Here is an 89,849-nt window from a genome sequence, read left to right on the forward strand (position 1 = left end):
GGGCGGGCATGAGGAAAACCCACCATGGCCACGATTGAAGTCAAGGTTCCCGACATCGGCGATTACAGCGATGTGCCGGTGATCGAAGTGTTGGTCGCCGTCGGCGACACGGTGAAGAAGGACCAGGGTCTGGTGACCCTGGAATCGGACAAGGCCACCCTGGAAGTGCCGTCCTCGGCTGCCGGCGTGGTCAAGGAAATCAAGGTCAAGCTGGGCGACACCCTGTCCGAAGGCGCCGTGGTCGTGGTGCTGGACGCTGAAGGCGCCGCCGAAGCCCCGGCCAAGGCCGCTGCGCCGGCTCCGGCTGCAGCCGCTCCGGCCAGCAAGCCGCCGGTGACCCCGTCGCACCGCGCCCCGGCCGAACCGGCTGCGCCGAAGCCGGCGCTGTCCAGCGGCAAGCCGGCCGACATCGAATGCGAGATGGTCGTGCTGGGCTCGGGCCCGGGCGGCTACACCGCCGCCTTCCGCGCTGCCGACGTCGGTCTGGATACGGTGCTGGTCGAACGCTACGCCAGCCTCGGCGGCGTCTGCCTCAACGTGGGTTGCATTCCGTCCAAGGCGCTGCTGCACGCCGCAGCGGTCATCGACGAAGTGGCCCATGCCGGTGATTTCGGCGTCGAGTTCGGCAAGCCGACCATCACCCTGGACAAGCTGCGCCAGTACAAGGAAAAGGTCGTCAACCAGCTGACCAAGGGCCTGGCCGGCATGGCCAAGCAGCGCAAGGTCCGCAACGTGCAGGGTGTCGGCAAGTTCATCTCGGCCAACGAGCTGGAAATCACCGCTGCTGACGGCAGCACCCAGCTGCTGCGCTTCCAGAAGTGCATCATCGCCGCCGGTTCGCAGGCGGTGAAGCTGCCGAACTTCCCGTGGGACGACAAGCGCGTGATGGATTCCACCGACGCGCTGGAGCTGGCCGAAGTGCCGGGCTCGCTGCTGGTCGTCGGCGGTGGCATCATCGGCCTGGAAATGGCCACCGTGTACAGCGCGCTGGGCAGCAAGGTCACCGTGGTCGAGTTCATGGACCAGCTGATGCCGGGCGCCGACAAGGACCTGGTCAAGCCGCTGGCCGACCGCCTGAAGAAGCAGGGCATCGAAGTGCACCTGAAGACCAAGGCCTCGGGCGTCACCGCCGATGCCAAGGGCATCACCGTCACCTTCGACGCTGCCGAGGAAGGCCAGGCGCCTGCGCTGGCGCAGGGCACCTTCGACCGCGTGCTGGTGGCCGTGGGTCGCTCGCCGAACGGCAGGAAGATCGATGCCGAGAAGGCCGGCGTACAGGTCACCGACCGTGGCTTCATCCCGGTTGATCGCCAGATGCGCACCAACGTGCCGCACATCTTTGCCATCGGCGACATCGTCGGCAACCCGATGCTGGCCCACAAGGCCACGCATGAGGGCAAGCTGGCCGCCGAAGTGGCTGCTGGGCACAAGAAGGAATGGGTGGCCCGCGTGATTCCGTCGGTGGCCTATACCAACCCGGAAATCGCCTGGGTTGGCGTGACCGAGACCGAAGCCAAGGCCAAGGGCCTGAAGGTCGGCGTGGCCAAGTTCCCGTGGGCCGCCAGTGGCCGCGCGATCGGCATCGGCCGCACCGAGGGCTTCACCAAGCTGATCTTCGACGAAGAAACCCACCGCATCATCGGCGGTGCGATCGTCGGCGTGCACGCCGGTGACCTGCTGGCCGAGATCGGCCTGGCGATCGAGATGGGTGCGGAAGCCGAAGACATCGGCCACACCATCCATGCCCATCCGACGCTGAGCGAGTCGGTGGCGATGGCCTCGGAAATCTACGACGGCACGATCACCGATCTGTACATGCCGAAGAAGAAGTAAGGCGCCCGCGCCGTTCCGAACGAAAAGCCCCGGTTTCTGCCGGGGTTTTTTGTTGGCTGCAGGAATGTCTTCGGCTGTTGTCATCGCGAGGGTCCGGGCCACTGCGCGGGTGGCAGGCATTTCGACAAATGTCCCCCGTCGCCCGCCTGCGGCGGTCGCCTCCTCCTTTACTTTGTCGAAATGCCCGCCACCCGCGCAGTGGCTCGGCTTGCGGATAGTCAGAGCCAGTGCCAAAGCCGCCCGGATTCCTGACACGCGGGGGGAGAGGGGCTTGTGTGCGAAGTAAAGGAGGAGGCGTCGGCCGTAGGCCGGCGCCGGGGGACATTCGCACGCAAGCCCCTCTCCCCCCGCGCTCGACCAACCTGCTTCTCTGCTCGACGATGCCACAAAAAACGCGGCCCCGATGTTCCGGAGGCCGCGCCAGGAGAGAGGGTGCCGTGGAAGGGGCGGGGGATCAGAACACGAAGCTGATACCGGCCACCGGGCCCTTGAATTCCTGCTTCAGGCCGACAGTACCGTCGCTGCCCTTCTTGTCCACGTCCAGCTTGAACCAGTCATAGCCGGCGAACACGCCGAAGTTCTTGGTGAAGCGGTAATCGACGATGGCATTGGCGCGGCTCAGGTCGCCCTTGTAGTCATCGAAGCTGCCCCAGCGCGTGTTGAGGTACTGGCCCTGCAGCGTGATCATCCAACGCTCGGACGGAGTGAAGGTCATGCGGGCGCCCACCACGGGTGCCACGCCATCGGCCTTCTCGTCGAGGAACTGGCCTTCGTACACCGTGCCCAGGTCGGCGTAGCCCTTGGTGCTGACCTTGGCGTATTCGCCACCGATCTGCAGGCCGAGGTCGAAGGTGTCGGTATCAACCACCGAGTAGTCATAGACCAGGCTGGCCACCTGGTACTTCAGCTCACCCTTCACGAAGCTGCCGGCCGGCACGTTCTCACCGCCGAAGGAAATGCCCTGGTCGAGGGTCTCGCGGCGGTCCTTGTCGTACTTGAAGTAGTTGAACAGGAGGCGCTGACGGTTGCTGATGCGGAACATGCCGTCGATGCGCGGCTCCCATTCCTTGCCACCCAGCTTGAAGTCCTGGTTCAGGGAGATGTCCTGGCCGGCCACGGTGGTGCTGCCGCGGAGGGTGTTGTCCGAATCGATGTTCATCGCACCCAGACGGATGGCAAAGCGGTCATCGCCTTCGGCGGCGTGGGCCGCATTGGCGAACGAGGCGCCGGCAGCGAGCAGGGAGAGGGCGAGCAGGGTGGGTACGGGGCGCATCGAAGAGTCCTTGCAGTGGTTCATCAGAATGAAGGCCACTGTGCCGGACAGGCCCGTCCACCATGCGTGAACGTATGGTCCATGGCATGTGTACGGTTCAGTGCTGTCGCGACGATGCAAAAAGATGGCCCCGGAGCCGGGCTTCGGGGCCATCGTGGGACCTGCGGGGCGGAGCCGACGAGGATGCTGCAGGCAGGTCGAATGATCGGACCGGCATGTCTGACGAAAGTTCCGCAGCCTGCGACCAAAGTTCAATAGTGCGTCGCAACATGGTGCGGACGTCATTGTCCCCCTGGTGGCACGCAAAAATGTAACCGTTACCGCAACTTGCGGCTTCCAGGGATGAACAGGGAGCGGTTGTCTCGCAAATTGTCCCATTGCTATAATTTGGCGGCTCGATGAGGCCCCCCTGCTGTAGCCGCCTCAGCCCTCCACTTGCAACCACGCGGGACGTCCTGTGCTGAACTCCGTTGATGCGGGTCGGCGACTGATGCTGCGCGCCGCGGTCTACCCGCTGGCCGCAGTGGCTGTCCTGGCCCTGGCCTTCCTGCTGGTAGGTCCGAAATACGCCCTCGGCGCGCTGGCGTCCGGTGTGGCCATTTCGGCCGGTGGCTGGGTGGCGGCACGGATGGCACTGGGCGGTGGGGCACTGGCCGCAGGATCGGCGATGGCTCGCCTGATCATTGCGATCGTGGCCAAGTGGGTCGTGGTTTTCGGCGTCCTGCTGGTGGGGTTCCTGGTCTTCAAGCTGCCTGCATTGGCGCTGTTGGCCGGTATCGCCGTCGGCTTGATGTTCCAGGTCCTGGCGATGGCCAGGCGTTGACAGAATTCAATTAACTGAAGGTTCCGGACACATGGCGGGCGAGGCTCTAACCCCTACCAGCTACATCCAGCATCACCTGCACAACCTGACCGCGCCGGTCGGCAAGGGTGAGGGTATGTTCTGGCATATCCACGTCGATACCTTCCTCACCGCGGTCCTGATGGGCCTGGTGATCGTTGTCGCGTTCTGGCTGGGCACCCGCAAGGCCACCGCCGGCGTGCCGGGCAAGTGGCAGGCCTTCGTTGAAATCTGCCTGGAGTTCGTCGACCGCCAGGCCAAGGACACCTACCACGGCAAGAGCAAGCTGGTCACGCCGATCGCCATCACCATCTTCTTCTGGATTCTGCTGATGAATCTGCTGAAGATGATCCCGGCCGATTTCATCGCCAAGCCGCTGGAATGGGCGGGCGTGCACTACTGGAAGCCGGTGCCGACCGCTGACGTCAATGCCACCCTGGGCATGGCCATCAGCGTGTTCTTCCTGATGCTGTTCTTCGCGCTCAAGTCCAAGGGCCTGGGCGGCTTCATCAAGGAATTCCTGACGGCCCCGTTCGGCAAGTGGATGATGCCGTTCAACCTGATCCTCAACATCGTCGAGTGGCTGAGCAAGCCGATCTCGCTGGCGATGCGACTGTTCGGCAACATGTTCGGCGGCGAAATCGTGTTCCTGCTGATCTGGGTGCTGGGTGGTGCCGGTTTCTTCGGTGCCATTGCCGGTGGTGTGTTCGGCCTCGGCTGGATGCTGTTCCACCTGCTGGTGATCCCGCTGCAGGCCTTCATCTTCATGATGCTGTCGATCGTGTACCTGAGCCTGTCGGAAGACGCTCACTGAGTTTCAAGCTTCAACGCGTTTCAACCTTCATCCGTTTCATCACCCTTAGCAACTTAAGTTCCTGGAGATAACCATGTACTTCGCCGTCCTGACCAACTTCGCGCAGATTCAGAGCTCCACCGCCCTTGCCGTCGGCATCATGATCGGCCTGGCCGCGCTGGGCGCCGGTCTGGGTCTGGCCATCATGGCTGGTAAGTTCCTGGAGTCGGCCGCCCGCCAGCCGGAACTGATCCCGGTCCTGCAGGTCCGCATGTTCATCACCGCCGGCCTGATCGACGCCGCGTTCATCATCTCGGTCGCCGTTGGCCTGCTGCTGGCCTTCGCCAACCCGCTGTCGGCTGCCTTCGCTGGCGCCGTCACCAAGGCTCTGGCCGGCTGATACAGCGGTTTGAGACGACCGGGTGCTGATGCACCCGGTTTCGGATGAAGGCCGGATGTGCCGCTACGGCGGCGCGTCCACCCCGAAACCAGCGATCGAGCTAACCATGAATATCAATTTCACCCTTCTTGCGCAGGCGCTGGCCTTCGCTGGTCTGATCTGGATCATCGCGACCAAGATCTGGCCGCCGCTGATGAACGCGATCGAAGAGCGCCAGCAGAAGATTGCTGAAGGCCTCGCTGCTGCCGACCGCAGCCAGAAAGATCTGGCCCAGGCGCAGGAGAAGGTCAACGAAGCGCTGAAGGAAGCACGCACCAAGGCCAACGAGATCATCGATCAGGCCCACGCGCGTGCCAACCAGATCGTTGATGCTGCCCGTAACGAAGCGATCACCGAAGCCACCCGTCAGAAGGAACTGGCCCAGGCTGAAATCGACGCCGCCGCCAACCGTGCCCGTGAAGATCTGCGCAAGCAGGTGTCCGCGCTGGCCGTGACCGGTGCCGAAAAGCTGCTCAAGCGCGAAATCGACGCCAACGCCCACAAGGCGCTGCTCGACGAGCTGGCCTCGGAGATCTAAGGATGAGCCAGGCCCTCACGCTTGCCCGCCCGTACGCCCGCGCCGCGTTCGCGACCGCGCGCGACGAAGGCGCGTTCGCGCCGTGGTCGGACGCCCTGGCGTTCTCCGCCCACGTCGCCGCCGACCCGCGCGTGGCGGCCCTGCTCGCCAACCCGGAGCTGGGTCGTGACGACGCCGTCGCCCTGCTGGCGCCGGTGTCCCACGGCGAGACCTACTCGCGCTTCCTGGCCATCCTGGCCGAATCGCATCGTCTGCCGCTGCTGCCGGAGATTTCCGGCATGTTCGACGCCCTGCGCGCCGAAGCCGAGCACGTGGTCAAGGCCACCGTCACCTCGGCCGCCGAACTGTCGGCCGGTGAGCTGGACGCGATCAAGGTCGCGCTGCGCAAGCGCTTCAACCGCGAGGTCGACGTGACCACCGCGGTCGATGCCTCGCTGATCGGCGGCGCCGTGATCGACGCCGGCGACGTGGTCATCGATGGTTCGCTGAAGGGCAAGCTGGCCCGTCTGCAGACCGCGCTCGCTAACTGAATTCATTTAACGTCCGGCCCCGCTGCCGGCACTAGGACTTGACGATGGCAACCACGCTCAACCCCTCCGAAATCAGCGAACTGATCAAGAACCGCATCGAGAAGGTCAAGCTGGCCGCGGAATCGCGCAACGAAGGCACCGTGACCAGCGTGTCCGACGGCATCGTGCGCATCTTCGGTCTGGCCGACGTGATGCAGGGCGAAATGATCGAACTGCCGAACAACACCTTCGCCCTGGCCCTGAACCTGGAGCGCGACTCGGTCGGCGCCGTGGTGCTGGGTGACTACGAGCACCTGCGCGAAGGCGACGTCGCCAAGACCACCGGCCGCATCCTGGAAGTGCCGGTCGGTCCGGAACTGCTGGGCCGCGTCGTGAACGCGCTGGGCGAGCCGATCGACGGCAAGGGCCCGCTGGGCACCGACCTGACCGCTCCGGTGGAGCGTGTTGCGCCGGGCGTGATCTGGCGTAAGTCGGTCGACCAGCCGGTGCAGACCGGCTACAAGTCGGTCGACTCGATGATCCCGATCGGCCGTGGCCAGCGCGAGCTGATCATCGGTGACCGCCAGACCGGCAAGACCGCGATGGCGATCGATGCCGTGATCAACCAGAAGGGCACCGGCATCAAGTGCGTGTACGTTGCGATCGGCCAGAAGGCTTCGACCATCGCCAACATCGTGCGCAAGCTGGAAGAGAACGGCGCGCTGGCCCACACCATCGTGGTGGCCGCGACCGCTTCCGAATCGGCTGCCATGCAGTACATCAGCGCCTACTCGGGCTGCACCATGGGTGAGTACTTCATGGACCGCGGCGAAGACGCGCTGATCGTGTACGACGATCTGTCCAAGCAGGCTGTCGCCTACCGCCAGATCTCGCTGCTGCTGAAGCGCCCGCCGGGCCGTGAAGCCTACCCGGGTGACGTGTTCTACCTGCACTCCCGTCTGCTCGAGCGCGCTGCCCGCGTGTCCGAGGAATACGTCGAGAAGTTCACCGAAGGCAAGGTCACCGGCAAGACCGGTTCGCTGACCGCGCTGCCGATCATCGAAACCCAGGCCGGCGACGTGTCCGCCTTCGTTCCGACCAACGTGATCTCGATCACCGACGGCCAGATCTTCCTGGAAACCGACCTGTTCAACGCCGGCATCCGCCCGGCCGTGAACGCCGGTATCTCGGTGTCGCGCGTCGGTGGCTCGGCCCAGACCAAGATCATCAAGAAGCTGTCCGGCGGCATCCGTATCTCGCTGGCCCAGTACCGCGAGCTGGCTGCGTTCGCGCAGTTCGCCTCGGACCTGGACGAAGCGACCCGCAAGCAGCTGGAGCGTGGCCAGCGCGTCACCGAGCTGATGAAGCAGAAGCAGTACGCGCCGATGTCGATCGCCAACCAGGCACTGTCGATCTACGCCGTCAACGAGGGTTACCTCGACGACGTGCCGGTCAACAAGCTGCTGGCGTTCGAAGAAGGCCTGCACGCCCACTTCGCCAACACCCAGGGCGAGCTGGTCAGCAAGGTCAACGCCACCGGCGGTTGGGACAACGACATCGAAGGTGCCTTCAAGAAGGGCATCGCCGAGTTCAAGACCACCGGCAGCTGGTAATCGCGGTCCTGTAGAGCGGAGCCGCTGGCTCCGCTGGACCAGATGACAAACGGTTGAACAACGCGGGGCAGCAGCCCCGCGCCACGGGAAACAAGAGATGGCAAGCGGACGCGAAATCAAAACCAAGATCAAGAGCGTGCAGAACACCCGCAAGGTGACGCGCGCCCTGGAAATGGTCTCGGCCTCCAAGATCCGCAAGGCGCAGGATCGGATGAAGACCTCGCGTCCGTACGCGCAGGCGATGAAGCAGGTGATCGGTCACCTGGCCCAGGCCAGCACCGACTACCAGCATCCGTTCCTGGTCGAGCGTGAGCAGGTCAAGCGGGTCGGCTTCATCGTGATCTCCTCCGATCGCGGCCTGGCCGGCGGCCTGAACAACAACTTGTTCCGCAAGATGCTGGGCGAAGCCAAGGCATGGCAGGACAAGGGTGCGGAAGTGGACCTGGTGACCATCGGCCAGAAGGCTTCGACCTTCTTCCGCCGCGTGAAGGTCAACATGGTCGGCAGCGTGACCCACATCGGCGACGTGCCGAAGCTGGAATCGCTGATCGGTGTGATCAAGGTCATGCTCGACGCCTTCACCGAAGGCAAGATCGACCGCGTGTACCTGGTCTACAACCGCTTCGTGAACACCATGGTGCAGAAGGCCAGCTTCGATCAGCTGCTGCCGCTGCCGCCGGCTGAGAAGCAGGTCGCTCACCACGACTGGGATTACCTGTACGAACCCGATGCCGCGACCGTGCTCGAGCACGTGATGACGCGTTACATCGAGTCGCTGGTGTACCAGGCACTGCTGGAAAACGTCGCCTCCGAGCATGCGGCACGCATGGTTGCGATGAAGGCGGCGAGCGACAACGCCAACAAGCTGATCGGCACCCTGCAGCTCGTCTACAACAAGGCGCGCCAGGCAGCGATCACCCAGGAAATCTCCGAAATCGTCGGCGGCGCGGCAGCAGTCTGACCGCGTTCGTTCAAAGCACACATTAGAGGATGCAGCAATGAGTCAGGGCAAGATCGTTCAGATCATCGGCGCGGTCGTCGACGTCGAATTCCCGCGTGAATCGGTGCCGAAGGTGTACGACGCACTGAAGGTGGAAAACACCGAGATCACCCTCGAAGTCCAGCAGCAGCTGGGCGACGGCGTGGTGCGTACCATCGCCCTCGGTTCCACCGACGGCCTGAAGCGCAACCTGGTTGCCGTCAACACCGGCCGTGGCATCTCGGTGCCGGTCGGCGCCGGCACCCTGGGCCGCATCATGGACGTGCTCGGTCGTCCGATCGACGAAGCCGGCCCGGTGGCCGCCAGCGACAGCTGGGAAATCCACCGTGCGGCCCCGTCGTACGAAGACCAGTCCCCGGCCACCGAACTGCTGGAAACCGGCATCAAGGTCATCGACCTGATGTGCCCGTTCGCCAAGGGCGGCAAGGTCGGCCTGTTCGGCGGCGCCGGCGTCGGCAAGACCGTCAACATGATGGAGCTGATCAACAACATCGCCAAGGCGCACAGCGGTCTGTCCGTGTTCGCCGGCGTGGGTGAGCGTACCCGTGAGGGCAACGACTTCTACCACGAAATGAAGGACTCCAACGTCCTCGACAAGGTGGCGATGGTGTACGGCCAGATGAACGAGCCGCCGGGCAACCGTCTGCGCGTCGCCCTGACCGGCCTGACCATGGCCGAGTACTTCCGCGACGAGAAGGACGAAAACGGCAAGGGCAAGGACGTCCTGCTGTTCGTCGACAACATCTACCGCTACACCCTGGCCGGTACCGAAGTGTCGGCACTGCTGGGCCGCATGCCGTCCGCCGTGGGTTACCAGCCGACCCTGGCCGAGGAAATGGGCGTCCTGCAGGAGCGCATCACCTCGACCAAGAACGGTTCGATCACCTCGATCCAGGCCGTCTACGTTCCCGCGGACGACCTGACCGACCCGTCGCCGGCGACCACCTTCGCCCACCTGGACTCGACCGTCACCCTGTCGCGTTCGATCGCCTCGCTGGGTATCTACCCGGCCGTCGATCCGCTGGACTCCACCAGCCGCCAGATGGACCCGCTGGTCATCGGCCATGAGCACTACGACACCGCCCAGCGCGTCCAGCAGACCCTGCAGAAGTACAAGGAACTGAAGGACATCATCGCGATCCTGGGCATGGACGAACTGTCCGAAGAGGACAAGCAGGCCGTGTCGCGCGCCCGTAAGATCGAGCGCTTCTTCAGCCAGCCGTTCCACGTGGCTGAAGTGTTCACCGGTTCGCCGGGCAAGTACGTGCCGCTGAAGGACACCATCCGTGGCTTCAAGGCCATCGTCGATGGCGAGTACGACCACCTGCCGGAACAGGCGTTCTACATGGTCGGCGGCATCGAAGAAGCGGTCGAGAAGGCCAAGAAGATGGCCGAGAAGGCCTGATCCGGGGCGGGTGGGAGCGATCCTGCCCGACCTGACGCCGGCGCCGGGCAACCGCCCGCGCCGGTGGACTCCCACGGTGGCATTGCGCCGCCGCGAACAGCGAAGAGATTTGCATGAGCACGATCCGTTGCGACATCGTCAGCGCCGAGCAGGAAATCTTCCGTGGCGAAGCGACCCTGGTCGTGGCCACCGGTGAGCTGGGCGAACTGGGCATCGCGCCCAAGCACGCGCCGCTGATCACCCGCCTGAAGCCGGGCAAGGTGGTGGTGACCACGCCGAATGGCGAGCAGCTGGATTTCGCCATTTCCGGCGGCATCCTGGAAGTGCAGCCGCAGGTGGTGACCGTGCTGGCCGACACCGCGATCCGCGCGCAGGACATCGACGAAGCCTCGGTCCGCAAGGCCAAGGAAGAAGCCGAGCGCATCCTGGCCAACCGCGGTGAAGCCATGGAAGTGGCCGAAGCCCAGCAGAAGCTGGCGGAAGCCGTCGTCCAGCTGCAGGCCCTGGAACGCCTGCGCAAGACCCTCAAGCACTGAGGTTCCGCGCTGCATCCACGAAAACGCCGGCCCTGCGCCGGCGTTTTTGTTCGGGTGGCTGGGTAGAGTCGACCGGGTGGATTCGACTGGGTAGAGTCGACTGGGTAGAGTCGACTGTTAGTCGACTGCTCTACGTTCAGGCCGCGAAAATCCCGCGCTGCGAGCGTTAGTCGACTACCAGTCGACTCTACCAGTCCCGGTCCCCAGTCCCGGTCCCCAGTCCCGGTCCCCAGTCCCGATCCCGATCCCGATCACCGATCCCGGTCCCCGATCCCGATCCCGGTCCCGGTCCCGGTCCCGGTCCCGGTCCCCGATCCCGATCCCGATCCTGGTGCCGTCTCAGCGATACACCACGTACCGCATCAGCAGGAACGACACACACGCCAGGCCGCCTTCCACCAGCGGTTTGGCCAGCCAGGTGTACTGCAGGCCCAGCGCGTGGTCCACCAGGCTCACCAGCAATGTGCTCGCCACGGTGAGCAGCAGCCATAGGCCGAAGAAGCGTGCAAATCGCTTCCATCCCAGCTTGCGGGTGCCGGCCTCGGCGAAGGTGTAGCGGCCGTTGAGCCAGAAGCCCAGCAGCATGCCGGCCAGGCGCCCGGCGATGTTGGCCGGCGCCACGGGCATGCCGAGCGCGGTGGTGACCACGAACACGAGCCAGTCGAGCAGCAGCTGCACGAGCCCGATGAAGAGGTAGGCGCTTCCCTGGCGGACGAGGCTCATCGGCATGGCGAAGGGAGGAGGGATGCCCATGTTAACGGCGCACGCTCTAGAATCACCGGCAACGAACCACGGACCGCCGTTCCCATGACCCAACCCCTGCACGTCATCATCCTCGCCGCCGGCGCAGGCAAGCGCATGAAGTCGGTGCTGCCGAAGGTGCTGCAGCCGATCGCGGGCCAGCCGATGCTGGCGCACGTGATCGACGCGGCCCGTGAGCTCCAGCCGGCGGCGATCCACGTGGTCCATGGCCATGGCGGCGAGGCGGTGCGCCAGTACTTCGCCGGCCAACCCGACCTGCAATGGGCCGAGCAGGCACAGCAGCTCGGCACCGGCCACGCGGTAGCGCAGGCGATGCCCCAGGTTCCCGACCTGGCGCAGGTGCTGGTCCTGTACGGCGACGTGCCGCTGATCCGTGCGCAGACCCTGCGCGACCTGCTCGCACAGCCGGGCCGGCTGGCGGTACTGGTGGCCGATGTCGATGACCCGACCGGATATGGCCGCGTGCTGCGCGATGCCGAGGGCAAGGTTGGCGCGATCATCGAGCAGAAGGACGCCACCGATGACCAGCTGCGCGTGCGCACGATCAATACCGGCATCATCGCCGCCGAATCGACTGCGCTGCGCCGGTGGCTGTCGCAGCTTTCCAACAGCAATGCACAGGGCGAGTACTACCTCACCGATGTCTTTGCGTTTGCCGCCCATGAATACACGCCGGCCGAAATGGCGCTGGTGGCCGACGCGCAGGAGGCCGAAGGGGCAAACGACCCCTGGCAGCTTTCGCAGCTGGAGCGTGCCTGGCAGCGTCGTGCGGTGCGGGCCCTGTGCGCACAGGGGGCGCGCGTGCGCGATCCCGCCCGGCTCGACATCCGCGGCACTGTCACCGTGGGCAGCGACGTGCTGATCGACGTCGATGTCGTGCTCGAGGGCAAGGTGGTGCTCGGCGACGGCGTCACCGTCGGTCCGTTCAACCGTTTGAAGGACGTCAACCTTGGGCCGGGCACCGACGTGCGTGCGCACTGCGATCTGGAGGGCGTGGTTACCGAGGGCGCCGCGCAGATCGGCCCGTTCGCGCGCCTGCGACCGGGCACCGTGCTGGCCGATGGCGTGCACGTCGGCAACTTCGTCGAGACCAAGAAGGTCACGCTGGGTGTGGGCAGCAAGGCCAATCACCTCACCTACCTGGGCGATGCGGTGATCGGCAGCAAGGTGAACATCGGCGCTGGCACCATCACCTGCAACTACGATGGCGTGAACAAGTCGACCACCACCATCGGCGACAACGCGTTCATCGGCTCCAACAGTTCGCTGGTGGCACCGGTGACCATTGGCGACGGCGCGACCATTGCCGCCGGTTCGGTCATCACCCGCAACGCGCCGGACGGCAAGCTGACACTGGCGCGTGCCCGACAGGAAACCATCGATGGCTGGAAGCGCCCGCTCAAGAAGTCCTGAGCCCCGTGTTCCCCGCGCCGATGAACTCGGTGTGCTGCCCGGCATCGAGCAGCGCGCCGGCGAGGTGTTGAGGGGCCATGAGGCCTATCCGGTGTTCGCCGGGCATGGCCTGGACCTGCCGACACTACAGGATGGCCTTGAACGCGGGCAGCTGTGGGTGGTGGATGCGGCAGACGGTGGCATCGCCGGCTATCTGCTTGCCGGCGAACTGGCAGGTGAGTTCCACGTGCTGCAGATGGATGTGGATCCTGCACACGCGCGGCAAGGTCATGGGCGCACGTTGTTGCGCCATGCATTGGTACAGGCCCGGGCGAAAGGCTATCGCTCGGCCGTGCTGACCACGTTGTCCGACGTGCCGTGGAATGCGGCCTTCTATGCCAGTGAAGGGTTCGTCGCCGCACCGGAGGCGGAGTGGGGTGCAGGGCTGCAGGCGGTGATGGCCGAAGAGGCCGCGCTGGGGTTTCCGATGCATCTACGCGTGGCGATGCGGCAGGCCTGGTAGGTACCGACCTCGGTCGGCATATCCACGCATCGCGTGGATCTACCCGATCGGTCCGCTCAACCCACCGGCAGCAGGATCGACACGCACAACCCGCCATCGCCGCGGTTCTGCAGTGACACCCGTCCGCCGTGGGCCTCCACGATCTCCCGCGTCAGCGCCAGCCCCAGCCCGGTGCCATTGCGCTTGGTCGAATAGAACGGCATCAGTGCGTTCTGCAGCACCTGCTCGTTCATGCCCTTGCCGCGGTCAAGCACGTCCAGGCGCAGCCACTGCGGCAGCCGGGTCAGCTGTACCTGCACATCGTCGTTGGGCGGCTCGGCTTCAGCGCAGGCTTCGTGCGCATTCTTCAGCAGGTTCAACAACGCCTGCCCGAACTGCGCGATGTCGATGCGGCTGCTCAGCTCCTCGTCCGGCTCACGTTCCATGCCGAACGGGATCTGCTGGCGCAGGCTGGACAGGAACGGCGCCCAGTGCACGGTCTGCAGCTGCGGCTGTGGCAGCTTGGCAAAGCGCGCATAGCCACGGATGAAGCCTTCCAGGTGGCGTGCGCGGTCCTCGATGGTGGTGAAGATCTCGGGCAGCCGGTCAAAGCGTTCACGCTGCACCAGCACGCCGCCGGAATGGGCGAGCGAAGCAATCGGCGCCAGTGAGTTGTTGAGCTCGTGGCTGATTACCCGGATCACCTTCTTCCAGGTCTGCACTTCCTGGCGGCGCAGTTCGGCGGTCAACAGGCGCACCAGCAGCAGGTCGTGTGGGCGGCCGTTGAGCTGGAACGCACGCCGCGAGAGGTGGTAGACCTGCTCGTCGTCCTCGTCACCATCCTCGCCTTCGGCGTGCACCGCGAACAGGCTGTCACCGCCACGGGCGATGGCATCGCGCAGTTCCACCGGCACCTGTTCCAGCACGTCTTCCAGGCGTTGGCCTTCCAGTTTCCAGCCGCCGTGCAGCAGCTTGCGCGCGGCCAGGTTGGAGAACACCACGCGGGCGATGCCATCACCGCCGGAGGCGATCAACAGCATCGCAACCGGCGTGTTCTGCACCATGGTGTCCAGCAGCAGCTCACGTTGCACCAGGCCCTGCCGCTGCTCACGCAGTACATCACCCAGTTCCCGGTGTGCCTGCACCAGGTCGCCGAGCTCGTCATTGCCGGGCCAGTGCACGCCGAAGTTGTATTCGCCGTCGCGATAGCTGCTGGTGGTGCCCGCCAGGGCCCGCATCAGTGACCGCACCGGGGCGGTGGCCCGACGCAGCGTCCACCACATCAGCGACAGCAGGATCAGCGCCGACACCGTGGTCACCACCCAGCCATGGTCCATCCAGTAGGCCAGCAGCCACGGAAGTGCCGCAGCCAGTGCCAGCACCGGCAGCAGGCGCAGGAACAGGCGGAAAGTGAACGAGCGCCGCTTCATTCGCGTGGAATACCGTGGCGGTCCATGCGCCGGTACAGCGCCTGGCGGCTCAGGCCGAGCTCGGCGGCAGCCTGGGCGATGACGCCATGGTTACGCGCCAGCACCTCCTCGATGCGTGCGCGGTCGGGATCATTGCCTGCGCTGGGTGCCGGTCGTGGTACGACGGCTGCGCGCGGCAGGTTGAGATCGGCCACTTCGATGCGGTTGCCGGTGGCCAGCAGTTCGGCACGCTGGATCACGTTGCGCAGCTCGCGCACGTTGCCTGGCCACGGATGCCGCTGCAGTGCTGCGGTGGCGGCGCTGGACAGCGGCTTGCCAGCGGTCAGGAATCGCTCGGCCAGCGGCACGATGTCGCCTGGGCGGTCGGCCAGCGGCGGCAGCACCAGTTCCACCGTGTTGAGGCGGTAATAGAGATCTTCGCGGAAGGTACCCTCGCGGATCATCGCCGGCAGGTCTGCATTGGTCGCGCTGACCACGCGGACCTTGACCTGGCGCTCGCGGTTGGAACCCAGGCGCTCGAAGCGGCCGGTTTCCAGCACGCGCAGCAGCTTCATCTGCCCGCCGAGCGACAGGTTGCCGATCTCATCCAGGAACAGGGTGCCACCATCGGCGGCCTCGAACTTGCCTTCGCGCGCCTTGTTGGCGCCGGTATACGCACCGGCCTCGGCACCGAACAGTTCGGCTTCGATCAGTTCCGAGGGCAGCGCGCCACAGTTGACCGCCACGAACGGGCCCTTGGCCACCAGCGAATTGGCCTGGATGATCTGCGCGATCTTCTCCTTGCCGGCACCGTTCGCGCCGGTGATCAGTACCGGCAGTTCCGAGCGTGCGACCTGGCAGGCGAGGGCGATGACGCGCTCGCTGGCGGGGTCGGCGAAGACCGCGCCGCACAGGTCGTACTTCTCTTCCAGCGCGTTGCGCTGGTGCAGTTCACGGCTGCGGCGCCGGTCCAGTTCGCGGCGTGCCTCGGACAGTTCCAGCAGGTTGTTGACCGTGGTCATCAGCTTGCGGTCGTCCCAGGGCTTGGCCAGGTAGTCGGCCGCACCGGCCTTGACCAGGTCCACTGCACTGCTCAGGTGGGTCCAGGCGGTCAGCAGGATCACCGGCAGGTCCGGATGGCGCGCACGGATCTGCGCGAACAACGCTTCGCCCTCCTCACCGGAGGTGGTGTCCTCGCTGAAGTTCATGTCCTGGATCACCAGATCGACCGGCTGCGACTCGAGCAGGGCCAGCCCATCGGCGGGCGTGTGCGCCTGCAGGGTGTCGATGTCGTGCAGGGAGAACAGCACGTCCAGCGCAGTACCCACGCTGGCGTTGTCGTCGATGATCAGGATCGCAGGCATCAAGCGGTTCTGCAGAAAGGGATGGGCGGCGCCGATGGAGCCGTTCGTGTCCACGCACCGGGAGAGCCCGACGCCACCCATCAAGCATAGCCAAACCTGTGGCCGTGCAGGAGCGGATGATGCTCAGCGCCCGGGTGGGGCTGGCGGAGGTGGTGGCGCGGGTGGTGGCGGGACCTCCAATGCCTGTCGCCACGCAGCGGCGTTGACCGCCACCGTCAGTTCGCGCTTGTCGCGGCGCAGCAACAGATAGGCGCTGGCCGCGTGGGAATGGCGCAGTGCCTCGGCCAGATGTTCAACCCGGCGCACCGCCGTGTCGTCCACGCGGAGGATGCGATCGCCACTGCGCACGCCGAAGCGCACTTCCGGGCTGGCGGCCTCCACATGCACCTGGCCTTCGGTCGAGCGCAGCGACAGCCGCGCTCCATCCCGGCGCCATTCCAGCGTCTGTGCGCTGCCACCACCGGCCAGCGCCGGCAGGGGCAGGAGCAGCATCAGGCACATCGCGCAGGCACGCATCTCACGCGCCCCGCGTGGCGACCGCAGGCGGTACCGCCGCCGCACGCCGTGCCGGACCGAACACCGCAATCTGGCCCAGTATCCACAGCAGCAGCGCACCCAGCGGCAGGTAGTACAGCGGCATGCGCGGCAGCTCGTACAGGTTCATCAGAGCCAGGTTGATCGCGTACGCCGCCAGCATGCCCAGCACGATGCCCAGCGAGGCCAGCAGGAAGTTCTCGGTCTGGAAGTAGCGCAGGATCTGCCCGCGGGTGGCGCCCAGCGCACGGCGGATGCCGATCTGCTTGCTGCGCTGCTGCACCCAGAAGCTGGCCAGGCCAATGATGCCCAGCGCAGTGACCACCAGCAGCGAGATGCTGACGGTGATCAGCAGGCCGACCATCGCGCGGTCGTTCTTGAAGAAGTCCTTGCGCTGGTCTTCATAGGTCAGCTTGTCGCGCATCAGGCGGTTGGGGTCGTTGCGCTCCAGCGCGGCGGCACCGGCATCGAGCACCTCCTGGCGGCGTTCCGGCGAAGTGCGCAACACGTACGTGCCACCCTTGTCGAAGCTGACCCGGATCGGCAGCAGCATCGAGTTGGTCCAGTTGTCATTCCAGCCATTGGGCGTGCTGAGCGTGTCGACGATGCCGACCACATGCAGCGACTGCTTGCCCATGTAGTAGGTCTTGCCCAGGGCGCTGCCGTTGGGCTCCATCTTGGCGGCGGTGGCCTGGGTGAGGATGACCGGGATGGCCTTTTCCTTGGCGCCACCCTTGCTGACGTCTTCGAAGTTCTGGTACTCGTCGGGCAGGAAATCGCGGCCGGCGATCAGATTGATGCCCATCGTGGCCAGCCCGTTCTCGGACAGGGTGTACATCGAAGCGTTGGTGGTCGGCCGTTCCTGGTCGATCACCCGCGAGATGCTGCTGCTGGAGGAGCCGTTGCGGAAGGGAACCTGGTTGATGATGGTGACGTTGCTGACGCCGGGAATCGCGCGCAGCGATGCCAGGTCCTCGCGGGTGCGGGACATGGCGTCGGTCTGCTTGCCGATGCCACTGACGCGCAGCATCACCAGTTCGCTCTCGGCGATACCGCTGGGCATGCTGATTTTCTCCACGCGCTGGCTGACCAGGAACAGCGCGTTGCAGACGATGGCGCAGGTCAGTGCGACTTCCAGCACGATCAGGGCGGCAGCGGTCTTGTGCCGGCGCAGCGTGCTGAGGATGGGGCGGATGTCCATGGGAGTCCTCGTTCGGGTGCTTACTGCGACTTGAGCTGGATGGCCGGGGTGACCTGCATCGCGCGCCAGGCGGGCAGGAATCCGGCGGCGAGGCTGGCGAACAGGGTCAGGCCCAGCGCGAGCAGCAGCATGTTGCCGTCCAGGTGGGCCAGCTTTGCGTATTCCACCGGCTGCTGGCGCACCGCGAACAGGCCAAGCAGGGCCAGGCCGATACCCAGCACGCCACCGACCACGCCCACCGCGCCGGCTTCCACCAGGCACTGCAGGAAGATCTGGCCACGGCTGGCACCGAGTGCACGGCGCACGCCGATCTCACCACTGCGGCGCAGGAACTTGGCCAGCAGCAGGCCTACCGTGTTGACCAGGCAGACACCGAGGAAGCCCAGCGCCAGCCACAGCTGCAGGCGCACGTCGCTGGGCACTGCACCATTGAAGTCCAGCCATTCCATCACGGTGCGCAGGCGCACGTTCGGTGGGTGCTTGAAGCGGCCGGCCTCGCGCTGCTGGGTCGAATAGTTCTCCAGGTAGCGGCGGTAGTCGCCGGCCTTGGCCGGGTCCATTTCCACCCAGTACTGCAGCCACGCACAGGGTGCATTGAGCGAGTAGCTGTTGCCGTCGGGGTTTTCGCCGAAGCAGTTCATGTTGCCGTTGTTGCCGAGCTTCAGGTCGAACGAGGTGGAGATCGGCAGCAGCAGGTCTTCGTTCTTGCCGTAGCTGCCGGTGGTCAGGTCGTAGAAGTGCGGCTCCGGGCTCCATTCCTTCATCACGCCGACGATGCGGTAACTCTGGCCTTCCATGCGCAGGTCGCGGCCCACGCTGTTGGCGCCCTGGTACAGCTTGTCGTTGAGCGCCTTGGAGATGACCACCACGCGTGCGCGGCCTTCATCGTCCTCGCGCGTCCAGGGGCGGCCGTACTGCATGGGCACCTCGAACATCGGGAAGAAATCGGCCGAGGTCCAGCGGGTGTCGATGCTGAAGGGCTTGAGCGTGCTGTTGTCCGGTTCGATGGTGCCGCCGCCGCCGCTCATCAGCGCCTGGCGCTCGCCCTTGGCCTCGCGCAGCAGCGCTTCACCGTCGAAGCGGGTCAGCTGGGTTTCCGGTTCCTCGCCGGCGACATAGGCGCCGGTCGCGGCATCGAGCTGCACGTAGAACAGGCGGTCACTCTTGCCCGGAATCGGGTCGCCGGACAGCACGTGGAATACGGTCAACGTGGTCATCGAGGCGCCGATGCCGAGCGCGATGGCGATCACCATCAGCGCGGTCAGGACCTTGTTGCGGCGGAAACTGCGCGCCGCCAATCGGGCGTAGTAGGCGAACATGGTCGGGCCCTCACTCGTTGACGGCGACGATGTGGCGCAACGGCGTGGCCAGCACCGGCTCGCGCACCAGGTCGGTCACCTGGCCATCGACGATGTGCACGTTGCGCTGCGCACGCGCGGCCAGTTCCGGGTCGTGGGTGACCATCACGATGGTGGTGCCGGCGGCGTTGATCTCCTCCAGCAGCTCCATCACGCCCCGGGCCATCTGCGTATCCAGATTGCCGGTCGGTTCGTCGGCCAGCAGCAGGCGCGGGCTGCCGGCCAGCGCACGCGCGATGGCCGCGCGCTGCTGCTGGCCACCCGACAGTTCATTCGGATAGTGCTTCATGCGCGAGCCCAGGCCGACCTGGGTCAGTGCCTTCTCGATGCGTTCGCGGCGCTCGTTGGCGCTCATCCTGCGATAGCGCAGCGGAACGTCGACGTTGTCGAACAGGTTCAGGTCGGGGATCAGGTTGAAGCCCTGGAAGATGAAGCCGATCTTCTGGTTGCGCAGGCGGCTGCGGGCGTCGTCGCCCAGCGTGCTCACGTCCTGGCCGTCCAGCATGTAGGTACCGCTGGTGAAGGTTTCCAGCAGGCCGGCGATGTTGAGGAAGGTGGTCTTGCCGGAGCCGGACGGGCCGGTGACCGCGACGAACTCACCTTCCTTGACCTGCAGTTCCAGCGAGCGCAGTGCGTGGGTTTCCACCTGTTCGGTGCGGAAGACCTTGGCGACCGAACGCATTTCGAGCATGTACATGGGGTGTCCTCTCTCCAGGATTCAGGTATCAGGTATCAGTTGACGGAGACGCGTTCGGCGTCCTTGAACAGGTCGCTGCCGGAGACCACGATGCGGTCGCCCGGCTGCACACCCGACTTGATTTCCACTTCGCCCAGGCTGCTGACGCCCAGTTCCACCGGACGGCGCACGGCGGTGCGGCCATCCATCACGTAGGCCATGCCATTGCCCTGTTCGACGAACGGGCCGCGCTCGACCTTGAGCACGTTCCTGCGGGTATCGAGCAGCACGCGCACCGACATCCGCTGGCTCTGGCGCAGGCCTTCCGGCTGCGCGCTGGCAAAGCGCACGCGGGCATTGACCTCGCCGTTGACCACTTCCGGCGACACCGCGCTGATCTCACCCGGGAACGGCTGGCCGTTGCCACCGGTCAGCTGTGCCGGCATGCCGATCGCCAGGTCGCGGGCGAAGCTCTCCGGCACCTTGATCTCGACTTCGAACTTGGACAGGTCGACCACGCCCAGCACCGGGGCATTGGCGGCCAGGTTGGTGGACTGCACCGCCTGCACCTGGCCGACCTGGCCATCGAACGGGGCACGCAGCGTCAGCGCATCGACCTGGCGCTGTACTTCGGCCACCACCGCCTTCTGGCGATCGGCCAGCAGGCGCTTGTTGCGGGCATCCAGGTCCGCGCCCTGGCTCTGCAGGCGGGCATCGGTGGTGGCGTTGGCCAGGGTGATGTCGGCCTTCTTCAGCGAGTCCTTGGCCTTGGCCAGGTCGATCTGCGGCACCGCCCCGCCGTCGTAGCCGCGCTGGTAGCGCTGCAGGTCGCGGTCGGCGGCCTGCCGTTCGATGGTGGCCTGGTCGGTTTCCTTGCGCGACTTGGCGCGGGCCAGGGTGGCGTCCAGCGCGGCACGGCTGGCCTCGGCCTCCAGGCCGGCCAGGGTGGCCTGTTCCTGGGCCAGCTTGCTGCGCAGTTCGGGGCTGTCGATGACCGCCAGCTCCTGCCCCTTCTTCACCACGTCACCGGCGACCACCTTCAGGTCCACGGTGCCCGCAGAGATGGCATACAGAACCGGGCTGTTGGCGGCGATCACGCGGCCGTCGGCGGCGATGTCACGGACCAGGTCGCCCCGCTTCACTTCGGCGATGCGCACGCGGCTGCTGTCGAAGGAGCGGCTGGCGTTGGACCAGGCGTGCACGGCCCAGCCGATGCCGGCGAGCAGGGCGATCGTGCCCAGCGCCGGCCAACGGTAACGGAGCCAGTTGGCGCGCGGAGCGCTGGCCGGAGCGGAGGAAACGATCTGGTCCTGGGCGGAAGTGTCGCGGATCATCGGGTGCGTGCCTGACGGTGGTAGCCAGTACCAAGCACGTAGCGTGCCAACTTTAATTCCTTATGGGTCAAGGGGTTGGGGCTTGATGTGAAGTGTCCGGGTGTCCGCGGACACCTTTCCGGACACTTTCATTAAGCGGACAGGAGGGGGAAGCCGGGCACGCAGGCTAGAATGCGACAATCGTCTTCAAGGAAACGCGTGACATGTGTGGAATCGTGGGTGCGATCGCTGATCGCGACGTAGTGCCGGTGCTGATCGAGGGTCTGAAGCGCCTTGAGTACCGTGGTTACGATTCCTCGGGTATCGCGGTGATCGACCATGCCGAGCGGTCGGAGGTGCGTCGCGTGCGTCGTACCGGCCGAGTGTCGGAAATGGCCACGGCGGCCGAGGCCGAGGGCTTCAACGCGGTGCTGGGCATCGGCCATACCCGCTGGGCCACCCACGGTGGTGTCACCGAGGCCAATGCGCATCCGCACATCAGCCAGGGCGTGGCGCTGGTGCACAACGGTATCATCGAGAACCACGAAGAGCAGCGCGAGAAGTTGCGCGCGCTGGGCTACACCTTCGAGTCGCAGACCGATACCGAAGTCATCGCACACCTGATCCACCACCACCTGAAGGATGGCGACGACCTGCTGGTGGCGCTGCAGCACACGGTGAAGGAACTGACCGGCGCCTACGCGCTGGCCGTGGTCAGCCGCGCCGAGCCGGAGCGCTTCGTCTGCGCGCGCATGGGCTGCCCGCTGCTGATCGGCCTGGGCGAGGGCGAGAACTTCGTTGCCTCCGACGTCTCGGCGGTGATCTCGGCCACCCGCAAGGTCATTTTCCTGGAAGAGGGCGATACCGCCGAGATCCGTCGCGATGGCGTGCGCATCTTCGACGAGCACGACCGGCCGATCGAGCGCGACGTGCATCTGTCCGATGTGTCGCTGGCATCGCTGGAGCTGGGCCCGTACCGCCACTTCATGCAGAAGGAGATCCACGAGCAGCCGCGCGCGCTGGGCGACACCATCGAGGCGGCGATCGACGCCGGTGGTTTCCCGGCCGGGCTGTTCGGCAAGAACGCCGAAGCGGTGCTGTCGGGCATCGAGGGTGTGCAGATCATCGCCTGCGGCACCAGCTACTACGCCGGCCTGACCGCGCGCTACTGGATCGAAGCCATCGCCGGCCTTCCGTGCAGCGTGGAGATCGCCAGCGAGTACCGCTATCGCGCGGCCTACGCGAACCCGAAGCATCTGATCGTCACCATCTCCCAGTCCGGCGAAACGCTGGATACGATGGAAGCGCTGAAGTACGCCAAGTCGCTCGGCCACAAGCACACGCTGTCGATCTGCAACGTGCCGGAAAGTGCGATTCCGCGCGCCAGCGAACTGGTGTGCTACACCCGTGCCGGTGCCGAGATCGGCGTGGCCTCGACCAAGGCCTTCACCACCCAGCTGGCGGCCCTGTTCCAGCTGACCGTGGTGCTGGGCAAGCTGCACGGCCGCATCGACGCGGCGCAGGAAGCGGACTACCTCGAGCAGCTGCGCTTCCTGCCGGGCAGCGTGCAGCACGCATTGAACATGGAGCCGCAGATCGCTGCGTGGGCCGAGCGTTTCGCACGCAAGAGCAGCGCGCTGTTCCTGGGCCGTGGCCTGCATTACCCGATCGCGCTGGAAGGCGCGCTCAAGCTCAAGGAAATCTCCTACATCCACGCCGAGGCCTACCCGGCAGGCGAGCTGAAGCATGGCCCGCTGGCGCTGGTGGACGAGGACATGCCGGTGGTGGTGATCGCGCCGAACGACAGCCTGCTGGAGAAGGTGAAGTCGAACATGCAGGAAGTGCGCGCGCGTGGCGGTGAACTGTTCGTGTTCGCCGACCAGGACAGCAACTTCAACGAGTCCGAAGGCGTGCACGTGATCCGTACGCCGCGTCATGCCGGCGTGCTCAGCCCGATCGTGCACACCATTCCGGTGCAGTTGCTGGCCTACCACACCGCGCTGGCGCGCGGCACCGACGTGGACAAGCCGCGCAACCTGGCCAAGAGCGTGACGGTGGAGTAACACCCGTCAGCTCGGTTGGAGGTTGCAAGCGAAGGGGGCCGTGTGGGCCCCCTTTCGTTTGTGCCGGTGGCAGCGGCAAGTGGGACAGCGACAGGGTGTTCTGTCCACCGTCGGCAGCAGGCAATCAATCTTTAACGCGTAGCATCGCGTGTATTCAGCGGCGGTTTCAGCCGCGGTGCCATTCTCTGGATCGTCGGTTGGTTCCCACGACGAACTGTCCTATCGATGCCGGTAGTGACCGATGGTCGCAGTCGTAGAATCGATTTGACCGAGGTCCGGGTTGAGCGGTTGAGCCCACCTCGTTCGCGTTGCAGCACGTCGTCTGCCGATCCGTTCCAAGCGGCAGCCGGGTGCGCCAGACGTGCGCTGAAAGGTCTGTTCCCGGGGAGGGGGCGTATCGGAAGAGCACACTTTTTGACTTCAGTGACCTGCACCAGGAAACAAGAATGAACGTCCGCGAACTCCTGCAATCCAAGAAAGAAGCTGTCATCACCATCGATGCCGAAGACACCATCGGTGCCGCCGCCCACAAGATGAGCGCGCACAGGATCGCTGCACTGGTGGTGATGAAGGACGATGCCCCGGTCGGCATCATTTCCGAGAAGGACATCGTGCGTACCCTGGCCGACGACGGCCCGCAGGCCGGCCGCCGGGTGATTTCCAGCCTGCCGTCCACCGGCCTGGAGGGCATCGCCCCGGAGGCCACCCTGAAGCAGGCCATGTCGTTGATGACGTACTCGCGGCGCCGTCATCTGATGGTCACCGAAGGCACTCGTCTGGTCGGCATCCTCAGCCTGGGCGACATCGTGAAGAACCTGCTGGGCGAGCTGGAGCTGGAAAAGGCCGTGCTGCAGGACATCTACATGGCCGCCCACTGAGGGCTGCAGCGCTGGAAGCAGAGAAGCCGGGCATTTCCCGGCTTCTTCGTTCACGGCATCGGTGAAATCAGAAAGTAACCTTCACCGAGTCGGCGCTGTAGTTGGCTGGGCCGTGGTAGACCACTTCGATGTTGTTGCCATCCGGGTCGAGCACGAACGCGCCGTAGTAGCCCGGGTGGTAAGGGCGTTCACCGGGCGCGCCGTTGTCGGTGCCGCCGGCGGCGATCGCGGCGGTATGGAAGGCATCGACGGTGGCGCTGTCGCGGGCCTGGAAGGCCAGATGGTGGCGGCCGGTCAGCTGGCCGGCGGCGGCCGTGCTGCTGGCGCTGGAAATGAACAGCTCATCGGCCCAGAAGTAGTCATCGCCTTCACCGGCGATCGGGATGCCGATCGTATCGAACACCGCCTGGTAGAAGCGGCGGCTGGCCGCCAGGTCGCGCACTACCAGCTGGATGTGGTCGATCAGGCGGCCGCGGTGCAGTTCCATCGTTTCCATACCAACCTCGCAGAAAAAGGGGACGGAGGGGATTAAGTCGCTTCCAGCCCAATAATGCCAGAAACGACTTAATCCCCTCCGTCCCCTTTTCGGGTCAGACGTTGGCGATGATCTCGACCCAGTAGCCGTCCGGGTCCTTGATGAAAGCCAGGTTCTTCATGCGGCCGTCGGTCAGGCGCTTCTGGAAGGTCACGCCCAGATCCTCGAAGCGCTGGCAGGCGGCCTCGATGTCCGGCACCGACACGCAGATGTGGCCGAAGCCGCGCGGGTTGCTGTTGCCGTCGTGGTAGACCGCGCCGTCCTGGGTTTCGGTGCCGTGGTTGTGGGTCAGTTCCAGCACGCCCGGCAGCCCGGCCATCCACAGGCGGCGGGCGTTGTCATCTTCCGGCACCGTGACGCCAGCGGGCACGTAGGCCAGGAAGTACAGGCTGAACTGGGCCTCGGGGAAGTCGCGCTTGTCGATCAGCTGGTAGCCGAGCACGCGGGTGTAGAAGTCCAGCGAAGCGGCAATGTCCTTCACGCGCAGCATGGTGTGGTTGAACACGAAGCCGGTGGTTTCGGCCGGGGCCTGGGCGGCGACGCCGGGAACATCGCGCAGGGCGGGAATGGTCATGGGGGAGGTCCTTCAGACAGGGCCGTTGCCGGCCGGATGGCGCCATTCTACCGGCCAGCACCTGACGGCACTGCGACGTACAATGGCCGGATCGCACCGTTCCGTCCTGACAACGATTGCCCGCCATGTCGCAGCGTGAATGGGTGGCTGCCGCCATCCGCAAGATCGAAGCTGATTTCAACCGTTCCGCCGATACCCACCTGATCCCGCTGGCGCTGCCAGGGTTCGAGGGCATCGACCTGTACCTGAAGGATGAGTCGAGCCATCCCACCGGCAGCCTGAAGCACCGGCTGGCGCGCTCGCTGTTCCTGTATGCGCTGGCCAATGGCTGGTTGCGTGAAGGGCGTCCGGTGATCGAGGCCTCCAGCGGCTCGACCGCCGTGTCCGAAGCCTATTTCGCGCGGCTGCTCGGCCTGCCGTTCATTGCGGTGATCCCGGCCTCCACCTCGCCTGAAAAGATCGCCGCGATCGAGTTCCACGGCGGCCGTTGCCACCTGGTCGAACGTGCCTGCGACCTCAACTGTGATTCGGAAAAGCTGGCCCGTGAAACCGGTGGCCACTTCATGGACCAGTTCACCTATGCCGAGCGCGCCACCGACTGGCGTGCCAACAACAACATCGCCGAGTCCATCTTCAAGCAGATGGCCGAGGAGCCCAGCCCGGTTCCGGAATGGATCGTGTGCAGCCCCGGTACCGGCGGTACCGCAGCGACGCTGGGGCGCTATGTCAGCTATCGCCGGCATGACACCCGCATCCTCTGTGCGGACCCGGAAGTGTCGGTGTTCTTCGATGGCTACAAAGCCGCCGTGGCCGGTGAGCAGGACTGGCGCGGCCTGACCTGCAGCGGTGGCTCGCGCGTGGAAGGCATCGGCCGGCCGCGGGTAGAGGCGAGCTTCATCCCGACCAGTGTCGATGCGATGGTGAAGGTGCCCGATGCGCTGAGCCTGGCCGCGATGCGCCATGTCAGCCGCCAGCTGGGCCGCCGTGTCGGTGGCTCCACCGGCACCAACTTCATCGGTGTGCTGCAGGCGGCGCAGTGGATGCGCGAGGCGGGCCATCAGGGCAGCATCGTCAGCATCCTGTGCGACAGCGGCGAGCGCTACGCACAGAGCTACTACGACCCGTCGTGGTATGCGCGCCAGGGCATCGATGTTGACGGCGCCGATGCGCAACTGGCGGCGGCGGTGGCCGGGCAGGGACTGCCCGAATTGCCGTGGTGCAGCCTGGAAGCGTTGTAACGCGGCAACGCACGGCCGGCTGTGCGTCGGCTGGGTAGAGTCGACTGTTAGTCGACTGCTCCAGGTTCAGGTCGCGAAAATCCCGCGCTGCGCGCGAAAGTCGACTAACAGTCGACTCTACCCGGTCGCCGGGGCGGCTCAATATCCCGCTGCAGTGAACGCGTCCAGCACCGCGTCGCGCAGTGCATCGGGCAAGGCCTCGATGTCCATCGCGCGATCATCCAGATGCAGGCTCGGGTCCAGGATGCTCGCTCGGCCCTGGGCCAGCGCCTGCAGCCACAGCAGCACGCAGATCACGAACTCGCGCTCATGGCCCAGCCGCAGTTGGCTGGCGCCGCGTTCGATCACCTCGAACGGGTACCACTCCTGGGCGTCGTTGAACGTGCCGCCCTGCTGCAGCACTGCCTGCAGTTGATGCAGGTGACGCTGGGCATCGTCGCCGGCATCGCACAATGCGGCGATCCAGGTCAGTTCGGCCGGGCTGGCGGACAATGCCAGTGACCGGGCCGGTGAGGCGGATGCAACTGCAGCCAGACCTTCCATGTAGGGCCTCGTTCGGTGCGTACCGCTGCGGACTCCCCCGCAGCCAGAGCTTCGGTGCGCGACCGTAAGGCCGACGTGAATGCCGGGCCGTGCCCCCTTGTCAGCCCCGCCTGCCAGCGCCATATCCTGCATGCTGCCCGCCTGCCGGGCCCGTACCCTGGAGATCTGCCGTGACCGTTGCCAACCCCCTGCTCGATTTTTCCGGCCTGCCGCGCTTCGAGGCCATCCGCCCCGAGCAGGTGGCGCCGGCGCTGGACGTGCTGCTGGCCGAGGCCGAAGCCGCCGTCAGCGCCGCCGAGCAGGTGCAGCCGGTCACCTGGCAGACCTTCGTTGCCCCGCTGGATGACGCCACCGAGCGCCTATGGCGCGCCTGGGGTCTGGTCGGCCACCTGCAGGGCGTGGTCAACACCCCGGAACTGCGTGAGGCCTACAACAGCAACCTGCCGCGGGTGACCCGCTTCGCCAGCGCGCTGGGCCAGAACCTGGCGTTGTACCGGCAGTACCAGACGCTGGCCGCCAGTGCCGAGGCGGCGCGATTCGACGCGGCCCAGCGCAAGGTGCTGGACAACACCCTGCGCGATTTCCGCCTCGGTGGTGCCGAGCTGGCGCCGGAGGCGCAGCAGCGCTTCGCGGCGATCAAGGAAGAACTGTCGGCCCTGTCGGCGAAGTTCTCGCAGAACGTGCTCGACGCTACCGATGCCTGGTCGCTGATCATCGAGGACGAAGCGCGGCTGAAGGGCCTGCCGGAAGACGTGAAGGCCGCCGCGCATGCCGCAGCACAGAAGGACGGCAAGGCCGGCTGGAAACTGACCCTGCAGATGCCGTGCTACCTGCCGGTGCAGACCTGGGGCGAGGACCGCGACCTGCGCGAGATCCTGTACCGCGCCAGCGCACAGCGTGCGTCCGAATTCGGCGATGAGTCCCTGGACAACAGCGGCAACATCGATCGGATCCTCGCCCTGCGCGCTGAACTGGCCGCGCTGCTCGGCTTCGATTCGTATGGCGATTATTCGGTAGCGACCAAGATGGCGCAGGACCCGGCCGAAGTGCTGGGTTTCCTGCGTGACCTGGCCGCGCGCGCCAAGCCGTTCGCGGCCAGGGACCGGGCCGACCTGGAGCAGTTCGCACGCGAGCAGCTGGGCATCGACAGCCTGCAGGCCTGGGACCTGGCGTTCGCCGCCGACCGCCTGAAGCAGGCCCGTTACAGCTATTCCGAACAGGAAGTGAAGCAGTACTTCACCGAACCGAAGGTGCTTGGCGGCCTGTTCTCGGTGATCGAGCAGCTGTACGGCCTGCGCGTGCAGGAGGACAGCGCACCGGTGTGGCATGACGACGTGCGCTTCTTCCGTCTGGTCGATGCGCAGGGCGCGCTGGTCGGCCAGTTCTATCTGGACCTGTATGCGCGCGAGGGCAAGCGTGGTGGCGCGTGGATGGACGATTGCCGCAACCGTCGCGTGCGCGCGGACGGCAGCGTACAGACGCCGCTGGTCTACCTGGTGTGCAACTTCGGCCGCGGTGCCAACGGCAAGCCGGCGACCTTCAGCCACAACGAAGTGACCACGCTGTTCCATGAGATGGGCCATGGCCTGCACCAGCTGCTGACCCGCATCGGTGAGCTGGGCGTGGCCGGCATCAATGGCGTGGAATGGGATGCAGTGGAACTGCCCAGCCAGTTCATGGAGAACTTCTGCTGGGAGTGGGAGCACCTGCAGGCCATGACCGCGCACGTGGACACGGGCGAACCGCTGCCGCGCGGGCTGTACGAGCGCATGCTGGCCGCGCGCAACTTCCACAGCGGCATGGCCACGGTGCGCCAGCTGGAGTTCGGCCTGTTCGACATGCTGTTGCACAGCCAGTTCGAACCGGCGCAGGACAGCGTGCTGGCGCTGCTTGATCGCGTGCGCGCGGAAGTGGCGGTGAATCACCCGCCGGTCTGGAATCGCTTCCCGCACCAGTTCAGCCACATCTTTGCTGGCGGCTACGCGGCCGGTTACTACAGCTACAAGTGGGCTGAAGTGCTCAGTGCCGACGCCTATGCGGCGTTCGAGGAAGCGCCGCAGGCACTGGCCGAGACCGGTGCACGCTTCCGCGATGAGATCCTGTCGCGCGGTGGCAGCCGCCCGGCGGCGGAGAACTTCAAGGCCTTCCGTGGGCGCGCGCCGCAGATCGACGCGCTGCTGCGCCACTCGGGCATGGCGTAAACCGTTGTGGTGGGTGCCAACCCTGGTTGGCACTTCACCGCCATCCACGCATGGCGTGGGTCTGCCGGAATGCCGGCCAGCGGCCGGCACTACCGAAGACCGGTCATTCGGCGTAGATCATCTTCCGGGTCATGCCGCCGTCGACGATGAAGTCCTGGCCGGTGCTGAAACCGGACAGCGACGACAGCAGGTACACCGCCAGTGCACCGATATCTTCAGGGCGGCCGACCCGGCCGACCGGATGCTGTGCGTGGTCGATGGCCGAGTACTCTGGTTCATGGCGCCGTGAGGGTGCCTGCCACGCAGTGGTACCGACCCAGCCGGGGCTGATGCTGTTCACCCGCACCGCCGGGCCGGCGCTGATCGCCAGCGCATGGGTGAAGGCCACCAGGCCACCCTTGGCCGCCGCATAGGCCTCGCTGTGCGCTTCGGATTGCCAGGCGCGGGTGGAGGCGATGTTGATGATCGCGCCCGCAGCACTGTCCGTCAGCGCCGGCAGCGCGTGCTTGCTGCACAGGAAGGCGCCATGCAGCGACGACAGCCGGCGTTGCCATTCGTGCCAGTCCATGTCCTGCAGCCGCGTGCCGTGCGGCCCGGCGATGCCGGCATTGTTGACCAGCCCGTCGATGTGGCCGAAACGCTGCAGCGCCTCGGCGATGAAGTCGCGCACGCTGGCTTCGTCGGTGATGTCCAAACGCTGGAACGCGGCATCCTCACCGCGCTGCCATTCGTCCAGGCAGGCCTGGCCGGCCTCCCTGTCGAGGTCGCCGATCAGCACGCGTCCGCCGGCACCGAGCACGGCCTGGGCAATACCGCGACCGATGCCGTTGGCGCCGCCGGTGACCAGCACCACCTTTCCCGACAGTGGCGCGGCCGGCCATGCGGCAATCGGCGGCACCGTGCTCACGTCAGGTCTTCGCCGCGCAGGCGACGATGCCAGCCGTCCACGCCGATGCGGTCCAGGGTCTGGATGTTGCGCTCGACGATCACGTCCGGGTCCGGATACACATCCACCGCGCGCGCCACGCTGTCTTCGCGCAGCAGGTGCAGGGTGGGGAAGGGCGCGCGGTTGGTGTAGTTGCTGGCGTCGTCGGCGGCCACGCCCTCGAACTGGTAATCCGGATGGAAGCTGGCCACCTGCAGGATCCCCTGCAGGTCCAGTGCCTCGATCGCCGCATCGGCGTTGTCGAGGAAGTCGTTGTAGTCGAGGAAATCGCTCAGCACCTGCGGATGTACGATCAGCGTCGTGTCGATCTGCTCGGCCGGCGTGTCGCGCAGCAGCACCAGCTCCTCGGCCAGCTGTTCAACCAGCGCTTCTGTCGTGGTCGCATCGCTGAGCACGATGCGGACCTGGTCCTTCACGTATACCGCCTTGGCGAACGGGCACAGGTTCAGGCCGATGACGATGCGCTCCAGCCACAGGCGGGTCGCGGCGATCGGGTCATCGGTGGGCAGGTCGGAATCGGTCATGGCGGGCACGTCGGCTGGCGGGGCCGACATTGTAGGCGCGTCGCTGGCAACGCGCCGTCGTACCTGCGGCTGGCAGCGCCGGGGGATTCCCGGCAGGTGGCTCAGTCGCGGAAATTGTTGAACTGCAGCGGCAGCTCGAACTTGCCGGCCTTGAGCACGGCGATGGCGTCCTGCAGGTCATCGCGCTTCTTGCCCTGCACGCGCAGCTTGTCGCCGTTGATCTGGCTTTCCACCTTCAGCTTGGCGTCCTTCAGGGCCGCCGCGATCTTCTTGGCGATCTTCTGCTCGATGCCCTGCTTGACGGTGATCTTCTGCCGGGCCTGGGCCAGGTTGGTCTCGATGTCGCCGAACTCCAGGCTGAGCACGTCGATGCCGCGCGCGGCCAGGCGAGCACGCAGTATGTCGTTCATCTGCTTGAGCTGGAATTCGGTCGGCGCGAACTGATTGATGACATCGCCGTCGCGCTCGAACTTTGCGTCCACGCCCTTGAAGTCGAAGCGGGTGGCCAGTTCGCGGTTGGCCTGGTCGATGGCGTTGGTCAGCTCGTGGGTGTCGACTTCGGACACGACGTCGAAGGAAGGCATGGGCGGTGCTCCGCAGGTTTCAGTGGCGATCATTCTATCGTGCCGGCCCGCGTGCCCGCTTTGTGTAGGGCCGAGCCCATGCTCGGCGGCCGCCCTACAATCCGGTGCGGTCGGCGATAATGGGCCATGAACGTGCAACGCTCCCCTTCGCGTGCGGTGGCCTGGATGGTCGCTGCGGTCGCCTGTTTCTCGCTGATGGACGCTGGCATGAAGCAGCTGTCGGCCAGCTATCCCACCCTGGAAGTGACTTTCCTGCGTGGTGCGGCCTCGTTGCCGTTCGTGCTGGTGTGGGTGCTGGTCAGTGCCGGCCCACGTTCGCTGGTGCCGCGGCGCTGGGGCCTGCACCTGCTGCGTGGCGCGTTGGGCATGGCGATGATCGGCTGCTTCGTGTTCGCCCTGCGCGACCTGCCGCTGTCCACCGCCTACACCATCTACTTCGTTGCCCCGCTGCTGATCGCCGCGCTGTCGGTGCCGTTGCTGGGCGAGCGGGTCGGGCCGCGGCGCTGGGTCGCCATCGGCATTGGCCTGGTGGGCGTGCTGGTGGTGCTGCGGCCGGGCGTGGATGGCTTCATCTCGGTGCCCGGCCTGATGGTGCTGGCGGCGGCAACGGCCTATGCCGTGGCGGCGATCACGGTCAGCCTGCTGACCCGCACCGATACCTCGCAGTCGATGGTGGTGTGGTTCCTGGTGATCATGGCCATCGGCGCCGGCCTGCTCGCCATTCCCGGCTGGGTACCGCTGCAGCTGGCACACGCGCCTTTGATTGCCGGCATGGGCCTGGCCGGGGCGCTGGGCCAGATTGCCCTGACCAAGGCCTTCCAGCTGGGCGAGGCCTCGATGATCGCGCCGCTGGAGTACAGCGGCCTGGTCTGGGTGATCGGCTGGGATCTGGCCTTCTGGGGCCAGCTGCCGGACGGCTATACGTGGGTGGGCGCGGCGATCATCGTCGCCTCGGGGCTGTACCTGCTGCATCGCGAGCGGGTAAACCGGCAGGAACCGCCGAAGCCGCTGGATCATCCCTGAGCCCGGGGGTAGTGCCGGCCGCTGGCCGGCAACCCCTTGCGCCGGAGGGACCGCTGCAGGTGCCGGCCAGCGGCCGGCACTACCGGGGACAGTTTCTTAGAACCAAAAGGAATAACATTCTGGGCCATGGCGCGGGCGCGCGACCGCCTGCGCTGGTAGGCTGCACGCCCCCTTCCGTCACCCAGCCGGTGAGCCACGCCCGTGATCGAGTTCCAGCGCCTGCACAAATCCTATGCCGTTGCCGGCCGCGAAGTCAGCGCTCTGCAACCGTTGGACCTGACCATCGAGGCCGGTGAGGTGTTCGGCATCATCGGCCATTCCGGCGCCGGCAAGTCGACCCTGATCCGCATGATCAACCGCCTGGAAGAACCCAGTGGTGGCCGGCTGCTGATCGGCGGTGAGGATGTCACCGCGCTGGACGCGGACGGCCTGCGCGCGCTGCGCCGGCGCATCGGCATGATCTTCCAGCACTTCAACCTGCTGTCCTCGCGCACGGTGGCCGGCAATGTCGCCTTTCCGCTGGAACTGGCCGGCACGCCGAAGACGGAGATCGACGCGCGCGTGGCCGAGCTGCTGCAGACCGTGGGCCTCGAAGCGCATGCGCAGAAGTATCCGGCGCAGCTGTCCGGTGGCCAGAAACAGCGCGTCGGCATCGCCCGCGCGCTGGCGACCCGTCCGCAGATCCTGCTGTGCGACGAGGCCACCAGTGCGCTCGACCCGCAGACCACCGCTTCGGTGCTGTCGCTGCTGTCGAAGATCAATCGCGAGCTGGGCCTGACCATCGTGCTGATCACCCACGAGATGGACGTGATCCGCCGTGTCTGCGACCGCGTTGCGGTGCTCGATGCCGGCCAGATGGTCGAAACCGGTCCGGTCACCCGGGTGTTCCTGCACCCGCAGCACCCGACCACGCGCCGTTTCGTCAGCGAATCGGAGCATGTGGACGAGGGCACGCTGCACCGCGATTTCGATGCCGTCGGTGGCCGCATCGTGCGCCTGACCTTCCTCGGTGGCGACACCTACGAACCCCTGCTCGGCCGCGTCGCGCGCGAGACCGGGGTCGACTACAACATCCTGTCCGGCCGCATCGACCGGATCAAGGACACCCCGTATGGCCAGCTGGTGGTCGCCCTGGTGGGCGGCGACCAGTCCGCCGCGCAGGCCGCGTTCGTGGCCGCCGGCGTGCATGTTGAGGAGCTGCGTCGATGATCATCGCTACTGCCGGCGGATTCTTCCGCCACCTGGACGCGGGCAAGTGGGCCGACATCGGCCAGGCCACCATCGACACCCTGCTGATGCTGCTCGGTTCGCTGCCGCTGACCCTGGCCATCGGCCTGCCGCTGGGCGTGCTGCTGTACCTGTTCGGCGCACCGCAGATGAAGCGCCGGCCATTTGCGTACGGCGTGCTGGCGCTGGTGGTGAACCTGCTGCGTTCAGTGCCCTTCATCATCCTGATGATCGTGCTGATCCCGGTCACCCTGTTCCTGATGGGGACGTCGCTGGGTGTACGCGGTGCGATCGTGCCGCTGGTCATCGGTGCCGCGCCGTTCTACGCGCGCCTGGTCGAGACCGCACTGCGCGAAGTGGACCGTGGCGTGATCGAAGCGACCCAGGCGATGGGAGCCACCACCTGGCAGCTGGTCACCCGCGTGCTGCTGCCGGAAGCGCGCCCGGGCCTGATCGCTGGCGCAACGGTCACCACCGTCGCGCTGATCGGCTTCACCGCGATGGGCGGTGCGATCGGCTCCGGTGGCCTTGGCGACCTGGCCTTCCGCGACGGCTACCAGCGCTCGCACACCGACGTGGCGCTGGTCACCGTGGTCCTGCTGCTGATCCTGGTGCAGCTGCTGCAGATGCTTGGCGACCGCCTGGTCGCGCATTACAGCCGCAGATAACAGAATGCCGGGCGGCGCCCGGCATCTCGTTCGGGTAGTGCCGGCCGCTGGCCGGCAATCCCACGTGCGGTCAACGCACGTTCGGTACTTCGTAACCCAGCTTCCCGACCTGCTCCGGGTGCTGCGGCACGCGCTTGAGCTTGTCGGTGTTCACCCCGTACTCGTCACGCAGGCGTTCGGCCAGCTCCTTGTACAGGGCTTTGTCCATGTCCGGCGTACGCGAGAAGATCCAGGCCATCTCGCGGCCCGGGTAACCGATCAGTGCCCACGAGTAATCCGGTGCCACTTCCAGCACCCGCGAATGGGTAGGCACGACGCGGTAGAACCAGGTGCGCCAGCCGTGGTTGCCGCTGTCCGGGTCGACGCTGGCGCGGGCACGCACTTCCTGCAGCGGTTCGCCGAAGCCATCACGGTAGCGGTAGGTGATGCCGACCTTGTGCTCGTCGCGCAGTTCGTAGTCGTTGACGCTGGCCACATGGCCACGTTCGATGAAGTTCGGCACGCGGCCGATCACGTACCAAGTGCCCATGAAGCGCTTCAGGTCGATCGGCGCATCCGGGTCGGTCGCGCGCGGGGTGCTGGCGCGGGGCGATGGCGGCTCACTGGCGGCCACGGCGGGGCCCGCCAGGGACAGGGCCAACAGCATGGCGCAGAGCGGGCGGATCGAAGTCATGCGGGAGCGGGCTCAGAAGGGCTTTGCCTGAGCATGGTCGACTGAGCGTGCGCGATCCGTCAATGGTGTCGCAACCTGTGAGAAGGGCCTTGCCCAAGCTGTGTTGCATTGTCCACCGGAGAAGCCCCATGAACGCACGTTCCGTCCGCCGCCCTGCAACTGAACGCGTCATCATTGAACGCGCCGATCCGCGCCTGCTGCGCAGCGTGCAGCAGGTGGCCCTGGCCGGCCTGGCGCTGGTACTGGTCTGGCCAGCCGCGCGCGGCAGCAACGCCTGGCTGGGCTGGCTGCCGATGTGGCTGGTGGGCATGCCGCTGGTGGCCTGGTGGGCGCTGCTGCGCTTCCCTGTGCCGCGCCTGTCGTGGCTGCGGCTGGCCCGTCGCACCGGTGGACAGGCACATCGTCGCACCGCCGGGACGCCCCGCCGTCGCCGCCGCGCTACGGCCACGGCCTGACCTTCGACACGGGGGCGGCTGCAGCGATCCATGCTAGCGTTCCACGGCTTATGACTGCCTGGAGCTGCAATGTCTCGACTCGCTTCCGCCTGCCTGCTGGCTGGCATGATGACCGCTGCCTCGGTGGGGACCGCCGTGGCTGCTGAAGACACCGATCGCTACGCCTGGCTGGAGGACGTCACCGGCGACAAGCCGCTGTCCTGGGTCAAGGAACAGAACGCCAAGTCCGAGGCGCGCCTGGCGCAGACCCCGGCCTTCAGGCAGATGGAGACCAGCATCCGCGAGGTGCTCGACTCCGATGCCAAGATTCCCGCCGTGCAGAAGATCGGCGACTACTATTACAACTTCTGGAAGGACCAGCAGCACGAGCGTGGCCTGTGGCGCCGCACCACGCTGGCCGAGTACCGCAAGGCCTCGCCGCAGTGGGAGACCGTGCTTGACCTCGATGCCCTGAACAAGGCCGAGGGCGAGAACTGGGTCTGGCACGGCGCCGACTGCCTGCGCCCGGATTACAGCCGCTGCCTGATCGCGCTGTCGCGCGGTGGTGCCGACGCCGACGTGACCCGCGAGTTCGACCTGGCCAACAAGACCTGGATCAAGGACGGCTTCTTCCGTCCGGAGTCGAAGGGCGGCCTGAACTGGATCGATCGCGACACCGTATTCGTCTACACCGACTTCGGTGCCGGCTCGATGACCACCTCCGGCTACCCGCGCGTGGCCAAGCTGTGGAAGCGTGGTACGCCGATGGCCTCCGCCAGCGTAGTGTATGAAGGCAAGCCGGAAGACATGTACATCGCGGCGATGCACGATGACACCCCGGGCTTCGAGCGCAACCTTGTCAGCCGCACGCTGGCGTTCTACAACAACGAGATCTACCTGCGTGGCGACGATGGCACGCTGACCAAGATCGATGCGCCGAACTCGGCCGAGAAGGGCCTGCACAAGCAGTGGCTGACCCTGGAGCTGCGTGATCCGTGGACCGTGGGTGGCAAGACCTATGCGTCCGGTTCTCTGCTGGCGACCAGGCTGGATGACTTCCTGGCCGGCAAGCGTGAGTTCGACGTGCTGTTCACCCCGACCGCGACCACCTCGCTGGCCAGCGCCACCTGGACCAAGAGCCACCTGGTGCTGAACGTGCTGGATGACGTCAAGAACCGCCTGTCGGTGCTGACCCCGGGCGCCAATGGCTGGCAGACCAGCCGCTTCGTCGGCGCGCCGGCCTTCGGCACGCTGGGCGTGGCTGCGGTCGACAGCAACGACAGCGACGCGGTGTGGCTGACCGCCACCGACTACCTGACCCCGACCACCCTGGCGCTGGCCGAGATCGGGCAGGCCCCGGAAACGCTGAAGACCATGCCGGCCTTCTTCGATGCCAAGGGCAAGGTGATCGAGCAGCACTTCGCCACCAGCAAGGACGGCACCCGCGTGCCGTACTTCGTGGTGCACGACAAGGCGATGAAGCTGGACGGTTCCAACCCGACCCTGCTGTACGGTTACGGTGGTTTCGAGATCTCGCTGACCCCGGGCTACTCCGGTGGCATGGGCCGCGCCTGGCTGGAGAAGGGCGGCGTGTACGTGGTTGCCAACATCCGTGGCGGCGGCGAATACGGCCCACGCTGGCACCAGGCGGCGCTGAAGCAGAACCGCCACAAGGCCTATGAAGACATGGCCGCGGTGGCACGCGATCTGGTCAAGCGCAAGATCACCAGCGCCAGTCACCTGGGCGTGCAGGGCGGCAGCAACGGTGGCCTGCTGACCGGCAACATGCTGACCCAGTACCCGGAACTGTTCGGTGCGGTGGTGGTGCAGGTGCCGCTGCTGGACATGAAGCGCTACAGCCACCTGCTGGCCGGTGCCTCGTGGATGGCCGAGTACGGCAACCCGGATACCAGCGACTGGGCGTTCATCAAGACCTTCTCGCCGTACCACCTGTTCGACGCGAAGAAGAAGTACCCGCCGGTGCTGTTCACCACCTCCACCCGCGATGACCGCGTGCACCCGGGCCACGCCCGCAAGATGGCGGCGAAGATGATCGACGCCGGCAAGGACGTGACCTACTACGAGAACATCGAAGGTGGCCACGGCGGTGCAGCCAACAATGCGCAGGCCGCACACATGTCGGCGCTGGCCTACAGCTTCCTGTGGGAGCGGTTGGGCGGTAAGTAAGCAGACAGGCAGAACGGAAAACGCCGCCCCCGGGGCGGCGTTTTTCTTTATCCGGTAGTGCCGGCCGCTGGCCGGCAACCGCATCATTCACGCATTCCCGGGTTGCCGGCCAGCGGCCGGCACTACCGTCAACGTGATCCCTGCCAACGCTGCAACCCACGCGCGATCCGTGCCACCGCCTCCTGCAACCGCGGCACTTCCTGGGTATAGGCCAGGCGCACGTGCTGGTTGGCGCGATGGAAGCCGAAATCCAGCCCGGGCGTGAATGCCACGTGCTCGGTTTCCAGGAAATGGGCGCAGAACGCCTGTGCGTCATCGGTGAATGCGCTGACATCGGCGTACAGGTAGAACGCACCCTGCGGCTCGACTTCGATGCGGAAGCCCAGCTCGCGCAGCGCGGGCAGCAGGAAGTCGCGGCGCTGGCGGAACGCTTCGCGACGCTGCTCGAAGATCGCCATCGACTCCGCGCTGAAGCAGGCGAGCGCGGCATGCTGGGCGATGCTCGACGCGCTGATGTACAGGTTCTGCGCGAGTTTCTCCAGGTCCGGCACGGCTGCTGGCGGTGCCACCAGCCAGCCCAGCCGCCAACCGGTCATGCCGAAGTATTTGGAGAAGCTGTTCAGCACGAATGCGCTGTCATCCACCTGCAGCACGCTGGGTGCATCCAGGCCATAGGTGAGGCCGTGGTAGATCTCGTCCACCACCAGGTGACCACCGCGCGCGTGCAGGGTCTTCGACAGGGCGGCCAGTTCGTCGGCGGAGAGCACGGTGCCGGTCGGGTTGGCCGGTGAGGCAACCAGCGCGCCGACGCTGTCGGCATTCCAATGCTGTTCCACCAGCGACGGTGTGAGCTGGTAGGCAGTGTCCGGGCCGACCGGCACCAGCTGTGCGCCGCCTTCAACGAGGCGCAGGAAGTGGCGGTTGCACGGATAACCCGGGTCGGCCAGCAGCCAGTGGCGGCCGGGATCGACCAGCAGGCTGCTGGCCAGCAGCAGCGCACCGGAGCCGCCGGGGGTGACCAGGATGCGTTCGGGGTCGATGTCCAGCCCGTAGTGGCTGCGGTAGAAGCCGCTGATCGCCTGGCGCAGGGCGGGCAGGCCACGTGCGGCGGTGTAGCGGGTATGGCCGGCGGCCAATGCGGCCTGGCCGGCACGCACGATCGGTTCGGCGGTGGTGAAGTCCGGTTCGCCGATTTCCAGGTGGATCACGTCGTGGCCGGCCTGTTCCAGCGCCTGCGCGCGGGCCAGCAGGGACATCACGTGGAACGGAGCGATTTCATGGCTGCGCCGGCTGTAGCCCGGCGTATGGGGCAGGGTACTCATGCAGCCCATGGTACGCCGCGCACCGGGGTCACGCGCTCTGGCAGTGCCGACCGCTGGCCGGCAACCGACCCACCCGCAGGCCGTGAGGGTGCCGGCCAGCGGCCGGCACTACCGACAGGCATGGCCACCATGACGTTCCGCAGGGTTGCCCACCGTCCTTCCGCAACCCAGACTCGGGCGCAAGGACGCCATTGCATTGCCCCTCAAGGAGCCCTATCTCATGAAATCCACCCTCTGCCTGTTTCTTGCCAGCCTGATGACCACCACTGCCACCGCCGCCACTCCGCCCGTTCCGCCGGATGCCGCCAAGCATCCGCATGTGGTCAAGGCGCCGTTCGGCGCGACCCGCAACGATGACTATTACTGGCTGCGCGACGACAAGCGCGGGAACAAGGACATGCTGGCCTACCTGCAGGCCGAGAATGCCTATGCCGACCAGCTGCTGGCGCCGCTGAAGCCGCTGGAGGACACCCTGTACAAGGAGATCGTCGGCCGCATCAAGCAGGACGATTCCAGCGTGCCGGCGCGTGATCGCGGCTACTGGTACTACAGCCGCTTCGAGACCGGCCAGGACTACCCGATCCATGCGCGCCGCAAGGGCAGCATGGAGGCCGCCGAGGAAATCCTGCTGGACGTCAACACGATGGCTGCCGGCAAGGGCTATTTCAGCGTCGGCTCGATGGAAGTCAGCCAGGACAACCAGCTGCTGGCCTGGGCCGATGATGATGTCGGCCGCCGCCAGTACACCATCCGCTTCAAGGACCTGGCCACCGGCAAGGTGCTGCCCGATGTGATCACCGGCAGCTCGGGCGACCTGGTCTGGGCCGACGACAACCGCACCGTGCTGTACGTCGAGAACGATCCGGAAACGTTGCTGACCGTGCGCGTGAAGAAGCACGTGCTGGGCACCCCGGCCAGCGCCGACACCATCGTCTACGAAGAGAAGGACGACAGCTTCTACATGGGCATCGGCCGCACCCGCGACGATCGCTTCATCACCATCGGCGTGCACAGCACCGTGTCCTCGGAAGAGCGTTACGCGCCGGCCAGCGACCCGACCCACTTCACCGTGCTGGCGCCGCGCCAGCGCGATGTCGAGTACGACGCCGACCACTACGATGGCCGCTGGGTGATCCGCACCAATGACGGTGCGAAGAACTTCAAGCTGGTCACCGCACCGACCGATGCGACCTCGCGTGCGCAGTGGAAGGACTGGATCGCGCACGACGATGCGGTGTTCATCGAAGGCTTCGAACTGTTCGATGGCTACACCGCCATCGCCGAACGCTCCGAGGGCCTGGAACGCATCCGCCTGCTGTTCAAGGATGGCCGCAGCGACTACGTGAAGGCCGACGAGCCGGCGTACTCGATGGGCCTGGGCGACAACACCGAGGCCGATACGCCCTGGTTGCGCTACGTCTACACCTCGATGACCACCCCCACCACCGTGTTCGAACTGAACACCGCCACCGGTGAGCGCCGCCAGCTGAAGGTGCAGCCGGTGATCGGCTATGACGCGTCGAAGTACGAAACCGACCGCGTCTGGATCACCGCGCGCGATGGCGTGAAGGTGCCGGTGTCGCTGGTCTACCGCAAGGGCTACCAGAAGGATGGCAAGGGCGCGTTGTTCCAGTACGCCTATGGCAGCTACGGCATGTCGATGGACCCGTACTTCAACCAGACCGCGGTGAGCCTGCTCGACCGTGGCGTGGTGTATGCCATCGCCCACATCCGCGGTGGCCAGGAAATGGGCCGCGACTGGTACGAGAACGGCAAGCTGCTGCACAAGCAGAACACCTTCAACGACTTCATCGACGTCACCCGTGGCCTGGTGGCGCAGGGCTGGGCGGCGAAGGACCGCGTGGCGGCATCCGGAGGCAGTGCCGGTGGCCTGCTGATGGGCGCGGTGGCCAACCAGGCGCCGCAGGACTACCGCGTGATGGTGGCCCAGGTGCCGTTCGTCGACGTGGTGACTACCATGCTCGACCCGACCATTCCGTTGACCACCAACGAGTACGACGAGTGGGGCAACCCGGAGCAGAAGCAGTTCTACGACTACATGCTGTCCTACTCGCCCTACGACAACGTCAGCAAGCAGGCCTATCCGGCGCTGTTCGTGGGCACCGGCCTGTGGGATTCGCAGGTGCAGTACTGGGAACCGGCCAAGTGGGTGGCCAAGCTGCGTGACGACAACACCGGCCACTACCCGATCCTGTTCCGCACCAACATGGAAGCCGGCCACGGCGGCAAGTCGGGGCGCTTCCAGCGTTACCGCGAGCTGTCCGAGTCGTACGCATTCGTGCTGCAGCAGCTGGGCATCGCCCAGCCGTGATCGCGACAGGGTGCCGGGCACTGCCTGGCACCCTGAACCGGTATCCTTGCGGCCATGAGCCAGCCCGAACCCCCTGCACCCCGCGATACCGCCACGCCACCGCGCGTGGTGCGCTTCCGCTGGGCGTGGTGGCTGCTGGCCTATGTCAGCCTGGGCACCGGCATCGTCGGCATCTTCGTGCCGGGCCTGCCGACCACCGTATTCATCCTGATTTCGGCGTGGGCCGCCTCGCGCGGTTCCGAGCGCCTGCACCACTGGCTGCTGCAGCACCCGCGCTTCGGCCCGGCCATCGCCAACTGGCAGGCACACGGGGCGGTCAGCCGCTACGGCAAGTGGATGGCCACGATCACCATGGCGGTATGCGCCGGCATCATGCTCTGGTGCGTGCCGATTGCCTGGGTGAAGTGGTTCTCGATCGGCAGCATGACCGTGGTGGCGATCTGGCTGTGGACCCGGCCGTTGCCACCGCCGGAAGGCTGAACATGGCCCGCCCCGGGGCGGCCCGTGGGGCGGTCAGGGGGGTAGAGTCGACTGTCAGTCGACTATCGCGCGCAGCGCGGGTTTTTCACGGCCGTTGCAGGAGCAGTCGACTCACAGTCGACTCTACCAACCGCTCAGCCGCCAATGGCTATACTCGGGGCATGAAGATCCCCCATCGAAACGCCATCCTGATTCCGCTGGCAGCGGCTTCGCTGCTGTTCCTCGCCGCCTGCGGCAACAAGGGCCCGCTGGTACTGCCGCAGAAGCCGGTGCCGGTGGAAGAAACCGTCGAACCTGTTGCCGAGCCCGCTACCGAAGCGACCCCGGCGCAGACCGAAGGCAGTGGCACCCCGGCCACGACCGTGGAGCCGGCTGCACCGACCACGCAACCGGCGCCTGCGCCTGCGAAGAAGGTGGGCGGCGGGAATGAGTAAGGCCGGTTCCAAGGCCCTGCGCTTCAGCAAGATGCATGGCGCGGGCAATGATTTCGTAGTGATCGACCTGCGTGACGGCACCGCGCCGCCCACGCCTGAACTGGCCGCGCAGCTGGCCGACCGCCACACCGGCGTCGGCTGCGATCAGATCCTGACCATCGAACCGCCGCGCGCGGAAGGCTCGGTGGCGTCGTACCGCATCTGGAATGCCGACGGCTCCAATTCCGAACAGTGCGGCAATGGCGCGCGCTGCATCGCCGCCTGGCTGGTGCGCGAAGGCAGTGCGCAGGGCGACCGCTTCGTCATCGACAGCCCGCTGGCCAGCCATGAGGTGGAAGTGCTGGGCGATGGCCAGTTCGCGGTGACCATGGGCGTGCCGGCGTTCGAGCCGGCCAACGTGCCGCTGGTGGGTTTCGCCCACGCGCGCGAGGAATACCTGCTGCCGCTGCAGGGCGAAAGCGTGCGTTTCGCTGCGGTGTCGATGGGCAACCCGCATGCGGTGATCGAAGTGGGCCTGATCGATGCTGCACCGGTCGAGCGCGTCGGTGCGCTGCTGCAGCAGCATGCCTCGTTCCCGCGCTCGGTGAACGTGGGCTTCGCCCAGGTGATGGGCCCGGCGCATGCACGCCTGCGTGTGAATGAACGCGGCGTCGGCGAAACCCTGGCCTGCGGCAGTGGCGCCTGCGCCGCTGCGGTGACCCTGATGCAGCGCGGCCGCCTGCAGCGTGATGCACGCATCAGCCTGCCCGGCGGTGACCTGCGCATCCAGTGGCCGGGCGATGGCCAGCCTGTGGTGATGGCCGGCCCGACTGCATTCGTCTTCGAAGGGGAGTGGATGGCATGACCGAAACCGTCGACAAGCTCGGGGCCCACGAAGTCGCTGCCTGGTTGCGGCGACATCCCGGCTTCCTCAAGCAGTTCCCGGACCTGGCCCTGACCCTGGTGGTGCCGCGTGACGACGGCCCGACCGCGTCGCTGGCCAGCTACCAGCTGGAGGTGCTGCGCGAGAAGAACCGCGAGCTGGCACGACGGTTGGCCGACCTGGGCGCGACTGCCCAGGTCAACGAACGCCTGGCGGTGCGCACGCACCAGCTGACCCTGGCGTTGATGAAGCAGGACAACGCCGCCGACACCCTGCGTGCGATGGCGGCCTCGCTGCAGGAAGATTTCGCCGGCGACCTGGTGCGATTGGTGGTGCACACGCCGGTGGCCGGGCTGGAACAGGCCGACTGGTTGCAGGTGATCGCCGCCGATGATCCGCAGCTGGGCCCGTTCCGCGACTGCCTGAAGGACGGCGAGCCGATCTGCGGCCGCCTGCAGCCGGAAAAGAATGCCGTGCTGTATGGCGTGCGCAGCGAGGAAGTGCAGACCACCGCGCTGCTGCCGTTGCCGGGCGTGGGCCTGATTGCGGTGGGCAGCCACGATCCGAACCGTTTCTATCCGGGCATGGGCACGCTGTTCCTGCGCATGATGGGCGATGCCCTGGTCACCGGCCTGAAGCGCTTCCCGGGCTGAGCAGGACACGACGATGAGCGCGGTACAGGCCTTCCTGCAGCATCTGCAGGTGGAGCGGCGGATGTCGGCGCATACGCTCGATGCCTACCGCCGTGACCTGGACGCGCTGTCGGTCTGGGCCGAGCCGCGCGGTGTTGCGGTGGAGGCACTCGATGCCGACGCGCTGCGCCAGTTCGTCGCCGATGAGCACCGCCGTGGCCTGTCGGCCAAGAGCCTGCAGCGCCGCTTGTCCGCCTGCCGCAGCTTCTATGCCTGGCTGCTCAAGCACGGCCGCATCGAGGTCAGTCCTGCAGCAACGCTGAAGGCGCCGCGCGCGCCGCGCCGGTTGCCTCAGGTCCTCGACGCCGATGAGGCCGTGCAGCTGGTCGAGCTGGAGCCGGAAGGTGAACTTGGCCGCCGTGACCGCGCGCTGCTGGAACTTTTTTATTCTTCCGGCCTGCGCCTGAGCGAAGTCTGCGCGCTGACCTGGCGCGATCTGGATTTCGACAGCGGGCTGGTCAACGTGCTGGGCAAGGGCAATCGGCAGCGCCGCGTGCCGTTCGGCCGGCCGGCGCGCGAAGCGCTGCAGGCGTGGCGCGCCGAAAGTGGCGGTGGTCCGGCCTCGCCGGTATTTCCCGGCCGCAACGGACCGATCAGCCAACGCGCGGTGCAGATCCGCATCCGCCAGCTGGCGCAGCGCCAGGGCCTGTTCAAGCACGTGCACCCGCACATGCTGCGGCACAGTTTCGCCAGCCATATCCTGGAATCATCCGGTGATCTGCGCGGCGTGCAGGAGCTGCTGGGCCATGCCGACATCGCCACCACCCAGATCTACACCCACCTGGATTTCCAGCACCTGGCCAAGGTCTACGACGCGGCGCATCCGCGCGCGAAGCGTCGAAGCAGCAGCGAGGGCAGGGGAGAAAGCTGAACGTCGCCCGTGCGGCAGCCGGTCGCGGGTGGCTTGAAGGGCGCAGGGCAGTCCCCACCTCTGGTTCTGTCACCCCGGAGGCATCATGGACCCCAGTCAGAACCCCAACGTTTTCCACGCCACCACCATCGTCTGCGTCCGTCGCGGCGAGCACGTGGCCATTGCCGGCGACGGCCAGGTCACGCTGGGCCACACCGTGATGAAGGGCAATGCGCGCAAGGTGCGCCGCCTCGGTCGTGATGGCCAGGTGTTGGCCGGCTTTGCCGGTGCCGCCGCCGATGCCTTCACCCTGTTCGAGCTGTTCGAGGCCAAGCTGGAAAAGCACGGCCAGTTGCAGCGTGCTGCGGTCGAACTGGCCAAGGATTGGCGCACCGAGCGCCGCCTCGGGAAGCTTGAAGCCCTGTTGGCCGTGGCCGACAAGGAAACCTCGCTGATCATCAGCGGCACCGGCGATGTGATCGAACCGGAGGACGGCATCATCGCCATCGGCTCGGGTGGTTCCTATGCGCTGTCGGCTGCACGCGCGTTGATGGCACACACCGAACTGGATGCGCGCACCATCGCCAGCGAAGCGATCGGCATTGCCGGCGATATCTGCATCTACACCAACCGCAACGTGGTGGTCGAGGAACTCTGAGGGTCGCGCCGGCTGCTGGTCGGCAACCTCATGCCCCCCACACGCGTGCCTGGTTGCCGGCCAGCGGCCGGCACGACCGACAACGAATTCGTGAGCACATCCATGTCGAAGATCGAAGTTTCCTCCGCCACCATGACCCCGCGCGAGATCGTGCAGGAACTGGACCGGCATATCGTGGGCCAGCACGACGCCAAGCGCGCCGTGGCCATCGCCCTGCGCAACCGCTGGCGCCGCATGCAGCTGGTGCCTGAGCTGCGCAATGAAGTGATGCCGAAGAACATCCTGATGATCGGCCCGACCGGCGTCGGCAAGACCGAGATCGCGCGTCGCCTGGCCACGCTGGCCAACGCGCCGTTCGTGAAGGTCGAAGCCACCCGCTTCACCGAAGTCGGCTACGTCGGCAAGGACGTCGAGCAGATCATCCGCGACCTGGCCGATACCGCAGTGAAGCTGTACCGCGAACAGGCCAAGGTGCGCGTGCGTACCCAGGCCGAGGAACGCGCCGAAGACCGCATCCTCGATGCGCTGCTGCCGCGCCGCAGCGGTGGCATCGGCTTCGATCCGGAAGTCGCCCGCAACGAACCGTCGGCGCAGGACAACGAGACCCGCATCAAGTTCCGCAAGATGCTGCGCAACGGTGAGCTGGACGAGCGCGAGATCGAACTCGACCTGGCCGCCAATGTCAGCATGGACATCATGACCCCGCCGGGCATGGAGGAAATGGGCCAGCAGCTGAAGTCGATGTTCGCCAACCTTGGCGGCGGCGCGAAGGCGCACAAGCGCACGCTGACCATCAAGGCCGCGCGACCGCTGCTGATCGAGGAAGAGGCCGGCAAGCTGGTCAACGAGGACGATATCCGCACTGCGGCGATCGAGGCCTGCGAGCAGCACGGCATCGTCTTCATCGACGAGATCGACAAGGTCGCCAAGCGTGGCGATAACGTGGGCGGCGGCGATGTCTCCCGCGAAGGCGTGCAGCGCGACCTGCTGCCGCTGGTGGAAGGCTCCAACGTGTCCACCAAGTACGGCACGATCAAGACCGACCACATCCTGTTCATTGCATCCGGTGCGTTCCACCTGGCCAAGCCCAGCGATCTGATTCCGGAGCTGCAGGGTCGCTTCCCGATCCGCGTTGAACTGGGTGCGCTGAGCAAGGGTGATTTCGTGCGCATCCTGACCGAGCCGAAGGCCGCGCTGACCAAGCAGTACGAGGCGCTGCTGGCTACCGAGGGCGTCAAGGTCAGCTTCACCGCCGACGCCATCGAGCGCCTGGCCGAAATCGCCTTCCAGGTGAACGAGCGCCAGGAGAACATCGGTGCCCGTCGCCTGCATACGGTGCTGGAGCGCCTGCTGGATTCGCTCAGCTACGAGGCACCGGACCGCGATGGCGAAAGCCTGGCGATCGACAGCGCCTACGTCGACAAGCACCTGGGTGAGCTGGTGCAGGACCCGGACCTGAGCCGCTACATCCTGTAATGCCCGTTGGGGTCGGATCCCTCGCCCCAGCGAGGGCTCTGACCCCGCCCGCTGCAACAGAAAGGGCCGCCGCAGGGCGGCCATTTTCTTGTGCGGTCAGCGCGATTGCCGGGTGCGGTAGTCCCGCAGCACCTGGTCGATCACCGCACTGGTGCGGGCGGCGCTGATGCCGGTCGAGGGCGAACGGCCGTTGCCGCGCAGCTCGTCCACGAGGGAGGCGATCAATGGCTGCTGGACCGATGGCGGGTTCGGGACGTCGAATGCCTGCATGCCCGCTTCGGTCTCCAGAACCACTGGAACGTCCTCGAAGGTGGCAAAGCGCAGCTGCCCGCGGTCGCCGGTGATCTCGACCTCATCCTGGCGCCGGAACGCGCAGAAGCTCCATTGCGCGATGCCGTGCGCCCCGCTGCCGGTACGGAAGCACATCGAGACACTGTCCTCGGCGGCGTAGGCGCCGGTCAGCGAACTGGCCAGGCCACGCACGTCGCTCAGCGGCCCCAGCAGATGGTCGAGCAGGTCCAGGGTATGCGAGCCCAGATCGACGAACAGCCCGCCGCCGGCGATCGACGGATTGGTCCGCCAGAAGTCGAGCGATGCGGCATTCGCCGAATGCGGCCGATGCAGGGTGGCGCGCACGCTGCGCGGCGTTCCGATCGCGCCGTTGTCCAGCAGCTGCTTCACCTGTGCGAAGCGGGGCAGGGCACGGCGGTAGTAGGCCACGAAAACGGGCACGCCGCTGCGGGCGCTGGCCGCGATGATGCGCTGGCACTCGTCGTGGTCCATGGCCATCGGCTTTTCGATGTAGACCGGCTTGCCCGCGGCGATCGCCTGCAGCGCGTACTGCATGTGCGTCGAGGGCGGCGTTGCGACGTAGACCGCGTTCACTTCGGGATCGGCGATGAGTGCGTCGGCGTCGGCGTACCAGCGCGGAATCGCGTGGCGCCGCGCATAATCCTCGGCCAATGCCGCATTGCGGCGCATGACCGCTGCCACCCGTGAGCCGGGTGTGCTGGCCAGGGCGGGGCCGCTCTTCTTCTCGGTGACGCTGCCACAGCCGATGAAGCCCCATACCACGTTGTCCAGGATCACGGGGCTGTCCTCAGATGGGCGCGGCGGTGGCGGCAGCAGCGCCACTCACGCTTCGGGCAGCGGCTCGGGCACAGTGCCCGGCGCGAACACGCCGTCCTTCACGTAGGCGGCCAGGGTCATGTCCAGTGCGAGCATGCCGTCGCGCTTGAGGTCCATCAGGTCCGGTTCGACCATCGCCCCGTGCAGCACGCCCAGCACGGTGGCATGCAGCATGCGCGCGGCGATCTTGGGGTCGGCGCCTTCGCGCAGCTGGCCCAGATCGCGGGCGCGGCGCAGGGCACGCTCCATCCGGTCCAGCGCATCGCGGAATCCGGCCTGCTGCATTTCGGTCAGCACCCTGGTGTCGGCCGAGGCATCGCTGCGCAGCATGATCTCCATGGTCTTGCGCAGGCGCTCGTCTTCGGACAGCTCGATGAAGGAGTGGATCATCACCGCGCGCAGGTCGTGCACGGGGGTGTCGCGCTGGTCGGTCGAGGTGCGCTCCAGTTCCTGCATGAAGGGCAGGTGCACCCGTTCGACGATCGCGGCCAGCACCTCGCTCTTGTTCTTGAAGTGCCAGTAGACCGCGCCACGGGTATAGCCGGCGCGGGCGCCGATCATCTCCAGCGTGGTACGGGCCACGCCGTGTTCATGGAAGCAGGCTTCGGCGGCGTCAAGGATGCCTTCCCGGGTTGCCTGGGTGTCCTCTTTGGTCTTGCGGGCCATGTAGGTACGAGTGCGGGTGAAACGTGGCTGAATTGTACCGGTTTACAAACAAACAAGCATGTATGTATATTTCGCTCCCATCATTCCCGTCGTGTGCGTGGCAGGCCGGTCCGGCTCCCGCTCCACCCGGGTGGGCGCTGTTCTCACGGTCTTCACCTTTACCGGTCGAAGGGCCCGCCGTATCAGCGCCGGCTGAGATCCTTTCCTTCAAGAGCCTTTCCGTCATGTTGCTGAGCCGAATCCGACCCTTTGCACTGTCGCTGGCCATCGCCGCAGCCGTGGCTGCCTGCGGCGGCCAACCCCAGGCCCCCGAGCAGGGCCCGGGTGACGTCACCGTGGTCACGCTGAAGTCCGAGACCGTGGGCCTGACCCGCGAACTGCCGGGCCGTACCAACGCCTTCCTGGTGGCCGAGGTGCGCCCGCAGGTCAACGGCATCGTTGCCAAGCGCCTGTTCACCGAAGGCGGCATGGTCAAGGCCGGCGAGCCGCTCTACCAGATCGAGGACGCCAGCTACCGCGCCCAGGCCAACAGCGCCCGCGCCCAGCTGGCCCGCGCCGAAGCCACGGCCAACGCCGCGCGCCTGAGCGCCAAGCGCATCACCGAGCTGGCCAAGGTCGACGCGGTCAGCCAGCAGGACCTGGAAAACGCCGTGGCCGCGCAGAAGCAGGCCGAGGCCGATGTCGGTGCCGCCAGGGCCTCGCTGGACGCGGCCAACGTGACCCTCGGCTATGCCCGCATCACCGCGCCGATCAGCGGCCGCATCGGCAAGTCCAGCGTTACCCAGGGTGCGCTGGTCAGCGCCGGCCAGGCCAATGCACTGGCCACCGTGCAGCAGCTGGACCCGATCTACGTCGACCTGACCCAGTCCTCGGCCGAGCTGCTGCAGCTGCGCCGCGAACTGGCTGCCGGCCGCCTGCAGGACAACCAGACGCTGCCGGTCAGCATCCTGATGGAAGACGGCAGCACCTTCGAGCACAAGGGCACGCTGGAGTTCTCTGAAGTGAGCGTCGATCCAGCCACCGGCAGCTTCGGCCTGCGCGTGAAGGTGGACAACCCCGATGGCCTGCTGATGCCGGGCACCTACGTGCGTGCGGTGATCGGCGGCGGCGTGCGCAGCGATGCGGTGCTGGTACCGATGCAGGGCATCGCCCGCGATCCGAAGGGCGACACCACCGCGATGGTGGTCGGCAAGGACAACAAGGTCGAAGTGCGCCCGGTCAAGGTCAGCCGCACGGTCGGCGACAAGTGGCTGGTCGAGGACGGTCTGAAGGCCGGCGACAAGGTCATCGTCGAAGGCCTGCAGAAGATCGGCCCCGGCATGCCGGTCAAGGCCACCGAGAAGGGCGCTGCTCCGGCCAAGCCGGCAGCGGCCGCCCAGCCTGCCGCCCCGGCCGGCGACGCGAAGTAAGCGGAGAACCCCATGGCACGCTTTTTCATCGATCGACCCATCTTCGCGTGGGTGATCGCCATCATCATCATGCTCGCCGGCGGCCTGGCCCTGTTCAAGCTGCCGGTCTCGATGTACCCCAACGTCGCACCACCGGCGGTGGAAATCAGCGCCACCTACCCGGGTGCATCGGCCAAGGTGGTCGAGGACTCGGTGACGCAGATCATCGAGCAGAACATGAAGGGCCTTGATGGTCTGATCTACTTCTCCTCCAACAGCTCGTCCAACGGCCAGGCCACCATCACCCTGACCTTCGAGAGCGGCACCAACCCGGACATCGCCCAGGTGCAGGTGCAGAACAAGCTGCAGCTGGCCATGCCGCTGCTGCCGCAGGAAGTGCAGCGGCAGGGCATCAACGTGGCCAAGTCCAGCTCGGGCTTCCTGAACGTCATCGCGTTCGTGTCCGAGAACGGCAGCATGGATGCCAACGACATCGCCGACTACGTCGGTTCCAATGTCGTCGATCGCCTGAGCCGCGTGCCGGGCGTGGGCAACATCCAGGTGTTCGGTGGCAAGTACGCCATGCGCATCTGGCTGGATCCGAACAAGCTGCATACCTATGGCCTGTCGGTTGCGGAAGTGACCGCAGCGATCAAGGCACAGAACGCGCAGGTGGCCATCGGCCAGCTTGGCGGTGCACCGTCGATCAAGGGCCAGCAGCTCAACGCCACCATCAACGCGCAGTCGCGCCTGCAGACCCCGGAACAGTTCCGCAACATCATCGTGCGCGGTGCGCAGGACGGTGCCGAGCTGCGCCTGGGGGATGTCGCCCGCGTCGAGCTGGGTGCCGAGTCCTACGACTTCGTCACCCGCTACAACGGCCAGCCGGCCAGCGGCCTGGCGGTGACCCTGGCCACCGGCGCCAACGCGCTGGATACCGCCGCCGGTGTGAATGCCGCGCTGGAAGACATGAAGAGCTTCTTCCCGGCCGGGCTGAAGGCGGAGGTCCCGTACGACACCACCCCGTTCGTGCGCGTGTCGATCAAGGGCGTGGTGCAGACCCTGATCGAAGCGATCGTGCTGGTGTTCGTGGTGATGTACCTGTTCCTGCAGAACTTCCGCGCCACCCTGATCCCGACCATCGCCGTGCCGGTGGTGCTGCTGGGTACCTTCGGCGTGCTGGCCATGCTCGGCTTCTCGGTGAACATGCTGACCATGTTCGCGATGGTGCTTGCGATCGGCCTGCTGGTGGACGATGCCATCGTGGTGGTGGAGAACGTCGAGCGCATCATGTCCGAGGAAGGACTGTCGCCGCTCGAGGCGACCCGCAAGTCGATGGGCCAGATCACCGGCGCGCTGGTGGGCATCGGCCTGGTGCTGTCGGCGGTGTTCGTGCCGATGGCCTTCATGAGTGGCTCCACCGGCGTGATCTACCGCCAGTTCTCGGCCACGATCGTCTCGGCGATGGCATTGTCGGTGCTGGTCGCGATCGTGCTGACCCCGGCGCTGTGCGCGACCATGCTCAAGCCGCTGAAGAAAGGTGAGCACCACGTCGCCCACCGCGGCCTGGCCGGTCGCTTCTTCAATGGCTTCAACCGTGGATTCGACCGCACCAGCGAAAGCTACCAGCGTGGCGTGCGCGGCATCATCCATCGCCCGTGGCGCTTCATGGGCATCGTGGCGGCGCTGTTCGTGCTGATGGGCGTGTTGTTCGTGCGCCTGCCCAGCTCATTCCTGCCCAACGAAGACCAGGGCGTGTTGATGGCGCTGGTGCAGGCGCCGGTGGGTGCCACCCAGGAACGTACGCTGGAATCGATCGCGGCGCTGGAAAACCACTTCCTGCAGAACGAGAAGGATGCGGTGGACTCGGTGTTCTCGGTGCAGGGCTTCAGCTTCGCCGGCATGGGCCAGAACGCCGGCATGGCATTCGTCAAGCTGAAGGACTGGAGCGAGCGTGACGCCAACAATGGTGTGATGCCGATCACCGGACGCGCGATGGCGGCCCTGGGCCAGATCAAGGATGCCTTCATCTTCGCCTTCCCGCCGCCGGCCATCCCGGAACTGGGCACTGCCTCGGGCTATACCTTCTTCCTGAAGGACAACAGCGGCCAGGGCCACGAGGCGCTGGTGGCCGCGCGCAACCAGCTGCTCGGCCTCGCCGCCGGCAGCAAGAAGCTGGCCAACGTGCGCCCGAACGGCCAGGAGGACACGCCGCAGTTCCGCATCGACATCGACGCGGCCAAGGCGACCTCGCTGGGGCTGTCGATCGACCAGATCAACGGCACGCTGGCCGCCGCGTGGGGCAGCTCGTACATCGACGACTTCGTCGATCGTGGCCGCGTCAAGCGTGTGTTCGTGCAGGCCGACCAGCCTTTCCGCATGGTGCCGGAGGACTTCGATCTCTGGTCCGTGAAGAACGACAAGGGTGAAATGGTGCCGTTCAGTGCCTTCGCTACCAAGCACTGGGATTACGGTTCGCCGCGCCTGGAACGCTACAACGGTGTGTCGGCCATGGAAATCCAGGGCGAACCGGCCCCGGGTGTCGCCTCCGGTGATGCCATGGCCGAGATCGAACAGCTGGCCAAGCAGCTGCCGGCGGGCTTCGGCATCGAATGGACGGCGATGTCGTACCAGGAGCGCCAGGCTGGCTCGCAGACGCCACTGCTGTACACGCTCTCGCTGATGATCGTATTCCTGTGCCTGGCCGCGATGTACGAAAGCTGGAGCGTGCCGACCGCAGTGCTGCTGGCGGCCCCGCTGGGCATCCTCGGCGCGGTGCTGGCCAATACCTTCAAGGGCCTGGAACGCGATATCTACTTCCAGGTGGCGATGCTGACCACGGTGGGCCTGACCAGCAAGAACGCGATCCTGATCGTGGAGTTCGCCAAGGAGAACCTGGAGAAGGGCGCAGGCCTGATCGAATCGATCATGCATGCCGTGCGCGACCGCCTGCGTCCGATCGTGATGACCTCGCTGGCCTTCGGCATGGGCGTGGTACCGCTGGCGATCTCCACCGGTGCCGGTTCCGGCGCCAAGCAGGCGATCGGCACCGGCGTGCTCGGCGGCATGATCGTCGGCACCGTGCTCGGTGTGTTCTTCGTGCCGCTGTTCTTCGTGGTGGTGCAGCGCGTGTTCAAGCGCAAATCCACGACGTGACCTGAAACGGTCATGCCGGCCTCAGGCTGGCGTTGTCGAAACGGTAGTGCCGGCCGCTGGCCGGCATGACCTCCTGCCATCCGGCAGTACCGATGGAAGTCATTCCCATGAAAAGTGCATCCCTGTTCCTTTCCATTGCCGCTGTGCTCGCGCTCGCCGGCTGCTCCACCCTGGTGCCGAAGAACACCGCTGTCGCCCCGGCGATCCCGGCGCAGTGGCCGGCCGAAGCCGCGCAGGGCGAGGTGGCCGATGTCGCCGCCGTCGGCTGGCGCGACTTCTTCACCGATGCGCGCCTGCAGCAGGTGATCGACCAGTCGCTGCAGAACAACCGCGATCTGCGCGTGGCCGTGCTCAACGTTGAGCGCGCGCGCGGCCAGTACCGTGTGCAGCGCGCTGATCGCGTGCCCGGCGTGGCCGTTACCGGCCAGATGCAGCGCCAGGGCACCGACGCCGGTGTCAACGAACAGTTCACCGCCGGTGTCGGCGTGGCCGAGTTCGAGCTGGATCTGTTCGGCCGCGTGCGCAATCTCAGTGAAGCCGCGCTGCAGCAGTACTTCGCCGTCGCCGCCAACCGCCGCAACGCGCAGTTGAGCCTGGTGGCCGAGACGGCCACCGCATGGCTGACCTACGGTGCCGATGCGCAGCGGCTGAAGATCGCCGATGCCACGCTGAAGACCTACGAGGATTCGCTGCGCCTGGCCGAGGCCCGCCACGAACGTGGTGGCAGTTCGGCGCTGGAGCTGACCCAGACCCGTACCCTGGTCGAGACCGCGCGTACGGACGCCGCACGCCTGCGTGGCCAGCTGGCCCAGGACCGCAACGCGCTGGCGCTGCTGGCCGGTGGCCAGCTGGATCCGGCGCTGCTGCCGGACAGCATCGAGCCGCAGCTGCTTGCACTCGCACCGCCGCCGGCCGGCCTGCCCAGCGACGTGCTGCTGCAGCGCCCGGACATCATGGCCGCCGAACACCAGCTGCTGGCGGCCAACGCCAATATCGGTGCGGCACGCGCGGCGTTCTTCCCGAGCATCTCGCTGACCGGCAGCATCGGCAGTGGTTCGAGCGAACTGTCCAACCTGTTCGACAGCGGTACGCGCGTGTGGAGCTTCCTGCCGAAGATCACGCTGCCGATCTTCCAGGGCGGCAAGCTGCGCGCCAACCTGGCCATCGCCAACGCGGATCGTGATATCGCTCTGGCGCAGTACGAGAAGTCGATCCAGGTGGGCTTCCGCGAAACCGCCGATGCGCTGGCGTTGAATGTCAGCCTGGACGAGCAGGTGAGTTCACAGCAGCGCCTGGTGGAAGCGGCCGAACAGGCCAACCGCCTGTCGCAGGCGCGCTACGACGCGGGCCTGGACAGCTTCGTGACCCTGCTTGATGCGCGGCGTACGGCCTACAACGCACAGCAGACCCAGCTGCAGGCGCAGCTGGCGCAGCAGGCCAACCGCATCACCCTGTACAAGGTGATGGGCGGTGGCTGGCACGAGCGCAGCTGAAGGACAGCCGGCCAGCGGCCGGCTCTACCCTGATGATCGATGGTAGTGCCGGCCGCTGGCCGGCATTGTCATTTCAGGACCTGCTACACCGCTTCATCGTCGCGCCGCGCTGCATGGCAGGCGCGCACCCGCGCGAGCGCATCGCCGGCTTCGCGCGCCATCTGCTCGTACTCGGCGCGGATCTCTTCCAGGCGCGCTTCGTCCAGTTCTTCCAGATCCAACAGTTCGTTGTTGGCTTCGGCCGTCGCCCGGATCAGCTCGTCCAGCTTGATCTGCATCGCGGCGGTGTCCGCGTTCTGCGTGTGCTGGATCAGGAACACCATCAGGAAGGTGATGATGGTGGTGCCGGTGTTGATCACCAGCTGCCAGGTGTCGTTGAAACCGAACACCGGGCCACTGATGCCCCAGATCACCACGATCGCTACTGCAGCCAGGAAGGTCCACGGCGAGCCGGTGGCGGCCGCGGCCTTCTTGGCGATCGTATTGAACAGGTTTCGTACTTTCATCGTCGTCGTCCCACTCAGGTGACGAGGATGATCGGCAGTGGCCCGTGCAGGCGCCGTGCAGCGGCGGTCAGGCGCGCATGCGCTGCAGCCGCGGTGCCTGCAGGCTGCGCACCGGACTGCTCTGGTAGACGTGCTGCCAGCAACGGTCGACGAATTCGCGGGCCTGGGCTTCACTCAGTCGCGGCATGATCTGCAGGGCGTACTGGGTCTGGAACATCTCGTCACGTTCGGCCTCGCTGGCGCGCGGCTGGGTGATCAGCGAATCGCAGGCAAACTTGATCCACGGCACGTACGAGCCGAACGAGTTGTGCGGCAGTGCGCCTTCGGCATGTTGGCGGCGCCAGTGATCCAGCTCGGCGTCAACGTTGATGACCGGAGGAATGGTGGGGACTTCAGCGTGCATGACAATCCAGTTCGGTTGAGTGGAAAGGGAGTGGGGGTTCATCGGAGTGTGGCGTATGTGGCGGTGCATGCCGCGTCAGCGCGATGTGGAGCTGGCGTTGGCATGTCCAATCAACTGCGCGTGCTCGACGGCACCGAGATCTTCGGCCAGGGTGGCCATCGCGTTGCACAGGCGCTCGTGGTCGAGCGGATGGCGACGGACCAGCTCCAGTTGCATGCGCTGGTAGGCGGTCCAGAACAACGCGCCGCGCCGGTGCAGTGCATATTGCCGCTGCAGGCGTTCGCGGATCGGGTCGAGGATCGAGTCTGGTGCAGGTCGTACGGCGTGCGCGCACATGGCTGGCTCCGCCGGGGAAAGAAGTCCCGGTAACCCCACCCTAGGCGCGGCAGCCGGGCGGGGTGTTATCGCAGCGTGTGCACGTTGCGCAGCTGACTGTGCACTGGTTCACGGCAATGGCCGCAAACGCTGCCGGCACTAGGGCGTGCCGGCACTGAAGCGTTCATTAAACGGGTTCAACAGGACACTGCGTGGTGATCATTCACCGATGTCTTCATTCCAGATCTCCGGGTGCTGCGCAATGAAGCCGCCCAGCAGGTCCACGCATTCCTGGCTGTCCAGGTCGATCACGTTGACGCCATTTTCCCGCAACCAGTCGATGCCGCCCTGGAAGGTGCGCGATTCGCCCACCACCACGGTGCCGATGTTGAACTGGCGCACCAGGCCAGAGCAGTACCAGCACGGTGCCAGGGTGGTGACCATGATCGTGTCCTGGTAGCGGCGCTGGCGGCCGGCCTTGCGGAACGCATCGGTCTCGCCGTGCACCGACGGGTCGCCTTCCTGCACGCGGCGGTTGTGGCCGCAGCCAAGCAGGCGGCCGTCGTTGTGGTACAGGGCCGCGCCGATCGGCACGCCGCCCTCGGCCAGGCCCTGGCGGGCTTCGGCGATGGCGGTCTGCAGCAGGGCCTGGTAGTCGGGCGTGGTGATCATGCGGGGCTCCGGTAAGTCGTGGCCCGCCATGATACGGGCAGGGGGTGCCGCTGGCCCCCGGCGGTGCGATAATCGGGGCCATGAGCGAATCCCCCTACAAAGCCGGTACCACCCATTTCGGGTTCCGCGACGTCGCCGCCAAGGACAAGCAGAAGCTGGTCGGCCAAGTGTTCACCTCGGTCGCGCGCAACTACGACCTGATGAACGACCTGATGAGCCTGGGCGTGCACCGGGCGTGGAAGCGCTACTACGTGGCCACCGCGCAGGTGAAGCCGGGCGACCGCGTGCTCGATCTGGCGGGCGGCACCGGCGACATCGCCGCCCTGCTGAAGGAGCGCGTCGGCGCCGAGGGCTCGGTGGTGCTGGGCGACATCAACGCCGGCATGCTGTCGGTCGGCCGTGACCGCCTGACCAACCGCGGCCTGGTGCTCGGCCTGGACTACGTGCAGTGCAACGCCGAAGCCCTGCCGTTCCCGGACAACAGCTTCGACCTGGTCACCATCGCCTTCGGCCTGCGCAACGTGACCGACAAGGACGCTGGCCTGCGCGAGATGTACCGCGTGCTGAAGGTGGGAGGCCAGGCCCGCGTGCTGGAGTTCTCCGAAGTCACCGCGGACTGGTTCAAGCCGATCTACGACTTCCACTCGTTCAAGATCCTGCCGAAGCTGGGCAAGCTGTTCGCCAATGACTCGGACAGCTACCAGTACCTGGCCGAGAGCATCCGCAAGCACCCGCCGCAGGATGAACTGAAGGCGATGATGGGGCAGGCCGGGTTCGAGCGCTGCCACTACAAGAACCTGACCGGCGGCATCGTTTCGATCCACTCCGGCTACAAGCTGTAAGCCCTGCTCTGGTGGGTGCCAACCTTGGTTGGTGCTTGCCCGCTGCGGTGATCCGCTCTGGTGGGTGCCGACCTTGGTCGGCGCGGGCCTGCTGCATGCGTTGATGGGTCCGTGCCAACCAAGGTTGGTACCTGCCTGTAGATGCCAACCTTGGTTGGCATGCGCCCGAGGCGCAGGATCGGCTTGCCTGCCATTACCCCGCACCGCGCAACGCCTGCCGGGCCGGAGGGAGGTACCATTGGGGTTTGATCCCCGTAACGGTCCCGATTCATGCGTAATCCGCTGATGCTCCTTCCGCTGGCCGTGGCCCTGGCCGCTGGCTGCTCCCAGGAGGCGGCCGCGCCCGCCGCCGCCCCGACTGCCGCAAAGGCCCCTGCCGCCCCCGTGAACGCCGAGAACCGCAGCCACGACGAAAGCTCGTACGCCGAGCCGGACAAGGTCGTCATCAAGGACATCGCGCTGGATCTGAAGCTGGACTTCGACCAGAAGCAGATCGGCGGCACCGCCACCTACACCCTGGAATGGAAGCAGAAGGACGCCAGGCAGCTGGTGCTCGACACCCGCGAGCTGACCGTGTCCAAGGTCGAGGCCGTCGCCGCCGATGGCGCGCGCAGCCCGCTGAAGTTCGAGCTGGCCGCCGCTGACAAGGTGTTCGGCAGCAAGTTGACCATCGAGGCCCCGGAACAGCCGGCCAAGGTGGAAGTGACCTACCACACCGCGCCGACCGCATCGGGCCTGCAGTGGCTGGCACCGTCGATGACCGAGGGCAAGAAGCTGCCCTTCATGTTCAGCCAGTCGCAGGCCATCCATGCCCGCTCCTGGGTGCCGCTGCAGGACACCCCGAGCGTGCGCTTCACCTACAGCGCGCACGTGGTCTCGCGCCCGGACGTGATGGTGCTGATGAGCGCCGACAACGATCCGAAGGCCGCGCGTGATGGTGACTACACCTTCAAGATGCCGCAGCCGATTCCGTCCTACCTGCTGGCCATCGCCGCCGGCGACCTGGTGTTCGAGCCGATCTCCGGCCGCTCCGGCGTCTGGGCCGAGCCGACCATGGTCAACAAGGCCGCCAAGGAATTCGAAGACACCGAGAAGATGATCGGTGCCGCCGAGAAGCTGTACGGCGAATACCGCTGGGGCCGCTACGACATGCTGGTGCTGCCGCCGTCGTTCCCGTTCGGCGGCATGGAAAACCCGCGCCTGACCTTCGCCACCCCGACCGTGATCGTCGGCGACAAGTCGCTGGTCTCGCTGGTCGCCCACGAGCTGGCGCACAGCTGGTCGGGCAACCTGGTGACCAACGCCAGCTGGAAGGACATCTGGCTCAATGAAGGCTTCACCACCTACGTCCAGGGCCGCATCACCGAAGCCCTGTACGGCAAGGAGATGGCCGAGATGGAGAAGCAGATCGACCAGACCGACCTGCTGGCCGAAGTGAAGGACATGAGCCCGGCCGACCAGGCACTGGCGCTGCCGCCGCTGAACGAGCGTGATCCCGACGAAGCGCTCAGCCAGGTCGCCTACGTCAAGGGTTCGTGGTTCCTGGAGTTCCTGGAGCAGCGCTTCGGCCGCGAGACCTTCGATCCGTTCCTGCGGGGCTGGTTCGATGACCACGCCTTCCAGAGCGCGAACACCGACCAGTTCGTCGAGTACATGAAGAAGAACCTGCTGCCGAAGAATCCGTCGGCCGTGACCGAGGCCGAACTGAAGGCGTGGCTGGACGAGCCGGGCATCCCGGCGTTCGCGGCCAAGGCGCAGTCGCGCAACTTCAGCAGCGTCGATACCGCGCGCATCGCATTCGCCAGCGCCGGCACCGTGCCCAGCAGCCAGGTCATCGCCGACTGGAGCACCCAGGAATGGGTGCGCTTCATCGACGGCCTCGGTGCGACCCAGCCGCTGGACAAGCTGGCCACGCTGGACAAGGCCTTCCACTTCACCGGCACCCCCAATGGCGAGATCGCCATGCGCTGGTACCCGCTGGCGATCCGCAGCGGCTACGAGCAGGCCAATGAAGGGGCGGCTGCATTCATCGAGCGCGTCGGCCGTCGCAAGCTGATCCTGCCGATCTACGCCGAACTGGTGAAGACCCCGAAGGGTCTGGAACTGGCCAAGCAGGCCTTCGAAAAGGCCAAGCCGGGCTACCACCCGATCACCACCGCCTCGGTCCAGGACATGCTGGCCAAGGCTGAAGCCAAGTAAGCGGTAGTGCCGGCCGCTGGCCGGCAACCGGTCACTGCTTCACCACCAACGGCGGGGAAACCCGCCGTTGGTGTATCCGCTTTTCGCTGCCGATAGAATCGGGATGCACTCGCATAGGACCTCCGCCATGAAACGACTGATCCTGCTCACCGCCTGCACCCTGGCCCTGGCCGCCTGCAGCAACCCGGAAGAGGAACGCAAGGCGCAGGAAGCCGCTGCGGCCGCCGCGCAGGCGCAGAAGGAGGCCAAGGCCGAAGACGTGGCCAAGCAGTACGACATGGCCGTGGCCGCGCAGGACTGGGAACGCGCGCGCCTGCATGGTGCCTCGCTGCTGGACCAGTACAAGGACACCGCCGCCGCCGAGCGCATAGCCGCAGGCTTCGACGAGGTCAAGGCCAAGGGCGACGCCGCGCGCGACCTGCGCCGCATGCAGGGGCTATGGCAGTACAACCAGATTCCGGTGGGCAGCAAGGGCAACCAGGTCTCGGCGCAGATCTACAGCAAGGAACGGGTGGACGTGGATGGCAGCGGCGCCAAACCGGTGCAGCTGGTGTTCCGCGATCATCCGGAGTGGAAGCGGCATGCCTACCTGGTGCTGCAGGCCGGTGATTTCCGTTGCCCGCAATGCACGGTGAAAGTGACCGTGGATGACGGCAAGCCGGTACCAATGGCGGCCTGGCGCCCGAAGACTGATGAAGCCATCGCCCTGTTCATCACCGATCAGAAGGCACTGTGGAAGCTGGCGCGCAAGGGCAAGTCGATCAGCATCGAGTTCCCGGTCAAGGCCGGTGGCACGCGCACGGCCGTGTTCGAAACCGGCGGTGTCGACGCCAGCCGCATGCCGCAATGGTGGCAGTGAGGGTTGCGACGGGCAGCGCAGTGCACGCGTTGTCCGCGATCCGGCACTGGGTGTTCGACATGGACGGCACACTGACGGTGGCCGTGCATGACTTCGCCGCGATCCGCCGCGCGCTGGAGATCGCCGCGGAGGAAGACATCCTCGACCATATCGCGGCATTGCCCGACGCACCGGCGCAGGCCAAGCGCGCGTGGCTGCTGGATCACGAGCGCGCCCTGGCCGAGGACGCGCTGCCAGCGCCGGGGGCGGTGAAGCTGCTGCGCGCGCTGGCGGCGGCGGGTTGCCGGCTGGGCATCCTGACCCGCAACGACCATGCGCTGGCGAAGCTGACGCTGGAGGCGATCGGGGTCGGGGCGTTGTTCGACGACGCCGACATCATCGGCCGCGATGAAGCGGTGCCCAAGCCCTCGCCGGATGGCCTGCAGCAGCATCTTCGTCGCTGGGGCATCGGGGCTGCGCACGCGGTGATGGTCGGTGACCACGCTTACGACCTGGAGTGCGGTCGTGCCGCGGGCGCCCACACCGTGCTGGTCAACCTGCCGGAGAACCCATGGCCGGGCCGGGCCGACTGGCATTTCGCCGATTGCCGCGCCTTGCTGGCGGCCTGGCAGCAGAAGGGGTAGTGCCGGCCGCTGGCCGGCAGTGTCGACCAAGGTCGACACCTACCAGAACACCCGTGGCCAGGCTGGCGGCCTGGCAGCAGAAGGGGTAGTGCTGGCCGCTGGCCGGCAGTGTCGACCAAGGTCGACACCTACCAGAACACCCGTGGCCAGGCTGGCGGCCTGGCAGAAGGGGTAGTGCCGGCCGCTGGCCGGCAGTGTCGACCAAGGTCGACACCTACCAACAGCATTCCCAGCAGCGCATCGGGTGGAAAGCCCCCTTGTTGTTCAAGGGGGCGCGCCGAAGGCGCGGGGACAAGGTGGGATGCGCGGGCAGTTCGTTTACGCGCCCAGCGCGTAACCGAACTGCTGCTTGAACTGCTCGTTGAACTCATCGAAGGTGAAGCGCTGGTTCTGCGTGCCCGGGTGCTCGACCTTCAGCGCGCCCATCAGGTTGCCCATGCGGCCGATGGTCAGCCAGTCGTAGCCCTTCTGGATGCCGTAGATCAGGCCGGCGCGGAAGGCGTCACCACAGCCGGTCGGATCGACCACGCGGCGCTCGTGCGCCGGCGGGATGTCGTAGCTCTTTTCCGGGGTGTGGATGACCGCACCCTTCGGGCCACGGGTGGTGATGTAGGCCTTGACCCGGCTGACGATCTCCTTCTCATCCCAGCCGGTGCGCTCCTGCAGCAGGTTCGACTCGTAGTCGTTGACCACCACGTAGTCGGCCTGATCGATGAAGGCGCGCAGCTCGGGGCCGTTGAACAGCGGCATGGCCTGGCCCGGGTCGAAGATGAACGGGATGCCGTCCTCGTGGAATTCCTGTGCGTTCTGGATCATGCCTTCGCGGCCGTCCGGGCCGACCAGGCCCAGGGTCACGCCCGGCACGCCGCGCACATGGTTCTCGTAGGAGCGCATCATCGCGCCCGGGTGGAAGGCGGTGATCTGGTTGTTGTCGTGGTCGGTGGTGATGAACGCCTGCGGGGTGAACAGCTCGTCGATCACGCGCACGCGCGACAGGTCGATGCCCAGGCCCTCGAAGTATTCGCGGTACGGGCCGAAGTCCGAACCCACGGTGCCCATCGGGATCGGCTGGCCGCCCAGCAGGTGCAGGTTGTAGGCGATGTTGCCGGCGCAGCCGCCGAACTCGCGGCGCATGCGCGGCACGAGGAAGGACACGTTCAGGATGTGCACCTTGTCCGGCAGGATGTGATTCTTGAACTGGTCCGGGAACACCATGATGGTGTCGAAGGCAAGAGAACCACAGATCAGAGCGGACATCGATGTAAGCCTATGCGGTGAATTTTGGGGTGGGCCGGCCCGGTTCAGCGGGCAAGCAAACGGCGCCCTTGGGCGCCCGACGGCGCAAAGGTTACCCGCTGGTGCCGCTCAGGGCCAGAACCGGGTGATGCCCGATCAGGCCGAAAGCCTGTGAAGACGCGGGTTCAGCTAGTTTTTTCCTTGCTCGGCGGCAGGCGGGTTGCTAGGCTTGTCGGCCTCGATTTCTGCCCATTTTTTCGCCATCCCGCGGCGGGCACGACACCCCTCAGGACTCCTTCCTCAGATGTTCAAGAAACTCCGTGGCATGTTCTCCAACGACCTGTCCATCGACCTGGGCACGGCCAACACCCTCATCTACGTGCGCGGGCAGGGGATCGTGCTGAACGAGCCGTCGGTCGTGGCCGTGCGCCAGGACCGTGCCATCGGTGGCACCCGCTCGGTGGCAGCCGTTGGCGCCGAGGCCAAGCAGATGCTCGGCCGTACCCCGGGCCACATCACCACCATCCGCCCGATGAAGGACGGCGTCATCGCCGACTTCACCTACACCGAGGCGATGCTCAAGCACTTCATCAAGAAGGTGCACAAGTCGCGCGTGCTGCGCCCGAGCCCGCGCGTGCTGGTCTGCGTGCCGGCCGGTTCGACCCAGGTCGAGCGCCGCGCGATCAAGGAATCGGCCGAGGAAGCCGGTGCCCGTGACGTGTACCTGATCGAAGAGCCGATGGCTGCCGCGATCGGCGCCGGCATGCCGGTCACCGAAGCCCGTGGCTCGATGGTCATCGACATCGGCGGCGGCACCACCGAAGTGGCGGTGATCTCGCTCAACGGCATCGTCTATTCGGCCTCGGTCCGCATCGGCGGCGACCGCTTCGACGAATCCATCACCAACTACGTGCGCCGCAACCACGGCATGCTGATCGGTGAAGCCACCGCCGAGCGCATCAAGGTCGAGCTGGGTTGTGCCTACCCGCAGGCCGAGGTGCAGGAGCTGGAGATCTCCGGCCGCAACCTCGCCGAGGGCGTGCCGAAGATGATCAAGATCAGCTCCAACGAGGTGCTTGAAGCCCTGCACGAACCGCTGTCGGGCATCGTCAGCGCGGTCAAGCTGGCGCTGGAGCAGACCCCGCCGGAACTGTGTGCCGACGTTGCCGAGCGCGGCATCGTGCTGACCGGCGGCGGCGCCCTGCTGCGTGACCTGGACCGCCTGATCTCCGAGGAAACCGGCCTGCACGTGCAGGTGGCCGACGATCCGCTGACCTGTGTGGCCCGCGGTGGCGGTCGTGCGCTGGAACTGGTCGACATGCACGGCAACGAGTTCTTTGCGCCGGAATAAGCCGTCCCGGCCGTTCCTGCCCGCCGCGCCCTTCCGGGGTGCGGCCCGCCGCGATGGCGGGCCGGCACCGGCGGGGCGTCCGCGTGTTTCCCTTCCGCCTTCTGCCAGTTGAATCGTTGCCGTGCCGCCCTACGCCGGTCCTCCCGTTGCCTCCCGATCCGGTGATGCCGCCAGCCCCCTGCGGTTGCTGGCCTATCTTGCATTGGCCATCACACTGATCGTCCTTGACGATCAGGCGGGTTGGCTGGCGCGCCTGCGCGAGCAGGCCAACAGCCTGGTGCAGCCTGTGTGGGCACTGGCGGGTCTGCCCGGCAAGCTCGGCAACCAGGTCAAGGATTCCGCGGCCAGCCACACCCAGCTGGTCACCGAGAACCGTGAACTGCGCAACCAGCTGCTGCTGGCCAACGCGCGCCTGACCCGACTGCAGACCGCAGCGCTGGACAACGCCCAGCTGCGCGAACTGCTGAACGTGGCCGAGCGCAGTGGCCTGGACGTGCAGCTGGCGCCGATCCTGGATATCGACCTGGACCCGGTGAAGCAGCGCCTGGTGCTCGACGCCGGCAGCCGCGAAGGCGTGCATGTCGGGCAGGCGGTGATCGATGCCGGTGGCCTGATGGGGCAGGTGATCAGCGTCACCGGCGGTACCTCCACCGTGCTGCTGCTGACCGACCCCGACCACGCGGTGCCGGTCACCGTGGCCCGCAACGGCGTACGCCTGATCGTCTACGGTCGCGGCGACACGCTGGAGCTGCGCGACATCCCGCTCAGCGCCGGTGTGGAAGTGGGCGATGAGATCGTCACCTCCGGCCTCGGTGGCCGCTTCCCGGCCGGCTTCCCGGTCGGCACCATCACCGGCCTGCGCCCGGACGACACCCATGCCTTCCTGGTCGGCGAACTGAAGCCAGCCGCCCAGCTGGATCGTGGCCGTGATGTGCTGCTGCTGCGCCCCGGTGCGGCGATCCGCATTCCGCCGGAACTGCGCCTGCAGCTGGAAGAAACCACTCCGGGTGGCCCGGCCACCGGCGCCACCGTGCCTGCGGGAGCCGCGCCAGCGACAACGACGCCAGCTCCGGTCAGCTCCCCGGTAGTGCCGGCCGCTGGCCGGCAACAGCCCTCGTCGCAAGCGAGGACTGTTGCTCCCGCATCCTCGCTTGATCCTGCCGCTCCGGTAGTGCCGGCCGCTGGCCGGCAACAGCCCTCGTCGCAAACGAGGACTGTTGCCCCCGCATCCTCGCTTGATCCTGCTGCCCCGGTAGTGCCGGCCGCTGGCCGGCAACAGCCCTCATCGCAAACGAGAACTGTTGCTCCCGCATCCTCGCTTGATCCTGCTGCTCCGGTAGTGCCGGCCGCTGGCCGGCAATCGACCACGCCGGAGGCCCAGCGATGAGCCGCCTGCGCGACAACCCGTGGGTATTGCCGGCCAGCCTGGTCGTAGCCCTGCTGCTGGGCCTGCTGCCGTTGCCGGCGCTGCTGCAGCCGCTGCGCCCGTACTGGCTGGCGCTGGTGCTGGCGTACTGGGTGATCGAGACGCCCGAGCGCGTCGGCCTGGGCATCGCTTTCGCCAGCGGCGTGGTCGCCGACCTGCTGTACGGCGGCGTGCTCGGCGAACAGGCGCTGCGGCTGGTGATGCTGGCCTTCATCCTGCAGCGTTTCCGCGCCCGCATCCGCTTCTTCCCGATGTCGCAGCAGATGCTGGCCATCGGTGGCCTGTTGTTCAACGACCGCATCGTCAGCGCGCTGGTCCACATCCTGGTGGGCGAGCCGACCCTGCCGTGGTCGTACTGGTGGGCCCCGCTGTTGGGCATGGGCCTGTGGCCGCTGGTGTTCGTGCTGCTGGACGCAGTGCGCTTCGGCAAGCGCGGGCGCTGAGCCATGATCCCGCGCCGCCAGGTCAAGAACCCGCACGCCGAAGCCGAACAGTTCCGCCGCCGTGCGGCGCTGGGTTTCCTGGGCGTGCTGGTCTGCCTGCTGGGCCTGGGCGGCTGGTACTTCAAGCTGCAGGTGCTGGATCACGACGTCTACGCCACGCGCTCGGAAGCCAACCGTATCAAGCCGCGGCCGGTGGTGCCCGGGCGCGGCATGATCTACGACCGCAACGGTCGCCTGCTGGCCGAGAACGTGCCAGCGTTCCGCCTGGACGTGACCCCGGACAAGGTCAAGGACATGGACGCCACCCTGGAAGGGCTGGCGAAGATCATCAGCATCAGCCCGGAAGAGCTGGAAGCGTTCAACAAGTCGCGCAAGGCGCGCCGCAAGTTCCTGCCGGTCACGCTGAAGCTGCGCATGAGCGACGAGGAGATGGCGCGCTTCGCCGTCGACCGTTGGCGCTTCCCCGGCGTCGAGCTTGAGCCCTACCTGACCCGGCGTTATCCGTACGGTGACCTGTTCGCGCACATCATCGGCTATGTCGGCCGCGTCGACGACAAGGATCTGGAGATCCTCGGCGAAGGCAATGCCGCGCTGACCCACATCGGCAAGTCCGGCCTGGAGCGCTATTACGAGCAGCAGTTGCGCGGCAAGGTCGGCTACGAGCAGGTCGAAACCAACGTGCAGGGCCGTGCCATCCGCACCATCGGCCGGGTGGCCGCGCAGTCCGGCGCCGACCTGCGGCTGTCGATCGACGCGGACCTGCAGCGTGCCATGGTGGCCGCCTTCGGCGACCAGGAAGGCTCGGCAGTGGCGATGGACCCCCGTACCGGCGAGGTGCTGGCGATGGTCAGCCTGCCGTCCTACGACCCCAACCTGTTCGTCAACGGCATTTCCCATGCCGACTTCAAGGCGCTGAACGAGAACCCGTCGCGGCCGCAGTTCAACCGCCTGGTGCTCGGCGGCGTCGCTCCCGGTTCCACGCTGAAGCCGCTGATCGGCCTGGCCGGCCTGGACTCGGGCGTGCGCCGCCCGGAAGACAAGGTGCTGTCCACCGGCATGTTCTACCTGCCCGGCACCAGCCGTGGCTGGGGTGATGCGCATCGTGGCGGCCATGGCTGGACCGATCTGCGCAAGTCCATCGCCGAGTCGGTCAACACCTACTACTACAAGCTGGCGCTGGACCTGGGCATCGAGCGCTTCGACCATTACATGGAGTACTACGGCTTCGGCCAGCCGACCGGTATCGACCTCACCGGCGAAATCGGCGGCATCCTGCCGTCGCCGGCCTACAAGCGGAAGACCCGCAAGGAAGCCTGGTACCCCGGCGATACGGTCAACATCAGCATCGGCCAGGGCGACTGGAAGGTCACCCCGCTGCAGTTGGCGCGCGGCGTCAGCGCGCTGGCCGACGGGCAGCTGCGCACCCCGCACCTGGTGATCCAGCAGCGCGACGGCTTCGACAGCGACTGGACCGCGACGCCGCCCGGCGAGAGCAAGCCGGTCAGCCCCAACCCCAACAACGTGCAGGCGGTGCGCGAGGGCATGATGGCGACCATGCGGCCGGGCGGCAGCGGCTGGCGCGTGGCGGTCGGTGCGCCGTACGTGATGGCCGGCAAGACCGGTACCGCGCAGGTCATCAGCCGCAAGGGCACCGCAGCGGTGAACCCGAAGAGCCTGCCGATGCACCTGCGCCACCGCGCGCTGTTCGTCGGCTTCGCGCCGGTCGAAAACCCGGTGATCGCGATCGCGGTGGCAGTGGAAGGCGGTGGCTATGGTGGTTCGGCTGCTGCGCCGATCGCCCGCAAGGTGTTCGATGCCTACCTGCTGGGCAAGATGCCCGAGGGCATGCAGCCGCTGGACAGCGAGCGTGGTACCACCGCCATCGGTGCCACCGCGTTCGACAACGAAGACGTCGGCGCACGCCAGGCCGGTGATCTGGCGGCCGCGCAGCTGGGCGAACACCTGGTGCAGGTGGGTGCCCCCGCCCCCGAACCGGCCCCTGCGCCGCAGCCGGGTACGCCGGCCGCTGCCGCACTGCCGGCCACGCCACGCCCGACGGTTGCGGAGCCCGCACGATGAAAGTGTTCCTGCGCTGGGCCGGCGACATGCTGCGCCGCTTCTTCAGCACGCTGGACTGGGTGTTGTGCCTGGCCCTGGGCGCGCTGATGGTGATCGGCCTAGCCACCTTGAAGAGTGCCGGTGGCGACGGCCTGGTGATGGCCCAGGGCGCGCGTTTCGCGGTGGGCATGGCTGCACTGTGGGGCATCTCGCGGGTGCCGATCCTGCGCATCCGCTCGGCCACGCCGATGATCTATGCGATCTCCATGATTCCGCTGCTGGCGGTGTTCGTGCTCGGCACCGGCAAGTACGGCCGGCAGTGGCTGGACCTGAAGTTCTTCTACCTGCAGCCGGCCGAGCTGCTGAAGGTCAGCCTGCCGATGATGGTGGCCTGGTACCTGCACAAGATGCCGCTGCCGCCGCGCTTCAACACCGTGCTCGTGGCCTTGATCATCATCGGCGTGCCGACCGGCCTGGTGATGTTGCAGCCCGACTTCGGTACCGGCGTGCTGATCGCCGCCAGCGGCGTGTTCGTACTGCTGCTGGCAGGCCTGCCGTGGTGGTGGGTCGGGCTGGGCGTGGGCGGCGTGGCTGCGGTCGCGCCGGTGGCCTGGTTCTGGCTGCTGCGGCCGTACCAGAAGGACCGCATCATGATGTTCCTGGACCCGGAGATGGATGCACTGGGGGCCGGCTGGAACATCATCCAGTCGAAGATCGCGATCGGGTCCGGTGGCTTCGATGGCAAGGGCTGGGGCGAGGGCTCGCAGTCGCACCTGAACTTCATTCCCGAACAGACCACCGACTTCGCGTTCTCGGTGCTGAGCGAGGAATTCGGCTGGATGGGTGTGGCCCTGGTGCTGACCCTGTACCTGGTGGTGATCGGGCGTTGCCTGTGGATCGCCAGCCAGTCGCGCGATTCCTATTCGCGCCTGTTGGCTGGCGCCACTGGCCTGGCGTTCTTCGTCTATGTACTGGTGAACGGCGGGATGATTTCCGGCCTGCTGCCGGTGGTGGGCGTGCCGATGCCGCTGATCAGCTACGGCGGTACCTCGGCGGTGTCACTGCTGGCCGGCTTCGGCCTGGTGATGGCCGTGCGCAGTCACAACCCGGTGCACGGCGGCTACGGCTAGCACCGGTTGCGCGCTTCGTCGCGCTTCCATCTGCTCGATTGCTTGCGCTGTTCTGTAGAGTCGAGCACGGCTCGACTCTACAAGCGCACGCGCACCCTGACAGCTTCACGCAAGCACGCATTGCTACCGTGCCCGCGTGGAATGGAAACGACTGCTTGGCGGCTGCCCTGAGGTGGCGCGCACGATCGATCTGCCGTTGCTGATCGCGTTGCTGATCCTGATGGGCGCGGGCCTGGCGGTGCTGCACAGCGTGTCCGGTCCGGTGGCTGGGCAGGCGGCGCGTTTTGCCGGTGGCCTGGCGTCGATGTGGCTGCTGTCCCGCGTTTCGCTGCTGCGGCTGCGCGCGTGGACGCCGGCAATCTATGCGCTGTCGATGCTGCCGCTGATGGCGGTGTATGTGATCGGTACAGGCAAGTACGGGCAGCGCTGGCTCAATCTCGGCGTGTTCTACCTGCAGCCGTCCGAACTGCTCAAGCTCAGCCTGCCGCTGATGATGGCCTGGTACCTGCATCGGCAACCGCTGCCACCGTCGCCGCGCACCGTACTGACCACCACCGTGCTGATCGGTGTACCCGCCGTGCTGATCCTGATGCAGCCCAACCTGGGCACCGCCACGCTGGTTACCGCCAGCGGCGTGTTCGCGCTGCTGTTGGCCGGATTGCACTGGGGCTGGGTGGCAACTGGCGCGACGGGCCTTGCCGTTGCCGCGCCGCTGGCCTGGTTCGGCCTGCTGCGGCAGTACCAGAAGGATCGCGTGCTGACCTTCCTTGATCCGTCGGCGGATCCGCTTGGCACCGGTTGGAACATCCTGCAGTCGCGCATCGCGATCGGCTCCGGTGGCTGGGACGGGCGCGGCTGGGGGCAGGGCACCCAGGCCACGCTGGACTTCCTGCCTGAGTACACCACGGACTTCGCGTTCTCGGTGCTGGCCGAAGAGTTCGGCTTGATCGGCGTGGCCACCGTGTTTGCGCTGTACCTGTTCGTGGTCGGCCGCTGCCTGTGGATCGCGGTGCACGCCCGCGACACGCACGCACGGTTGCTGGCCGGCAGCCTGGGCTTGGCGTTCTTCGTGTACGTACTGGTGAACGGCGGGATGATTTCCGGCCTGCTGCCGGTGGTGGGCATTCCGATGCCGTTAATCAGTTATGGCGGTACCTCGGCGGTGTCGCTGCTGGCGGGTATCGGGCTGGTGATGGCGGTGCGCGGGCACCGGCCCGTGCACGGGGGATAGGGTTTCCAGCCAACGGCGCAGCCCCTCGTGGGTGACCGCGCAAAGCAGTTCATGGGTGGGGCCGGGTAGATGGGCCGCGCAGGGGACGCTGCAAGTACATCCATGTAAGCTCGGTCGCCGCATCCATGCGGCTCACGCCCCTGCGCAGCCCATCTACCCGGCCACGGACAGGTTCCGTGCGCGTCTACCCACAGAGAAGAAAGAGAAGATCAAAAGCAAAAGCGGCTTGGCGGGTCGCTTCATTGCCTTGTGTGGAGCCGAGCCATGCTCGGCTCACAAGCAAGCGCAGCGCCGCGACCCGCTTTTGATTTTCTCTTTCTTCTCCGTGGGTGGCAGACCGCCAAAATCTGTCAGAGGGCGGTCGGGTTGGGTACGCGGGGGTGCCAGCCGCATGGATGCGGCTGACAAGCCTCCAGGGACGGATTCACGGCGTCCCCCGCGTACCCAACCCGACCGGCCCACCCGCGGCTTCTGCTTTCCGCGACCACCCAGACACCACCCACGAGGGGCTGCGCCGTTGGCTGGAAACTTCCTGACTCTGCGCAACGCTCGCTGTGGAAGCGTTCTCATAACGATGCAGGACAGCACACTCGCTGACCAAAGTCCGCAAAAAACGTTAGCTGGTTCACACTTTTACGCCGCGTTGATCTTGATCAATGGACTTGTCGTAATCGGCCTGCACAATGGCGGCCCGTTCGGCACGGCGCGCCGTCTATCGTTGCAGCGCGAGGGGGCGTCGGGCGGGAAGCAGTACTGATCCAACGGGTACAGGGAGCGCGGAGCACTGCCACTGGGGAGCGGCAGCCGCGCGGGTACCGACCGGATCCGGTCGCCGGTTGCGTCTGCGGGGATGGGGACGCAACCGGCAACCTCTATCTGAATGGGGAAGTGCGATCACGACGTCTTCACATTTCCCGCTGAACACGGGCAAATCGTTGTGATTCATGGTGTTAGGGGTTTTAATTCATCCATGACCTGCTAACCTGCGACGATGATTCGACGCACTCTGGCCTGCATGCTCACCCTCGGCCTGGTCGCCTGCGCGACCCAGCCGAAGTCCCCACCGTCTTCACCCCAGGCCAGCAGTACGCCGCGCCAGCCCGCCACCAAGGCCCATGGGCCGGCCGAGGCTGCACCCGAAGCAACTGCGGCTACCGCGCCGCCGGTCGATCTCACCCCGGTGCCGTTCGAGGTCGCGCGGGCCCGCTTCATTGCCGATACCGCCAAGCGCTTTGGCCTGAAGCCGGAGCAGATCAGCAGCGTGCTCGACCAGGCGCAGGTGCGCCAGCCGATCATCGCCGCGATGTCGCGCCCGGCCGAGCGGGTCAAGCCGTGGAACGAATACCGGCCGATGTTCATCAGCAAGGCACGCATTGATGGCGGCCGCGCGTTCCTGGCCGAACACCGTGCCGAACTGGATCGCGTGCAGCAGCGCACCGGCGTGCCGGCCGAAGTGATCGTGGCGATCATCGGCGTGGAAACCAGTTACGGAAAGAATGCCGGCAGCCATCGCGTGCTCGATGCGCTGTACACGCTGGCGTTCTACTACCCACGCAGCGGCGACCCGGCCAAGCTCGAACGCGAAGTGCGCCGCGAACTGTTCTTCCGCGATGAGCTGGCCAAGCTGTTCGAGCTGGGCCGCGAAGAGAAACTGGACATCACCACGCTCAAGGGCAGTTATGCCGGTGCGATGGGCATGGGCCAGTTCATGCCGTCCAGTTACCTCGATTACGCGGTGGACGGCAACGGTGATGGTCGTCGCGACCTGTTCAACAGCTACGACGACGTGTTCTCCTCCATCGCCAACTACTTCGTGAAGAAGGGGGGCTGGGTGCGTGGTGGCCAGGTTGCGGTACCGGCCACGCTGGCCCCAGGCCGCGAGGAGTTCAACCCGACCGAATGGATGCCCACCTGGTCGCTGGCCGACCTCGCACAGCGCGGCTACCAGCCGAGCACGCCGGTGCAGCCGGGCGCCACCGCCACCCCGATCACCCTGGAAGGCAGCACCGGCAAGCAGTACTGGCTGGGCTTCCAGAACTACTACGCGATCACCCGCTACAACCTCTCGAAGATGTACGCGATGGCCGTGTTCCAGCTGTCCCAGGCCATCGCCGGACAGGAGCTGCCCCCGGCATGAACATCAGATGGTTGGTCCCGAGCTTGATCGTCTTCGCGCTGGCGGCCTGCAGCAGCGCGCCGAAGAAGCCGGCCACGGCCGGCCATGGTGGCAAGTCCAGCGGCACGCTGGTGCAGGGCCGTGGTTCGCGACCGGCGCACTGCCCGGAAGGTTCGCCGTATGCAGCGGCCAAGGAAGACCTCAGCACCCGCGGCAATTACACCGCTGGTGGCCTGTACAAGCCGGGCGTGCGTGACAGCACGCCCGACTACATTCCCAACGTGGCCTGCATCCCCGAGCCGGAAGTGACCGCCGAGGAACGTTCGGCCATCGGCAACAAGTCGCCGTACGTGGTGCTGGGCAAGTCGTACAAGGTGCTCGACGACACTCATGACTACGTCGAGCGCGGCACCGCGTCGTACTACGGGGCCAAGTTCCATGGCCGCCTGACCTCCAACCGCGAGGTCTACGACATGTACCAGTTCACTGCCGCGCACAAGACGCTGCCGCTGCCCAGCTTCGCCCGCGTGACCAACCTGGACAACGGCGAGTCGGTGATCGTGCGTGTCAACGATCGTGGCCCGTTCCATGACGGCCGCGTGGTCGATCTCAGCTATGCCGCCGCCGTGCGCCTGGGCATCACCCAACGCGGTACCGGCAATGTCGAGGTGCGCGCGCTGCAACCGGGCGAGAGCAACCTGATGGCGCAGAAGCCGTCGCGTCGCGAGCGTCGTGCGGCTGAAGCGGCCGCCGCCACTGCAGTGGCCAGCGCGCGCCCGGTGCCGGCGCCACGTGCTTCCACCGACAGTGATATCGATCGCCTGGTCAACCGCTTGCCGACCGATGGCGCCCCGGCGCGCGGCCAGCCGGCCACCACCCGGGGCGTGGCCAGCACCGCGCCGGATGTGGCGGTCAGCAGCCTGCCGCCAAGCGCGCCGGTGGTGCGCACCTCCGCGCCGGCTCCGGCGGTTGTCGCCAGCACGGCCCCGCGCGCGGTGGCACCGGCACCGGTGCGTGCCGCCGCGGCGGCGCCGAGCCTGTCGCAGCAGATGGTCGGCGCGGTGATGGTGCAGGTCGCCAGCTTCTCCAACCGCGACAACGCCAACCGCGCGATGGGCCAGCTCAGTGCCGCCGGCATCGTCGGCGCGACCATCAGCGACATCGCCGCCGGTGGCCGCACCCTGTTCCGCCTGCGTGTTCCGGCAAGCGACCATGCCAGTGCGGCGGAACTTGTCGGTCGCATCGCCGGTCTGGGCCTGGGTTCGCCGCAGATCGTCAAGGACTGATCCGCCCGGGCCGGTGCTGCCGGCCCATGCTCCCCCGGCCTTACAATGGCCGTTACGTTCCACCCTCCATTCCCGGCCGTCCCCTGGAGCCTGCTGTCCAATGAATTTCCGTTCCGCCGCCACCGCCCTGGCCGCCACCCTGGTGGTGGGCCTGGCTTCCGCCCAGACGCCGCTGCCGACTCCGGCCACGCCGGCGCCCGCCGCCGCCGCCGCCCCGGCCACCGTCGCCACTCCGCCGGCCCCGGCGCCAAGCGTGTCCAAGGCCTGGGTGCTGATGGATTACGCCACCGGCCAGGTGCTGGCTGGTGAAAACATCCACGAGCAGCTGGCCCCGGCCAGCATCACCAAGGTGATGACGTCCTACGTGATCGCCGCCGAGGTCAAGAACGGCAAGGTCCGTGCGGATGACCAGGTGATGATGAGCGAGCGCGCCTGGCGCGAAGGTGGCGCCGGCACCGATGGGAGCTACAGCGGCTTCCCGGTCAACCAGACCGCGCGCCTGGAAGACATGGAAAAGGGCATGGCGATCCAGTCCGGCAATGATGCCGCGATCGCCTTGGCCGAACATGTGGCTGGCAGCGAAGAGGCCTTTGCCTCGCTGATGAACAGCTACGCCGCCAAGATCGGCATGAAGGACTCGCACTTCGTCAACGCCCATGGTCTGACCGCGCAGGGCCACCACAGCACCGCCTACGACCTGGCGCTGCTGGGCCGCGCGATGGTCCGCGATTACCCGGAAACCTACGCGTACAACAAGATCAAGGAATTCCAGGTCGGCAACATCAAGCAGCCGAACCGCAACCTGCTGCTGTGGCGCGATGGCAGCGTGGACGGCATCAAGACCGGCCACACCTCCGAGGCGGGCTACTGCCTGATGAGCTCGGCCCAGCGTGGCGACCAGCGCCTGATCGCGGTGGTGCTGGGCGGTGCGTCGGAGAAGCAGCGTGCCGATGACAGCCTGGCCCTGCTGAACTGGGGCTTCCGCTTCTTCGAGACCCACCGCCTCTACGAGCCGGGCAAGGCCGTGGCCGAGCACAAGGTCTGGAAGGGCACCACCGACAAGGTGCAGCTGGGCGTGGCCCAGCCGATGCTGGTCAGCGTGCCGCGCGGCCGCTACAACGACCTGAAGCCGAGCATCGACGTGCCCAAGACCCTGGAAGCACCGTTCACCGCCGGCCAGCAGATCGGTACCGTGAAGGTCACCCTGGATGGCAAGGTCATCGCCGAGGCACCGTTGGTGGCCGTGGCCGCCGTCGAGCAGGCAGGCTTCTTCAAGCGCCTGTGGGACAGCTTCTGGATGTGGTGGGAATCGGAATGATCCACGCCCTGGCGTGGTGAAGGAAAAGGCCGGCGAATGCCGGCCTTTTCCGTTTTCGGGATGCCGGCTCCGCATGATTCCCGCCGGATATGGGTAGTGCCGGCCGCTGGCCGGCTCCTCATGAACCCATCCGGATGTGGGTAGTGCCGGCCGCTGGCCGGCTCCTCATGAACCCATCCGGATGTGGGTAGTGCCGGCCGCTGGCCGGCTCCCCATGGACCCATCCGGATGTGGGTAGTGCCGGCCGCTGGCCGGCTCCTCATGAACCCATCCGGATGTGGGTAGTGCCGGCCGCTGGCCGGCTCCCCATGAACCCATCCGGATATGCCGGCAGCCGGCCAGCGGCCGGCACTACCCTCAGCCCCTCGCTTACAGCGAGCCATGCAATAACCGGTGTGCCGACCAACGGTCGGCACCTACCCGTTTCACCCTCAGCCCCTCGCTTACAGCGAGCGGCTGATGGTGAAGCTGCCGAACACCGGTGCTTCGCGCTGGCCGTTGAACTCGCGCGTGCTGTGGTAGCGCGCCGCGGCGAACTTCCAGCGCCCGTACATCACGGCCACGCCGTAGCCGCCGTAGGCCACCACATGGCGCTTGTCCACGCTGTGACTGTTGCGGAACGTGTTGCCATCCAGCGTGATGTCGCGGATCACCCAGGCAGCGTCCGAGGTCGCGAACAGGTGCCAGGACCAGCCATTGGGACGGCCGCTGCGGGTCGGCGCAGTGTTCTCGCCGGCCGGGCGCAACGGCGTGCTGCCGAAGTCGTCCGGCAGCTTCCAGCCGAAGCGCACTTCACCGCCGAGGTTGGCCTTGGTTTCCAGGTTGCCGATCGACCCGCCGTAGTGGCTGATCGCGTCCCAACCCCAGCCGTCGGCATTGACGCTGGCATCGCCGGGCCAGCGGCGCATGCGCTCATGGGTGAGCATGAACAGCGGCTCGTTGTGCAGCTGGTTGTCCCAGCCCTTGAATTTCTCGTCGCCCAGCACTTCGTGCACGGCATTCTGCACCTGCTTGCCCTGTGCCCACGGGCCGACCACGCCCAGCGTCAGCTGGGTGGTCTGCAGGCGGTCGCCGCTGCGCGCATTGAAACCGAAGTTTGCGATCAGTACGCCGGCGTAAGGACGGTCGTCCTCGATCAGGTCCCTGCGGCTGAAATCGGTCGGGGTGAAGATGCCCTGGCCGATGCTGAAGATCATGTTCTGCTGTTCGAACCTGCCCGGATGCAGCCCTTCCAGGTACTGGTTCACCCAGCGCGCCATGCGCGGCAGGCAGGGGTCGTCGGTGTAGTCGACCAGATTGGGCGAGACCAGGGTCAACAGCGCCCCGTTGGTGTAGCCCTGGTCCTGGTGGCGGCCACCAAACAGGTCGTTGTCGACGCGGAAGTTGATCTGCGGCGGGTGGTCGCGCATCGCGTCCGGGCCACATTGTTCGGCCGCCTGGGCGGCAAGGGGGAGGGCAGAGGCCAGCAGGCCGGCCAGCCCCAAGGCTGCGACACTACGCATGGATGGAATGCTCATGGGGAAGGGGACGGTTTTCAGTCGTTGTATGCAACGCTACGGTACTCGCGCCCGCGCGGCGGAACGAGCACGTTCGAATCACTTGTCTGTTCCGAAAACAACATTGTCCAGCGGACACAATTTGTTACCCGCGCAAGCGCCGCGGGTCTGGTGTGAAGGTGACCACTGGCCGCCATACGATGCCTGGGCCAGTGCGTGACAGCAGATTGCAGTCAGCTGCCGTTGGGCTTTCGCCCCGCGCCTCTGGGTGCTCTGCAACGCAGCAGGCCGCCGGTGCCGTCTTTGACGTTGATGAATACTCTTGGGTTTGTTGCCCTGCGGCCCGATAATGGGTCCATGGAAATCAAGTCCGACAACCCCGACCACGGCTTCCAGTTCCCCGGCCAGTTCGAGCTCAGCGCCATGGGCCCGGCCAACCGCGGCCTGGAACATGAGCTCCCCCGCCTGCTGCTGGCTGCCGGCATCGATGTCGTCAATGAACGCATCAGCTGGAAGCATTCCTCCAACGGCAAGTACGTGTCCGTCCGCATCGTGTTCAAGGCTGAGAGCCGCGAACAGTACGACCTGGCGCACCAGGCGCTGCGCGACCACCCGGAAGTGAAGTGGACGCTGTAGCCGACAGCTGCCCGGCTGAAGCCGCCCCCGAGGACCGCGCGCCGCGTCCGGCGCTGGTGCGTGACCTTGGCCGCCAGGCGTACGAGCCGGTGTGGCGCGCCATGCAGCGCTTCACCGACCAGCGCAGCGACACCGATGCCGACGAATTGTGGGTGGTCGAACACGACCCGGTGTTCACCCTGGGCCAGGCCGGCAAGGATGAGCATGTGCTGGCGCCGGGCGATATCCCGGTGCTGCATGTGGACCGTGGCGGCCAGGTGACCTATCACGGCCCCGGCCAGATCGTGGTCTACCCGCTGCTGCGCCTGCCGCGCCTGGGCATCGGTGTGCGCGATTACGTGTGCCGCATCGAGCAGGCCATCATCGATACGCTGGGCGAGTGGAACATCGGTGCCGAACGCCGCGAGGGCGCCCCGGGCGTCTATGTCGGCGGCGCCAAGATCGCTGCCCTCGGCATCCGCGTGCGTCGCGGCTGCACCTTCCACGGCCTGGCCTTCAATGTGGCCATGGACCTTGAACCCTTCCACCGCATCAATCCCTGTGGCTATCAGGGGTTGCAGGTGACCTCGGTGGTAGACTTGGGCGGTCCCTCCGGGATGGAGGCCGTCAAGCCGGTGCTGCTGGACCACCTGGCCCGCCAGTTCGGCCTGCTGCTGCAGCACACCCCCGAACTGCCCGATCTTTCTGCGGCCGCCTGACCGCCCCCGGAACTGCCATGACTGAAACCACCGCCCGTTCCATTCCCCTGCAGATCGTGCAGGGCGACTCCCCGTCCGCCGCGCCGTTGCAGGCCGGGGTCAAGCAGCTGGGCGGTGACAAGATCAACCGCTCGCCGGTGCAGTTCGCCGACGCGCCGGTGCTGCGCAAACCGTCCTGGATCCGCGTGCGCATTCCTTCGGGCAATGCCGTGCAGAACCTGAAGGCCAAGCTGCGCGAAAACCGCCTGGTGACCGTGTGCGAGGAAGCCAGCTGCCCGAACATCCACGAGTGCTTCGGCCACGGCACCGCCACCTTCATGATCCTGGGCGAGGTCTGCACCCGCCGCTGCTCGTTCTGCGACGTGGCCCACGGCCGCCCGAAGCCGCCGGATGCCAACGAACCGGCCAGCCTCGGCCAGACCGTGGCCGACATGGGCCTGAAGTACGTGGTGGTGACCAGCGTCGACCGCGATGACCTGCGCGACGGTGGTGCCCAGCACTTCGTCGACTGCATCACCGCCATTCGCGAGAAGTCGCCGGGCACCCGCATCGAAGTGCTGACCCCGGACTTCCGTGGCAAGGGCCGCATGGAGCGCGCGCTGGAGATCCTGGCGCAGAACCCGCCGGATGTGTTCAACCACAACATCGAGACCGTGCCGGACCTGTACCGCAACGTGCGCCCGGGTGCGGACTACCAGTGGTCGCTGAACCTGCTGAAGAACTTCAAGGCGCAGCATCCGGACGTGCCGACCAAGAGCGGCATCATGCTGGGCCTGGGCGAGGACTTCGAACAGATCAAGGCCACCCTGCGCGACCTGCGCGCGCACGACGTGGACATGATCACCATCGGCCAGTACCTGCAGCCGACCGCACACCACCACCCGGTGCTGAAGTACTGGACCCCGGAAGACTACAAGGCGCTGGAGGACTACGGCTACGAGCTGGGCTTCAGCCATGTTGCCTCCGGCCCGATGGTGCGCTCGTCGTACCACGCCGACGTGCAGGCCAAGGGCGCCGGCGTCTCCTGAGGTGGGTGCGGGCCTCCTCACTGGTGGGTGCGGACCGTTGGTCCGCACGCTTCCGCCGGGCATGGCCCGGCGCTACCGGTAGCTGCTGACCTCTTCCCGGGTGGGTGCGGACCGTTGGTCCGCACGCCTTCGCCTGCATTCACAATTTGCTACACCGGCCCGGCTAGGCTGGTTTTCCACCGAGCGCGGCCGGGTGACAAACCCGGCAACTTTCGGCACTGTCGTGGTGTCTTAACACCCCGCAGTCTTCCCCTTGGCAAGGCGCCTTCGAGCACGTCAATGAAATTCAAAGCCCCCGCATTCCTGATGGCCCTGGCGCTGGTCGCGCCACTGGCGTTGGCGGCCAAGGCCGACTCGCCCGCATTGCCCGCGGCGGCCACCGCCGACCAGGTGACCACCTCCAAACTGGTGTACGGCCTGCTGTCCGACAGCCGCTACGCCTACCGCCCGCGCGCGCTGGACGAGGCCACCTCCAAGGACGTGTTCAAGCGCTATCTCGAAACGCTTGACGGTGGCAAGCAGTACTTCACCCAGGCCGACGTGGCGCGCTTCGCACCGTTCGAGGCCAACATCGCCTCGGCCATCCGGGGCGGCGAGCTGGAGCCGGCGTTCCAGGTGTTCGCTGTCTACAAGCAGCGCGTCGGCGAGCGCGTGGCGTACGCGCGCAAGCTGCTCAAGCAGGAGCCGGACTTCACCACCGACGAGCGCTTCGAGTACGACCGCAAGAAGGTGCCGTGGGCGGCCAGCAGTGCCGAGCTCGATGAGCTGTGGCGCAAGTCGGTGAAGAACGATTGGCTGCGCCTGAAGCTGGCCGGCAAGAAGCCGGATGACATCCGCAAGACGCTGGACAAGCGCTACGCGACGCTGGAGAAGTCGGTCAATGAACTGAAGGGCGAAGACGTCTTCCAGTTCTTCATGAATTCGTACACCAGTGCCGTTGACCCGCACACGGATTACTTCACCCCACGCACCGCCGAGAACTTCAACCAGGCGATGTCGCTGTCGCTGGAAGGCATCGGTGCGCAGCTGCAGCGCCAGGACGATGTGGTGGTCATCCGCGAGATCATTGCCGGTGGCCCGGCCGCGGTGGATGGCACGCTGAAGCCGGGTGACCGCATCGTCGGCGTTGGCCAGGGCAAGTCCGGCCTGGTCGAGGACGTGATCGGCTGGCGCATCGACGATGTCGTGGCCAAGATCCGCGGCGCCAAGGACACCCAGGTCAAGCTGGAATTCATCCCGGCTGCCGAAGGCGCCGATGGCAAGCACCACACCCTGGTGCTGACCCGCCAGAAGGTGCGCCTGGCCGAACAGGCCGCCAAGGGGGAGACCATGACCATCCCGGCTGCCAACGGCGAGCCGGCACGCAGGATCGGTGTGATCAAGCTGCCGACCTTCTACCAGGACTTCGAAGGCCGTCGCCGCAATGCCGCCGACTACGCCTCGGCCACCCGCGACGTGGCCAAGCTGCTGGCCGGCTTCAAGAACGACAAGCTGGACGGCGTGGTGCTGGACCTGCGCAACAACGGCGGTGGTTCGCTGGATGAAGCGATCGAACTGACCGGCCTGTTCATCGAACAGGGGCCGGTTGTGCAGGTGCGCGAATCCGGTGGCCGCGTCACCGTCAACAGCGACCGCAACCAGGGCGTGGCGTGGGATGGCCCGCTGGCGGTGCTGATCAACCGTGGTTCGGCCTCGGCCTCGGAGATCTTCGCTGGCGCCATCCAGGACTACGGTCGCGGCCTGGTGATCGGTGAAACCAGCTTCGGCAAGGGCACCGTACAGAACATCGTCGACCTTGACCGCTGGCCGAGCGGCGAGACCCAGCGCTTCGGCCAGGTCAAGCTGACCATTGCCCAGTTCTTCCGCATCAGCGGCAGCAGCACCCAGCACAAGGGTGTGGTGCCGGACCTGGCCTTCCCGGCCAGCGTCGATGCCACCGAGTTCGGCGAGAGCACCTACGACAACGCACTGCCGTGGACCCGCATCGCCGCCGTGCCGCACACCCAGTACGGCAACTTCGCGCCGTTGCTGCCGAAGCTGGAAACCCGTCACGACGCGCGCATCGCCACCGACAAGGAGTTCCAGTGGTGGAACGAGGACGTGCAGCAGTTCCGCACCGAAGCGGCGAAGAAGTACATCTCGCTCAACGAGGCGACCCGTCGCGCTGAGCGCGAGCGCCAGGATACCCAGCGCAAGGAGCGCCAGGTGCAGCGCAAGGAGCTGGGCCTGGCCCTGGACCCGCTGGCCGATGACAGCAGCGATGACGGCCTGACCGGCAACGAGCGCGACATCGTCAAGGATGCCGCGCGCGAGAAGGCTGCCGAAAAGCGCCCGGACCCGCTGCTGCGCGAGTCAGCCTCGATCCTGGCCGACGCGGTGAACCTGCTGGCCAACGACCGCCCGCTGTCGGCGCAGGTGCTGCCGCAGTCCACCGGTGCCGGCCGCTGGGCGGACTGAGCCGGCGACGGCATGTGATACCCGAGGGGCCGGCATTGCCGGCCCTTTTTTTCGTTTGGGGGACCTCGTTCACGGTAGCGCCGTGCCATGCGTGGCGGGGCGAAGTGCCACAAACGACTTAATCCCCTCCGTCCCCCCTTTTCCGTGCATGAACCGGCAGCAACGGCGGGGGCTGGCGGGCGTACTTTCGACCTGCCGCACACGGCCGCAGGACTACCCTTGGCGGTACCGTCCTCGCAGGAGTACCCATGCGGGCCTCCCGTCTTTCCAGTGTTGCCGTGGCGCTCGCCAGCGCCCTGATCCTGTCGGCCTGTGGTGGCCGCGCTGCTGACAGCACGTTGCTTCGCGAATCCTTTGATTCCGGCGACACTTTCTCGCGCACCGTCGATGGCCGTCCCGGTGACGCCTGCGAGGCCGCACGGCGCACCCTGCTCAGCCAGGGCTATGCCATCGCCCGTTCCGACGCGGCTCAGGTGGAAGGCAACAAGAACTTCCAGCCGCGCGAGGACGATCACGAGCAGCTGGTGCTGCGTATTTCCTGCGCACCGCGCGGGAGCCAGACACTGGTATTCGTCAGTGCCGTGCAGGATCGCTATGCGTTGAAGAAGAGTCCGACCTCGGCCAGTGTTGGCGTCGGTGCGCTCGGATCTGTATCGCTGCCGTTCGGCAGCAATGACGACTCGCTGGTGAAAGTGGCCAGCAGCACGGTTACCGATGCTGAGTTCTATCGTCGCTTCTTCCAGCGCCTGCAGCAGTACCTTCCGGCGGAGGCAGGCAAGCCCGTTCCGCCTGTGGCCACAACCCCGGAGCCCGCACCGGCGAGCACGGACCAGGATTGAACGTGCGCGGCAGATGGATGGGCGTGGCCCTGCTGCTGCCCGCGCTGGGCGCGGCAGCCACGCCGCTGGACTGTACACAAGGCCTGCTGCAGCGCCTGGGGTGGCACTTCGAAACACGCGCGATCGGTGCACCGCAGGTGCATGGTGGCCCTGTGTGCACCCGCGCGTCGCTGCCGGAGGCTCAGGCGGCAGGCGATCTGCGCGTGCAATGGCCGGCGGACATGCCCGCTGCAGCGCGCAAGGCGTTGCTGCAGCAGGTGCTGGACGACCCGGCTACGGTTTGCGCCTACGCCTTCCAGCTGGGTGCAGCCACGCAACGTGCCGCTGCTGCACTGCAGGGCAATGCAGGATTCCGCTTCTCTGGCCTGCAGCTCGGTTGGATCGGCTTCGGCCTGCACGGCGAACAGGCGCAAGGCTGGCAGCGCACGCGAAGCTTCGGCCGTGGTTTCGTGCCCATTACGGGCAACAGCCAGGCGCTGCAGGCGTTCTACAGCGGCAATGTGCGCGCCGAATGTGGAGTCGGTCGCCAGGTCGCACAACTGGCCACACAGCGCGAGCTGTATGGCGATGCGGCCTTCGACGCTGGATTCTCCGCAGAAGAACTGTCGATCGGTACGTTCCTCGCGCTGCACGATACCGACAGCATCCTGCTTGGCGCACACGCCGGTGACTACTTCGCCGATGGCAAGGCGGTGCGCACCTCGGCGATGGGCCGCCAGGCCTTCGTCGGTGTGCCTGGTTTCATCGAACATGTGTACGACAAGGGCACGCTGGACGACCTGAGCAACCAGGCCGAAAACTTCGTGGTGGTGTCGGTGGGCGAGGAGGCCGCGCAGGCGTTGGCCGCGCACGGCGGCCTTGCCTGGTACGACCAGCGCAATGCCGAGCTGTGGGCGCTGGCGCAGGACATCCCGCGTATCGGCCGGCGCTACTTCGAACGCCTGTTGTTCGAGCGCGACCCGGACCTTCGTGCACGGCTGGAACCGCGCTACCACGCCACGCTGGCACGCATGGACCGCCTGCTGGACGATCCGTTCTACCAGCAGTTCGTGATCTATGTGCATCCGCGCGGTATACGTCCCATCGGCTACCACATCGCCCGCCTGCTTGACCGCAACCCGCGAACCCCCTTTTCGATCGACCTGGCGGTGCACAATCTGCATACCACGCTCTACCGGCGTTGGCGCGAGGCGCAGCTGCGCCACTGCGCGGCTACCGGCAGGCCAGGCAGCCTGACCCTAGACCCCAACTGAAGGTGAAACAATGGATATTGCAATGATCGGCCTCGGCCGCATGGGCGCCAACATGGCCCAGCGCCTGCATCGCGGCGGCCACCGCGTCGTCGGCTACGACCCGGGCGAAGGTGCCCGCCAGCGCGCCGCCGAGGCCGGCCTGGAGGTGGTCGATTCGCTGGCCGCCGCGGTGGCCGCGCTGCCGGTGCCGCGCGTGGTGTGGCTGATGGTGCCGGCCGGCGAAACCGTCGACCAGACCCTGGGTCAGCTGACTCCGCACCTGGCCGAGGGTGACATCGTCATCGACGGCGGCAACTCCAACTACCAGGACTCGATCCGTCGCGCCAAGGCGCTGGCCGAAGACGACCTGGGCTACGTCGACTGCGGCACCAGCGGTGGCGTGTGGGGCCTGCAGGAAGGCTACAGCCTGATGGTCGGTGGTGAAGCGGCGGTGGTGGAGCAGATCGCACCGCTGCTGCGCACGCTGGCACCGGCCGAAGACCGTGGCTGGGGTCGTGTCGGCCCGTCCGGCGCTGGCCACTTCACCAAGATGGTCCACAACGGCATCGAGTACGGAATGATGCAGGCCTACGCGGAGGGCTTCGCGCTGATGGAGCGCAAGCAGGAAATGGAACTGGACCTGGCCCAGGTGGCCGAAGTCTGGCGCCACGGCAGCGTGGTGCGCTCGTGGCTGCTGGACCTGAGCACCGAAGCCCTCAAGCGCAATCCGTCGCTGGATGGCATCGCGCCGTACGTGGAGGACTCCGGTGAAGGCCGCTGGACCGTGGCCGAAGCGATCGCGCTCGATGTGCCGGCACCGGTGATCACCCTGTCGCTGCTGGAACGCCTGCGCTCGCGCGAATCCAATTCGTTCACCGACCGCCTGCTGTCGGCGATGCGCAACGAATTCGGCGGCCACGCGATCAAGAAATCGTAAGCACGAAGCCGGGGTCGGATCCCTTTCCGTAGGAAAGGGCTCTGACCCCATGCAGGCAGTCGAGCATGGCTCGACTCTGCCAAAGCCGTCTCCGATGGCTTCCACGTCGATGTGTCGACCAAGGTCGACACCTACCGTCGGGCGCGGGACTCTGTCGAAGGCGGGGTGGGTCCGGCTCCCGCAACCGGACCCATCCTGCCATCTCACGGATTGCCGGTTTTTGCCGTTGCTGTTGAGGTTGCCGGCCAGCGGCCGGCACTACCACGGGTGCAGGGCGCAACCCTGCCGATCACCCCAACGCGATCCGCCGCCCTTCGCGCGCACTGTCCATGCCTGCCTGCAGCAGCCGCATCAGCTGCAGCGCCTGCACCGGATCGACCGTGGCTTCGCAGTCGCCATGCATGGCCGCGGCGAACTGCGCATACAACCGACGGTAGTCACCGGGCAGATTGTCGACGGTGCCGCGCTGCACGTTGTCCTCGGCATCACAGCGCACCAGCTCGCCATGCCGCGGGTCGATGCCCCAGCCGGGTGCACCGGGCGCCACACCGCGGCGCAGCTGCGCTTCCTGTACATCCAGGCCGTGCTTGATCCAACTGGCCTTGCTGCCATGCACGCTGAAATGCGGCGTGGGAGCTGCCACCAGGGAACCGGAATGCACGATCGCGCGATGCCGCGGGTAGTGCAGCACGGCGTGGAAGTAATCGATGGCGCTGCCGCCATCGCGCTGCACGGCCAGATCAGCATCGATCGCTTCGGGCCAGCCGAACAGCACCAGCATCTGGTCCAGCAGGTGCGGGCCCAGGTCGTACCACAGGCCACTGCCGGGACCGTCCTGCTCGCGCCAGCGGTCACGCACCTGCGGGCGATAGCGATCGAAATGCACATGGCACTCGGCGATGTCGCCCAGTGTCCCGTCCGCAAGCAGCGCCTGCAGCGTGAGGAAGTCGGCATCGAAGCGCCGGTTCTGGAAGACGGTGGCGATGCGTCCGGCATCGCGTGCCGCAGCCAGAACGGCTTCGGCTTCAGCGACATCCAGCGCGAACGGCTTGTCGACCAGCACGTGCTTGCCGGCGGCCAGCGCTGCGATCGCCAGCGGCGCGTGCTGTTCATTGGGCGTGGCGATCACTACGGCATCCACGGCCGGGTCGTCGAACACCTCCTGCGGCGTGGCACGCACGTGCACGTCGCTGAACGCGCGCAGCAACGTGTCTCGCTGCGAACTGACGATGCTGTGCAGCACCAGGCCGGGTGTGTGCTGGATCAGCGGTGCGTGGAAGACACGGCCGGCGAGGCCGTAGCCGATCAGGGCCAGTTGCAGGTCGGGGCGCATGACAGAGCTCCGGCAGTGGGAAGGGCAGGGTAAACGACGCGGGCTCACGGGCCAAAGCTGAACGGTTGGCGTTGCAGGTAGCCCGATTCACAGCGGCATGACCGCAACGCCACGCCTGCTCTACGCCGGTTTGTCCAGACTGGCAGCACATTCCGAAGGAGTACGACACGATGAGCAATACGACCCGCACGCTGATTGCCTCCGCCCTGACGCTGGGCCTGGCGCTGTCCTCCTCGGCCGCATTCGCCAAGGATCCGGCCGCGAAGAGCCCGCCGACCAGCGCGCACCCGGCGACCCATGCTGATCGCCACGATTCCAACGAGCCGGTGACCGATACCTGGATCACCACCAAGGTGAAGGCCGACCTGCTCGCCAGCAGCAACGTTCCGGGTACCGAAATCAAGGTGGAAACCGTGAACGGCGTGGTCAGCCTGAGTGGTGCCGTAGCGAGCCAGGCCGAGAAGGACAAGGCCGTCACCACCGCCAAGGGCATCAAGGGCGTGACCCGCGTTGATGCAGCCGCATTGAAGGTCAGCGCTGCCGCCAAGCGCTGAACCCGTTGGGCGCCCCCTCGCGGGGCGCACGTTGAGCTGTAGGGCCGCGGCCATGTTCGGCTGGAACTCCAAGGCAGCCGAGCATGGCCCGGCTCTACAGGTCTGAGGACTGCGAACCTGTTCAGCCAACCAGGGGGGAAACCCCTGCGTTGTGACCGCCTGCGCTATATTGCCGGTTCCGCCGCAGCCGGACAGGGTCCGGCCGACGCCCTGCGGCCGTGCTGAAGAGGAACTATGGCGCTGGTTTTCAGTGACGACATCTGGGACCGCTGGCGGTTGCCGGCCCTGGCGCTGGCGGCCGCAGCGATCATCGTGGTGCCGTGGTTGACCCTGCGCAAACTGCAGCAGGACAACGAGCAGGCAATGGCCTGGGTCAACCATACCCAGGCGGTGGGCGTGGCCCTGCAGCAGCTCCAGGCTGATGTGCGCGACGTCGAATCGGCCGCATTGACGCTGTCCAAGGGCGTGGACGCACCCGGGCTGCGTGAGCGCATGGCCGCAGCCAACGACATTCCCGGTCGCTTGGCCGAACTGGGGCGGATGACCCGCGACAACCCCGACCAGCTGATCCGCATCGGCCGTATCGAATCGATGCTGGAAGGAAGGATGGCGCTTGCCCGCGAGCTGGCCAGATCTGAACCCAACAGCGATCAACGCGAGCTGGTGAAGGACCTGAGCACGCGCTATCCGATCCGTGGCCTGGTGGAAGAACTCCAGGCCAGCGAACAGCAACTGTTGACACTGCGGGCCGAGCAGGCGGCGCGCCAGCGCAAGCAGACCGAGCTGGTGTCTTGGAGTTCGCTGGTGATCCAGCTGGGACTGCTCGGCCTGGTGCTTTGGCTCCTGCAGCGGCAGATCGGGCGGCGCCTGCACGCCGAACGCCAATCGCTGCGCTCGGCGGCACGCGCGGCATCGGTGTTGCAGACCGTGCGCGAACCCATCGTGCTGCTCGACCGCGACCTGCGCGTGCAGTTGCATAACCCCGCCTTCGCCGAGCTGTACGGGCTGCAGGACGAACGCGCCGATGGCCTGCTGCTGGAAAACGTCGGCGACGGTGCCTGGAAGGACGCCGTCGTGCGCCAACGCCTGTCCGACGTGCTGCTGCGCGGCCGCGAGCTGTGGGATTTCGAGCACGAACAGCGCACCGCCGACGGCATGGCGCGCTACATGCTGCTGAACGCACGGCGCATGCCGCTGCCCGATACCGATGATGAAGTGGTGCTGCTGACGGTCAGCGATGTCACCATGCAACGCGCAGTCCAGCTGCGCGTTGAAGAGCTCAACCGCCAGCTGGAAGGCAAGGTCGCGCAGGTGTCCGAGGTCAACCGCGAGCTGGAGGCCTTCAGCTACTCGGTCTCGCATGACCTGCGCGCACCGCTGCGCCACGTCGCCGGATTCTCCGACAAGCTGTCGCGCCACCTCGGCGACGCTGCCGATGACAAGAGCCGTCATTACCTGGACGTGATCTCCAGTTCGGCCCGGCGCATGGCGGCGCTGATCGATGACCTGCTGGTCTACTCGCGCCTGGGCCGCGCGGCGATGCGCCAGCAGGCGGTGGACATGCAGTCGCTGGTGGCCGATACCCGCGCCATGCTCGATTCCAACCTGCAGGCCGAGGCGGAGAACAGTGGCCATGTGCACCAGGTGGAGTGGAGCATCGCGCCGCTGCCGATCGTGGTCGGCGATGAGAACATGATCCGCCAGGTCTGGCTGAACCTGCTCGGCAACGCGGTGAAGTACTCGGGCAACCGCGAACCGGCGAAGATTCGCGTGGACTACCAGCCGCAGCCTGACGGCGGTCATCAGTTCACGGTCAGCGACAATGGTGCAGGCTTTGACATGGCCTACGCCGGCAAGCTGTTTGGTGTCTTCCAGCGTCTGCACAAGGCCAGCGACTACCCGGGTACCGGCATCGGCCTGGCCAGCGTGCGCCGCGTGCTCACCCGTCATGGCGGCCGTATCTGGGCCGAGGCTGAACCGGACGTCGGCGCCACCTTCCACTTCTACCTGCCTCCCGCGATCGATGCGGACAAACAAGGGCCTTCTGCATGACCACTTTGCGCACCATTCTTCTCGCCGAAGACAGCCCGGCCGACGCCGAAATGGCGATCGACGCCCTGGAAGAGGCGCGTCTGGCCAACCCCATCGTGCACGTCGAGGATGGCGTGGAAGTGATGGACTACCTGTTGCGCCGTGGTGCTTTCGCCAACCGCGAGGAAGGCCTGCCGGCGGTGCTGCTGCTGGATATCAAGATGCCGCGCATGGATGGCCTGGAAGTATTGCGGCAGATCCGCGAACACGAAGAGCTCAAGCGCCTGCCGGTGGTGATCCTGTCGTCCTCGCGCGAGGAAAGCGATCTGGCCCGGAGCTGGGACATGGGCGTGAATGCTTATGTGGTCAAGCCAGTGGACGTGGACCAGTTCTTCGGCGCCGTACAGACGCTGGGCAAGTTCTGGGCGTTGATCAACCAGGCACCGGAACTCGAGTGAGCCCATGCCCTTGACCGGTCCCGCCCTGGGGGCGCTGCGCATCCTGCTGGTGGAGGACTCACCGGAAGATGCCGAGCTGATGTCCGAACAGATGCTCGATGCGGGCCTGGAGGCCCGCTTCGAGCGTGTCGAGAGCGAGGCCGAACTGCGCCAGGCACTGGCCGCGTTCCAGCCGGACATCGTGCTGTCCGACCTGAGCATGCCGGGGTTTTCCGGTGATGATGCGCTGCGCATCGTGCGCGAGACCTCGCCGGAAATACCCTTCATCTTCGTCTCCGGCACCATGGGTGAGGAGAATGCGGTGGCGGCGCTGCAGAAGGGCGCCAATGACTACATCATCAAGCACCAGCCGGCGCGCCTGCCGTCGGCGGTGGCACGTGCGATCCGCGATGCACGCAGCGCGATCGAGCGCGCACGGGTGGAAACCGAGCTGATGCGCGCACAGCGCCTGGAAAGCCTGTCGCTGCTCGCAGCCGGGCTCAGCCACGACCTGCGCAACATCCTGCAGCCGTTGCTGATCATGCCGGACCTGCTGAAGGCGCGTACCGACGATCCGCAGCTGCACCACCTGGCCGATGTCATCGCCGAGTGCGGCCGCCGTGGCCATGAGATGGCCGAATCGATGCTGTCGTTCGTGCGCGGTTCGCGCAAGCCGAGCGAGCGCATCGAGATCGATGGCCTGTTCGATGCGGTGGCACTGCTGTTGCGCAGCAACGTGCCTGATGCGGTGCGCCTGGAGTTGCAGGTGCAGGACGAAGGCCTGGTGGTCGACGCCAACTACACCGAACTGCAGCAGGTGATGCTGAACCTCGCACTCAACGCGATACAGGCGATGCCCAACGGTGGTCGCCTGAGCCTGACTGCCAGCCATGCCGGCCATCGCGATGGCGTGGACTGGATGCACATACGGGTCGCCGACGAAGGCATCGGCATGGATGCGGACACGCTGTCGCACCTGTTCAATCCGTTCTTCACCACCAAGGCCGACGGCACTGGCCTGGGGCTGATTTCCTGCAAGCGCATCGTTGAAGGTGCCGGCGGCAGCATTCACGTCAGCAGCCAGCCGGGGCAGGGCACCTGCTTCGAACTGCGCCTGCCGATGCACGAGGCCATCGATGGCAGCGAGCCGATCGAACAGCTGGTGGCCTTGGGCAGCGGCCAATCGATCCTGGTGGTCGATGGCGAAGCCACGCGTCTATCGCTGCTGGGCAATGCGCTGTCCAGCCAGGGCTACCAGCTGCAGTTGGCCTCCGATGGGCCGGCAGCGCTGCGCTGGATGCAGCAGGAGGCGATGCCCGCGCTGGTGATTGCCGATGCCGGCTCCAAGCTGCTGCCGGCCAGCCAGCTGCTGGGCGAGATGGCGACGTTGGGCTATCGCGGCCCGGCACTGGTACTGGAAGACCCGGCAGTGCCGGTCGCGGCCGATGCCTTCCCGGACGGCGTAGAGGTGCATGTGCTGCACAAGCCGCTGCAGATGCAGCAGGTCTTCCGCGCCGTGGCCGAAGCGCTGGGCTGATGCCCGGTAGTGCCGGCCGCTGGCCGGCATCCCAGTGTGGTGGAATCAATGCGGTTGCCGGCCAGCGGCCGGCACTACCGGTCCACGGTCTCCC

General features: G+C 66.5%; 82 protein-coding genes. 56 read left to right on the top strand and 26 right to left on the bottom strand.

Annotation, left to right across the window (positions count from 1 at the left end; all coding sequences use genetic code 11):
• Positions 1-24 precede the first annotated feature (24 nt).
• On the top strand, positions 25-1,833 hold the full coding sequence (gene lpdA, locus AC5P5S_RS06710) for a dihydrolipoyl dehydrogenase (protein WP_033833955.1): 1,809 nt from the start codon (positions 25-27) through the stop codon (positions 1,831-1,833).
• Positions 1,834-2,287: 454 nt separating this feature from the next.
• Here lpdA and AC5P5S_RS06715 read toward each other — a convergent pair whose 3' ends face one another.
• A complete protein-coding gene (locus AC5P5S_RS06715) occupies positions 2,288-3,106 on the bottom strand; it encodes a hypothetical protein (protein WP_032967007.1) in 819 nt (272 codons plus the stop codon).
• A gap of 457 nt (positions 3,107-3,563) precedes the next feature.
• Between AC5P5S_RS06715 and AC5P5S_RS06720 the strand changes: the two genes are divergently transcribed.
• The 9 genes from AC5P5S_RS06720 to AC5P5S_RS06760 all read left to right on the top strand — a co-directional run bounded on the left by AC5P5S_RS06720 (position 3,564) and on the right by AC5P5S_RS06760 (position 10,780).
• Positions 3,564-3,929 carry a hypothetical protein gene (locus AC5P5S_RS06720; RefSeq protein ID WP_006394654.1) on the top strand — a complete coding sequence of 122 codons (366 nt, stop codon included), beginning with the start codon at positions 3,564-3,566 and terminating at the stop codon, positions 3,927-3,929.
• Positions 3,930-3,960: 31 nt separating this feature from the next.
• On the top strand, positions 3,961-4,761 hold the full coding sequence (gene atpB / locus AC5P5S_RS06725; protein ID WP_005411134.1) for a F0F1 ATP synthase subunit A: 801 nt from the start codon (positions 3,961-3,963) through the stop codon (positions 4,759-4,761).
• Between the two features lie 73 nt (positions 4,762-4,834).
• Positions 4,835-5,140 carry a F0F1 ATP synthase subunit C gene (gene atpE, locus AC5P5S_RS06730; protein WP_005411133.1) on the top strand — a complete coding sequence of 102 codons (306 nt, stop codon included), beginning with the start codon at positions 4,835-4,837 and terminating at the stop codon, positions 5,138-5,140.
• 106 nt (positions 5,141-5,246) lie between these two features.
• The gene (locus AC5P5S_RS06735) at positions 5,247-5,717 is read left to right on the top strand and encodes a F0F1 ATP synthase subunit B (protein ID WP_005419512.1); all 471 of its coding nucleotides are present in this window, start codon (positions 5,247-5,249) and stop codon (positions 5,715-5,717) included.
• A gap of 2 nt (positions 5,718-5,719) precedes the next feature.
• Positions 5,720-6,247, top strand: coding sequence for a F0F1 ATP synthase subunit delta (locus AC5P5S_RS06740; RefSeq protein ID WP_005411131.1), 528 nt, complete (start codon positions 5,720-5,722; stop codon positions 6,245-6,247).
• A 44-nt stretch (positions 6,248-6,291) separates the two neighbouring features.
• Positions 6,292-7,839 (top strand): F0F1 ATP synthase subunit alpha, encoded by a 1,548-nt coding sequence (gene atpA, locus AC5P5S_RS06745; protein WP_005411130.1) that lies wholly within the window; start codon positions 6,292-6,294, stop codon positions 7,837-7,839.
• A 97-nt stretch (positions 7,840-7,936) separates the two neighbouring features.
• Complete coding sequence (atpG, locus tag AC5P5S_RS06750; RefSeq protein ID WP_005411129.1) at positions 7,937-8,800, top strand: F0F1 ATP synthase subunit gamma; 864 nt, start codon at positions 7,937-7,939, stop codon at positions 8,798-8,800.
• A 37-nt stretch (positions 8,801-8,837) separates the two neighbouring features.
• Complete coding sequence (gene atpD, locus AC5P5S_RS06755) at positions 8,838-10,244, top strand: F0F1 ATP synthase subunit beta (protein ID WP_005411128.1); 1,407 nt, start codon at positions 8,838-8,840, stop codon at positions 10,242-10,244.
• 113 nt (positions 10,245-10,357) lie between these two features.
• Positions 10,358-10,780: a F0F1 ATP synthase subunit epsilon gene (locus AC5P5S_RS06760; protein ID WP_005411127.1), complete on the top strand. Its 423-nt coding sequence runs from the start codon at positions 10,358-10,360 to the stop codon at positions 10,778-10,780.
• A gap of 339 nt (positions 10,781-11,119) precedes the next feature.
• Here AC5P5S_RS06760 and AC5P5S_RS06765 read toward each other — a convergent pair whose 3' ends face one another.
• A complete protein-coding gene (locus AC5P5S_RS06765; RefSeq protein ID WP_043035645.1) occupies positions 11,120-11,503 on the bottom strand; it encodes a GtrA family protein in 384 nt (127 codons plus the stop codon).
• Between the two features lie 84 nt (positions 11,504-11,587).
• Here AC5P5S_RS06765 and glmU point away from each other — a divergent pair, with 84 nt between their 5' ends.
• Positions 11,588-12,955, top strand: a complete 1,368-nt coding sequence (glmU, locus tag AC5P5S_RS06770) for a bifunctional UDP-N-acetylglucosamine diphosphorylase/glucosamine-1-phosphate N-acetyltransferase GlmU (RefSeq protein ID WP_012481318.1) — start codon at positions 11,588-11,590, stop codon at positions 12,953-12,955.
• Positions 12,924-13,457, top strand: coding sequence for a GNAT family N-acetyltransferase (locus tag AC5P5S_RS06775; protein WP_012481317.1), 534 nt, complete (start codon positions 12,924-12,926; stop codon positions 13,455-13,457). Before glmU ends, AC5P5S_RS06775 begins: the two co-directional genes overlap by 32 nt.
• A gap of 56 nt (positions 13,458-13,513) precedes the next feature.
• Here AC5P5S_RS06775 and AC5P5S_RS06780 read toward each other — a convergent pair whose 3' ends face one another.
• The 7 genes from AC5P5S_RS06780 to AC5P5S_RS06810 all read right to left on the bottom strand — a co-directional run bounded on the left by AC5P5S_RS06780 (position 13,514) and on the right by AC5P5S_RS06810 (position 21,312).
• Entirely contained in the window at positions 13,514-14,866 is a 1,353-nt protein-coding gene (locus AC5P5S_RS06780; RefSeq protein WP_005414539.1) for a sensor histidine kinase, read from the bottom strand.
• Positions 14,863-16,209, bottom strand: coding sequence for a sigma-54-dependent transcriptional regulator (locus tag AC5P5S_RS06785; protein WP_231336641.1), 1,347 nt, complete (start codon positions 16,207-16,209; stop codon positions 14,863-14,865). Before AC5P5S_RS06785 ends, AC5P5S_RS06780 begins: the two co-directional genes overlap by 4 nt.
• Positions 16,210-16,332: 123 nt before the next feature.
• Positions 16,333-16,710, bottom strand: coding sequence for a PDZ domain-containing protein (locus AC5P5S_RS06790; protein WP_024957071.1), 378 nt, complete (start codon positions 16,708-16,710; stop codon positions 16,333-16,335).
• A gap of 16 nt (positions 16,711-16,726) precedes the next feature.
• Complete coding sequence (locus AC5P5S_RS06795) at positions 16,727-17,944, bottom strand: ABC transporter permease (protein WP_005411120.1); 1,218 nt, start codon at positions 17,942-17,944, stop codon at positions 16,727-16,729.
• 20 nt (positions 17,945-17,964) lie between these two features.
• Complete coding sequence (locus tag AC5P5S_RS06800; protein WP_043035642.1) at positions 17,965-19,263, bottom strand: ABC transporter permease; 1,299 nt, start codon at positions 19,261-19,263, stop codon at positions 17,965-17,967.
• A 10-nt stretch (positions 19,264-19,273) separates the two neighbouring features.
• Positions 19,274-19,999, bottom strand: coding sequence for an ABC transporter ATP-binding protein (locus AC5P5S_RS06805; protein WP_005411118.1), 726 nt, complete (start codon positions 19,997-19,999; stop codon positions 19,274-19,276).
• A gap of 35 nt (positions 20,000-20,034) precedes the next feature.
• Positions 20,035-21,312: an efflux RND transporter periplasmic adaptor subunit gene (locus AC5P5S_RS06810; protein WP_005414536.1), complete on the bottom strand. Its 1,278-nt coding sequence runs from the start codon at positions 21,310-21,312 to the stop codon at positions 20,035-20,037.
• Positions 21,313-21,515: 203 nt separating this feature from the next.
• On the opposite strand from AC5P5S_RS06810, the gene glmS reads away from it, so the two are divergent.
• The gene (gene glmS / locus AC5P5S_RS06815; protein WP_005414535.1) at positions 21,516-23,354 is read left to right on the top strand and encodes a glutamine--fructose-6-phosphate transaminase (isomerizing); all 1,839 of its coding nucleotides are present in this window, start codon (positions 21,516-21,518) and stop codon (positions 23,352-23,354) included.
• Positions 23,355-23,800: 446 nt separating this feature from the next.
• Positions 23,801-24,232 (top strand): CBS domain-containing protein, encoded by a 432-nt coding sequence (locus tag AC5P5S_RS06820; protein WP_012481312.1) that lies wholly within the window; start codon positions 23,801-23,803, stop codon positions 24,230-24,232.
• 67 nt (positions 24,233-24,299) lie between these two features.
• On the opposite strand, the gene AC5P5S_RS06825 is transcribed toward AC5P5S_RS06820, so the two are convergent.
• A complete protein-coding gene (locus tag AC5P5S_RS06825) occupies positions 24,300-24,728 on the bottom strand; it encodes a VOC family protein (protein ID WP_005414534.1) in 429 nt (142 codons plus the stop codon).
• A gap of 94 nt (positions 24,729-24,822) precedes the next feature.
• Entirely contained in the window at positions 24,823-25,341 is a 519-nt protein-coding gene (gene gloA / locus AC5P5S_RS06830) for a lactoylglutathione lyase (protein WP_138970160.1), read from the bottom strand.
• Between the two features lie 125 nt (positions 25,342-25,466).
• Here gloA and AC5P5S_RS06835 point away from each other — a divergent pair, with 125 nt between their 5' ends.
• Entirely contained in the window at positions 25,467-26,579 is a 1,113-nt protein-coding gene (locus AC5P5S_RS06835; protein WP_005411112.1) for a PLP-dependent cysteine synthase family protein, read from the top strand.
• A 138-nt stretch (positions 26,580-26,717) separates the two neighbouring features.
• On the opposite strand, the gene AC5P5S_RS06840 is transcribed toward AC5P5S_RS06835, so the two are convergent.
• Positions 26,718-27,122, bottom strand: a complete 405-nt coding sequence (locus tag AC5P5S_RS06840) for a hypothetical protein (protein ID WP_044570892.1) — start codon at positions 27,120-27,122, stop codon at positions 26,718-26,720.
• A 170-nt stretch (positions 27,123-27,292) separates the two neighbouring features.
• Between AC5P5S_RS06840 and AC5P5S_RS06845 the strand changes: the two genes are divergently transcribed.
• A complete protein-coding gene (locus AC5P5S_RS06845; protein ID WP_044570889.1) occupies positions 27,293-29,323 on the top strand; it encodes a M3 family metallopeptidase in 2,031 nt (676 codons plus the stop codon).
• A gap of 103 nt (positions 29,324-29,426) precedes the next feature.
• Here AC5P5S_RS06845 and AC5P5S_RS06850 read toward each other — a convergent pair whose 3' ends face one another.
• From AC5P5S_RS06850 to AC5P5S_RS06860, 3 genes are all read right to left on the bottom strand, one after another.
• The gene (locus tag AC5P5S_RS06850; protein WP_012481308.1) at positions 29,427-30,230 is read right to left on the bottom strand and encodes an SDR family oxidoreductase; all 804 of its coding nucleotides are present in this window, start codon (positions 30,228-30,230) and stop codon (positions 29,427-29,429) included.
• On the bottom strand, positions 30,227-30,793 hold the full coding sequence (locus AC5P5S_RS06855) for a DUF1415 domain-containing protein (protein ID WP_062605852.1): 567 nt from the start codon (positions 30,791-30,793) through the stop codon (positions 30,227-30,229). The genes AC5P5S_RS06850 and AC5P5S_RS06855 overlap by 4 nt, the downstream gene beginning before the upstream one ends.
• Before the next feature lie 101 nt (positions 30,794-30,894).
• Positions 30,895-31,377: a YajQ family cyclic di-GMP-binding protein gene (locus AC5P5S_RS06860; RefSeq protein ID WP_005411107.1), complete on the bottom strand. Its 483-nt coding sequence runs from the start codon at positions 31,375-31,377 to the stop codon at positions 30,895-30,897.
• A 126-nt stretch (positions 31,378-31,503) separates the two neighbouring features.
• Here AC5P5S_RS06860 and AC5P5S_RS06865 point away from each other — a divergent pair, with 126 nt between their 5' ends.
• The 3 genes from AC5P5S_RS06865 to AC5P5S_RS06875 all read left to right on the top strand — a co-directional run bounded on the left by AC5P5S_RS06865 (position 31,504) and on the right by AC5P5S_RS06875 (position 34,295).
• On the top strand, positions 31,504-32,400 hold the full coding sequence (locus AC5P5S_RS06865) for a DMT family transporter (RefSeq protein WP_005411106.1): 897 nt from the start codon (positions 31,504-31,506) through the stop codon (positions 32,398-32,400).
• 201 nt (positions 32,401-32,601) lie between these two features.
• The gene (locus tag AC5P5S_RS06870) at positions 32,602-33,609 is read left to right on the top strand and encodes a methionine ABC transporter ATP-binding protein (RefSeq protein ID WP_005411105.1); all 1,008 of its coding nucleotides are present in this window, start codon (positions 32,602-32,604) and stop codon (positions 33,607-33,609) included.
• The gene (locus tag AC5P5S_RS06875) at positions 33,606-34,295 is read left to right on the top strand and encodes a methionine ABC transporter permease (RefSeq protein ID WP_005411104.1); all 690 of its coding nucleotides are present in this window, start codon (positions 33,606-33,608) and stop codon (positions 34,293-34,295) included. Before AC5P5S_RS06870 ends, AC5P5S_RS06875 begins: the two co-directional genes overlap by 4 nt.
• A 70-nt stretch (positions 34,296-34,365) precedes the next feature.
• Here the strand turns inward: AC5P5S_RS06875 and AC5P5S_RS06880 are convergent, their stop codons facing one another.
• Entirely contained in the window at positions 34,366-34,968 is a 603-nt protein-coding gene (locus AC5P5S_RS06880) for a lipocalin family protein (RefSeq protein ID WP_005411103.1), read from the bottom strand.
• Between the two features lie 128 nt (positions 34,969-35,096).
• On the opposite strand from AC5P5S_RS06880, the gene AC5P5S_RS06885 reads away from it, so the two are divergent.
• Both AC5P5S_RS06885 and AC5P5S_RS06890 read left to right on the top strand, forming a co-directional pair.
• Positions 35,097-35,423: a hypothetical protein gene (locus tag AC5P5S_RS06885; protein WP_024957062.1), complete on the top strand. Its 327-nt coding sequence runs from the start codon at positions 35,097-35,099 to the stop codon at positions 35,421-35,423.
• Between the two features lie 69 nt (positions 35,424-35,492).
• Positions 35,493-37,589 (top strand): prolyl oligopeptidase family serine peptidase, encoded by a 2,097-nt coding sequence (locus AC5P5S_RS06890; protein ID WP_049419040.1) that lies wholly within the window; start codon positions 35,493-35,495, stop codon positions 37,587-37,589.
• A gap of 128 nt (positions 37,590-37,717) precedes the next feature.
• On the opposite strand, the gene AC5P5S_RS06895 is transcribed toward AC5P5S_RS06890, so the two are convergent.
• The gene (locus AC5P5S_RS06895) at positions 37,718-38,911 is read right to left on the bottom strand and encodes a pyridoxal phosphate-dependent aminotransferase (RefSeq protein WP_171039730.1); all 1,194 of its coding nucleotides are present in this window, start codon (positions 38,909-38,911) and stop codon (positions 37,718-37,720) included.
• Between the two features lie 220 nt (positions 38,912-39,131).
• On the opposite strand from AC5P5S_RS06895, the gene AC5P5S_RS06900 reads away from it, so the two are divergent.
• The 8 genes from AC5P5S_RS06900 (at position 39,132) to hslU (ending at position 46,695) form a co-directional block, all read left to right on the top strand.
• A complete protein-coding gene (locus AC5P5S_RS06900; protein WP_062605597.1) occupies positions 39,132-41,243 on the top strand; it encodes a S9 family peptidase in 2,112 nt (703 codons plus the stop codon).
• A 54-nt stretch (positions 41,244-41,297) separates the two neighbouring features.
• Entirely contained in the window at positions 41,298-41,723 is a 426-nt protein-coding gene (locus tag AC5P5S_RS06905; protein WP_062605599.1) for a YbaN family protein, read from the top strand.
• A gap of 161 nt (positions 41,724-41,884) precedes the next feature.
• Positions 41,885-42,157 carry an LPS translocon maturation chaperone LptM gene (gene lptM, locus AC5P5S_RS06910; RefSeq protein ID WP_005411097.1) on the top strand — a complete coding sequence of 91 codons (273 nt, stop codon included), beginning with the start codon at positions 41,885-41,887 and terminating at the stop codon, positions 42,155-42,157.
• Positions 42,150-43,001, top strand: a complete 852-nt coding sequence (gene dapF, locus AC5P5S_RS06915) for a diaminopimelate epimerase (RefSeq protein WP_005414522.1) — start codon at positions 42,150-42,152, stop codon at positions 42,999-43,001. Before lptM ends, dapF begins: the two co-directional genes overlap by 8 nt.
• Positions 42,998-43,672, top strand: a complete 675-nt coding sequence (locus AC5P5S_RS06920; RefSeq protein ID WP_012481301.1) for a DUF484 family protein — start codon at positions 42,998-43,000, stop codon at positions 43,670-43,672. The genes dapF and AC5P5S_RS06920 overlap by 4 nt, the downstream gene beginning before the upstream one ends.
• A gap of 13 nt (positions 43,673-43,685) precedes the next feature.
• The gene (gene xerC / locus AC5P5S_RS06925; protein ID WP_060380317.1) at positions 43,686-44,582 is read left to right on the top strand and encodes a tyrosine recombinase XerC; all 897 of its coding nucleotides are present in this window, start codon (positions 43,686-43,688) and stop codon (positions 44,580-44,582) included.
• Positions 44,583-44,667: 85 nt separating this feature from the next.
• Positions 44,668-45,219: an ATP-dependent protease subunit HslV gene (gene hslV, locus AC5P5S_RS06930; RefSeq protein ID WP_005411093.1), complete on the top strand. Its 552-nt coding sequence runs from the start codon at positions 44,668-44,670 to the stop codon at positions 45,217-45,219.
• Positions 45,220-45,321: 102 nt separating this feature from the next.
• A complete protein-coding gene (gene hslU, locus AC5P5S_RS06935; protein WP_005414521.1) occupies positions 45,322-46,695 on the top strand; it encodes an ATP-dependent protease ATPase subunit HslU in 1,374 nt (457 codons plus the stop codon).
• A gap of 96 nt (positions 46,696-46,791) precedes the next feature.
• Here the strand turns inward: hslU and AC5P5S_RS06940 are convergent, their stop codons facing one another.
• Both AC5P5S_RS06940 and smeT read right to left on the bottom strand, forming a co-directional pair.
• Positions 46,792-47,784 (bottom strand): Gfo/Idh/MocA family protein, encoded by a 993-nt coding sequence (locus AC5P5S_RS06940; protein WP_231336640.1) that lies wholly within the window; start codon positions 47,782-47,784, stop codon positions 46,792-46,794.
• A gap of 45 nt (positions 47,785-47,829) precedes the next feature.
• Complete coding sequence (smeT, locus tag AC5P5S_RS06945) at positions 47,830-48,489, bottom strand: efflux transporter SmeDEF transcriptional repressor SmeT (RefSeq protein ID WP_005414519.1); 660 nt, start codon at positions 48,487-48,489, stop codon at positions 47,830-47,832.
• Positions 48,490-48,713: 224 nt separating this feature from the next.
• Here smeT and smeD point away from each other — a divergent pair, with 224 nt between their 5' ends.
• From smeD to smeF, 3 genes are all read left to right on the top strand, one after another.
• Positions 48,714-49,898, top strand: a complete 1,185-nt coding sequence (gene smeD / locus AC5P5S_RS06950; protein WP_005411089.1) for a multidrug efflux RND transporter periplasmic adaptor subunit SmeD — start codon at positions 48,714-48,716, stop codon at positions 49,896-49,898.
• Between the two features lie 12 nt (positions 49,899-49,910).
• Complete coding sequence (gene smeE / locus AC5P5S_RS06955; RefSeq protein ID WP_005411088.1) at positions 49,911-53,033, top strand: multidrug efflux RND transporter permease subunit SmeE; 3,123 nt, start codon at positions 49,911-49,913, stop codon at positions 53,031-53,033.
• A gap of 92 nt (positions 53,034-53,125) precedes the next feature.
• Positions 53,126-54,526 carry a multidrug efflux RND transporter outer membrane subunit SmeF gene (smeF, locus tag AC5P5S_RS06960; protein ID WP_012481298.1) on the top strand — a complete coding sequence of 467 codons (1,401 nt, stop codon included), beginning with the start codon at positions 53,126-53,128 and terminating at the stop codon, positions 54,524-54,526.
• 83 nt (positions 54,527-54,609) lie between these two features.
• Here the strand turns inward: smeF and AC5P5S_RS06965 are convergent, their stop codons facing one another.
• From AC5P5S_RS06965 to AC5P5S_RS06980, 4 genes are all read right to left on the bottom strand, one after another.
• Entirely contained in the window at positions 54,610-55,032 is a 423-nt protein-coding gene (locus AC5P5S_RS06965) for a low affinity iron permease family protein (RefSeq protein WP_005411086.1), read from the bottom strand.
• A 67-nt stretch (positions 55,033-55,099) separates the two neighbouring features.
• Positions 55,100-55,435: a hypothetical protein gene (locus AC5P5S_RS06970; protein WP_005411085.1), complete on the bottom strand. Its 336-nt coding sequence runs from the start codon at positions 55,433-55,435 to the stop codon at positions 55,100-55,102.
• 75 nt (positions 55,436-55,510) lie between these two features.
• Entirely contained in the window at positions 55,511-55,771 is a 261-nt protein-coding gene (locus AC5P5S_RS06975; RefSeq protein ID WP_005414515.1) for a hypothetical protein, read from the bottom strand.
• A 198-nt stretch (positions 55,772-55,969) separates the two neighbouring features.
• Positions 55,970-56,422, bottom strand: a complete 453-nt coding sequence (locus tag AC5P5S_RS06980) for a nucleoside deaminase (RefSeq protein WP_005411083.1) — start codon at positions 56,420-56,422, stop codon at positions 55,970-55,972.
• Positions 56,423-56,502: 80 nt separating this feature from the next.
• Here AC5P5S_RS06980 and ubiE point away from each other — a divergent pair, with 80 nt between their 5' ends.
• From ubiE to AC5P5S_RS07000, 4 genes are all read left to right on the top strand, one after another.
• Positions 56,503-57,264, top strand: a complete 762-nt coding sequence (gene ubiE, locus AC5P5S_RS06985; protein WP_005411082.1) for a bifunctional demethylmenaquinone methyltransferase/2-methoxy-6-polyprenyl-1,4-benzoquinol methylase UbiE — start codon at positions 56,503-56,505, stop codon at positions 57,262-57,264.
• Positions 57,265-57,534: 270 nt separating this feature from the next.
• On the top strand, positions 57,535-59,463 hold the full coding sequence (locus AC5P5S_RS06990; RefSeq protein WP_087802466.1) for a M1 family metallopeptidase: 1,929 nt from the start codon (positions 57,535-57,537) through the stop codon (positions 59,461-59,463).
• A gap of 127 nt (positions 59,464-59,590) precedes the next feature.
• The gene (locus tag AC5P5S_RS06995) at positions 59,591-60,322 is read left to right on the top strand and encodes a hypothetical protein (RefSeq protein ID WP_005411080.1); all 732 of its coding nucleotides are present in this window, start codon (positions 59,591-59,593) and stop codon (positions 60,320-60,322) included.
• Positions 60,310-60,945: an HAD family hydrolase gene (locus tag AC5P5S_RS07000; RefSeq protein WP_099484352.1), complete on the top strand. Its 636-nt coding sequence runs from the start codon at positions 60,310-60,312 to the stop codon at positions 60,943-60,945. The genes AC5P5S_RS06995 and AC5P5S_RS07000 overlap by 13 nt, the downstream gene beginning before the upstream one ends.
• A 318-nt stretch (positions 60,946-61,263) precedes the next feature.
• On the opposite strand, the gene AC5P5S_RS07005 is transcribed toward AC5P5S_RS07000, so the two are convergent.
• Positions 61,264-62,202, bottom strand: a complete 939-nt coding sequence (locus AC5P5S_RS07005) for a carbohydrate kinase family protein (protein WP_005411078.1) — start codon at positions 62,200-62,202, stop codon at positions 61,264-61,266.
• A 283-nt stretch (positions 62,203-62,485) separates the two neighbouring features.
• Between AC5P5S_RS07005 and AC5P5S_RS07010 the strand changes: the two genes are divergently transcribed.
• The 9 genes from AC5P5S_RS07010 to AC5P5S_RS07050 all read left to right on the top strand — a co-directional run bounded on the left by AC5P5S_RS07010 (position 62,486) and on the right by AC5P5S_RS07050 (position 74,540).
• The gene (locus AC5P5S_RS07010; protein WP_005411077.1) at positions 62,486-63,532 is read left to right on the top strand and encodes a rod shape-determining protein; all 1,047 of its coding nucleotides are present in this window, start codon (positions 62,486-62,488) and stop codon (positions 63,530-63,532) included.
• Positions 63,533-63,653: 121 nt separating this feature from the next.
• Positions 63,654-64,919, top strand: coding sequence for a rod shape-determining protein MreC (mreC, locus tag AC5P5S_RS07015; RefSeq protein ID WP_062605611.1), 1,266 nt, complete (start codon positions 63,654-63,656; stop codon positions 64,917-64,919).
• Complete coding sequence (mreD, locus tag AC5P5S_RS07020; RefSeq protein WP_005411075.1) at positions 64,916-65,401, top strand: rod shape-determining protein MreD; 486 nt, start codon at positions 64,916-64,918, stop codon at positions 65,399-65,401. Before mreC ends, mreD begins: the two co-directional genes overlap by 4 nt.
• A gap of 3 nt (positions 65,402-65,404) precedes the next feature.
• On the top strand, positions 65,405-67,480 hold the full coding sequence (gene mrdA, locus AC5P5S_RS07025; RefSeq protein ID WP_062605613.1) for a penicillin-binding protein 2: 2,076 nt from the start codon (positions 65,405-65,407) through the stop codon (positions 67,478-67,480).
• Complete coding sequence (rodA, locus tag AC5P5S_RS07030; RefSeq protein WP_005411073.1) at positions 67,477-68,589, top strand: rod shape-determining protein RodA; 1,113 nt, start codon at positions 67,477-67,479, stop codon at positions 68,587-68,589. Before mrdA ends, rodA (AC5P5S_RS07030) begins: the two co-directional genes overlap by 4 nt.
• A gap of 136 nt (positions 68,590-68,725) precedes the next feature.
• On the top strand, positions 68,726-69,820 hold the full coding sequence (gene rodA, locus AC5P5S_RS07035) for a rod shape-determining protein RodA (RefSeq protein WP_062605615.1): 1,095 nt from the start codon (positions 68,726-68,728) through the stop codon (positions 69,818-69,820).
• A 991-nt stretch (positions 69,821-70,811) separates the two neighbouring features.
• A complete protein-coding gene (gene mltB / locus AC5P5S_RS07040) occupies positions 70,812-71,957 on the top strand; it encodes a lytic murein transglycosylase B (RefSeq protein WP_032965964.1) in 1,146 nt (381 codons plus the stop codon).
• Positions 71,954-73,222 (top strand): septal ring lytic transglycosylase RlpA family protein, encoded by a 1,269-nt coding sequence (locus AC5P5S_RS07045; protein ID WP_062605617.1) that lies wholly within the window; start codon positions 71,954-71,956, stop codon positions 73,220-73,222. Before mltB ends, AC5P5S_RS07045 begins: the two co-directional genes overlap by 4 nt.
• 100 nt (positions 73,223-73,322) lie before the next feature.
• The gene (locus tag AC5P5S_RS07050; protein WP_005411069.1) at positions 73,323-74,540 is read left to right on the top strand and encodes a D-alanyl-D-alanine carboxypeptidase family protein; all 1,218 of its coding nucleotides are present in this window, start codon (positions 73,323-73,325) and stop codon (positions 74,538-74,540) included.
• Between the two features lie 443 nt (positions 74,541-74,983).
• Here AC5P5S_RS07050 and AC5P5S_RS07055 read toward each other — a convergent pair whose 3' ends face one another.
• The gene (locus AC5P5S_RS07055; RefSeq protein ID WP_080354109.1) at positions 74,984-76,042 is read right to left on the bottom strand and encodes a lipid A deacylase LpxR family protein; all 1,059 of its coding nucleotides are present in this window, start codon (positions 76,040-76,042) and stop codon (positions 74,984-74,986) included.
• 351 nt (positions 76,043-76,393) lie between these two features.
• Here AC5P5S_RS07055 and AC5P5S_RS07060 point away from each other — a divergent pair, with 351 nt between their 5' ends.
• The 7 genes from AC5P5S_RS07060 to gnd all read left to right on the top strand — a co-directional run bounded on the left by AC5P5S_RS07060 (position 76,394) and on the right by gnd (position 83,863).
• On the top strand, positions 76,394-76,672 hold the full coding sequence (locus AC5P5S_RS07060) for a YbeD family protein (protein WP_005411067.1): 279 nt from the start codon (positions 76,394-76,396) through the stop codon (positions 76,670-76,672).
• Positions 76,660-77,370 (top strand): lipoyl(octanoyl) transferase LipB, encoded by a 711-nt coding sequence (gene lipB / locus AC5P5S_RS07065; protein ID WP_005411066.1) that lies wholly within the window; start codon positions 76,660-76,662, stop codon positions 77,368-77,370. The genes AC5P5S_RS07060 and lipB overlap by 13 nt, the downstream gene beginning before the upstream one ends.
• Positions 77,371-77,387: 17 nt before the next feature.
• Positions 77,388-78,398 carry a lipoyl synthase gene (gene lipA / locus AC5P5S_RS07070; RefSeq protein WP_005411065.1) on the top strand — a complete coding sequence of 337 codons (1,011 nt, stop codon included), beginning with the start codon at positions 77,388-77,390 and terminating at the stop codon, positions 78,396-78,398.
• Positions 78,399-78,677: 279 nt separating this feature from the next.
• On the top strand, positions 78,678-80,855 hold the full coding sequence (locus AC5P5S_RS07075; RefSeq protein ID WP_005411064.1) for a carboxy terminal-processing peptidase: 2,178 nt from the start codon (positions 78,678-78,680) through the stop codon (positions 80,853-80,855).
• 248 nt (positions 80,856-81,103) lie between these two features.
• On the top strand, positions 81,104-81,694 hold the full coding sequence (locus AC5P5S_RS07080; RefSeq protein WP_005411063.1) for a DUF2242 domain-containing protein: 591 nt from the start codon (positions 81,104-81,106) through the stop codon (positions 81,692-81,694).
• A 17-nt stretch (positions 81,695-81,711) separates the two neighbouring features.
• A complete protein-coding gene (locus tag AC5P5S_RS07085) occupies positions 81,712-82,947 on the top strand; it encodes a hypothetical protein (RefSeq protein WP_062605621.1) in 1,236 nt (411 codons plus the stop codon).
• Positions 82,948-82,957: 10 nt separating this feature from the next.
• Positions 82,958-83,863: a phosphogluconate dehydrogenase (NAD(+)-dependent, decarboxylating) gene (gene gnd, locus AC5P5S_RS07090; RefSeq protein WP_005411061.1), complete on the top strand. Its 906-nt coding sequence runs from the start codon at positions 82,958-82,960 to the stop codon at positions 83,861-83,863.
• 289 nt (positions 83,864-84,152) lie between these two features.
• Here gnd and AC5P5S_RS07095 read toward each other — a convergent pair whose 3' ends face one another.
• Entirely contained in the window at positions 84,153-85,196 is a 1,044-nt protein-coding gene (locus tag AC5P5S_RS07095) for an oxidoreductase (RefSeq protein WP_012481283.1), read from the bottom strand.
• 170 nt (positions 85,197-85,366) lie between these two features.
• On the opposite strand from AC5P5S_RS07095, the gene AC5P5S_RS07100 reads away from it, so the two are divergent.
• From AC5P5S_RS07100 to AC5P5S_RS07115, 4 genes are all read left to right on the top strand, one after another.
• Positions 85,367-85,750, top strand: a complete 384-nt coding sequence (locus AC5P5S_RS07100; protein ID WP_005411059.1) for a BON domain-containing protein — start codon at positions 85,367-85,369, stop codon at positions 85,748-85,750.
• A gap of 234 nt (positions 85,751-85,984) precedes the next feature.
• A complete protein-coding gene (locus AC5P5S_RS07105) occupies positions 85,985-87,802 on the top strand; it encodes a sensor histidine kinase (protein ID WP_043034000.1) in 1,818 nt (605 codons plus the stop codon).
• Positions 87,799-88,239, top strand: a complete 441-nt coding sequence (locus AC5P5S_RS07110; protein ID WP_005411057.1) for a response regulator — start codon at positions 87,799-87,801, stop codon at positions 88,237-88,239. The genes AC5P5S_RS07105 and AC5P5S_RS07110 overlap by 4 nt, the downstream gene beginning before the upstream one ends.
• A 4-nt stretch (positions 88,240-88,243) precedes the next feature.
• Positions 88,244-89,755 carry an ATP-binding protein gene (locus AC5P5S_RS07115; RefSeq protein WP_005414498.1) on the top strand — a complete coding sequence of 504 codons (1,512 nt, stop codon included), beginning with the start codon at positions 88,244-88,246 and terminating at the stop codon, positions 89,753-89,755.
• The last annotated feature ends 94 nt before the right edge of the window (positions 89,756-89,849 follow it).

The organism is Stenotrophomonas sp. YJH_SMC_54 (assembly GCF_059368435.1).

Coding starts and splice junctions, on each gene's coding strand:
- lpdA (WP_033833955.1), top strand. CDS start 25: ATGGCCACGATTGAAGTCAAGGTTCCCGACATCGGCGATTACAGCGAT.
- AC5P5S_RS06715 (WP_032967007.1), bottom strand. CDS start 3,106: ATGCGCCCCGTACCCACCCTGCTCGCCCTCTCCCTGCTCGCTGCCGGC.
- atpB (WP_005411134.1), top strand. CDS start 3,961: ATGGCGGGCGAGGCTCTAACCCCTACCAGCTACATCCAGCATCACCTG.
- atpE (WP_005411133.1), top strand. CDS start 4,835: ATGTACTTCGCCGTCCTGACCAACTTCGCGCAGATTCAGAGCTCCACC.
- AC5P5S_RS06735 (WP_005419512.1), top strand. CDS start 5,247: ATGAATATCAATTTCACCCTTCTTGCGCAGGCGCTGGCCTTCGCTGGT.
- AC5P5S_RS06740 (WP_005411131.1), top strand. CDS start 5,720: ATGAGCCAGGCCCTCACGCTTGCCCGCCCGTACGCCCGCGCCGCGTTC.
- atpA (WP_005411130.1), top strand. CDS start 6,292: ATGGCAACCACGCTCAACCCCTCCGAAATCAGCGAACTGATCAAGAAC.
- atpG (WP_005411129.1), top strand. CDS start 7,937: ATGGCAAGCGGACGCGAAATCAAAACCAAGATCAAGAGCGTGCAGAAC.
- atpD (WP_005411128.1), top strand. CDS start 8,838: ATGAGTCAGGGCAAGATCGTTCAGATCATCGGCGCGGTCGTCGACGTC.
- AC5P5S_RS06760 (WP_005411127.1), top strand. CDS start 10,358: ATGAGCACGATCCGTTGCGACATCGTCAGCGCCGAGCAGGAAATCTTC.
- AC5P5S_RS06765 (WP_043035645.1), bottom strand. CDS start 11,503: ATGAGCCTCGTCCGCCAGGGAAGCGCCTACCTCTTCATCGGGCTCGTG.
- glmU (WP_012481318.1), top strand. CDS start 11,588: ATGACCCAACCCCTGCACGTCATCATCCTCGCCGCCGGCGCAGGCAAG.
- AC5P5S_RS06775 (WP_012481317.1), top strand. CDS start 12,924: ATGGCTGGAAGCGCCCGCTCAAGAAGTCCTGAGCCCCGTGTTCCCCGC.
- AC5P5S_RS06780 (WP_005414539.1), bottom strand. CDS start 14,866: ATGAAGCGGCGCTCGTTCACTTTCCGCCTGTTCCTGCGCCTGCTGCCG.
- AC5P5S_RS06785 (WP_231336641.1), bottom strand. CDS start 16,209: ATGCCTGCGATCCTGATCATCGACGACAACGCCAGCGTGGGTACTGCG.
- AC5P5S_RS06790 (WP_024957071.1), bottom strand. CDS start 16,710: ATGTGCCTGATGCTGCTCCTGCCCCTGCCGGCGCTGGCCGGTGGTGGC.
- AC5P5S_RS06795 (WP_005411120.1), bottom strand. CDS start 17,944: ATGGACATCCGCCCCATCCTCAGCACGCTGCGCCGGCACAAGACCGCT.
- AC5P5S_RS06800 (WP_043035642.1), bottom strand. CDS start 19,263: ATGTTCGCCTACTACGCCCGATTGGCGGCGCGCAGTTTCCGCCGCAAC.
- AC5P5S_RS06805 (WP_005411118.1), bottom strand. CDS start 19,999: ATGTACATGCTCGAAATGCGTTCGGTCGCCAAGGTCTTCCGCACCGAA.
- AC5P5S_RS06810 (WP_005414536.1), bottom strand. CDS start 21,312: ATGATCCGCGACACTTCCGCCCAGGACCAGATCGTTTCCTCCGCTCCG.
- glmS (WP_005414535.1), top strand. CDS start 21,516: ATGTGTGGAATCGTGGGTGCGATCGCTGATCGCGACGTAGTGCCGGTG.
- AC5P5S_RS06820 (WP_012481312.1), top strand. CDS start 23,801: ATGAACGTCCGCGAACTCCTGCAATCCAAGAAAGAAGCTGTCATCACC.
- AC5P5S_RS06825 (WP_005414534.1), bottom strand. CDS start 24,728: ATGGAAACGATGGAACTGCACCGCGGCCGCCTGATCGACCACATCCAG.
- gloA (WP_138970160.1), bottom strand. CDS start 25,341: ATGACCATTCCCGCCCTGCGCGATGTTCCCGGCGTCGCCGCCCAGGCC.
- AC5P5S_RS06835 (WP_005411112.1), top strand. CDS start 25,467: ATGTCGCAGCGTGAATGGGTGGCTGCCGCCATCCGCAAGATCGAAGCT.
- AC5P5S_RS06840 (WP_044570892.1), bottom strand. CDS start 27,122: ATGGAAGGTCTGGCTGCAGTTGCATCCGCCTCACCGGCCCGGTCACTG.
- AC5P5S_RS06855 (WP_062605852.1), bottom strand. CDS start 30,793: ATGACCGATTCCGACCTGCCCACCGATGACCCGATCGCCGCGACCCGC.
- AC5P5S_RS06860 (WP_005411107.1), bottom strand. CDS start 31,377: ATGCCTTCCTTCGACGTCGTGTCCGAAGTCGACACCCACGAGCTGACC.
- AC5P5S_RS06865 (WP_005411106.1), top strand. CDS start 31,504: ATGAACGTGCAACGCTCCCCTTCGCGTGCGGTGGCCTGGATGGTCGCT.
- AC5P5S_RS06875 (WP_005411104.1), top strand. CDS start 33,606: ATGATCATCGCTACTGCCGGCGGATTCTTCCGCCACCTGGACGCGGGC.
- AC5P5S_RS06880 (WP_005411103.1), bottom strand. CDS start 34,968: ATGACTTCGATCCGCCCGCTCTGCGCCATGCTGTTGGCCCTGTCCCTG.
- AC5P5S_RS06885 (WP_024957062.1), top strand. CDS start 35,097: ATGAACGCACGTTCCGTCCGCCGCCCTGCAACTGAACGCGTCATCATT.
- AC5P5S_RS06890 (WP_049419040.1), top strand. CDS start 35,493: ATGTCTCGACTCGCTTCCGCCTGCCTGCTGGCTGGCATGATGACCGCT.
- AC5P5S_RS06895 (WP_171039730.1), bottom strand. CDS start 38,911: ATGAGTACCCTGCCCCATACGCCGGGCTACAGCCGGCGCAGCCATGAA.
- AC5P5S_RS06900 (WP_062605597.1), top strand. CDS start 39,132: ATGAAATCCACCCTCTGCCTGTTTCTTGCCAGCCTGATGACCACCACT.
- AC5P5S_RS06905 (WP_062605599.1), top strand. CDS start 41,298: ATGAGCCAGCCCGAACCCCCTGCACCCCGCGATACCGCCACGCCACCG.
- lptM (WP_005411097.1), top strand. CDS start 41,885: ATGAAGATCCCCCATCGAAACGCCATCCTGATTCCGCTGGCAGCGGCT.
- dapF (WP_005414522.1), top strand. CDS start 42,150: ATGAGTAAGGCCGGTTCCAAGGCCCTGCGCTTCAGCAAGATGCATGGC.
- AC5P5S_RS06920 (WP_012481301.1), top strand. CDS start 42,998: ATGACCGAAACCGTCGACAAGCTCGGGGCCCACGAAGTCGCTGCCTGG.
- xerC (WP_060380317.1), top strand. CDS start 43,686: ATGAGCGCGGTACAGGCCTTCCTGCAGCATCTGCAGGTGGAGCGGCGG.
- hslV (WP_005411093.1), top strand. CDS start 44,668: ATGGACCCCAGTCAGAACCCCAACGTTTTCCACGCCACCACCATCGTC.
- hslU (WP_005414521.1), top strand. CDS start 45,322: ATGTCGAAGATCGAAGTTTCCTCCGCCACCATGACCCCGCGCGAGATC.
- smeT (WP_005414519.1), bottom strand. CDS start 48,489: ATGGCCCGCAAGACCAAAGAGGACACCCAGGCAACCCGGGAAGGCATC.
- smeD (WP_005411089.1), top strand. CDS start 48,714: ATGTTGCTGAGCCGAATCCGACCCTTTGCACTGTCGCTGGCCATCGCC.
- smeE (WP_005411088.1), top strand. CDS start 49,911: ATGGCACGCTTTTTCATCGATCGACCCATCTTCGCGTGGGTGATCGCC.
- smeF (WP_012481298.1), top strand. CDS start 53,126: ATGGAAGTCATTCCCATGAAAAGTGCATCCCTGTTCCTTTCCATTGCC.
- AC5P5S_RS06965 (WP_005411086.1), bottom strand. CDS start 55,032: ATGAAAGTACGAAACCTGTTCAATACGATCGCCAAGAAGGCCGCGGCC.
- AC5P5S_RS06970 (WP_005411085.1), bottom strand. CDS start 55,435: ATGCACGCTGAAGTCCCCACCATTCCTCCGGTCATCAACGTTGACGCC.
- AC5P5S_RS06975 (WP_005414515.1), bottom strand. CDS start 55,771: ATGTGCGCGCACGCCGTACGACCTGCACCAGACTCGATCCTCGACCCG.
- AC5P5S_RS06980 (WP_005411083.1), bottom strand. CDS start 56,422: ATGATCACCACGCCCGACTACCAGGCCCTGCTGCAGACCGCCATCGCC.
- ubiE (WP_005411082.1), top strand. CDS start 56,503: ATGAGCGAATCCCCCTACAAAGCCGGTACCACCCATTTCGGGTTCCGC.
- AC5P5S_RS06990 (WP_087802466.1), top strand. CDS start 57,535: ATGCGTAATCCGCTGATGCTCCTTCCGCTGGCCGTGGCCCTGGCCGCT.
- AC5P5S_RS06995 (WP_005411080.1), top strand. CDS start 59,591: ATGAAACGACTGATCCTGCTCACCGCCTGCACCCTGGCCCTGGCCGCC.
- AC5P5S_RS07000 (WP_099484352.1), top strand. CDS start 60,310: ATGGTGGCAGTGAGGGTTGCGACGGGCAGCGCAGTGCACGCGTTGTCC.
- AC5P5S_RS07005 (WP_005411078.1), bottom strand. CDS start 62,202: ATGTCCGCTCTGATCTGTGGTTCTCTTGCCTTCGACACCATCATGGTG.
- AC5P5S_RS07010 (WP_005411077.1), top strand. CDS start 62,486: ATGTTCAAGAAACTCCGTGGCATGTTCTCCAACGACCTGTCCATCGAC.
- mreD (WP_005411075.1), top strand. CDS start 64,916: ATGAGCCGCCTGCGCGACAACCCGTGGGTATTGCCGGCCAGCCTGGTC.
- mrdA (WP_062605613.1), top strand. CDS start 65,405: ATGATCCCGCGCCGCCAGGTCAAGAACCCGCACGCCGAAGCCGAACAG.
- rodA (WP_005411073.1), top strand. CDS start 67,477: ATGAAAGTGTTCCTGCGCTGGGCCGGCGACATGCTGCGCCGCTTCTTC.
- mltB (WP_032965964.1), top strand. CDS start 70,812: ATGATTCGACGCACTCTGGCCTGCATGCTCACCCTCGGCCTGGTCGCC.
- AC5P5S_RS07045 (WP_062605617.1), top strand. CDS start 71,954: ATGAACATCAGATGGTTGGTCCCGAGCTTGATCGTCTTCGCGCTGGCG.
- AC5P5S_RS07050 (WP_005411069.1), top strand. CDS start 73,323: ATGAATTTCCGTTCCGCCGCCACCGCCCTGGCCGCCACCCTGGTGGTG.
- AC5P5S_RS07055 (WP_080354109.1), bottom strand. CDS start 76,042: ATGCGTAGTGTCGCAGCCTTGGGGCTGGCCGGCCTGCTGGCCTCTGCC.
- AC5P5S_RS07060 (WP_005411067.1), top strand. CDS start 76,394: ATGGAAATCAAGTCCGACAACCCCGACCACGGCTTCCAGTTCCCCGGC.
- lipA (WP_005411065.1), top strand. CDS start 77,388: ATGACTGAAACCACCGCCCGTTCCATTCCCCTGCAGATCGTGCAGGGC.
- AC5P5S_RS07075 (WP_005411064.1), top strand. CDS start 78,678: ATGAAATTCAAAGCCCCCGCATTCCTGATGGCCCTGGCGCTGGTCGCG.
- AC5P5S_RS07080 (WP_005411063.1), top strand. CDS start 81,104: ATGCGGGCCTCCCGTCTTTCCAGTGTTGCCGTGGCGCTCGCCAGCGCC.
- AC5P5S_RS07085 (WP_062605621.1), top strand. CDS start 81,712: ATGGGCGTGGCCCTGCTGCTGCCCGCGCTGGGCGCGGCAGCCACGCCG.
- gnd (WP_005411061.1), top strand. CDS start 82,958: ATGGATATTGCAATGATCGGCCTCGGCCGCATGGGCGCCAACATGGCC.
- AC5P5S_RS07095 (WP_012481283.1), bottom strand. CDS start 85,196: ATGCGCCCCGACCTGCAACTGGCCCTGATCGGCTACGGCCTCGCCGGC.
- AC5P5S_RS07100 (WP_005411059.1), top strand. CDS start 85,367: ATGAGCAATACGACCCGCACGCTGATTGCCTCCGCCCTGACGCTGGGC.
- AC5P5S_RS07105 (WP_043034000.1), top strand. CDS start 85,985: ATGGCGCTGGTTTTCAGTGACGACATCTGGGACCGCTGGCGGTTGCCG.
- AC5P5S_RS07110 (WP_005411057.1), top strand. CDS start 87,799: ATGACCACTTTGCGCACCATTCTTCTCGCCGAAGACAGCCCGGCCGAC.
- AC5P5S_RS07115 (WP_005414498.1), top strand. CDS start 88,244: ATGCCCTTGACCGGTCCCGCCCTGGGGGCGCTGCGCATCCTGCTGGTG.